Source organism: Sphingomonas guangdongensis, assembly GCF_900199185.1.
Lineage (GTDB): Bacteria > Pseudomonadota > Alphaproteobacteria > Sphingomonadales > Sphingomonadaceae > Sphingomonas > Sphingomonas guangdongensis.
Window position 1 is genome coordinate 1 of sequence record NZ_OBMI01000004.1, and the last position, 92,799, is coordinate 92,799.

Consider the following 92,799-nt stretch of genomic DNA (forward strand, 5'->3'; position numbering starts at 1 on the left):
AGATCGTCTATCCACCAAGCCCAGGTCAGCCCTGACAGCAGGTAGCCGCTCGCGAAGATGAGGTAGCGGCGTGGCTCCATGCTCGGAAGAAGGAACAGAGCGCTGGCCAGCAACGCGAAGAGCGCACCGCCGACCAGAAGAAAGAGCGAGCCACAGGCGCGGCGTGACCAGGACCAAACGGCACAGAGCCCGGCAAGCTCCATAGCCAGGAGAGCGGCGCAAGCAGAGTAAGTGAAAAGCACCGCTGACAGCCCTTTGCTGGCGACGTGGACGGCGCGCGGAGAGTGGCGCTGGCAGACAGCAGTGCCGGCCTCCTCGACGACGAGGGCCAAACACTTGACAACCAGGGCATAGGGTTTCGAGAGCGAAACCGCTGATCTGCGTAGTGGCGGCATAGCGGAGCCTGGCTCTTCTTCCGCGACGATCAAACGTCCGCGTTCAGGCTAGCATGCCCGTCCGTTCACTATGTCACCACTATGCAAACAGGTGGAATCGGTCTCGAATTGCTACGCCGCGGTGGATAGCTGCGCTGCCACACGAGGATGGTGGCATGGCAGCGTGGTTGAGTCAGCGGCGGGCGGATGTAGCGCTCCGCGCATCCGGCATTCTGCTAGCGTGGCTGGGTTATCTCGCCTTCGCCGAGCTGCTCGATCTTCATGCATCGACGCATCGGGTCATTCTCATTGACCACGCGCTCGCCGCCGTCAGCTTCGTTTCGGTGGGTAGCGGCGGTGCGCTGCTGCTGCTCGGCCGCCATCTGTTCGACGAGGTCGCCGTGAGCGCCCGATGGCGGCCCTGCGCTGACCCGCAGCTGTTCTCCCTTGACGAAGGCACATCCGAGATAATCGATATGAAAGAAGGTCCATTGAGCGTCAGCCGTTCGCCGGACGGCGGTTGGATCGTCCGCGACTCAGGACGGGTTCCGCGCGGCCGATTTCAGTCCGTCCGAGCCGTGCACGAGTTCGTGCAGGAACGCTGCGACGCTGACTCCACACCGACAGACGGCAGAGCGGAGCGTCTGCATGGGCGCCTGACGCTCTCCACCAAGCAGTCGGATCGATCTGGTGGCAGCCGTGGCTAAAGTGCCCGCGCGTCTCTTTGGCATGTTTATGCTCGCAGCTTCGTGCGGGTCGACCATGATCCACAAGTGGAGTTACGACATCACGCGATCTGAACCGGCTCAGATCGCCGAATTCGCGCTGGCGTTTCTCACGTTCGTCCTGGCAGCCACCGGCGTGCTGCTGCTGATCCACGGAGTTGCTCTGTTCGACCGCGTACGGGAGAGCAAGCGTGATGAGACCGAGCACGACACGTTCTCGCCATGGTCAGTCACGAGATCGGGATCGTCCTTCGACACTCGTCATGCGGCGGCACTGGCGCAGGCGCGGCTCGTGATCGCCCGGTCGGCTAGGCAACGACGCGGTCCTGCTACACGCCTCCCGCTGGTAACTCGTCGCTGAGCTGCCTCGCAGATGCCGGTCGTAGCGGCCTTCCTCTACCGTCACGGGCAACGGGTACGTCCGATTGCGATCAGCGAGCAGGCCTTCTGCCCGAGCGACCGCTCCGAGTTCGTATGGATCGGCTTAACCGAGCCGTGCGCCGATGAGCTGGAGGCGCTGCGCCAGATCTACGGCCTTCATCCGCTCGCCGTCGAGGACTCGCTCAAGGATGATCAGCGCCCGAAGGTCGACGTGTTCGGCGACCAGCTGTTCGTCATTGGGCGGACTGCGCATCTGTGCGACGGAACGATCGTCTACGGCCAGACGGCCGCGTTCCTGGGCCACAGCCACATCATCACCGTCCGGCAGGGCTCGACCCGGTCGCACCTGCCGCTGCGCGAGCATCTGGAGGGTGCGCCCGACCTGCTCGGCAAAGGCGGTGACTATGTGCTGCACGCGGTGCTCGACTTCATCGTCGACGGCTATCTGCCGCTGATGAGCGCGCTGGAGGAGGAGGTCGCGGCGATGGAGCAGCGAATGCTCGACACGTTCCTCGACCGGGCGGAGATCGCCCGGATCTTCGCTCTGCGCCGTGATCTGCTCCGCTTTGATCGGATACTCGGACCGATGGAGGAAGTCGCCCGCAAGCTGGCGAAGAACGACCTGCCGTGCATCGACGCGGAGGCGCGTCACTATTTTCGCGACGTGCTGGACCATGTCCGCCGCGTCGAGGCAATGGCGAGCGGCCTGCGCGACCTGCTCACCTCCGTGTTCGAGTTCAGCAACCTCATCGAGCAGCAGCGCACCGGCGCCATCACGCGTCAGCTTGCCGCTTGGGCGGCGATCCTGGCGGTTCCGACGGCGATTGCCGGCATCTACGGCATGAACTTTGAGCACATGCCAGAGCTCGGCAGCGCCTATGGCTATCCCGTCACGCTTGTCGTCATCCTGGCGACTTGCGCGGCGCTCTACTGGCGGTTCCGACGCGCGCGCTGGCTGTAGGCGCTGAAATGCGACGAAATGCGCCGCACGCTACGGCGTCACTATGCGCTTTTCGGAAATTGATCTCGAAAGGCTATGTCGTCGCCCGTACCTCAGCCAATGCGAGCGCAGGACGCTTGTCCATGGAAGGCTTGAGAAGGCGACATGTCGTTTGAACCCAGTTCGGAGCCCGACGAACGCGGGACGGTGATTTACGTCGGACAGGACCTGGCCGGCCACTGGCTGGTTCAGGATAGCGGCGGCAAGCTGGAGGGACGGTTCGTCTCGCGCAGCGCCGCCCTGAGCTTCGCGGAAGCGGAGCGCCAAATTTATCATGCGAGCGTCGAGATGGCGCCGATGCCGCTGGTGCCGCTCGTGTCCTTCGATCCCGTCCCTGCGGCCGAGCGCGCCGTAGCACGCGCCGCCTGAGGAGTTTCCCCGATGATCGTACGACTGAAATCGGCCGCGGCGCTGGCGCGCCGCTCGGCTCGCTCGTCGCAACGACCCGTCTCGCTGAGCGACCGATCCGTTCGCTCGGACCCGCGCTGGCCGGAGATCACGGCAACATTGGCGACCCTGCGTGACCGACGCCGCCATGCCATCCGCATCGTCGATGCCGACTGCGGACGCGGTGCACTGCTGATCGCAGTGGCGCGCTACGCCCGCACGCTCGGCTTCACGGCCATCGAGGGCAGAGGGATCGATGGATCGCCCGCACTGATCGGCGCTGCGCGCACTGCCGCTGCGCGCCTGCACGATCCGGCGATCGGCCTATCGTTCGAGTGCGCGGACCTGCTCACCGCCCTATCCGCGGAGGCGGAGCTGCCGGCCGACATCGTGCTGTGGAACGGCAGCGTGCACGCGGGCCATCGCAGCGATATAGCGGCAGCCTTGGCCGGCTCCGGCGACCGTGTGATCGGCGACCCATCGACATCGTCTAGCGACAGGCACGCCGCATGACCGCGCGGGATCTCCGGTGGCGGATCGGCGGCTTCGCGCTGACGGGCGGCTCCTGTGTCGCGGCGCTGGCGCTCGATGCCAGGCCGGTCACCTTGCCCCTCTTCCTGCTGGCGCTGCTCGGGCTGCCTTTGATGATCCACGGCAAGCGGGTGGCGCAACTGTTTCGTGCCGAGCGCCGTGGTCACTGCCACACTGCCGAGGCCGTTCATGCCGCGCGCGTGCGGCGGCAGGGCAGGCGATGACCGGCATGGCGCAGGACAGCATGGCAACTGGGCCGCGCTTCTTCGACTATCGGAACGGAACGCTCTTCGCGGAGGACGTCTCGCTTACCCGGATCGCCGAGGCGGTCGGAACGCCGGTCCACGTCTATTCGGCAGGCGCACTCCGGCACGCCGCAGACGAGTTCAGGGCGGCGGTTCGTCACCTGCCGGGCGCGCGTACCGCCTTCGCGGTCAAGGCGAACCCGAACACGGCGGTCCTCCGCCTCCTTGCCGAACGCGGCTACGGCGCCGACATCGTATCGGGAGGCGAGCTGCGCCGGGCGCTCGATGCGGGCATGGAACCCGCCGGGATCGTCTTCTCGGGCGTTGGGAAGACCGATCGGGAACTTTCCGACGCGCTGGAGGCGCGGATCGGCCAGTTCAATCTGGAGCTGGAAGAGGAGGGCGAAGTGCTCGCCCGCCTGGCGCACGGACGCGGCGTGCGAGCCCCGTCGCTGCTGCGCGTCAATCCCGACGTCGACGCCGGAACTCATGGCAAAATCTCGACGGGAAAGCGGGAGAACAAGTTCGGCGTGGCCATCGCTGAGGCCCCGGCGATGTACGACCGGCTCGCCCAGCTGGACGGGCTCGACCTTCGCGGCGTCGCGCTCCACATCGGCAGCCAGCTGAGCGACCTTGCGCCGCTCGAAGCCGCCTACCGCCGGATCGGCGAGTTGGTTTTCGAACTTCGCCGGCGCGGTCACACGATCACGCGCGTCGACCTCGGCGGTGGGCTTGGCATTCCCTACCATCTGCAGGATCGGGTGCCATCACCCGCCGCCTATGGAGCAATGGTAGCTCGCGTGACGAGGGAGTGGAACGTCGGTCTGACGTTTGAACCAGGCCGCGTCGTTGCTGGTGCCGCCGGGATCCTGCTCACCCGCGTGATCTGGGTGAAGCTGGGTGCCACTCACCCCTTTATCATCGTCGATGCGGCCATGAACGACTTGGCGCGTCCGGCGCTCTATGGCGCTCACCACCGCTTCTCCGCGGTGAGCGCCGGTCGCGAATCCATGGAGGCAACAATCGCAGGCCCGGTGTGCGAGACCGGTGACACCTTCGGCGTCGGGCAGGCCATCGACCGGGTCCGGCGCGGCGACTTGGCGGTGTTCCACACCACGGGCGCATACGGCGCCGCGATGGCATCAAGCTACAATTGTCGGCCGCTCTCTCCCCAGGTGCTGGTTGACGGCGCTGACTTCACGGTTGTTGGCGACCGGATGCTACCGGCTGAGTTGGTGGCGTAGGCGCTACAAGCGACCTTGATGAACGAGCGGCAGATATTAGGTGCCGTGGCATGCCGCTACAATGACCGCATTTGGGTCAAAACACGCGGCAGGACGGGTGTGCGGGGCTGCTGCTGCACGATTGCCTTAGTGCCAGCATAACCTAAGAGAGTAAGGCGCAGTGACGGAGTCAAGGAGCACAGCTTCGTCGAATTTCGATACCGCAAGGCGGTCGTGCTGGACGAGCGCCACTACTGCAGAGCGATAGTTGGAGGAGTTGGTCATCTCGGGGAAGGCCGGCGGACCGGAGGTGCAGCTCGGCGTGAGTGACGCACCTTGCTGAGCGAAGGCCCTCTCGCGATCGCCGTTCCGGTGCGCAATGAGGTTGAGCTACTGCCGCGCTTTTTGCGTGCTTTAGCAAAGCAGCGCGACGCTGGTCCGGTAACGCTCGCCGTCTTCTTCGACGATTGTGACGACGGCAGCGAGGCGCTGGTTGCCTCGTTTAAGCTGCCGTTCGCCGTCGTTACCGACTGCGCACGCATGGGCGGACGACCTAACGCCGGGCGCGCCCGCCGACGCGCGATGGCGTTGGCGATGGAAGCGGTGCCCGGCGGCGCGCTGCTGACCACCGATGCCGACAGCGCTCCCGCACCGGACTGGATCGCCGCATTTCGACGTGGCCTGGCGCAGGCGGATGTGGTTGCGGGACGGATCTTGACTGACGCCGGGCAGGACTCACCGACGCAGGGGCGACTTGGACGTTATTACGATCGGCTCCACACACTGCGGCGCGCGCTCGATCCGGTCGCATGGGAGGCGCCGCACACCCATCACTGGGGTAGCGCGGCGAGCCTCGCCATCCGGGCCGACGTCTATCAAGCGGTCGGCGGCTTCGCGGATATGGCGAGCGGCGAGGACGCGGCGCTGCTCGACGCCGCCGCGCGGGGCGGCTGGCGCCTCCGGCGCGACGCGGACGTGCGCGTCACCACTTCATCGCGCCGCACCGGGCGGGTGCCCGGCGGCTTCGCGGCGGCCCTGTCTGCGTGGGACGATGATCGCGTGGTGCCGACCGTGACGCACCCGGCGGACGAGGCATGGCGCTACACGCAGCACGCGCAGGCCCGGGCGCTTCACGGCGGGAAGAGGTTCGAGGCGCTCGCCGACACGCTGCGCCTGTCACTGGCCGAGGTGGAACAAGTCGCCGCAGAGTGCCGCAACGGCGAAGCGTTCGCCGCGCGGATCGTGGGCGCACCGCCAGGCGGCATGCGGCAGGTTTCGCTCGCCCAGGCCGAGCAACTGCTTGGCGCGCTCGAGGGCGAGCCACTGGAGGTGGTCGCGTGAGCGCGCCACTGACCCGCGGCGACGTCGCGGCGCTCACCGCGCGCCTTTCCCGATTGGACGATCCGTCCGACAATGCGGCGCTGCTCGCCCTCCTGCGCGTCCTCTACGATGTGGGTCGCCGCGATCTGCCGCTCGGCCGCTTGTTCGAGGGGCACGTCGATGCGCTCCAGATCATCGCGCGATACGGTACCGAGCAGCAGCGCGCGGGCGTGGAGGCTGCCGCATTCGACGGAGCGGCGTTCGGGGTGTGGAACGCTGACCGTCCGGGCGAGCCAACGCAGCTGCGGAACGGACGGCTGCACGGCAGCAAGGCATTCGCCTCGGGCGCAGGGGTACTCAGCCACGCGCTGATTTCGGTCGATGCGGACGGCGGACGCCAGCTGCTTCTGATCGACCTTGCGGCAACGCCGCCGACGATCGATCGCACTTGGTGGCGCGTCACCGGCATGCAGCGGTCGGAGACGCACCTCGTCTCATGGAACGATCAGGCGCTGCCCGCCGAGGCGGTGATCGGTGCGCCCGGCGACTACGTACGCGAGCCGTGGTTCAGCGGCGGTGCGATCCGCTTCGCCGCGGTGCAGGCGGGCGGCATCGCGGCAGTGGTGAACGGCGTGCGCGATCACCTGACCGCACAGGACCGCGCCGGCGACCCGCACCAGCGCGCACGCCTTGCCGAGCTGTACCTCGCGGCGCAGTCTGCTGCCGACGCAGTGGCGCGGGCGGCGGCGGGCTGGTCCACCCGGGACGTGCCGCGCACGCTGGCGCTGGTCGCGGCGGCACGGGCCGCGGTCTATGCAGCGGGCGAGCGAGTGCTGGCGCTCGCGCCCGCGGCAGTCGGCGTGCAGGCGATGTTCATCGACCATCCCTTGAGCGGGCAACTGACCGATCTGTCCACCTACCTGCGTCAGCCTGCGCCCGACCTCCAACGCGATCGGCTGGGGGAGGCGGTGGCCTCGGCGCTGGTCGCGCCCGAGCTGTGACGCTGCGTTTCCGCCGGTTACTGGTAATCGCGCCTCATCCCGATGACGAGGCGATCGCGGCCTGGTCCTTGATGCGGCGCGCGCGGCGGTGCGGTGCGCGGGTCGAGGTGGTGGTGGTGAGCGACGGCGGTGCCTCGCACCCGAACAGCCGAAGCTGGCCGCGCGGGCGACTGGTGGTCGAGCGGCGGCTGGAAGTGCGCCGCGTGCTGCGGACGATTGGCGTCGGATGTGCGAGTGTGGCGTTCCTGAACCTGCCTGATGGAGCACTGACCAGTCACCTCGCGGTGCTACGACGGTCACTCGCGCGAGCACTCGCCCGGTCAGGCGCGGATGTGGTGATCTCGCCGGTACCGCACGACGCCCACGCCGACCATCGCGCGGTCGCCGCGGCGCTCGCCGGCGTGCGGGGTCGCGGCGAGCGTCGGATGGGCTACAGCGTCTGGCCGGAAGGAGCGGCTCGCTCGCTCGGCCACCTGGTGTTGCCGCTGACCTCCGGTGAGGTGCAGCAGAAGCGCGCCGCGATCCGCCGCTACCGCACGCAGGCGGGGCGCATCACCGATGCCGAAGCGGGCTTTGCAATGACTCACCGCCACCTCAACGCGTTCGCGCGTCCGACCGAACGGTTCGCACGCCTGTGACGCGCGCGATCGATCTCGACGGCTTCGAAGCCAAGTTCACCGGGAGCGACGATCCCTGGTCGACCTGGACCGCTCATGACGAGGCAGTGAAGCGGCGCGCGATCATCCACGCGCTCGGGCCTGGCCCGCTGGGACGGGTACTGGAGCTGGGCGCGGGCAATGGCTCGAACAGCCGGTCAATCGCCTTCCGCACCCTGCGCCTCGACGCGACGGAGGCGACGGAGAAGGGCACCGCGCTGGTCGAGCGCGCGGTTGCCGCGCAGCCGCGCGCCCGAGCGCTGCAGCTCGCCGTCCCCGAGGAGCCGCCGCGCACTGTTTACGACGCGATCGTGGTGGCGGAGCTGCTCTACTACCTCGATCCACGCGACATGCGGGCGCTGGCCCGACAGGTTGCGCGATGTCTGCGCCCCGGCGGCACGCTCGTGCTCGCGCACCATCGCATCACCTTCTACGATTTCGTGCAGCATGCCGCGGGCATTCAAGACCGCTTCCTTGCTGAAACAGGCATGAGTTGGACCCGCAGCGTCGCTCGACGGACCGGCCGATGGGAAGTCTGGCGCTGCACGCCGCTCGGACGAAGCCGATAGCGCCGTGAGACCCCGGTGGATCGCTTGCTGACCTCCGTCCGTCATGCGGCGCGGATTTGCAGTCCCACCAGTTATTTCGGTTTTCATCGATGATCAGCACTGTACTATCGGTGCATGACACCTGAGCCCGATCCTCAGTTACTCGCAGTCGAACCCGGCTATCGGAATGTCCTCCGTGTGCGGCTCGCCGCCGCGTGGTTGGGAGTGACGATCGGCGCCATCGCGATCGATCAGCTTCTGCTGCGGGCTACGCCCGTGCACGGCGCTCTCACGGTGCTGATCCCGCTGGGCGCAATCATCAGCATCATCGTCGTTCCCCAGCGCATCTATCGTCGTCTCGGCTACCGACTGACGGGCGAGATGCTGCGGAGTGTCCACGGCTGGACCTTCCACACGGACACGCTTGTGCCGTTTGTCCGCGTCCAGCATCTGGACGTCACGCGCGGGCTGCTCGACAAGCTGTTCGGCACGGCCAGCCTCGTTGTTCATACCGCGGGTACCCACAACAGCACGGTCACGATCAGCGGCCTCTCACCGGCGCGTGCCGCCGAGATCCGGGACGTGATCCGCGAGCATGTGCGCTCGGACGTCGCGTGACACGCACGGACGTCACGGTCGGCGCGGCCGAGCGGCTGCACCCATTATACTTCCTTGCCGAGCTGGGCGGCATGCTGCGGCAGATGGCCGGCGGCTATGCCGCGATCGGCTATCTCGCGGCAACCGGCAGGTGGCGGATGGCGGCGCTGTTGCTGGTCGTCGTTTCCGCGGCGACATTCGTCGCAACGTTCCTGCACTGGCGACGCTTCGAATACCGCGTCGGCGCTCACGAGATCCGCATCGACAGCGGCATCGTGCATCGCACGCATCGCTCGATACCGTTCGACCGCATCCAGGATGTCGACGTCAGCCAGGGTCCGGTCGGTCGACTGCTCGGCATCGCGCGCGTCAGGTTCGAAACGGGCGGCTCCGCCGGGGACAAGGATGACGACGGCGCGCTGGCCGGTATCACGCTCGCCCGTGCAGAAGCGCTGCGCGACCTGGTACGCGCTCGGCGTGTCATGGGAGGCGAGGTCGCGGCATCAAGCGCCAGCGACGCTCCCGACACACCGGCGCTGTTCGCTATGGATCTCAGGCGTGTTCTCTTGGGCGGCGTCTTCAACTTTTCGCTTGCGGTCATCGCCGGCCTGTTCGGCGTGGCCCAGACGATTGGTGACGCAGCCGGTTTCAACTTTTTCAAACGCCGCTTCTGGCGTCAGGCGCTGGAGGCCGGGTCGCCGGTCATCGACCTGATCATGGCCCATCAGGTCGTCGCGGTTCTCGCCGGCCTAGTCTCACTGGCCACGATCGGCCTTGCCGCCGGCGTCGGACGTACTGTTCTGCGCGACTTCCGCTTCCGGCTCGATCGCACCGCCAATGGTCTGCGTCGCCGTCGTGGCCTGCTCACCGTCACCGATGTGACGCTGCCGATCCGTCGCGTCCAGGCGGCGATCATCGGTTCGGGTCCTGTGCGCGCCAGGTTCGGCTGGAGCGAACTGAAGCTGCAGAGCTTGGCCAAGGACGAGGGCACCAGGGGCGACCATGTGGTCGCACCGCTCGCTCGTGACGCGGAAGTCGCGTCGATACTGAGCGAGTTCGGCTGGCGATTCCCTGAACGACTGCTCCGTGGATGCGATCGTCCTCCACTTACGCCTGGAGCGTTACCGTTGTCGGAGTGGTCCTTGCCATCGCGCTGCTCGTCGCGTCGCCGTTCGAGCCCTGGATCGCTTTGGGCGGCCTGATCGTCGTCGCCGTACTGGTCGTCAGCCGCTGGCTGTGCTGGCATCGCTTCGGCTACGCGCTCGAGGAGGACCGCCTGTTGATCCGATCCGGCTGGTGGCAGCGCCGGTTGATCGTTCTTCCACTCGCCAGTGTGCAAAGCGCGGATGTGACCGGGAACCTTGTCAGCCGTCGCTTCGGAACAGCTGCCGTCACCTTCGGTGTCGCCAGTGGGCGCGGCTACGCTGCCCATCGCATCCCCGCTGTGCCCCGCAATGCTGCATACATGCTCCGGGAGCAGGTGCTCGGAAGCTACGACTTCGAGAGGCGGCCATAGAGGACATCAGGCGCCCCTCTGCACCTCAAGTGACCTGAGATGACGATCCGAGACTTCGACTGAGCGGTCCACCTTATCCTGTGTGTGATCGAGCGACCGAAGCTGGGGATGATCAGAACGACGCCCAAATTCAGCTTCTCGGTCAAACGCTAGGCTTCAGCAATCTCTGATCTCAATCAGTCTACACCAGCTTCGAGCAGCGAGCGCAGTCGCTCGGCGTCGAGGAGCGTCGCCGGGTTGTAGATGATCATCCCGAGTTCGGGACGCCCTTCGATTGCGAAGGTGGAGAACTCCATCGCAAGAAGGCCGGCGTCCGGATGATGGATGCGCTTCACACCCTCGCCATGCGCGACGACGTCGTTGTCCTGCCACAACGCCTCGAACTCGGGACTGATGCGGCATAGCTCCGCGACCAGCTTCGTGACCTCCGCGCTCATGATTGCGCCCGCGCGCGCAACATCGGCGCGGAAGGCGCCAACGACGAAGCGCGCGATCTCCTCCCAATCTTCGTTCCGAGCGCGGACATGGTCGCTGCCGAACATGAGGCGGAGGATGTTCCGGCCCTCACAAGGCAGCTTGGCATAGTCCGTCAGCAGCACCGCTGCTGCCCTGTTCCAGCCGACCACGTCCCACATCGCGGTCTTGATGACTGCCGGGCTCAGCATCATGCCGTCGAGCACGCGCTGCAGCCGTGGGGTAATGCCGTCTACCGGCTGGTAGCGCGCCTCAGGGGGTCGGCCGAGACCCAGCATATAAAGGTGTTCACGCTCCGGCTCAGTCAGCATCAGACCCTTGGCAATGCGGTCCAGGACGTCGGCCGATGGCGCTCCGCCGCGGCCCTGCTCAAGCCAGGTGTACCAGGTCGGGCTGATGTTGGCCCGGCTCGCCACCTCCTCTCGACGCAGCCCAGGCGTGCGCCTGCGGCCGCCAAACCCGAACGCCGTTGGATCGAGCCTTGTGCGGCGGTCGCGCAGATAGGTGCCGAGCGGGTTTGGCGCATCGATAGACACGTTGATCCTGTTGTAAGCTATACCATGATACCATCACTACTTTAACACGTGTGGCGAAGCCGGGATATGCCGCTCCGACAAGACGGAGATTTCACATGCGCGTATTTCTCACCGGCGCGACCGGCTTCATCGGCTCGCACGTCCTTCCTGAGCTGCTTGGTCGCGGCCATCAGGTGCTCGGCCTCACCCGCTCTGAGGCGGGCGCTAGGCAGCTTGAAGCAGTCGGCGCCGAGGTTCATCGGGGCGACCTGGATAAGCCCCAGACGCTCGCCAGCGGTGTGGCGCTCGCCGACGCGGTGATTCACTGCGCGTTCGACCACAACTTCGAGAATTTTTTTGAGAACACAAAAAAGGACGAGCGCAACATCGCCGCCATGGGCAAGGCGCTGACGGGGGCGCACAAGCCGATCCTGATTACGTCGGGTGTGGGCATCGGCACGCCGCTGAACGGTGGTCCGGCGACCGAGGACGTGCTGAACCCGCTCCATCCAAACCCGCGGATCGCGACCGAACTCGCGGGTGCGGCGCTGACTGCGCGACGTATCGACGTTCGCACCATCCGGCTGCCTCAGGTGCACGACACGACCAAGGCTGGGTTGATCACGCCGCTGGTGGCCGAAGCGCGTCGATCCGGAGCGGCAGCATATCTCGGCGACGGCAAGACGCGCTGGTCCGCGGCGCACGTCAGCGACGTTGCCAAGCTCTACGTCCTGGCGCTCGAGAAGGGCGAGCCGGGCGCGCGCTATCATGCGTCGGTGGAGGAGGGCGTCACGGCACGCGCCATTGCCGAGGCAATCGGAGAGGGCACGGGCCTGCCGGTTCGCTCGATCAACGCCGACGAGGTCGAGCGCTACTTCGGCTGGATGGCGCCATTCGCCGGTCTTAACATGACCACATCGAATGCCTGGACGGTAGCGCGGCTCGGGTGGGAACCGACGGGCCCAGATCTGCTCACCGACCTGGCGGCGATGGACTACTCGGAGTTTATGCAGGCCTGACCGTTCGATGCTCGTACCGTTCGTTGGTTTTTGAACAAGCGGCGGGTCTTGGGGAGAGTTCAGGGCGCAGAAGCTCTCAGCCCAACACGATCGGCTCGCAGCGCCGCGGCAAAGCCGCGTCGTCGGCCGGTCGCGGAGGCAACCGCCGGCTGGTGTCCGCCGTCTCCTAAATAGCTTCGCTACCTAGGCGCGGGCAGCAAGTAAGCCACACGGCTTACTTGCTTCGTTCCACTTGCTCGAAATCCAGTTCCACCGGGGTAGCGCGCCCGAAGATCGACACGGCGACCTTCACCTTGGCCTTGTCGAAGTCCAGTTCCTCGACCAGGCCGTTGAAGGTCGCGAACGGGCCGTCCAGCACCTTGACGGAGTCGCCGATCTCGAAATCGACCTTGATCTTCTGCTTGGGCGCGGCGGCGGCTTCCTCCTTGGTGTTGAGGATGCGCGCGGCCTCCGCCTCGCTGATCGGCTGCGGCTTGCCCGAGGAGCCGAGAAAGCCGGTCACCTTGGGCGTGTTCTTGACCAGGTGGTACACGTCGTCGTTCATGCCGAGCTTCGCCAGCACATAGCCGGGGAAGAACTTGCGCTCCGACTGCACCTTCTTGCCGCGGCGCACCTCCGTCACCTGCTCGGTCGGAACCTCCACCGCCTCGACCAGCGGGGTCAGGCCCAGCCGCTCGGCATCGGCCAGGATCTGGTCGCGGACCTTGTTCTCGAACCCGGAATAGGCGTGGATGATGTACCAGCGCGACATTGGACGTCCTTGTATGCGTGTAACGGGAGAGGGGGGCTCAGGCGGCGAGCGACAGTAGCGCCTTCACCACCGTGTCGAAGAAGGTGTCGACACCCAGGAAGAACAGCGCGAGCAGCGTGGTCATGATCGCGACCATGACGCCGGTCATCACCGTCTCCCGCCTGGTCGGCCACACGACCTTCTGCGTCTCGGCACGCACCTGCTGGATGAACTCGATGGGGCTGGTCTTGGCCACTGGGGACGTCCTTCTGCTTGTCTCAACTCCGGACATAGGTCCGCCGTCGCTGCCGGGAAGGGGCCGCGACGGATGAGACTTCCGATTTCGGATTGGGCCGCGTCTTACCCGCGTGCGGTGGGCGGTGCAAGTGGCCCGACGTGGCAGGGGCGCTCGGATTCGAACCGAGGGCCTTCGGTTTTGGAGACCGACGCTCTAACCAACTGAGCTACGCCCCTACGCTTTTCGCTGTAATATTAGGATAGCGGAAGGGCAATCCCTCACCGCGATAGGATCGCGCGCGCAACCGCTTTACGCTGCGCGCGACTCCGCAGCGCGATCGGTTGCGAGTGCGCGCGCCTCCTCGACGGGGAGAGGACGACCGAAATAGAAGCCCTGCACCTTATTGCAGCCGAGCAGCTGGACGAGCCGGTGCTCGTCCTCCGTCTCAACGCCCTCCGCCGTCGTCGCCATACCGAGTGACTGGGCGAGGGCCACCACCGCGCGGATAATTGCCAGCGCCTCCTTCACCCCCTTCGACGCTCCCTGCACGAAACTGCGATCGATCTTGATGGAGGAGAAGCGCGTGCGGCTGAGATAGCCGAGCGAGGAGTAACCGGTGCCGAAATCGTCGAGGCTGAGCCGGATGCCGAGGTCGAGCAGCTTCTCCAGCGTCTGGGTCGCACCCGTGCCCTCCCGCATGAAGACGCTTTCCGTCACCTCAAGCTCGAGTCGGTCTGCGCGCAGCCCGGAGGAGGCCAGCGCGTTGGCGACGATCGCGACATAGCCCGGGTTGTGCAGCTGCTCAGCCGACACGTTGACTGCAATGCGCACCTGATTGTTCCAGCTTGCCGCTTCCTCGCACGCCGTGCGCAGCACCCACTCGCCGATCGGCGCGATGAGGCGGGCTTCCTCAGCAAGAGGGATGAACTTGCCCGGGCTGATCGAGCCGAGCTCAGGATGCGTCCAGCGTAGTAGCGCCTCAAAACCGGTCAGCGTGCCAGTCCCGGCATTCACCACCGGCTGATAGGCGAGGTGGAGTTGGTTCTTCTCCAGCGCGCCGCGCAGCGCCATCTCCAGCACGCGGCGTTCTTCGGCACGCAGGTGGAGTTGCGGCTCGTAAGCGTGGAATACACCGCCGCCTGCGTCCTTGGACCGGTAGAGCGCGAGATCGGCCGAGCGGATCAGCATTTCGGGCGTGCGGCCATCGCGCGGGCCGACGGCCAGGCCGACGGAGGCGCCAATGAATAGCGTGTGCTGATCGACGTCGTAGGGTGCTGAGAGCGTGCCGATGATCCGATGCGCGAGCCGCTCCAACGCTGCGCTGTCGGTCGCGTCGCGGACGACGACCGCGAACTCGTCACCGCCCAATCGGCCGATCATCTCGTTGTCGCTCATCAGGGTCTTTAGCCGTTCGGACACGCGACCGAGCAGGCGGTCGCCGACCGGGTGACCGAGCGTGTCGTTGACCGCCTTGAAGCGGTCGAGGTCAATCATCATGAACGCGCAGCGCGAACCCCACTTGTCCGCCTCCTGCATCGCGCGGCCGAGCGTCTCATAGATCTGGAGGCGGTTAGGCAGTCCGGTCAGCGTGTCGTAGCGCGCCATGCGGTTGATCTTGTCGGCCGACGCGCGCTGCTCGGTCACATCCGAGCCTACGCCTCGAAACCCGACAAACCCGCGATCCTCAAGAAAGCGGGGCGACGCCGACATCTCCCACCACCGCTCGACGCCGTCGACGTAGACGGGCAGCAGCAGGTCGCGGAACGCCTCACGCGCCTTCAGCTTGTCGGCGAGGTCGCGCAGACCGGCCGCGAAGTTGCCGCCCTCCCAGGTCGGACCGGCCAGGATTTCCAGAAAGCCCTTGCCGTTGATGGTGCCGGGGTCGACTCCGATGGAGCGGGCAAAACGGGGCGAGGCGCGCACGACGCGCCGCTGGGCATCGATCTCCCAAAGCCAGTCGGCAGTGTTCTCCTCCTCCGTCTCGCGCAGCAGCAGGCTGACGGTTTCGTCTCGCTCGGCCAGCGCGATCTCTCCGGCGCGGATCACCACCACCGCGCGGCAGCGCAGGAAACAGGCCGCCATCAGCAGTACCGTGAAAAGCACGGTCGTCACCGCGACCGTATCGAAGCCGCGCAGCACAAAGGTTGCCGCGGACGCGCCGCCGACGAGCGCGAGGAACAAGAGTGTGGCGAGCGGGAGGGCAGCCATCGCGATCGCCGCCGCCGCCATCAGCACGGCCAGGACTGACGAGAGCGCGAGCAGAGCCGCGGGTTCTGCCCGCAGCCCGAACAACAGCGGTGCGGCGCCCCAGACCAGACCGAGTGCGATCCCGTCGACAAAGGTGCGCTGGACGTCGCGCAGCGAAACGTCGCGTTCCGTGCGGCCGCGGGCCCCAAGCCGACGAATCGTGACGACCGTTGCGGTCGCAATGACCGCCGCACCCCAGCCGCCAAGCTGCCACGACGGCACGGATCCGGCGAACAGCGTCGCCACGAGCACCGTGCCGAGCAGATTAGCCGCCAGCAGCAACAGCACCAGTCGCCCGGCTGCGTTCACCTGCGCGGCCCGGATCGGAGCCCAATCGGTCGCGTCGGCCGGATCGTAGAGGCCAAGGAGCGCCCGCGCATCGATGCGCGGCGCGGCGAACTGCGAAGTTGTCTGCCCGGTCACGCCGTCGTCCATAGAGAGACGAGGTTGACGGATGGTTAGGGCAGCACCGACTGCCTTACCTTAATTGTGGATATCGTCGCGATCGAACTCAGGCGGCGACCGCATATGGCTTGATCTCACCATTGAGGTACAGGTTGCGCGCCTTGGCGCGGCTGAGCTTGCCCGAACTGGTCCGCGGCAGCGTGCGCGGTGGCACCAGCTCGATCACGCAGTTCATGCCGGTCACCGCGCGCACCCGCTCCCGGATCGCGTCGCGTAGCCGCACGCGCTCGGCGCCGTCGCTCGTGCGGCACTGAACCAGCACCGCCGGCGTCTCCTCGCCACCCGGAGTAGTGATGGCGAAGGCGGCGATGTCACCCTGCTTGAAGCCGGGGAGCTGCTCCACCGCCCACTCGATGTCCTGCGGCCAATGATTGCGGCCGTTGACGATGATCATGTCCTTGGCACGGCCGACGATGTAGAGGTAGCCGTCCGAGAGGTAGCCCATGTCGCCGGTGTCGAGCCAGCCGTCGGCCATGCAGGCGGCGGTCGCCTCCGGGTCGCGGAAATAACCGGTCATCAGCGACGGGCCCTTGCACCACACCTTACCGACGGCGCGTTCGGGCAGGGGCGTTCCGTCTTCCTCGCGGATCTCGACCGCCATGTCGCGCACCGGCCTGCCGCAGTTCACGATCGCGCGAAACCGCTGCGGGCGGTCCTCGCCGGCCGCCACGCCGGAGAGCTGCGTCTCCTCGACCAGCTCAACGACGATGCCTTCGCCCGGCGGCATGATCGAGACGGCGAGCGTCGCCTCCGCAAGCCCATAGGACGGCAGGAAGGCGCTGGCGGAGAAGCCCGCATCCCCGAACGCGTCAACGAAGCTCTGCATGACGTCGGGGCGGATCATGTCGGCGCCGTTACCCGCGACACGCCAGCGCGACAGGTCGAACCGGTCGGACGCGCGCGTCTGGCTCGACATGCGGCGCGCGCAGATGTCGTACCCAAAGGTCGGCGAGTAGGAGAGGGTGGTGCCCTGATTGCGGCTGATCAGGTCGAGCCAGGCGAGCGGGCGGCGGGCGAAATCTTCCGTTTTCAGGTAATCGGTCGATACCTGGTTGGCGACAACGGACAGCATGCAGCCGACCAGCCCCATGTCATGGTACCAGGGCAGCCAGCTGACGCAGCGATCCTCCGCCTCGAGCTGCATGCCATGGGCATGCGCCGCCAGGTTGTTGAGCAGTGCCCGGTGCGTGATCGCAACCCCGTGTGGAAACCGGGTCGAGCCGCTGGAATACTGCAGGTAGGCGGTGTCGTCGGGTTGCAGTGCGGGAAGCGGAACCTCCGGCGCGTCGTTGCCTGCAAGCGCGTCCCACGAGTGCCCCGCAATGCCGGCCAACCGCGCCGCCTCACCTGCCATCTGCTCGAGCGACGCGGGAAAGATGAGCATCACCGGGTCACAGCTGTCGAGCTGGACCCGAAGCTGATCGATGTACGACTGCGCACCGCCGAAGCTCGTCGGAAGCGGCAAGGGCACCGGCCAGGCACCGGCGTAGATCGCGCCAAAGAACAGCGACGCGAACTCGGCGCCGGTCTCGGCGATCAGCGCGACCCGCTGGCCGGGCTCCACCCCCATTGCAAGCAGGCGAAAGGCTTGCGCGCGTGCGTCCTCACGCAGGGTGCGATAAGGATAGGATTTGATCAGAGTGCCGCGCGCGTCATGGAAATTGAAGCCTCGGCTGCCGGTCGCGGCATAGTCGAGTGCCTCGCCAAGCGTTCCAAAATCGGAAAACCGGCGCGGCAGGCTGTCGCCGGTCGGAGTTGGCTGCAGCGTCGCTGCGTTCGGGTCCGTCATCTCAATCGCCATTCGATCCTCTGCCCCTGATCGCACGGAGACGCTTGGACCCGCGTCTTCGCTCCATCGGAGAAAAGCTGGGCCGTGCAACCTGCACACGTTCAAAATTGGTTACCACTGTGGCACAATCATGGCAGATGCCCCAGTCTCGACGCCCTGCTCCTCCGCTCGACGCGGCCGCGCTCGAGCGATTGGCCCTCCGCTATGTTGAGCGCTACGCCACCACGCGGGGCAAGTTGTACGCTTACCTGACCCGCAAGCTCCGGGAGCGCGGCTGGGACGCTGCGGAGCCGCCGGCGCTCGACGAGCTGGTCGGACGCTTCGCGGAACGCGGCTACGTCGATGATCGCGGCTTCGCCGAAAGTCGTGCAGCGGCGATGACGAGACGCGGGTACGGCGCGCGCCGGGTTGCGGGAGCGCTGCGTGCCGCCGGGATCGCGGGCGCCGACCTGGGTCCGGCGGAAAGCATCGTAGCGGACGGTGCCGTCACCAGCGCGGTCGCTTTCGCCCGCCGCAAACGGCTCGGGCCGTTTGCGCGCACGCCGCTTGACCCGGCTAGTCGTCAGAAGGCATTGGCTGCCTTTCTGCGCGCGGGGCATGACATGGCGCTTGCGCGCCGACTGCTGGCACTTGAGCCAGGAGCCCTCGACGGCGACGATGCGGATCAAGCGGGACTCTCCCTATCTTGAGTCTTTGCATGACCGGTTGCTGCTGTAATAGTGCGCCGCACGGGGGTTTCGAGCAGTATGCGTAGCGAGTTGCGCGATGGAGATGGCGACGCCGATCGCCCGGTCGCGCCTGTCGGGGTGCCCGGGGTGGACGGTGTCGTACCCGCCGTCGCCTACGCCGGTACAGTGAAGTGGTTCGACATGACGCGCGGCTTCGGCTTCGTCGTGGCCGACGATCCGGAAGTCGGCGACATCCTGCTTCATTTCTCCGTCCTCAACGACCATGGCCGCCGTAGCCTGCCGGAAGGTGCGCGGGTGGTGTGCGAGGCGGTCCGACGCGACCGCGGCGTTCAGGCGACGCGTATCCTCTCGATCGATCTGAGCGACGCAGTGGAGCCGCCGCGCGCCCGTCCGCCTGGTGGCGGTGATCGTGCCGACCGGCTGCGCATGGTGGATCAGGCAGGGCCGTTCGAGCCGGTCACGGTCAAGTGGTTCAATCGCCTGAAGGGCTATGGGTTTCTGGTGCGGCCGGACGACAGCGGCGACATCTTCGTGCACATGGAAACGCTGCGGCGCGCGGGCATCGAGGAGGTTGACCCGGAGGAACCGCTGAGAGCCAGGATCGTCGACGGCGGCAAGGGGCCGCTGGCGGTCGCGATCGAGAAGGATGTTTGACATGCGGATGCTAAACGCCCTCGGCCACGCCGCCGCCGCGGCGGTCCTGCTGCTGTCAGCGGCAGGCTGCTCGGGCGGGAGCACGGCGACTGCCGCGGCGACGGTCGGCAAGGTGCCGGTGACGATCACCTCCTCGGGCGGCACTCACCGGTTCCTCGTCGAGGTGGCCAAGACTCCTGCGGAGCAGCAGCGCGGGCTCATGTTCCGGACCGACATCGCCCGCGACGGCGGCATGATCTTCGCGCCCTATCCGCCGGAGGGCGGCCCGCCGCGTGAGGCAAGCTTCTGGATGAAGAACACGCCAAGCGCGCTGGACATCATCTTCATTCGCGCGGACGGGACCATCGCGACGATCGCGGAGAACACCGTGCCGTTCAGCGAGACACCGGTCCCGAGCCGCGAGCCCGTGGCGGCGGTGCTCGAAATCCTGGGAGGACGCGCGGCCGAGCTCGGGATTGCCGAGGGCGACCGGGTGAGCTGGCCGAAGTGAGCATGGATCGGGCACTACGCCGCCTTGGCAGCGCCCTGCGGCTCGGCTAATCGCGTCGCCCATGGGCATCAACCTCAATCCCTTCACCTGGTGGAACGGCGCCACCATCGGCACCTGGTTCGGCCTGCGCGGCAAAGGTCGGGTGGGGGAGGACGCGCTCGGCAACGTCTACTTCCAGGGCGGCTCCGACACCGCGGGGCGGCCGCGGCGTTGGGTGATCTACGCCGGGGCGAACGACACCAGCCGGGTCCCGCCCGAGTGGTTCAGCTGGCTTACCCACCAGATCGACGACGTGCCGGATCGGGCATTGCCGCCCGAGCGGCGCTGGCAGAAGCCGGCGGTGCCGAACCTTACCGGAACGCCGCTTGCCTATCGGCCCTCCGGCGCGCTGGAGAAGGGCGGACAGCGCGCCTCCGCGACCGGCGACTATGAGGCGTGGACCCCGGGCGAATGAGGTCGCTCCCGCGCTGGCTCGCGGGGTGCGTCCTGCTGCTCGTGGCACTCGGCGGAGGCTGGTTCGCGATCGAGCGCCTGCGCCCGGATTGGATCGGCCGCACTCCGCCGCCGACCGCCGCTTCCGCGACCACCATGCCCGTGCCTCGCGCCGCGCACACCGTCGCGAGTGCTCCGCGCGCTGCCGCAGTGGCGGGTGAGACGCCGATGGGCGAGCGTGTCGCCGTCATCGGCCACCTCAACAAGCGCAACGGCCAGGCACGCGAGATCGTGATGAAACCGGGTCAGGCATTCCGTGTTGGCGACACGATCGTGCGGCTGCGTGCCTGTGAGCGAACCGCGCCCTGGGAAGAAGAACAGCTGACGGGCGCGTTTCTGCAGCTTGACGTGCGCCAGAGCGACGGGCGCTGGCGGCGGGCCTTCTCCGGCTGGACCTTCCGCGAGCGGCCGGCACTCAACGTCGTCCAGCACCCGGTCTACGATGTCTGGCCCAAGAGCTGCGCGATGACCTTTCCGTCCACGGGTGCGGACACGGAGGTGGTGCCCGCCACGCCGCCGACGCGCAGGTCGTCCAGAGCCTCGAAGGCTCCGTCGACCACGGCCGAGCCGGACAGCAGTCCGGCGACCCCGTCGCCGAGCGCCGCCGCCAACAGCACGCTGTAGGCCGCCCGGTCGATCTCCACCGCGCCCAGCGAGGCAAGGTGGTCGGTCTGGAACTGGCAATCGAGAAGAGCGAAGCCGCCGACGCGCAGCCGCGCGACCAGCCAGGCGAGCGCGACCTTCGACGCGTCGGTGGCGCGACTGAACATGCTCTCACCGAAGAAGGCACGACCAAGTGCCAGGCCGTAGAGACCGCCGACCAGGCGGTCGTCGGCCCAGACCTCGATCGAGTGGGCGAAACCGCGTCGATGAAGCGTCCGGAAGACCTGCTCGATGCTGGTGTTGATCCAGGTGTCCGGTCGGTCGGCGGTCGCCTCGGCACAGAGCGCGATGACCTGATCAAACGCCTGGTCGGCGGTCACCCGGAAGCAATCGGAGGCGATCCGCCGGCGCAATCGGCGCGACAAGCGGAACCCGTCGAGCGGCAGCACCGCGCGCTGCCGCGGTTCGACCCAGAACACGCCGTCCGCCGTGCGCGCGTCCGCCATGGGAAACAGCCCCATCGCATAGGCGCGCAGCAGCAGGTCGGGATCGAGCGTCTCGGTAAAGGGCGCGGTTGGCCGACTCATACGGCACAGACGACAGGGGCCGGCGGATCGCGCCGCCGGCCCCGAGAAGCTAGGAGTGGGACTCGTCTCAGGCCTTGCAGCTGAGCGCGCTCTTGCCCGGCGCGGTGTACTCGACCGACGTGGGCGTGCCCTTCACCGTGTAACCGCCGCCCGTATAGGCCTCGCCGGCCGCCGACGCGGTCAGCTGGGTCAGCGTGCCGCCCTTCTCCGTACGCAGGTTTGCCTGCTTCTCGCCGTCGAAGAAGTCGACGTAGATCAGGCTGTTGCCAGGCTGGCAGCGGAAGGTCACGCTGGCCTTCACCGCCGGCGGCAGCTCGACCGGGGCGGCATTCTTCAGCTTTTCGGCAAGCGGATCGGGCGCGCGGGTGTCGACCTCCTCCGGCTGGGACGAGCCGCAGGCGGTGAGCGAGAGCAGCGCAAGTGCCGCGGCGGCGGGGAGGATGCGGGTGATCATAGCGGTTCCGCACTTCGCGTATGCAGCATTGCCGGTCAAGCGGGTTGGTTACACGGCATTGCCTTTGTACGCCGAGCTCAGCCTCGATCATCGTACCCGCGACGCCTCGCGCACGGCACGGAACTCCGATTCCGCCTTCCACTCCGGCCAGTCGCTGCCGGCTGCCAGGCGGCCGGCGACCGCGTGAACCAAGCCCACGTCCTGCGCTGCACCGCGGAAATCCAGCGCAGGTGTCCAGGCGTCGCAGGTCTGGTGATAGCAGGTCATGTAGTCGCGCAGCCATGCCTCGCCCGCCGCGCGCCCGCCGCTCACCAGATCGGGCGCGCCGCTGATCGCCATCAGCAGCAGCGTTGGCACGCCCCGCCGCGCCAGTGAGAAGTGATCGGCGCGGTAGAACAGCCCGCGTTCGGGCAGCGCCTCCGGCATCACGCGGCGACCCTGCGCCGCGGCGGCCGTTCCCAGCAGGTCCTCAAGGCCGTTCTGGCCGTTTCCGACCAACAGCACGTCGCGCGATGGACCGCCGGTGTTGAGAATGTCGAGCGTCAGGTTCGCAACCGTGCTCGCCGCCGGATAGACCGGGTTGGCGGCATAATGCTCCGATCCGATCAACCCGCGCTCCTCCCCCGTCCAGAACGCGAAAACAAGGCTGCGCGCCGGCGCGGGTGCGGCGCCGAACAGCCGGGCGAGCTCAAGCAGGCCCGCAACGCCGAGCGCATCGTCGTTGGCGCCGGGGCGGATCGTGCGACCCTGCGCATCCGGTGTACCGCTGCCATAGGCGTCCCAGTGGGCGCCGAACATGACCACTTCGTCCGGGCGGCTCCGCCCGGGGAGGCGTGCGAGCACGTTCCGGCTGACCGAGCGCGAGCACGTCGCCGCCAGATCGGTGGTGAGCGTCTGGCCGCTGAGCGCACGCGGACGGAAGCCGGCGGATCGCGCCTCGACGCGCAGCCGGGCCAGGTCGAGGCCGGCGGCCGCAAACAGTCGCGTGGCCGCCGCTCCCTCCAGCCAGCCCTGCAGCAGCACGCGGTCGTTCGGCTCGGGTCGCGCGATGTCGTAGTTCTCGCCGCCGGGGGCGGTGACGGTGTTCCAGCCATAGCCCGCGCCCGGCGTGTCGTGGACGATCAGCGCCGCGATGGCGCCCCGTCTGGCCGCCTCCTCGAACTTGTAGGTCCAGCGTCCGTAGTACGTCATGCGGGTACCGCCGAACTTGCCGCTGGCGTCGTCACCGACAACGGCCTCGAAATCGGGATCGTTGACCAGGAACACCGCGACCTTGCCGGTGAGGTCGACGCCCTTGAAATCGTCCCAGCCCCGCTCGGGTGCGGACACGCCGTAGCCGACGAACACCAGCGGGGCAGCGTCGATCCGGACGCGGTCGACGGGCCGGACGGTGCTGACGTACACGTCGCGTCCACGCTCCAGCGCGGCGCCGCCGATGTCGATCGTGCCGCCGGTCAGCCGGGTGCGGACCAAAGGGACATCCTGGGTCCATTGGCCGTTCGGCCCGCCCGGCTGGAGCTTCAGCGCCTTCAGCCGGGCGACCAGCCACTCGACCGTCTTCGTCTCGCCCGGCGTTCCGGGTGCGCGGCCGCCGAACTCGTCGGAGGCGAGCGTCCGGACGTCGGCCGACAAACGGGCGGGATCGACCGATTGCGCGACGGCAGGGCTGGCAAGCAGCGCGGCGAGGGGAAGCAGGCAGCGGATCATGGGGCCAGCTTAGCGTCCCCGCGCCCGCCGTCGAGATGGGCGCGCAAGCTGAGCCACGCCGGCAGCTTGGCGGAGAACGGGATCGTGTGCAGCGGGCTGGAGGAAGGCAGGGCGACCACAGCGTACCGTGTGTCCTTGCCGAGCTGCGCGCGGCCGAGGCGCAGCGCCGTGCCACCGTTGAAGCCAACGGCGCGGAGCGAGGGCAGCGTCACCGCAAACGCCGGCAGGTCGTTCGGTGCGGCAGCACGGATCGCCGCGTCGCTGCTGCCGATCCGAGTCGCGGAGGCAACCACGTCCCAAAGCCCGATGCCGTGGGCGAGCAAGGCCGCGAGGCGCTCCGCATAGTCGAGCGAGGCGAGATCAAGGTCGATCACCGCCCCTGTCAGCCGCCAGAACTGGTTCTGCGGATGCGCGTAGTAGCGTGCGGCCCGAAGCGACGCCTCGCCCGGCAGACTGCCGCACACCAGCACACGGGTGCGCGCGTCGGTTACGGGCGGGAAGGAGTGCTTGACCGTCACGAAGGCCGGCGTAGCATCACCGTCCATGGCGCGCACGATCACCCGCTACGCCGACTTCTGGCCGCACTATCTGCGCGAGCATTCCAAGGGCTCGACCCGCGCGATTCATTATGTGGGAACGGCGCTCACCTTTGTCTTTCTCGCGGTCGCGATCGGGTCGGGCGGCTGGTGGTGGGCGGCAATCCCGCTCGCCGGCTACGGCTTCGCCTGGGCGGCGCACTTCGGGGTCGAGCGCAATCGTCCGGCGACCTTCACCTACCCGTTGTGGAGCCTCGGCAGCGATTACCGGATGTTCTTCCTGTGGCTGACCGGCCGACTCGGCCCGCATCTCGCTCGCGCGGGCTTGCCGGCGGCGTAGTTTCGCTTTGCTTGCGGGGGCGAGCACGCAGCGCCATGTAGCCGCCATGCATCCAGCCACCGATACGCTCGCCCTGATCGGCAACACGCCGCTCGTCCGCCTGAAGGGTCCGAGCGAGGCGACAGGGTGCGAAATCTTCGGCAAGTGCGAGTTCGCCAATCCCGGCGCGAGCGTCAAGGACAGGGCGGCGCTCTCGATCGTCGAGGATGCGGAGGCGCGCGGGCTGATCCAGCCCGGCGGCACCTTTGTCGAGGGTACGGCCGGCAATACCGGTATCGGTTTGGCGCTGGTCGCCAATGCCAAGGGCTACAGGACGATCATCGTCATGCCTGAGACCCAGAGCCGCGAGAAGATGGACACGCTGCGCGCGCTCGGTGCCGAGCTGGTGCTGGTGCCGGCGGCCCCGTACAGCAATCCCGGCCATTTCGTGCACACCAGCCGCCGGATCGCGGAGGAGACATCCAACGCGGTGTGGGCGAACCAGTTCGACAACATCGCCAACCGCCGCGCCCATATCACCGGCACCGCCGAGGAGATCTGGGCGCAGATGGAAGGGCGGATCGACGGCTTCACCTGTGCGGTCGGCACCGGGGGCACGCTGGCCGGCGTCGGCCTCGGACTGAAGGCGAAGGACCCGGACGTGTGCATCGCGCTGAGCGACCCGCACGGCGCGGCACTCTACGGCTACTACGCCGACGGCGAACTCCATGCCGAGGGATCGTCGGTCGCCGAGGGTATCGGCCAGGGACGGATCACCGCCAACCTGGAGGGCGCGCCCGTCGACACCCAGTTTCGGATCGGCGACGAGGAAGGGCTGGAGTGGGTTCGCCGCCTGCTGGCGCAGGAGGGACTGTGCCTGGGACTGTCGTCCGGGATCAACGTCGCGGGCGCCGTGCGGCTGGCGCAGGCGCTGGGTCCCGGCAAGCGGATCGCGACGATCCTGTGCGATACCGGGTTCCGCTACCTGTCGACGCTCTACAACGCCGACTGGCTGCGTGCGAAGGGGCTGTCCGTCCACCCATGGCTCGCCCACGCTTGATCGCTGGTGGAGGGCGGCGGGTCGACAGCGGCGGTCACAATCGTTACATTCCGGCCACAGTGATAATGCCGCGTCCTTCGGAACCTTCACAATCGATCCAGCGCGTGCGCGTGGCGCTTACCGGGCTGCTGGCGGTTCTGGTGCTGATCGGCATCGCGTCTGCCGTGTTCAACCTGACCAGCAAGGAGCCGGCGGTCACCGCGGTCGGCGCTCCCAAGCCGGAGGTGGTGGCGAACATGACGGACACGCCGCTCGCCAACACCACCAACGAGCCGCTGGCGGAGATGGGGATCGCACCGGGTGCCGACGGCAACGCGCAGGGCGGGTACTGAGCGCCCCGCCGCTTACCCCTGACGGTCGCTACATCGTCGTAGACGGCGTACTGTGGCGCGCGGCGCGGCCGGACCTCTCGCCCGAAGAGCGTGACACACTGGTCAAGGCGCTGATGGCTGCCCGGCGCGAGATCGGGCGGAGCAGCGATGCGGAGGCGACCCGGGCGGCGCGCGGACGCGTGCAGGCGGCGACGGAAGCGCTCGGCGAGCGCGGGCCGGCGTGGTGGAGCGACGGGGCGCCCGACTTCAACCGGCGCAAGATCGTCAACACGCCTTACGCGGACTGGTGGACGGCGCTTGGCTCGTCCGAAACCAGCTGACGCTCGGCGAGCAGCATTCCGCCGATCAGGCAGCCGGCGAACAGCCCGCCCTCCAGCGCTCCGGTCAGCGAGGCGGTCAGCGGCCCGAAGCCGCGCTCCCCGACCAGCGCCCCCCAGTGATCGACGAGCAGTCGCGAAGGGAAGGATTGCGCAAGCAGGTCGAGGCTCCCGGCCATGAGTCGGCCGCCGAACTGGGGGATGATCGCGCCAGCCGCGCTGCCAACAAGGGCCGCGACCGCGACGCGCACCCGCAGGTTTGACGAGGCGCGGCTTGCCAGCCAGCCGCCCGTGCCGACCGCAGCGCCCAGCAGCAGTCCCTCTCCGGCGCCGGTCATGTCGCCCGGCGAGCGCCCGAGAATGAGATTGAAGGCATCGAGACCCAGCAGCTTAGTCAGGCCGCCGACGATCAGCCCGCCTGCCGCACCGCCGAGCGGCGCCCAGCGCCACGACGGCGCGGATGCCCGCCGCGCAACTGCGATGCCCAAAGCCACCCCGGCACCGCCGACCAGCGCCACCAGCTCGGTCAGGCAGACCAGCACCAGCAGCACCGACGCCGCGCCGAGCCCGGGCGCGAGCGGCTGCGCGGTCGCGGCGATACCATAGATCAGCCCACCGATGAGGCCGGCCATGCCGGCGCCGATTGTTCCCGCGCCGCCGAGCAGCAGCGTTCGCCGCCAGCGACCATGCGCCGTCCCCGCCGACGGCTCCCGGTCCGGTGCGTCGACCGCCGCCACGAACCGGTAGCCGTGCTTGGGCACCGTCGCGATGAACCGCGGCGCGGCGACGTCGTCGCCGAGCGCGCGGCGGAGACTGCGGATCGCCTGGGTCAGCGCCTCGTCCGTGACGGGCACGCCGCGCCACACCTCCGCCATGAAGCGGTCCTTGGTGACGAGCGCGCCGCCTTCGCGCACCAGCAACGCGAGCGCGTCGAGGTAGCGGCCGCTCACCTCGACCACCCGCCCGCTCTCGCGCAGCGATCGCTCGGCCATGTCGAGGGTGAAGGGGCCGAAACGATAGCGCTCGTGCACCCTCAATCCTCGACGATGCGGCTGTGGGTGCGGGTGTCGCGCATGCGCAGGTAGGTGACGAGCGACACCGCGATCAGCGCCGTCACGTACCAGTAGAAGCCGCGTTCCCACCCCGCCTGCTTGAACCACAGCGCCACATATTCGGCGGTGCCGCCGAACACGGCGTTGGCGATTGCATAGGGCAGGGCAACGCCGAGCGCACGGATGTGGGCGGGGAACAGCTCGGCCTTCACGACCGCGTTGATCGCCGTGTAGCCGGTGACGATCACCAGCGCGGCGAGCATCAGCGCGAAGGCGGCGGCGGGGCTCCTTACGCTCTCCAGCGTGCTGAAGATCGGGTAGGTCAGCAGCACGCCCGCGACGCCGAACCCGACCATCAGCGGCTTGCGCCCGACCCGATCGCTCAGTGCCCCGGCGACCGGCTGAAGCAGCATAAAGACAAACAACGCGGCCGCGCTGATCGCGGTCGCGGCGGATACGGAGAAGCCGCTGGTGTTGACCAGGAATTTCTGCAGGTAGATCGAGTAGGCGTAGAAGGCGAGGGTGCCGCCCGCCGTCATCAGCACAACCGTCACCGCCTCGCGCGGGTGGCGCGTGATGAGCGCGGCGAAGCTAGATCGGTGTCCCGTGTCGCGGCGCTCGAAGCTGTCGGTCTCCGCGATGCGGCGACGAATCCAGAAAACGACCACGGCGAGCATCGCGCCGACCGCGAAGGGTATCCGCCAGCCCCAGGCGGCAAGCGCTTCGCGCGAGAGCACGGCGGTGAGCAGCAGCAGGACGAGCTGCGCGATGAGCTGCCCGGAGATCAGCGTGACGTATTGGAAGCTGGAGAAGAAGCCGCGGTGGTGCTTGCCCGCCATCTCGGACAGGTAGGTCGCACTCGCGCCATATTCGCCGCCGACGGACAGCCCCTGCGTCAGCCGCGCGATCACCAGCAGCACCGGGGCGAGCACACCGACCTCAGCATAGCCGGGTGCCACCGCGATGAGCAGCGAACCCGAGCACATCAGCGTGACCGACAGGGTCAGCCCGGCCTTGCGCCCGTGCCGGTCGGCATAGACGCCCATCACCCAGCCGCCGATCGGCCGCATGAGGAAGCCGACGGCGAACACCGCGGCCGTGTTCAGCAGCTGCGCAGTGGTATCGCCGGCGGGAAAGAAGTGCGGCGCGAAGATCAGCGCGAAGGCCGAATAGGCATACCAATCGTACCATTCGACCAGGTTGCCAGTCGACCCGCCCAGGATCGATCGCAGCCGGTGATGGTTGGACGGGGATTGCATCGCCGCGACGCTAGCCGGCAGCCGGCGAAAGGCAATGGCTCCCTGGACGTCAGCACGGGCCCGATCCGGTGGCTCCGTAGGTAGATTATGCCGCCGCGCGGCGCACCGTGCGCTCGGTCAGCACCTTGTCGTCCGCAACACAGGCGACGACGTCGAGCGCACCCTGTCCGTCCTTGCGGGCGAGCAGCACCACGAACTCGCTGTCGCCCTCATGCGCGACCGGCACATGGGCCAGCGGGGCACGCGCGCGCAGCTCGGCGGCGATGGCGTCCCAGTCGGTGGTCGGCTTGGCCGGGCGGCGTAGGGCGCGCTCGGCGCCGACCACACCCTTGATGCCGCCGGGAAAGGCGTCGAGATAGGCGACGAGGTTCGCCGCGCCGACCTCGTGCCGGGCGGCATGCGTCAGCACCGCGGCGAACTCGGTCAGGCGGGTCTTGTCATAGTCGGCGCCGAACACGAGCTTGGCGATCGGCGTCATCGGCGCGCGCTTCTGTGCGGTAAGGCCGGCACCCGCCAGCAGGATCTCATACCCTTCCGCATCATCCGCCACGGCACAGGCCAGACCATGCGCCTGCGCGAGCGCCCCGTAGAGCGCGCTTCGACTGCGGCCCTCACTCGCGGCGAACGCCTGCGCACTCTCGCGGGCGGCGTGGAGCCGCTGGTGCAGCGTCGCGCCCTCGTCCAGCGCAGGTACGGGATCTGGCGTCTCATCCACGAAGCTCGACCCCGGGCCGTCCGCCCAGACGGGCGCAGTGGCGGCCGGCGATAGCGCCCGGCGGGCAGCGGCGAGATCGGCGTGTAGCTTCTGCTCGGTCGCGGCGTCCACCAGTTCCTTCCAGTTGATGACACCGTAGATGAAGTCGATCGTGTCCTCGTTGGACGAGAAGGGCATCAAGATGCCGCGGTACAGCGTGTTGTGCCCGCGGGTGCCGATGAACTCGGCCTCGAACCCGATCGGCGCGCGGTTGGCGATGATCTGCAGGTAATGGTCGGTCAGGCGCGACAGCAGCGAGCGGCTGGGAACCTCCGCTATGCGGGTGATCCCCGCATCGATCCCGCATTCGTCACGCAGCTGACGGCCGAGGAATTGGATGCGCGGATCCTCGATCCCGTCGCTGAAGTCGAGCAGCACGCTGTGCGGTCCGAAGTCGGAGATGCTCGCCGGATCGAGGTCTTCGATCGAGGGATAGGCGCGACCCTGCAGCAGCGACACCCAATGATTGTACGCGCGGACATGCATCCGCCGCTCGTCGCCGCCGACATCGATCGCAACGTCGCTGACCGCCCCGTCCAGATAGTCGGGGCCGGCCGAACCGGTGCGGTCATCGATGCCCTGGGCGGTATCCATCTGGTCGGGTCCTCAACATAACCATCGGAGCTGCGCACGCCCCGTCCATGGCTCCTTGTGCACGCGCGTGGTAAACACGGCGTAAAGGGGCCAGGTGGTGCAGCGCCGCTTGCGCCCGCCCCGACACGCTGCTAAGCGCCGCCGCCTCACCGCGGTGCAACCGCGGCCGGGCCGCCTTAGCTCAGCTGGTAGAGCATCGCATTCGTAATGCGGGGGTCACAGGTTCGAGTCCTGTAGGCGGCACCACCGAAAATCGTTGCGGCACAATCGCTTAGCGACAAACGATGGACGCATTGGCGCCAATGTCGTGTTGCGTCGTGTTGCTCCTGATTTCCTCGCTTTTCCGCCGTTTCCGTTCGGCTCTCGGCGACTCCGTGCAACATGGATGCGACATGGGAAGCCCCGCGATCGCACCGCGGGGCAGGGGTGGTCAGGCGTGCTCAAGTCGCCGGTAGTCGTGCTCGGCATCGTCCTCGTCGCCGATGTGCAGCCCGGCGCGCCACTGTCGCTGCCAGTCGGAGGCGCCGTCGAGCCAGCGCCCGCGCTCGACCACAGGGCCGGCCGCAACCATATCGTCGCCAGCGGCGCAGCAATCATCCTCGGGGTCGAATCCCGCGGGATCGTCCTCGATCGCGCAGTCAGGATCGCTCACCGGGCAGCCGGGGCCACTGGCGAGGTGCTCCACAAAGCTGTCCTCGGCGCCCGTTTCCTCGAGGTCCGTGTCGCCGTCCTCGGCGTCCAGGCGCGCGATCAGCAGCTCGACGGCGCCCTCGGCGGTCTGTCGGTCGAGCGCCGCAACAATGCGCGCGAACTGCGCCAGCCGGCCGTCCGGAGGCGGAAAGGTGGTGTCATGAAACATGGTTGGTACTCGCTGGTTCGGCTTCTCACAGCCTTGACCGCGTCGGGCGGTCGCCGGGGGGTGAGAACCTGCCAGCGAGACAGGTCGACGGCTTTTAAGCACGAGTGCTCTGGACATGACGCGCCGCCCCCGGCTACGAAGCCGAAGTCGGTCGCCCCGCCAAGGGCTCCGCACGGCGAGCCGCCAAGCTCGCTCTCACGATCGGTCCCGGCGCCAACCGGGTCGATCGCTATCGCTGGTCCGGGTTCTCACACCCAGCGAGCACATTGCCGATCTTGACTCGTCAGCGCAAGCATCCTCCGCCAAGGGGGACGCTTTCGCGAGCCGCTTTTCTGGTGCAGCATGGCGGCATGGTTTGGCTGATCCAGCAGTCGCGTCGTCGTGCGTATCGTGTGCAGACACTACGCCGATTGAACGAAAGCCCAGAGCACTTCGAGCCGACCGGTGATGCGTGGATCTTGCGGCGGTTGTCAGATTCTGCCTTTGATCGACAACTTGGCGATCGTGGTGCGACCGGAGTCGAACCCTGGCGGCCGATAGCCTTAGACCGTGAGCTCGCTAGGCGGGGCGCGCGAGAGGCTGCTCGAACAAGCAATCTGATCGCAGTTGTCGCACTCGGCCTCTCGGCTCTTGCGCTTACTCCCTCGCTGCCGCCCCTTCTACGTGACGGGGCAAATGATCGCCGCTGCCTCGCAATTCAGCGCGACATGCTGAGCGCCCGCCCGCGCCGTCCCGACGGCCCCGATCTCTTCCAGGCTCTAGGCTGTCGCCCACAGGGAGAGGGCAACGTGTACGCGCCGAACTCGCCACCGCCAAAGCTTTATCGCTGAAGGCTTCCGCCCGTCGGCGATCCGGTGCAGCATGACGGGATGACGAACGAGAAAGAGCGCGCGGAGGCTCGCCGTGAAATCCTCGAGACTGACGCCAAAGTTTCGCCTGCCTCCGAAGGCATAAACCTACTTGTGACCGCCGGAGACACCGGCTTAGCCGCCGTAATCGAAGGTGCTGCTAGCAGTGTCCCGGTCCTCGGACTGCTGCACGGGGCGTTTAAGGCCGCCCGAGAGGCGTCAGAGTACCTTTACCAGCGTAAGGTATCAGTCATGATAGCCGCTGTTGATGCGCAAACGAATACTGACGAACGGCAGAAGTTCGCCTCGGAACAGCTATCAACTGCCGAAAGTCGAGATCGCTTTGGCGCTTCCATCATGCTGATGCTCGAGAAAGTTGATGAGTTCGAGAAAGTACCACTCCTCGGCCGGCTAGCCGCGGCACATGTTCGAGGTGATCTGACTACATCCGAGTGGCGCCGTGTCTCTTCTATGGTGCTACGCGCCTACTATACTGACTTGGAGCTCTTGAAGTCGTTTCAGCGCGGCACCGGCGCACCTAACCAAACTCTCTACAACACCCTATATTCTATCGGCTTTCTGGACAAGGACGGCGAGGATGAAGGGCGCTGGGACGCGGCCGGCGCCGCTGATGGAGGCGACGTTTATGCTCTCAACCGGTACGGTGCCACGCTGGTCCGGTACGGCTTCGGCGTGTCGCCAGGCACTTGAGGCAAAAGCGACGTAGGACTCAGTGCCGCACCGCCGCGTCCGCCCGCAGCTGCGCCAGCCCTTGCTCCAACCCGTCGAGCACCACCGCCCGCGCCAGCCATCTGCTCCAGCGTCGTCACCAGCGCGATAAGGCGCTGCGCGACTATGCGCCGGCCACAGCGGCCGCTACCCTGCAACCATGACCTACCTGCCCGCCGAGCTGACTCGCTCCGTCGATCTCGCTGATCTCCCGAACTTCGAACAACCAGCGCTGTTCGTGTCGGAAGATGACGGCACCAAGATCCTGGTTGCTGATGACCAGGCCATCTTCCTTGATGGCGACTTCGCATTTGAGGTCATGCGCCAGGTCCGCCCGGGTGACTGGCGCGGTGCCCTCTATGAGGGGGTGTCGATCGAGGTCGATCCGAACTCTGTTGCGTTCGGAAAAGCGAGTCTTGGCTCAATTGTCCACCACACCGTCGGCGTCAGTCTCATGGGGCAGAAGAAAGACGCTAGTTCGTTCATGATGCGCAATCCTGTTCCGATCGCGTCATCGGCAGAGCCTCCGCCCGGGGCTCAGACCACCTTCAGGCGCTGGCGCATCGTGAAGGTGGTGCGGGAGCAAGCCATCGAGCTGGCCGTCTTTAGCGCAGCTGCCGTCACTCAACCTTAAGCCGCGATCCGCTCGCCGACGCGATCCTCCGGCCACTCCGCCACCTGCCATGTGGCAATGCCGATCTCGCCCACACGCGACACGTAGGCGGCACCGCCGACGGCGTGACAGCCAATCTCGGCAAACGGCTCGGCTCGCTGCGCGGCGATGATCTCGGCGGCGATCGCGTCACCGTCATCAGGGTTCTCGACCTTACCGGCCGTCATCAGCGCCGGGTGGTCGGCATTGCCGGTCAGCCAATAGTCGATCAAGCAGACGCGACCCGCCGGGTAGCCGTTCGGGAAAAGCACGCCCTCCCCGACGTTCGCCAGGCATCGCACCGCCGGCCCTTCGTCCGGCGTCCAACTTGCGATCACCAGTCCTAGCGGCGGTCGGCCCTCGTCGGGCAACCCGTCCTCAATCGCCTGGAGGATCGGCGGCAGCGCTGCGATCAGCTCGGCGAAACTATGCAGCTGCAGCTTGGACAGCTCCAACTGCAAGTCGCCGGGGAACAGCCGGCCTGTGACCCCGATCGCTGCGTGCCAGTCGCGCGCCGACACGGTGGTGGTCTTGGGCGTGAAGGCAGTGATCTTGCCCGTCGTCGTGTCGACGATCGCGGTGTCCGTCATCAGGTAGGCGGCTTTGTCCGAGCGCCAGGCGTTCATCGCGGTCATTCTCGATCTCCAGGAAGCGGAATCGTCCGGTGGGGCGCTTGGCGGGAATAGCCGCGCCAGTGTTTGCGATCGTCGCACCCACGCTTAACAGGGCGGCGATCTTCGCGCCGCCGGCAATCAGGCCTGGGTTCAAGGTTGCGATGCCGCCGACCACCAGAGCGGCAGCGCCGAGCACGGCGCCAACGGTTCCTAGTGCTTTGGCCACTCGGCCCTCCATACTTGCATGTTGTTCGGATCAGCGACGCGCACCATCGCTAGGCACTCCGCGTGCTCGTGGAAGGTCAGGATCGCTCCGTTTCCCGCATAGACCGCAAGCGCTTCCCACCCGTCCGCGCCGGGGTTGATGACTAGATCTCCAGGCAGGCTGTAGGCCGGCGCAATCCGCGGCAGGCCAACGCTGTCGAGCGCAGCGGCGAGAGACGCGTGACCAGCCCGCTTTAGCGCCCGCTTGGCCCCTAGCGCTGTCTTGTACGGCCCAGCCTTCGCGAGCCCGAACGGCGGCACCTTGCCGAGCTGGCGTAGGTGGAACACTGCCACCTTGGCGCAATCCGTGGTTCCCCAGGAAAACGGGCGCCCCTCAAAATGCTCTCTAGTCGCGTTCACTGCGTCGATGCGGCGCTGTATGTCGGCCATGGGGTCGAACTTTCATTTGCAGGCGTGCGAACTTTCGGGGAGGTCGGTCCGGGAACATTGGCGTTCCAGAGTTTCCGACCGCCCCCAGGTGCCGGGGGGAGAGGGCACCTATTCCTGAGGCTTGCGGGTCGCCTTCGTGATCGTAACGACGCCCTGAGCGGCGAGCGCCTTGGCTTCGGCCTCCGGCCGCTCGTACTCGTCGCCCGGCTGCCTCAGCCCGTCGGCGGTGTCGTGCGGCCGGACAGCGCGCACCGTGACGTTACGCGACATTGCCGAAGTCCCCGTAGGTGAGCGCCAGCGCGTTCTTGACGGCGAGAGCGATGCGCTCCTCCGCCAGGATCGCGACCAGGTTGCGGGTGAAGAAGTCGGCGTGCTCGGTCGACACCTCCACGCGCGGGGTCCAGCGGTCGTAGAGCGTCGCCGCGGCGCGGAAGTCGCCGACCAGGAACTTGTCGACCGTCATGGAAGTGGTCGCCACCACCGGTAGGCCGAACAGCACCGCGGGCACGTTCGCGCCCGGGTCGCCGAGCAGGTACTTGCCGTCGCCGTCCTTCAGCAGGCGGATGCGCATCCAGTCGCTCGGGTGCATCACAATCCCGGTGGGCGTGTAATCCGCCAGGGTCGTCTGCAGGATCGCCAGCGCGATCTGATCGAGCATGTTGGGGCTCGTGACCGTCACCGGCGCCGAGTAGGCGGTCGCGTTTGTGATGAGGCCGCTCAGGTTCTCGCCCGTGCCGTCACCCATGAGGATCTGCGCATCCTCCTTGAGCGCCAGGCCGTGCAGCAGCTCGCTGTCGATGATGCCCTTGAGCTGCGGCACATCCTCGAGGATCTGGCGCGAGGCCGGCACCCAGTGGGCGATCACCTTGGGCGTGAGCGAGGTGAGCGTGAACGCATAGGCGCTCTCCGGCTTCAGGTTGCCCTCCGCCACCGTGTTCGCCGCGTTCGTGCGGGTGGTCTGCTTCGGGTACTCGATCGAGCCGGTGCTGATCTGCACGACGGGGAGCAGGTTGCGGACCATCAGGCGGCGCTGCGGCAGCGTCACCAGCCCATCGCGGTAGGGCTCGCTCAGCGCGCCCGCCGAGTTGCTGGCGGTGGTGAGCGTCTGCTTCACTTCCATGCGGAAGCGGCCGGGGCGCGAGTGATCGTCGGCGAACGACTTCAGCTCGGGCGCGCTCGAGAACTGCTCGCCCCACGTTTCGACGTGGCTGCCGTCCGACCCGCGGTAGGCATCGGCCTTCTGCGCCAGCTCAAGTGCGATCGCCTCAGCCGTCTTGGCCGCGACCAGCGCCTCCTGCACGTCCTTGCCCAGGACGCTAAACTGCTTCTCCACCGCGTCGGTGAAGTCCTTCGTCAGCATGTTCATCGGTTCAAGTCCCTCGTCTCGGCGAGGCGACGCGCCTCGCTCTGTGGATTCCAGAAAGGTTCGCTCTGCTTGGTCGCCATGTTGCGGATGCGCGCAGCGGAGGCGTCGAGCACCGCCTTGGCCGCCGCGTCCGCCTCGTTGCTGTTGTTGATCGTGCGCCAGGCCGCGGACGCCGCCGCCTTCGCCTGCCGGCTGGAAAGGCCGCCCTCGCGCAGCATGTCTTCGATGTCGCGAGCGCCAGCGATCGACTTGACCGCGGCGACGTGCGTCTTCGGGTTGCTCGGAATTGTGACGAGGCTGCCCTCCATCAGGTCGACCTCGATCAGCTCCGCGCCGCCGGTCTGCTGCAGGGGGTTCGCCCGCTTGGTGGTGAAGCCGATCGAGAGGCCGGTGAGCGCGCCCGCCTTCGCCAGCGCGTATGCTTCCCGCGCGTCGGTCGCGGCAAGCGTCATCTCGCCGGCGACGTACAGGCCCTCCGCCGTCTCCTTCCACGACTTCCAGGCGCCGATCGGCCGGCGCATGTCGTGGTGGAGCAGCATGGGGAGCGGCCGCTCGCCCCGCCCGGCAAGCGACTTGGTGAAGGCGCCAGGGCGCACCGTGTCGCCGTGACTGTCGATGTTGTTGAACCCGCTCAGCAGCCCTTCGATGTGGCCGCTATCGTTCAGCGATTTGATGTTCAGCGGGGAAGCCGCGAAGTCCATAAGGCGCACCTTAGCTGTCGTGGGAGACTGGTCCCGGATCAGCCAATCGGCGCCCATCGCAGGCGGGATGATTGGTGTTTCGCGCCCATCGCAGGCGGTCAACGGGACGTAGCATAGCGGAACAGAGCGGGAATCTCAATCCCCCAGTTTGAACCCCATCTCGCCGCCGGCCGCGATAGCCGCCTGCTTCGCGAGCCCGTAGAAGTAAGCGGACACCGTTGCGGTGTTGCTGGCCTGGCCGATCAGGTCGGCGATCAGCGCCGCCGCGCCGGCGACGATCTCGGCCGATCCGAAGCCTTCGCGGGAGAGGCGCTGCGCTGTTTCCATGAACTCGGCATGTGCGAGGGCGCTGCGCGTGATCTGCTGGTCGGTCGGCTTGGTCATGTGGATCTCCTGTGGTCTCGCGCGGGCGCGCGCGGGGGCGAGAAACTGTGTTTGCGATTGAAGAGAGGAGGGGCGTCGGTCCTGCCGGGGCGAGGCTGCAAACTTTGATCCCCCCCCTTCACTGCACCCGGTCCACGGTGTGCCAGCCGGTGCGGGCGCTCAGCCGCTCGGCATAGGTCAGGGCCTCGCGGTGGCTCAGGAAGTCCTGCGGCATCGTCGACATGTCCGCTGGATCGCGAGGGAACACAGCGACGCGGAACGATCCGTCGAGCCGAGCTGTCACTGCTATGCTGGTCAGGCGAGGCGAGGGGGTGCGCCGGGTCATGCGGCTCTCCGATGTAGCGAAACTAATTGAGCGCGAATGTGGGCGTCGGTGTCCGAGGTTACGGCTGCGGACTTTCATCCTCCCCCCACGTCCGTCGGCGCGTCGTTGACGTACAGCCGAAGGGATGGCGGGGGGCCGTCAGCGGCCCCGCCTTCCCCTACGTAGTAGGGAGGGGGTGAGTGCGTGCAGGTTGGTGCAGGCTCGTCTCTCAGGGCGGCGACAGTTTCGGTGCGCTCGCGTGCAAGGGTTTGTGCGGGGGTTGGTGCAAGGGTTGGTGCAAGCGCCAGACCCGTCACCCACGCCCGATTGTCGCGCTGATAAACGCGCTCGCCGTTGCGGATTGTGCCCAGGTGCAGCAGTCTTTCGAGTGCTGCCGCAAAGCCTGCTTCAGAGACGCCCTTGCCGATCGTCATGGCCGCGAACACGCGCGGAGCGTAGTTGGACGCGGTGCGGTTAGGCGACGTCGCACGCCGTTCCTCCGTGGCCTTCTCCAGGCAGGCGAGGAACCGCTCGTTCTCGTGCCCGGCCTGGATGTTGGCGGCGATCTCCGCGCGCTGATCGTCGGGCAGATCGGCGTCCCGCACGAACGCCCACTGGTGCCAGCGGAAGGCGATCTCATCGCCGCTCGACGCATAGTTGCTCTTGCTCTTGCGCAGCACGCGAGCGTCGCGGTCGAGCGCATCCTTGGGCCGCTCCATGAACCAGCGTTGCCGGACGTGCGCGCTCCAGCCGGTCGAGCCTGAGAACTCCGATCCTTCTGTTTTCGCCGGGTGAGCGAGTGCGATCACGGTCGCGTCGCAGTCGATCGCCATGCGGTCGAGCGCCGAGCAGAACGCCGCGACGTCGCGCCGCGCGTTCTCGTTGCCCGCGAACAGGTGCGCCACGTTGTCGAGTGCGATCAGACCGGCGCCGTGCTGCTTCGCGGCGGCGGTGATCCCGTCGAACACGGGAGACAGCTGAAAGCGCCCCTCACCGTCGAGGGCGCCGAGCGCCGTGTCGGTGTGGCCGGCCAGCGACGACAGGGCGGCAGGCGCCGCCAGCCTGTTGATCCCGACGGCCTCGTTGATGGGCTGCTGCCGGCGGTGCAGCTCGTCGTCGCTGTCCTCGCACGTCACGTAGAGCGTCGGGACCTGCACAGTCTCGAGCCCCAGGAACCGCTTTCCGGCCGCCACAGCCGTCACCAGCTGCTGTGCGAGCAGCGACTTGCCGACGCCCGCCTCGCCTACGAACAGGCACCCGGTGCCGCGCGCCAGCCATCCTGGCACGATCCAGCGCCGCTCTGGCGGCTCGGCGCTCCAGCGCGTCGTGTCGATGATCGGCAGCGTCCACCGTTCGGCTTTCGCCGCGGTCGATCGACCCAAATAATCAGCGCCGGCGATCGCGCGGCGGACCGCTTCGCCTCCGTGCTCGCGCTCGACGTCCTCGAAGTCCACGCGTCAGCATTCCACGCAAAGAACAGTGCCGCCGATCTCGGAGCTGACATTGCTCAGGAAGGCTTGGCGCGCGCGGCGGTAGCGGCGCAGCATCTGGCCTCGCAGCGCATCAGGCATCTGCGGCTTCCAGTCTGCTTCGATCTCGCCGCCAGCGTACCGGAACGCCACGGTGAAGCCCGCGCCGATCGGTTGCGGCGCCTGGTCGACGAAGGGGTAGCTCGGGAGCACTAGGCCGCCGACGTGAAGGCGCGCTCAAGCTCGCTCTTGCGAAAGAAGAGCATCCGACCTTTGCGAACAACGGGCAGGTGGCCCTCTTCAACCAATCGATAGACCTGGCGAGGCCGAAGTCCCAGGAACTCCGCGGCCGCATCAGCCCCGGTCAGCAGATCTTCAGTGAGCGTCATCGCGCGCCTCCGACAAGGATTAATCCTTATCCTGCTCGTATTCCGATTGATTACCGTCAAGAGCAAAGATAAGCGTTTAGCCTTATGGAGCAGGCACCCCCGTCCTTTACGCTGCAGTATAGTGCGGTTGAGGCCCTTTTGGCGGAGCTGCACGCCATCTCGCCAACTGGCCGAACGGCGCTTCGGGCGAGGCTGAAGCACCTTAAGCGGCTCGGGTTCCCCGACGGTGTGAATACGGGAAGCGGGCGGCCTGCCGGGTACGGGATCGGACCGCTGCTATCGTTGCTGATCGCCTTTGACCTGCTGCAGCTGGGGCTCACGCCTGAACGCGCAATTGGCCTGCTGCGATCTGACGGGTACGTCGTAGTGCAGGCCGCCGGCTTCTGCAGCCGGCATTTGACCCGAGAGCGGACGGTCGACGACAAGGACGACTTCTACCTTGCCTTTGATCCGACGGTGCTCGCCGACCTGTCTAATCCGGGAAGCTCGGGCGAGCTGGATGATCCGGTGCTGCGCAAAGTGCTCTGCGGCGCATCGGCTTACGTGCTGAGCGAAGTTGGAAAGGGCGGCCGGCGCTGGGTGATCCTCAACCTCACGCACCTGATCTGGGAAGCTGCGGTGCGCCTGGAGCTAACCGGCGTGACCACCATCGCAGCTTTCGCAGACGCGCTGCTGGCGTGGGCCGCATCATTCGATTGGAGGGTGGCAGATGGCATCGATCCGGAAGCGTAGCTGGACCGGCGCTGATGGCGCAGCGAACACGGCCTGGCTGGTCGACTACCGTGACAGCGCGGGCAAGCGACGCGCGAAGCAGTTTGCCCGAAAGCGCGACGCGGAGGCATGGGCAACCCAGGCGAGCTGGCACGTCTCGCAGGGCACGCACACGCCGGACTCGCAGTCGATCACGGTCGCGAAGGCCTGCGAGCTTTGGATCGAGCGAGCGGTCGCCGACGGGCTCGAGGAAAGCACGCTGCAGGGCTACCGTGCCCGCGCGCGCCTCCACATCTGCCCGCTGATCGGCGAGGAGAAGCTTAGCCGCCTGACGCGCCCCCATGTCGAGGCGTTCGCCGACACGATCGTCGAGACGCGCGGCAAGGCGATGGCCGTCATGATCTTGCGCGCGCTCAGCTCCGCGATCGGCGAGGCGCAGCGCCGCGGACTGGTAGCTCAGAACGTGGCCGCTGGCGTGCGGGTGAAGCGGGCGAAGCGCGATCGTGAGCGCGTCGAGATACCCACGAAGGATGAGTTGCGGGCGATCCTGAAGGCCGCATCCGATCGCGAGCGGCCGCTGGTCATGACGGCGGTGTTCACGGGCCTACGCGCGTCCGAGCTGCGCGGCCTGCGCTGGAGCGACGTCGACCTGAAGGCCGGCCGCCTCACGGTGTCGCAGCGCGCGGACGCCTTCAACGTCATCGGTTCGCCGAAGTCCGCCGCCGGCCGCCGCGCCATCCCGTTGCCGGCGCCGCTGGTTGCCGAGCTGAAGCGGTGGAAGCTCGCTTGCCCGGTGTCCGAGCTCGGCCTCGCTTTCCCGAATGGCGTTGGCAGGATCGAGACGCATTCTAACTTGCTCCAGCGCATGTTCGGGCCGCTGCAGGTGCGCGCTGGTGTGATTGAACTGGACGGGGAGGGCGCGCCGACCTGGCGCTATGGCTTCCACGCGCTCCGCCATGCCGCTGCGTCGATGTGGATCGAGCGCGGCACCGATCCTAAGCGAATCCAGACGTGGCTCGGGCACGCGTCCATCCAGCTTACGTTCGACACATACGGCCACCTATTCGAGGCGGCAGCGACTGACGCGGCGGTCGTGTCGGCTATCGCCGCGGAGCTGATCGGCTAGTCAGACGCAACACTGGTGCAACATGACCGCCGAAAGTGGCGGAAAGCCGTGCCTTTAGGCGCATTCGTAATGCGGGGGTCACAGGTTCGAGTCCTGTAGGCGGCACCACTTCCGATCAAGAGAGGGCACCATGGGTGCTTGGTGATCGGGTTCGCCATTGGCGGCGTTTCCTGACGACCCGATTGGGCCGCTGATCGTGATCTGATCCGGGTACCACCACTTTGGCGTGAGTCGCTTCAGCAGCTCGAGCCCGGACATGCCCGGCAGCTGTAGGTCCAGCAGCACGACGCCGGGCTCCAGCTCGTCGGCACCCCCGACGAATGCCTCTGCCGTCGCGAATGCCTGCGCGATCCGGGACCCTGACGAGCTCACCAGCTCACGCAAGTCGACCCGCACATCGGCGTCGTCGTCGATGGTGGAGACGAACTCGATCATGCCGGCGCACCGACCTTCGCCGGCACCCCGTCGGCGAGCGCCTGCACCTCGCCGCTCGCCATGGCCTTGCCGAACAGAAAACCCTGACCATGGCTACAGCCATGCTCCCGCAGAAACGCGGCCTGCCCCGGACGCTCGATCCCTTCAGCGATCACATCCATCGACAGTGCGCGTCCCAGTTCCAGGATCGCGCGCACGATCGCCTGTCCTTCCTCGCCGCCCGCGAGCTGGTCGATGAAAGACCGGTCGATCTTCAGCGTGTCGACGGGAAGGCGGCTCAGGTAGTTCAGCGACGAGAAACCGGTCCCGAAGTCGTCCAGGCTGACCCGCACCTGTGCCGCGCAAAGGTCGCCGAGCACCGCTCTGGTCCGCGCCATGTCCTGCATGGCGACGCTCTCCGTGATCTCCAATCGCAGAAGTTTGGGCGGCAGACCGGTCGTGCGCAGCACCTCCAGTACCCGCGCGCCGAACGCGGGCTCCAGGAACTGCTGCGGCGACACGTTGACGCTGACGCTAAGCGGCTTGAGACGTCGCTTGTTTGCCGCCGCGATCGTTCGGCAGGCCTCCCGCAGGATCCACTCGCCGAGTGGAACAATGAGGCCGGTTTCCTCGGCGATGGGGATGAACTCGGCCGGACTGACGGCATCGCCCGTGCGGGTCCAGCGAGCGAGCGCCTCGACACCGGAGACCTGGTCGTCGCACAGCCGCACGATCGGCTGGTAGCCGACGGACAGCTCGCCGGCTGCGATCGCTGCCCGCAGATCGCGTTCCAGCAGCACACGGCGGCGGGTCTGCTCCCGCAAATGTCCGTCGAACAAAACGACCTGCCCGCGCCCTCGCGCCTTCGCAGTACGCAGGGCCGTTGATGCATCGCGGAGCATTTCCTCGCCGCTCGGAAGCATTCTACCCGCCAGCGCGATGCCGGCGCAGACCGATGCTTCGAACGTCCATCCCGAAGGCGATAAAGCCTTCACCCCGTTCTTCAGCGCGCTGCCGATGTGCGCCGGATCGATCGTCAGCCGCTCTCCCTCAACCAGCACTGCGAACTCGTCGGCCCCGATCCGCGCAAGATGGTAGTTCCGATCGTCGATCCGGAGCTCGGCGCAGACGCGGCGGATAGTTGCAGGCATACCGGCAAGCAGCCGATCCGCCGTGGCATGGCCGACCATGTCGTTGATGAGGCGAAACTCGTCGATGTCGAGCAGAACCAGCGCAATCTGGCCGGTGCCACCGTCGCCGACGCGCGCGAGTACCTGATCGAGCGTGAGCGCGAAGGTGCGCCGGTTCAGGAGCCCGGTGAGTGCATCATGGTGCGCTTCGTGCGCCAGCCGCTTCGCCATGCGCTCCCGCTCCAGCACACGGCCGAGCTGGGTGCCGACCTGCTGCATCAGATCAATCAGGCTCCAGTCCGGCTCGACGCATTCGCGCGAGAAGAACTCCAGCACCGCCTCGCAACGATCTGAGATCATCACCGGAAAGGCAAAGGCGGCACGAAGTCCGCAGCGCAGCGCAACCGCTTGCCGGAGGAAGTTGCTGACCTCGCCCACGTCGCGGATCCATTCGGGCGCACGGCTCGCGAGTGCCCGGCCAGGAAGACCGACCCCGACATCGAAGGCCGCGCTGGTCGACGCTGCGATGAACGGCTCGAGGTCAGCCCGGTCGTCCGTCCAGGTCAACCCGGCGCTGACCAGCGTGCCGGGTTGCTCGCCGCGGACAAAGGCGTGACCACAGGCCCAACCCGTGAACCCGCACACTTCGGCGAGCGCGCGGCCGATCGCCTGGGTTGCGGTATCACTCTCGTTAGCGATCGCGGCGACCTTCTCCAGCAGGCTCAGGCGCTGCTTGCTGACGTAAAGGTCGCGCAGGCCCTGCTCGGCGACACCCTCGGCTTCGAGCCGCGCCTGCCGCTCTCGCGTAAGGCGCCGCTCCAGGCTGGAGAGACGAGTGGTGAGGTCGACCGCCCTTTCGAGCGTGGCGGCTATTGGCGTAATCGCGCTCACTGCTGCGACCAGTCCAGGGCGAGCACACACGACTTGTCGCCGCGATGCATGCACTGGCGGTGCTCGATGCGAACCGGCTCGGCGAAGTGATCGGACGCGCCCTCGATGAAGCCGTGCCCCAGCCAGCAAAGCTGCCGCGCCGATCCATAGCCCACCAGCAGTTCGCCCGCTGCTCCGCTAGAAAAGTGGAAGTGCGGACAGCCTGCGCCTGCGTAGAGCTTGCGGACTTCGGGATGGATGATGCTGTTGACGCTCAGGACAAAGTCGCGGGCGCTGTTCGCAGCGGTGAAGAAGGCGGGATAGCGACGGGCGAGTACGGGCATTGCGCTGCGGCCGAACCAGCGCAGCGTGTCACTCAGATCGGTGCCTCGCTGCGCGCTGAATACCGAGAGGAGTGCAACGAGTTCCGCATCGGGATAGCTACCGAGCGACGTGTAGGCGCCGGTTACCGCCGCGGTGTCGAGCAGGTTGTCCCACGCGCACGCATCCGCTGTGTCGGTGACGACCTCTTCCAGCAGATTGAAGATGATGCCCTTCACGACTTCGCCCCTCGTTGCTCCCCGGCAGGCGACGCCCGTGTGTCTGGCCAAAGAGGTCGATCAGCGATCGACAGGACGGTCTATGATGAGGTTCGCGGTGACTCGCGATACGGCGATTCTACGGTAATCACGTAGCGATCTGCTCGACCGTCGCGAAGCCGGCGGCCAGCGCCAGGCGCATGGCATCGGGCAGCGACCGCACGCCTAGCTTCTCCATCAGGTTGCCACGGTACATCTCCACCGTGCGGGTGCTGAGCCCGAGTGTGAAGGCGATCACCTTGTTGGGGGCGCCGTTGATCAGTTCGCGCAGCACGTCGCGCTCTCGCGGAGACAGACGCGCAAGCGCCGCCTGGGCCTGCAAGCGGGCCGATTGCGCATGCTGTTCCTCGGCCAGGCGGCCGAAAGCGGCCTCCAGAGAAGCCAGCAAGGATCGCACGGCAAAGGGTTTGAGCAGGAAATCGCTGGCCCCTGCCTGCATCGCCTGAACCGCGGTCGGCACGTCGCCCTCGCCGGTCAGCATGATGACCTGATGATCGGCGCCTGCCTCACGCAACCGTTGCTGCACGGCGATCCCGCTCTCGCCCGGGAGATTGAGGTCCAGGATCACGCAGCCGGACGCGAGCGTCGGCGACGCCTTCAGTAGCGCTTCCCCACTGTCGAACGCCTGGACCGTGACGTCGCGTGCAGCCAGCAGCTCCGACAGCTCCTCGCGAATACCCGCGTCATCGTCGACGATGTAGACCGCTCGAATCATGCGACCAGCCTCGCGTTGCTGGCCAGCGCGTCGTGCGGCAGCGTCAGTGTCAGGACTGCTCCCACGGTTGGTCCGGGCGTCAGCGTGATGTCTCCGCCAATCTCGCGCATGATCTGCCGGCTGACGTACAGCCCGAGCCCAGTTCCCGCCCCGACGCCCTTGGTAGTCTTGAAGGGCTCAAAGGCTTCGGACGCGATCTCATCGGCGATCCCGGCACCATTGTCGGCGATCATCACTTGCAGCGTGCTTCCGCAGTCGACCACGCTGACGCTGATGGCGCCGGGTTCCGACAGATCGGATCGCGCCGCAATGGAGTCGACAGCGTTCTGGACCGCGTTGACGATGATCTGCTCGACCCCGACCTTTGGCAGGCGCACCAAACCTGCGTTCGCATCGGCGTGCAGTCGCAGCTCGACATTATGTTGGATCAGCAGCGGCCGGAGAAAGCTCGCCGCGGCTCGGACCAGTTCCGGCAGGTCGAGCCATTCTGGCGCATCATGCTCAACACGGGCATAATTGGTGATGCGCGCGATGATCGCGCTCGCACGCGCGACTTGGGTGGTTATCCGCTCGATCTTTGCCCGCACGGCGTCGGTCGCGCCGTTGTCGAGCAGGATTTCCGCGTTCTCCGCCGCGAGTGAAATAGTGAACAGCGGCTGTCGCAATTCATGGCTGATCGCCGATGCCATACCGCCCAGTTCCATCAAGCGGGCCTGGTGCGCGAGGCCGGCCGCCATCAGCTTCGGTTGCTTCAGCCGCAGGCGCGCGCCCCACCGCCAGCGGTCCGGTGCCAGTCGATCACGCGCGATCAGCAGGTGCCATTCATCCGAACCTGCGCGCCGGAACTCTGCCACCAGGTCGGTCGCGTCCTCGCTGAGGCTGAGCGACAGGGCATCGTTCGGGTGCACCGCCAGCGTCCGCCAGTGCGGCTCGTTCCACAGGTCTACGGCGAAATAGCCGAGGGCACGCTGCTCGGGATTCCAGGTCACGTCGGAGAGGAGCGACAGGTCCACCGTTTCCTTGAGTTCGGCAAACGCAAGCGCCAGACGTTCCCGCTCAGCGGCGACCTGCGCAAACCGGTTATTCTCCCGAACGAACTGGATCACCGGGCGCTGCAACTCGGAAAAGAGCGGCAGAGCGGGCATCGGCAGGTCGGGGGTTCCAAAGGCCTGCACCGTTTCGCGCCACTGCCGTAGCGATCGTTGAACGTTGCGGTTGATCCACGCGTGCAGCACGAGCGCCAGCACGAGCAGGCCAATTAGCGGCATCATCGCATCGAACAGTTCGCCATAGGCGTGAAGCGCGATCGAACGCGTGCCCACCGCGAAGGCAATCGGCTGGCCAGCGCCTTTGGCACCGCCGATCTCACACGCGCGCAGCCAATAAGCGAAGGTGTTGCGATCGTTGGCTCCACCGGGGTGACGTCCGTCGTTGATCCGGTCGCACCCGAGCGCGATCCTGGTCGCGTCGTCGGTCAGCGTACCCGGTGCTCCGACCAGGATAGATTGAACGCCGAGTCTTTTCAGGTCGACCGCGACCTGGCGAACGCGATCGTCGCCTTGCTGCCGTGCGACCTGCGCGGACGCCTGCACAAGCTCGGCTCGGTAGCCATCGAAACGGCGGCTGAAGTCGTTCGCATCCGAGCAGAAGACGAGGATGATCGCGGGCAGGAGCAGCACCAGCGTCGCGCACTCGATCGCACGGCCGAGGCTCAGGCCCGGACGCCTGCGGAACGCTAGTGCGCGTCGGTCGAAGCGGTATCGCAGGAACAGAACGTCGATCAGGACCGCCGCCGACAGATCGATCAGCAGCTTGCGGATGACCGTCAGACCCATGATCGTCGGCGGCGCGCCATAATGGGCGGCCATGAAGAGTGGATTGGCCAGCAAGCCGACCGTCGCATGGAACAGAACGGTGGCAGCCGAAAGGCTCCACCCACGACGGCTCATCACATCCAACACCAGGACGTGAGCAATCGCCATGGTGATCGAGAAGACGTGCCCCCACCAGACATAGGTCGGCAGCATGAAGACCACGGCCGCCGCGACCCCTGCTCGGACCCCCAGCATTCGATAGACCAGCAGATAGAAGATCGGGCCGGCGAACAGCTCCACACCCGGTGCCAGGACCAGTCGTTCGGTGCAGAGAAGGAGGGCCAAACCGCCGGCGAGCCCGAAAAGCGCAATCCTGAGTAGCCGTCCCAAGCGCGCTGAACCGTTGAACGTAGTCGCGATCACCGGTCGTCCAGCCGTGCTTCGTGGTTCTTGATGGCAGCGATCAACGAGGCGATCTTCATGGGCTTCGACAGCATCGGGATTGCTCCCGATGCGTCGAACAAGTTCAAGAGATCGACCCGGCCGGACATGGCGATCACGCGGGGGCGGGAAGCCCCGAGCGAGACGATATGGCGGATCAGGTCGATGCCGCTCTCTGCGCCAAGATCGAGGTCGCACAACACGATGTCCTGATCGGCAACACGATCCCGCGCGCTGGACGCGGTGGCATAGCCAGCCACGTGAAAATGCATCGCACGCAACAACTCGACGAGTTCGACGCGAAGATCATCGTCGTCGTCGACCACCAGGATGCGTAGCGCGCGGGCCATCGATTGAAGCTAGCAGAAAAGCGATCAAGGCACCGTTAACGCACCGTCGCGGCAACCCGTAATTTTGCGGGATAGTGGAGGGGCGCGTCGACGGCGATAGCGGCCGCACACAATCTCAAGAGCTTGCGTCATGCGGACCCGCGAAGATCGAACCAACGTCCTCCTTGACGCCCGCATGCGGGCGGGCTCATCGTGGCTGAGCGCCTCCATACGAAATGTCTCGAGCCGCGGTGCGATGTTGGCGCTGCCTCATCCTCCACCGGTCGGCACCTATGTCGAGCTGCGACGCGGCGACATGATCATCATCGCTCGCGTAGTCTGGTCGGACGAGCAGCGTTGCGGTCTGCGGAGTCAACGCCCCATCAGCTTGCCGCACCTTCAAGCCGCCAACCCACACCGAGAGCTGTATCGACCAGATTCCCCGCGCGAGCGGCGGGCGCAGCCGCGAGATGGCGTAGAGATTGGCCTAACTCGCTCGATCAACTTCGGTCGCAAGCTCGAGTTTCTGGCTGTGGCACTCTTTGCGGGGCTGCTCGCGATCTCCGCTGGGAAGATGGCCTTCGATGTGCTGGCACAGCCCTTCTCGACTGCGACCCGGGCGATGGACCGTTGCTTCGAACAGCCCGGTTGTTCGTCGTGATATGTTGTCCTGACCGTGTTTCGATCAACGCGGCACACTGATTACGATGACGCCGCTCAGTCGCCACCATAACTGTCGCCCAACATCGACCAGCATGGAGGACCGGGATGCGATCAACTGTATTAACCGCCTCCGCCGCGCCGCTCCCGCTTGGAGCTTCCACTTCGGGAGTGTGCACGGGGCACCACTCCCGAAAGCATCTGCCAAGAGGCCGGGCCGTGGCGCAATCATGCCTGCTCAGGGCGTCGAATAGCCGGTGAGATAAGGGTCTACCGGTACCTCCGCCGGAACAGATATCTGCGGCACCGCCCTGGATGCCGCCTGTGCGAGCCACGCATCGCCGCCTTCGCGGCGGCGGGTCGAACCATCGCCGCGGGTCGCCACGCGGCCATAGATCGGCTGCTCGCGTTCGGATGGCGTGCCGGCGAAGGTCGCGGCGATGTTGCCCCAGGTCGATGGATCGCGACCGTCCAGGCTCAGCCTGTCGTTCAGATAACAGGCGGTGGCCCATGCCGCCTCGGGACTGGGCGTCATGGCGATGATTCGCTTGCCCCAGTACATCCGCAGGTTGTTGTGCATCCAACCGTCGGCGAGAAATTGGCGCTGGCAGGCGTTCCACGTTTCGTCGCGCGTCTCGCCGCGCAGCATGGCGTTCAGCGACTCCGCCTCGGGCCGCGGATCGGCGGCGTGGTCGGCCAGGGTCGCGCGTGCCCACGGTGCCACGCGGTCCCATCGCTCGGGCGATTGAAGCCGCCAGGCCTGGTAGTGGAACCACTCGCGCCAGCCGAGCAACTCGTCGGCGAACTTGGCAAGGTGCTGCTTCCCTGGTGCGGCGGCTGACGCCGCCTGCATGACCTCGCGGGGACCGAGCACGCCGAAATGGAAATAGGGGGACAAGCCGCTGGCACTGTCCCGCCGGGTGGCGTCGTTCCGCGCCGAGGCGTAAGACGGCAGTACGATCGTGGCCGCTCGCGCCAAATGCGCCTCCGCTGCCGCCCGCCCGGCGGCGTGGGTTTCGCTTGGCGGCAGCGAATGATCGATGGCGAGCGAGGCGACTAGCGCGCCGGGATCGCCCTCCTCCGGGCGATCCGGCGCGAACGGGAGCGGCCCGCTGTAGGGCGGGGTGTCCGGCGCCTCCTCGCCCCACTCGCTCCAGGCGGCGCGCTCGGGCTCATGGCGACGAAGAAAACCACCGCGGCCGGATATCGCATTGCTCAGCACGGCGGGCGGCACCAGGCAAGCGGCGTTGACCGCGTACACCGGCACGCCGGTGCGCGCGGCGACGCGCTCCGCCTGCCAGCGCGCAACAAAGCCCGGCTGGTCTTCAAGCACCACGCCCGCAGCATCAGCGGCGAGGCGGTGGACCAGCCCCTTCTCGCGGGCGGCGGCCCGATCCACGTGCCGCACGCAAGCGAGCCCACGCGCCGCGCAGCCGGCGGCAAGGTCGATGCTAGCGCCCAGGATGAAGCGGTGGAGTCGGTCGGAGGCGTAGGGATAGTCCTCGCGCAGCCCATGGTAGACCAGCACCGGCAGGCCTAGCGCGTTGCCCAGCCGGATTGCGGCGTCGATCACCGGATTGTCGTGCGCCCTTAGTGCCTGCTGGAGCCAGCACAGCACGTAGCGACCACCGCGCACCAGCGCGCGGTTGTTCAGCGGGCGGACGCGTGGTGCCTCGCGCCAGGCGGCCAGCGCTTGCGGCAGGGACGCCGTCACCATCCCGCGCTGCCGGGCACACCCTTGAACGGACCGGCGAGATCGCGCGTGATCCAGCCGCCGTAAAAGCCGCCCGGCTGTGGGCTGACGCGCTCGCCGTCGACCGAGCACAGGTCGAGCGGCGCGGCGTAGAAGGCAAGGTGATCGCGCAGGGAGCGGAAGGCGTCGGTCGGGTCCGGGTAGCTCCAGGCCACGTCGTGCAGCAGCGCATCGCCGACCTGAAGGTGCCAGTAGCTGGCGACGCCCTTCCACTCGCAGAAGGACCGCCGCTCGGAGGGGAGCAGGAGGTCGGTGTTCACGTCGGCGGGGGGCACGTACCAGTTGGGTGGATGGCTGGTCTCCAGCACGCGCACGGGTGCGTGAGTGTCGGCAATTATGGCGCCGCCATGCTCAATCCGGACATGCGCGCTGCTCGCCACTGCGATCGCCGTGCGGGGGTAGTTCCAGACACTCTCCTGCCCCGGAAGGACGGGGTCGGGACGCGGCCTCACGCGCCCGCCAGCCGCTGAAGGCGCGGACGCACGCGCAGGAAGCGGCGGTAAAGCCACTCGAGCAATGTCAGCATGCACCGATTGCGCGCCAGCAGCCCGAACGGCCGGAGCAGCGGCACCGCGCGCCACATGGCCGCAAACGCCGCCGCGCCCGACACGATCGCTCCGCCGTACTCCTGCGCGTGGAAGCGGGCGAGCATCTCGCCCCGGTCGAGCGGACAGACGGTGGTCGCGTCGGAAACATCGACAAAACGTACATTGCTCGCCGGGTCGAGCCGGCGGATCAGCGCCATCTCGCGTGCGCAGAGCGGGCAGGCGCCATCGTGCCACACCGTCACGCGGGTCACGACCGATTTCGCTTCCGGATGCGTTCGGACAGCACCGTCGCAAAGGCGAGCCAGGTGGCAAACGGCGCCGCCAGCACCGCCGTCGGTCGGTCCACCTTGTTCGCGGTAACCACCAGCGCGCCTGCTCCGGCCGTCATGGCGCCGGCGGCGGCCGTGCTGGCGGCGAGGGCGTGGCGGCGGAAGAACAGCTCGGTCCAGCCGCCCACCATGGCGGTGTTCGCCAGCCACAGTCCGACCGCCGCATTGCGCGCCGGTGACGACGGTCGGCGCAGCAACCGGTAGCCGCCGACCGCCAGTCCCGTCTCGAGCACCGGCCACACCGCGCCGAATACAGCGTCCGGCGGGGTGAAATCTGGTTTATCCAGCATCCGGTACCAGCGCCTAGTCCGCGGGTGGGCGTCGCCGGGCGCGTTGCGGCGCCCCAGCGCGGCAGAGGCACCCAGCACGGCCACTACCGCAAGCGCCGCCGCGGCGCGCGACCAGCCGGCGGGCTGCGGAAGGGCTCGAGCGGCGTCGCTGTCCATTGTGTCGGTCATGCGGGCATAGCGCGCGACATGCTGCGGCGTTCCGGAAGCGCCTCTTGGCGAATGGCGACACCGCAAAGCCGCTAGCCTCGCGCTCTGCCTAACCGTCGAACCTGATCTCGATCATCTCACCCGCGATATCGCCCTAAAGCATGATAGGCGCCGTTGTTAAAGCCTTGCGCGCCGCGTTCCGCCAGCGTCATGCTGCCACCGAGATGTGCGATCCCGGCGCTCCTTCCCATGGTCTGCCGAGCGCTGGGCATCTCGCCGTCATCACCTCTCCTGTGCCGGGCCACCTGAACCCGCTGCAGGTGCTGGGGCGCGAGCTGTCCGCGCGGGGCTGGCGAGTCTCGGTCGTGCACATGGCGTCCGCCCGCCGGTTCGTGACGGATCCGGCCTTGGAGTTCGTCAGCCTTCCCGGCGCCGCAGCCGATGACCGGTTCGACGGCTACCTCAGCCTGCTGGCGCGGCCGGGCGGCCTTCTTGGGCTCAATCGCATGATCCGCGCAACAGCGACGATGACGGAACGCCTGCTCGACGAGGCGCCGGGCGTGCTGGAGCGGATCGGCGCCACGGCCGTGCTGGCGGACGCAGTCGAGCCGGCCGGTCCGCTGATCGCGCAGCGGCTTGGCCTGCCCTTTGCCGTCGCGACGACCGGGCTGCCGCTCCTGACCGAAGCGGACGTGCCGCCTCCCTTTCTCGGCTGGCCCTACCGCGGGGACCAATTGGGGCGGTTCCGCAACAGCGGTGGGTACGTGGTCACGAACATCCTCATGAGACCGATCACGCGCACGATTGCGGCGCGGCGGCGGGCATGGGGCCTCGCCGACGACGGCGCGCCGTGCGTGCAGGTCGCGCAGTGCCCGCAGGCGCTGGACTTCCCGCGCCGCGCCCTGCCGGCGACGTTTCGCTACGGCGCTCCGTGGCGATCGGACGAGGTGGAGGCGCCCGAGCTGCCGGACGACGGCGTGCCGCTGATCTACTGCTCGCTCGGCACGCTGCAGGGCGCGCGTCCCGCCCTATTCGCGACCATGGCGACGGCCTGCGCCATGATCGGGGCAAGAGCGGTGATCGGCCACGGTGGCGGCCTGTCGCCGGCGGAGGAGGCAGCCCTGCCCGGTAATCCGCTGGTCCGCGCCTTTTGGCCGCAGGCGGCGGTGCTTCGGCGCTGCTCGGCCGCCGTGCTGCATGGCGGCTTCAACTCGGTCCTGGATGCGCTGGCGGCCGGCGTCCCGATCGTGGCGCTTCCGATCGCCTTCGAACAGCCCGCCACTGCCGCCCGGGTGGCGCGTGTCGGCGCAGGACGCATGCTGTCGCCGCACCGGCTGAGCGCGGCCGCACTCGCTGACACCTTGCGAGCAGTGATCGAGCGTCCGGGCTACGCGCAGGCCGCGCGCGGGCTCGCCGCCGAGATCGCGCACGGCGGTGGCGCAGCCGATGCGGCAGCCGCCATCACTGCCGCGCTAGCGACTCCCGCCTGACCGCCGGCAGCCGCCACCAGGGCGTGCCGGGGCTCAGGTGATGTTCGTGATGATAGGCGCCAAAGTGAAAGCAGGTCACCAGCGACAGCAGCGGGGGCAGCGTGCTGCTGCGGGCATTGTGCGCGTCGGCGAAGGGTTGATCATCGTGCCGGTGAGGCAGGTAGGTGCCGAAGAAGAACAACTGGGAGAGCGCGAGGAGCGCCGGAACGGCCCAGAACACGACGATGTTGAGCAGCGTCGCCCCGAGCAGCAGATAGACAATCGCCGCGACCGTTATGCGGGCGATCTGCCCGTGCGTGTAATAGTTGCGGACGAACGACGCGAACCACGGGAGGGCGCGGCGGGGTGCAGCGGCGTGGAAATCGGGATCATCTCCGGTGCCCGGCGCGGCATGATGCGCGTGATGCTTGGGCAGTAGCGCGCCGTAGGACAGGCCGGCGTAGATGCCGAGGCACAGCGTCCCCACGATCCGGTTCAGCCGTGGCCGACCCGGCGCCAGTGACCCGTGCATACAGTCGTGCGCAATGATGAACAGCCCGGTGCTGAGCCATGCCTGCACGGCGACGACGATCGGAACCAGGAGCAGCGTGGAGGGGCTCCACCGCCAGAAGAAGATGGCGCCGACGTGGATGGCGATCCACGCGCCGATGATAGCCACCGCCAGCATCAGCCCCGACCGTACCGTCGCCGTGCGCGGACCCCGGCTCATGCGTCGGCGCGTTCGGCCAGGCGTCGCTTCAGTCGGACGGGATCGGGCGCGAACAGAAAGCCGAAGCTGACACCGCCATCCTTGGTCTTCACGGCATGGTGAAGCCGGTGCGCCTGGTGCAGCCGCTTGAAATAGCCGCGCCGCGGCACCCAGCGCATGCCAAAGCGCTGATGCACCAGCATGTCGTGCACGAAGGCATAGATCGCGCCGTAGACGGTGATGCCGAGCGCCGCCCACCAGACCGGCTCCCAGATGGTGCCAACGGCGAACAGCGCGACCACGATGACGGCGAAGGTCACCGCGTAGAGATCGTTGCGCTCGAAAGCGCCCTCGTGCGGCTCGTGGTGGGAGCGGTGCCAGCCCCAGCCCCAGCCGTGCATGACGTATTTGTGCGTTGCCCAGGCAAACACCTCCATGAACAGCACCATGGCGACGACGATCAGCAACTTCTCGAACCAGCTCAATGGATTACCTCGGCACTCGCGTGCGGCCATCGGTGTGGGCCGTGCACCCGCCTGATATAGCACCGAAGCGGGCTCGGCGCATCCCGTCGTGCGCATCTGTCACAGTTGGATCAGGGTAGCCGCGCCCGCGATGAAGACCAGGATGACAAGCACCGAATCGATGCCCATCCGCAGCACGGTGCGGTCCCGATGCTCGAGCAGGCCGACCATGAAGATGCCGATCAGCGTCGCGCCGAGCAGGGCGGAGAGCTGTTCGAAGCGGCCGAGCGTCGCGATGATCGGCGCGCCGCGGTAGACGGCATCGCCGAGCGGCAGCAGCGCGAAGCTGACGAAATTGGTGCCGAGCACCTGACCAAACGCCATCTCGGGGCGGTTGATGCGCAAGGCGGCGATGATGGTGCCGAGTTCAGGCAGTGCCGTCGCGGGGCCCATCAGCGCGAAGCCGACGGCCGCGCTGGTCAGGCCGAGCTGGCGGGCGAGCCCGTCGCCGAGGCGCGACAGCACGAACCCGGTCGCGAAGATGAGGACGCCGCAGCCCGCCACCTCCAGCCACAGTCGGGGCAGGCTCCGCTCGGTCACGGGCGCGGTCGGCTGAGTATCGGGGCGCTTGTCGCCGTCCTCGTCGACAGTCCACGGCGAGCGGCGGTCGTGGGTCGCCGACATCCAGAAGCACAAGGTGCAGATCAGGCTGATCAGGGCGCAGGCGACCCCGATCCCGATCCCGGGGATGGCAACGTCGCCGATCGTCACGGTGGCGGCGATCAGCACCAGCACGATCATGGCGGTCGCCGCCATCATCATGGTGGAGGGCTGCGCAACAATCCCGGTCACCGCCGATCGCCCGACGAAACCGTCGACGATCGCGAGAAGAAGCACGTTGATCGCGGCCGCACCGAGCAGGTTGTTGACCGCGAGCGCGGGCCGGCCGAGCGACGATGCGCTGATCAGCGTCGCGACTTCCGGCAGGGCGGTGATCCCGCCGAGCAGCAGCATGCCGAGGAACGCGCGGTCGAGCCCGGTCCGCGCCGCAACCGAGTCTAGGCGAACGGTCAACCGCGATCCGGTGAGCCAGATCACCCCGCCGGCCGCCGCGAACAAGGTCACGCTCAGCCACAGCGGCAGCGTCGCAGGATCGGGGAGCGGCACAGCGGCGCCAACGAGGGCGGTCGCCGGCGGTTCCGGCGCCGCGTCGCCCCCTCAGAGCTCCCGAAGCGCGGCGGCGGGGCGGACGCGCAGGATCGGCAGGCTGCCCGCGAGGCCGACCAGGATGGTAAGCCCGGCCCCGACGAGCAGCGTGACGGCGACGCTGCGCCAGTCGGGCAGCCAGTCGAACCCGAACAATTGCGTGACGACGTACCAGCCGCCCCCGCTGCCGAGCGCAAGCGCAACCGTCGCCATCACTGCGGCGAGCAGCGCGTATTCGATCGCCTGGAGCGACAGGACCTGCGCGCGGGTCGCGCCGAGCACTTTCAGCACGGTCGCGTCGTAGGTGCGGGCGCTCCGGGCGGCGGCGATGGCGCCGATCAGCACCGCGATCCCGGCGAGCACCGCCACGCTCGCAGCGGCGGCGATGGCGGTTGCCATCTGCTGCACCACCGTCTGGACTTGCTGAAGCACGCCGCCGACCTCCACCACCGAGGTCGAGGGGAAGGCCGGCAGCAGCGCGCGGGTGACCGCCCCCGCGCGCGCCGTGGGGATGTCGATCGTCGCGGCGAGATTGTGTGGCACGTCGGCGAGCGCGCCGGGCGAGAACACCAGCACGAAGTTGAAGCCGAGCGAGTCCCAGGCGATCCGCCGGAACGACGCCACCGTCGCGGTTCGCTCCAGACCGAGGATCGAGACGGTGATCGGGTCGCCGATCCTGAGGTCGAGCGCGCGGGCGAGGCGCTCGTCGACCGAAACCAGCGACCGCGATGCGTCGGCCGCGCTCCACCAGCGGCCCGCGGTGATGTCGCTGCCGGCGGGCAAAGCCGCGGCGAACGTCAGCCCGCGCTCGCCACGCAGCGCCCACGCGCCCTCCGGGATCGTCGCGAGATCGGCGACGCGAGTCGTGCGATAACCGGTGATGGTGCCGCGCATCAGCGGAACCGTGGCGATCCTGGCGCCGGGCGACACCCGTTCCACGGTCCGGCGGAAGACCGCCTCACGCGCGGGCGGCACGTCGAGCGCGAACAATGCCGGCGCGCGATCGGGGACGCTGCGGCGGATGTTGCCGTCCAGGCTGGTGCGGATCGTCGCCAGCAGCACGAACAGGGTCAGGCCGAGCCCGAGCGCCACCACCAGCGCGACCGTGCGGGCGCCGGGGCGGTGGAGCGCGGCGAGCGCGAGGCGGGCGAGCGGCCGGCGCGGGCGCGGCAGGCGCGCGGCGAGCGTCTTGATCCCGCTGCCGATCGCCAGCAGGAGCAGCAGGGTCGCCGCCGCCGCCGCGAGGAACCCCGCGGCGAACAGCGGCTGCTCGCTGGAAACCAGCGCCAGCGCCACCACCAGCGCCCCTGCGACTGCCATCAGCCCCCAGGCGATCCGCGGCGTGCGGACGCGCGGGTCGAGTGCGCCGCGCAGCAGCGCGGCAGCCGGCACCCGGCCAGCCGCGACCAGCGCCGGCGCGCAGAAGGCGAGCGCGATCAGCAGGCCGTAAGCGGCGGCGAGCAGCAGCGGCAGCGGTTGGAGCGTCAGGCCAGGCGAAACCGGCAGCACCGCACCCGCGGCCACCCCGATGAGCGGCACCGCCACGATCCCCGCAACCAGCCCGAGCGCGATCCCGACCGCGGCAACCGCCAGCACCTGGAGCAGGTAGATGCGGGTGACGAGGCCGGCGGTAGCGCCCAGCACCTTGAACATCGCGATGTTGGTGCGGCGGGCCTCCAGGTACGAGGTCACGCCGTTGCCGACCCCAATGCCGGCGATCACCAGCGCGGCGAGCCCGACCAGCGACAGGAACTCGCCCATCCGCTCGATGAAGCGGCTGGCGCCCGGCGACGCCCGGTCGCGGGTCCGCGTCTCCCAGCCCGCGCTCTCGTAGCGGCGGCTCCAGCCGCGAATTACCTGCTCCGGGTCGGCGGCGGTTGCGACGCGGTACTTGGTCTCGTACAGGCTGCCAGGCTGAATCAGCCCGGTCCGCGCAAGGCCGCCGGTCGTGACCAGAACGACCGGCCCGAGGCTGAAGCCTTCGCTCAGCCGGTCGGGCTCGTCGCCGATCATGCCGGCGACCAGGAAGCGCGCGGTGCCAAAGCGGACCGTGTCGCCGACCCGCAGGCCGAGCCGCTCGACCAGCCCGGGGCCGACCAGCGCCTGGTCATCGCGGATCAGTCGCACCGCGTGCCCATCGGCGCGCGTCAGCCGGCCGTAGAGGGGGTAGGCGGCATCGACTCCCTTCAGCTCGACGGAGGCGGTGCGGCCGGCGGGAGTGACCGCCATCGACTGCATCCGGACCGTTTCGGACACGCGGCCGAGCGCGCGCAACGCCGCGCGCTCGCCCGCGTCCGCCGCCCGCTGCGACACCGACAGCTCGACATCGCCGCCGAGCAGCACCCGCCCGCGGGCGGCCAACTCACCGTCGATTGCCGCCGCCAGGCTGCCGATCGCGGCCAGCGCACCGACGCCCAGGAACAGGCAGACGAGCAGTAGCCGCAGCCCGCGAAAGCGCGCCGAAAGCTCCCGCCGCGCGAGCCGCCAGGCCAGGCTCCAGCCGCTCACAGCAGCCGACCGTCGGCGAGCTCCAGCGTTCGGTCGCAGCGCCCGGCGAGCCCCGGATCATGGGTGATGATGACTAGGCTCGCGCCGCTCGCGCGCTGACGGTCGAACAGCAGGTCGATGATGCGGGCACCGGTCGCGCCGTCCAGGTTGCCAGTCGGTTCGTCGGCAAAGACGATGGCGGGGCGGGGGGCAAGCGCGCGGGCGATCGCCACGCGCTGCTGCTCGCCGCCCGAGAGCTGCGTCGGGTAATGGTCGAGGCGATGGGCGAGGCCGACCGCCTCCAGCTCCGCGATTGCCCGCGCGGCCGCGTCGGCCATGCCCGCGAGTTCCATCGGTACGGCGACATTCTCCCGCGCGGTCATGGTCGGAAGGAGGTGAAAGGCCTGCAGCACGATGCCGATCCGCCCCCGTCGCGCGACCGCCAGCGCATCCTCGTCGAGCGCGCCGAAGTCGAGCCCAGCGACGGTCACCTGTCCCCCGGTCGCGCGCTCCAGCCCGGAGAGCACCGCCATCAGCGAGGACTTGCCGGAACCCGACGCGCCGAGCAGCGCCACGCTTTCTCCGGCGGAAACGTCCAGGTCGATGCCGCGCAGGATCTCGACCGGCTCGACCCCGCCGAGCGTCAGCCTTACATCGCGCGCGACAATGACGGCGGAGGACGAGTTCATGACGGGCGAGCGGGCGGGCGGGCGGGCGACATGGCGCTCCTATGCGGCACGGGCCCTGCCGATCCAAGCGGCATTGCTGCTCGCGGCGTGCGGCGGTACGGCAGAGGCGCCGGTCGCGAACGAGAGCACCGCCGCTCCCGGCGCGCGACAAAGCGCAGCGGCGTCGAACGTGCCCGTGACGGGGCCGAAACGCACGGTGCTGGCGCTCGGCGACAGCCTCTACGCCGGCTACGGCCTGCGCATCGGGGAGAGCCTGCCGGAGGCGATCGAGCGGCGGCTGCGCGCGGGCGGGATTGACGCAACGCTGGTAAACGCCGGCGTGTCGGGCGATACATCGGCGGGTGGCCGCGCACGGCTCGCCTACACGCTCGACCGGATGGGCAGGTCGCCCGACCTGGTGCTGCTCGGGCTCGGCGGCAACGACGTGCTGCGCCAGATCGATCCGGCACAGACCCGTGCCAACCTCGACGCGATGCTGGACGAGCTGGAGCGGCGACGGATTCCCGTGGTGCTGACGGGGATGCTCGCACCACCCAATTTGGGGCCGGACTTTGCCGCGCGGTTCAACGCCATCTTCCCCGAACTCGCGCGCGAGCACGACGCGGTGCTCGATCCGTTCATCCTTCAGGGCGTGCTCGGGAATCGCCGGCTGATGCTGCCGGACGGCATTCACCCGAACGCGACGGGGGTGGAACGGATCGCCGACCGGGTCGCGCCGCTGCTCGCGACCCGGCTGCGGGTTCTGTGACCGGCACGCCGCCCGTGTCGATCAGTCGGCGACCGCGGTGATCGCCAGCATCAGCGCGAAACCGCCCAGCACCTGAAGCGTGGTGCGCAGCCGGCCGTCCCGCGCCAGGCTGCGCGGCACCAGCTCGACCGCTCCGATGTAGAGAAAGATGCCGGCGAACGTCGCCATGACCGGTGCGAGCGCGGCGGCGGGCAGCGCGACGACCAGCCCGGTGACGACGCCCAGCAGCGGCGCCGCGCCGTTGATCGCCAGCCAGCGCAGCGCGGTTTCTCGCCGGCTCGTCTCAAGCGCCAGGCTGACGGTGTTCAGCCCGTCGGCGAGGTCGTGGGTCAGCACCGCCAGCGCGACAAGCCAGCCGACATCGGGCGCGATCTGGAAGGCAATGCCCATGATCAGCCCGTCGAGAAAGCTGTGCAGCGTCAGACTGGCGGGGCCGAGATGCCCGCGCCAGGCGCTCGGGCCCTCAAGGCTCGCGAGGGTTCGGCTGAGCAGCAGGTAGCCGGCGAGACCGCCGGCCGCGAAGACCATGATCGCGCGCGGCGGATAGGCCAGGGCGCCGATCGCGATCGCCTCCGGCAGCAGATCGAAGAAGGCAACGCCGAGCACCACACCCGCCGAGATCGCGAGCAGCGCGGCGTCGCGCGCCGCCTGACGCAGCGCCAGCACGCCGCCGAGCAGCGTCGCGCCGCTCGCGGCGAGGCCGAACAGGACGGGGACGAGCCAGTCGTTCACCGCAGGCCAGCCCTCCTTCTTTCCTGGTTCGATGTTCCGAGGCGCCGGCGGGTGGGCCGCGCGCCGGCGCTAGTGACACCTCCCGCGCGCCGGGGCAACCGCCGCGATACAGTGTCACGTCACGTCGGCGCGTGCTTGCGCGGCCCCGCGGAGCCGCTACGCTCGCCGTCACGACCGGCCCGGCAGGGATCGGGTTCCACCCTGTTCGATGAGGTTGTGCAGTGAAGCGTCGTACTGTTCTTGCCGGTGGTGGCGCGCTCGTCGCCACCTCGATCATCCCCGGCGGCGGCGCTTGGGCGCAGCAGCCCGCCGGAGCGGGTGACGCCGCCTTCCGTGCGCTGCTCGACAAGATCTTCTATGACCGGCTTGCCGACGCGCCTGAGAGCGTGACCCAGCTCGGGCTGGACACGGGGGCGCGGGTGGCGGCGCGCGGCGCGCTCGCCGACGTGTCCGCCGCCGGGATCGCGCGTCGCCAGGCGCGGACCCGGGCCGAGCGCGCGCTGCTGGCGGGGGTCAACCGGGCAGCGCTCAGCCCGCGCGCGCAGATCGACTACGACGTCGTCGTCTATCAGCTCGACGGCGCGGTCCGCGGGGCCGAGCGGTTCCGCTACGGGTCGGGCGGCGGCCGCTACGCACCTTATGTGCTCAGCCAGCTGAGCGGCGCGTACCGTGACGTGCCGGACTTCCTTGATACCCAGCACCGCGTGCGCGACGCGGTCGATGCCGACGCCTATCTGTCGCGGCTCCGCGGCTTCGCCAAGCAGGTCAACGACGAGACGGACCGCCAGCGGGCAGATGCGGCCAAGGGCGTGTTCGCGCCCGACTACATCCTCGACACGACGCTGAAGCAGCTCGCCGCGGTGCGTGACGTGCCGGCTGCCGCGAGCGGGCCGGTGGCGTCGCTCGCGGCCAAGCTGAAGGCCGCGAACCTGCCCGACGCGCGGGTCGCGGAGGCGAGCGCGATCATGGCTGGTGAGGTCTATCCCGCGCTTGACCGACAGCGCGCGCTGGTGACCGAGCTGCGGGCGAAGGCGACCCACGACGCCGGCTGCTGGCGGTTGCCCGACGGCGACGCCTACTACGCCGCCGCCGCGGAGGCGGCGACCACCGTCCGGCTGAGCGGCGACGAGATCCACCGGCTGGGCGTGGTGCAGGTCGCGGAGATCAGCAGTCGGATCGACGGTATCCTGCGCGCGCAGGGCATGACGCAGGGGACAGTCGGCGCCCGGCTGGTGGCGCTCAACCAGCGCCCCGACCAGCTCTTCGCGAACACCGACGCCGGCCGCGCCGAGTTGCTCGCCGCGCTCAACGGCCAGGTGAAGGCGATGTACGCGCGCTTGCCCGAACAGTTCGGGACGCTGCCGAAGGCGCCGGTCGAGGTACGCCGGGTGCCGCCGGCGATCCAGGCGGGGTCGCCTGGCGGTTACTATCAGGCGGCGTCGGTCGACGGTTCGCGGCCGGGCATCTACTTCATCAACCTGCGAGACACGTTCGACCGGCCGAAGTTCGGGCTCGCCACGCTCAGCTATCACGAGGCGGTGCCGGGCCACCATCTGCAGGTGATGACCGCGCTGGAGAGCGGCGACATCCCGCTGATCCGCCGCCGCGGCGGGTTCAGCGGCTATTCGGAGGGTTGGGCGCTCTACACCGAGCAGTTGGCGGACGAGATGGGGGTGTACGAGGGCGATCCGCTCGGGCAGGTCGGCTACCTCCAGTCGCTGCTGTTCCGCGCCACCCGACTGGTGGTAGACTCAGGCATGCACGCGAAACGCTGGAGCCGGGAGAAGGCGACCGACTACCTCATCGCCACCACCGGCATCGCGCGCGGGCGCAGCCAGGGGGAGATCGACCGCTACACCGTGTGGCCGGGGCAGGCGTGCAGCTACAAGATCGGCCACACCAAGTGGGTCGAACTGCGTGACGCCGCAAAGGCGAAGGCGGGCAGCCGCTGGGAGCCAAAGGCGTTCCACGACGTGCTGCGGCTGGGGGCCATGCCGCTCGCGGTGCTGGAGCGGGTGGTGAAGGAGCGGATGGCGTAGTAGCGATCCGGCCGGGTCAGCCCGGCTTGCGAAACTTGTAGACGAACTGGTCGGCCTTGCCGCGGATGCTGGGATCGAAGACGATCTTCGTCTTCGGATCGGCCGGGTTGGCCCACATTCGGGTCTCGCCCGCAAAGGTGAAGCCCGCCGACTCGATCTCCGCGCGCACCGCCGCGCCCTCGGCGCGGTGCAGGCTGTCCGCGGCGGTGAAGCCGGCGCCCGCGGCGCTCGCATTGTCGGCGACGATCAGCACGCCGCCGGGCTTGAGCGCCGCGAACAGCTTGCCCGCGACATATTCGCCGGTGTTGGCCGGTGCCATCTTCAGGTGGAGGTCGTGCCAGTTCTGCACGGTGACGATCGCGTCGAGCGGCTCGGGAAAGGTGAGCTCGGCGATGCCGGCGCGCAGCGCGACGACGTTGCCGCGGCCCTTCACCGCCGCCTCCTGCTCGGTGCCGTAGGCGGCGCGGAAGGCGATGAACTCGGCGGGCTGGTAGGCGTAGACCTTCCCGGCCGGGCCGACGACGCCCGACAGGAGCCGCGTCCAGTAGCCGCCGCCCATGATATAGTCGGCGACCTTCATTCCCGGCGTGATCCCGGCGAAGGCGAGGAAGTCGGCCGGTTTGCGCGCCGCGTCACGCGCGGTGTCGGCGGGCGGGCGGGTCGCGTCGGCCAGGGCCGCCGCCACCTGCGGTGACGCCGCCTGCGCAGCGAGCGCGGCCGGTGCGGTCAGCAAAGCGATGGCGATCAATGGCTTCACGGCGACTCTCCCCGGACGACGCGGCGATGCTACGCGAGATTGCCCTGGACTCAATCGGTTCCTAGATCGCTTCGGTGATCGACCGGACTTCGCCCAACAGGTTCAACGAGGAAGCGGCCACCTATACGGTGCGCGGCTCCGACACGCCCGACCTGGCGGCGGGCGAGGCGGCGATCCGCAACGTCGTACGAACGCTGCCGCTGAAGCCGGGCGTGTACCGGATGCAGGACGCCAAAGGCGACGTGCTCTACGTCGGGAAGGCGCGCGCGCTGAAGAGTCGGGTCAGCAACTACACCCAGGTCGCACGGCTCTCGAAACGGCTCCAGCGGATGGTCGCGCAGACGCGCTCGATGACGATCGTCACGACCAACAACGAGGCGGAGGCGCTGCTGCTGGAGGCGCAGCTGATCAAGCGCTACCGCCCGCCGTACAACGTGCTGCTGCGCGATGATAAGAGCTTCCCGTTCATCCTGCTGCGCGCCGACCACGACTTCCCGCGCATCCAGAAGCACCGCGGCGCCAGGCGGGCGAAGGGCGACTATTACGGCCCGTTCGCGAGCGCGGGGTCGGTCAACAACACGCTCAACGCGCTTCAGAAGCTGTTCCTGCTTCGCTCCTGCACCGACGGCTTCTTCAAGACGCGCGATCGCCCGTGCCTGCTTTACCAGATCAAGCGCTGCTCGGCGCCGTGCGTCGGGCGGATCGACAAGGACGGCTACAGCGACCTGCTGGCCGACGCGCGCAAGTTCCTGGCGGGTAAGGCGACCGACGTTCAGGCCAAGCTGGGCGCTCAGATGCAGGCGGCGGCCGAGAACATGGACTTCGAGCTGGCCGCGGTGCTGCGCGACCGGCTGAAGGCGCTCACCTTCATCCAGGGCAGCCAGTTCATCAACGCCGAGGGCGTGGGCGACGCCGACATCTTCGCGCTGGCGAGCCACGAAGGCGTGATGGGCATCCAGGCGTTCTTCATTCGCGGCGGGCAGAATTGGGGGCACCGCAGCTTCTTCCCCGCGCACACCGGCGAGGTGCCGGAGGAAGAGGTGCTGCTGCAATTCCTGGCGCAGTTCTACGAGGAAGTTCCGCCGCCGCGCTCGATCCTGGTCGACCGCGAGCTGCCGGAGGCGGAGCTGCTGGGCGAGGCGCTGGGCGAGCGGGCCGGGCACAAGGTGGCGCTGTCGGTGCCGCAGCGGGGCACGCGCAAGCGGCTGATGGAGCAGGCCTGCCGCAACGCCAAGGAGGCCCTGGAGCGGCGGCTGGCGGAGTCGACCACCCAGGCGCGGCTCAACCGCGAGCTGGCCGAGCTGTTCGAGCTGGCCGAGCCGCCGCAGCGGATCGAGGTCTACGACAACAGCCACATCCAGGGCACCAACGCCCTGGGCGCGATGGTGGTCGCGGGGCCGGAGGGGTTCCGCAAGGGCCAGTACCGCAAGTGGAACATCAAGCAGGCGGCGACCGACGACGACTATGCGATGATGCGCGAGGTGCTCGGCCGCCGCTTTGCCCGCGCGCTGGACGAGAACCCCGACCGCGACGGCGACAGCTGGCCCGACCTGGTGCTGCTCGACGGCGGGCGCGGGCAGCTCAACGCCGCGAAGGCGGTGCTGGAGGATCTCGGCATCGAGGACGTGTGCTTGGTGGGCGTGGCGAAGGGCCCGCATCACGGGCGCGAGGGGCGGGAGGTGTTCCACCTGCTGGACGGGCGCGAGCTGACGCTGCCGGTCAACTCGCCACTGCTGTTCTACCTCCAGCGCCTGCGCGACGAGGTCCACCGCTTCGCGATCGGCGCGCACCGCGACAAGCGCGCTAAGGCGATCGGCGCGAGCCCGCTGGACGAGGTGCCCGGCATCGGTCCGGCGCGCAAGAAGGCGCTGCTGATGCACTTCGGCACCGCGCGGGCGGTGCGGAATGCGAGCCTGGCCGACCTGCAGAAGGCGCCGGGGGTGAGTGCGGGCGTGGCGCAGCAGGTGTATGATTTCTACCATGCGCGCTGAGGGGCGGGGCGAAAGGTTAGGCTAAGGTTAGTCCAAGGAAGAGTGCGCCTGGAGGCGAAGTTGCGGGAACTTCGGTGCTCGCGCGATTTCGCCCGGGCCCTGGCGAAAGTCGCACGTCGTTCGCATGCGCGCGCGGGAGCGCGTCGCGGGGTGCTGGGTGCCGACGATGGGAAAGAGCCGAGTTGGGTGGAGCCTGACAGATCGGGTGCGTGTAGGAAAGGTTCGGTGACGGCCGCAGCCCCTCGGGCCGCCAACGGGGCGGCGCCCCGAACGACGACGCGGCTTTGCCGCGGCGCGAGGCCTGCCGCTGATCGCACCTCACGCAAGCGCGGCCCGCTGGCATAACACCGACCGAAGACGCGGCGCTTCCTCGTCCGTCGCTCCTCCTCAGCGTAACGCCTAGAGTGCTGCCGGAGGGAATCAGCAATACGCCTTTACGAAACAGGCTGGAGCAGTCACGTGTCGCTGAGCATCGCAACGCTGTCGCGATCGTCGTCCCTGGGCGGATCGTCCGCGAACAACGATCTCATCCCGTATGACCTCTCGATACCGCAGGGCGCCGCGCTCAGCCCGATTGCGCAGGGCAACACCCTTCGCGGTTTTGAGCAGTTCGGGGCTGACGCGCTTGGCGGGCGCGTGCAGCTGGCCCAGGCCGGCGCCGCGACACTGCCCCTTGGCGGTGGCGGTGTAGCCATCCCGCGAGGCTCGGTGCGGCTGCCGGGCGGACCGATCGCCACTGCCGCGCAGGTGATGGAGATGCTGCGCGGCCTGGCGGAGTTCCGCCAGATCGAAGGAGTGATCGACCGCTTCAAGCTCGACCGCAACAACGCAGCCGACCTGCTTGGTGCACGCGCCTTCGTCTGGGCGACATACAAGATGCCGCTGCTCAGCGACATGCCGTTCTCCGGCGCGGCCAATGGGCGGGGGGCGCAGGCGGTCATGGCCTATGAGCGTGCCCATCCGGGCGCGACGCTGCGGGCCGATCGCGGGGATGTCGCCGCCCAGCGCGCGCTGATCGCGGTGGCGAACGACGCGGTCGCCAACCCCAACGTCGTGGAACGGCGATCGGCGGTCAGCCCGGCGCTCAGCACCCACTCGACCAACGCCCGCGCGCTGGTCGCGGCGGGTACCCGCATGCAGAACTGGCAGGCACATCACCTGATCCCGTTCGCCGAGATCGCGAACCTGCCGCCCGCCGTGCAGATCGCCATCGCCCGCTCGGGCTGGAAGCTTGATTCGGCGGAGAACCTCATGGCGTTGCCGGCCGATCGTGCCACCTATGTGTCGCCGCCGAACAGCGGCCTGCGCCCCATTCACAACAGCGCGCACCCTGCCTACAGTGCCGACGTCGCCGCCCGGCTGGGCCACCTGCGCGCGAATGGAGCGACCATGACCGATGCCCAGATCAGGCTGTCGTTGAGCGGGATCGAACGGGCGATGACGGCGTCGCTGCTCAACCCCGCGGGCGGCTACCATCCGACGGTACGCTGAGTGACCTTCACGGGCTGGGTCTGGGGAACCGACGCCGCGACGCTGGACGCGCTGCTGTCGGCCTTCGCGGCCGAGCCGCCGCAGATCGGCTTCGCCAACGACGAGGTCCTGACCCCGTTCCAGTGGCGGCGGTCCGACGCGTTCGCGGCGGTGGAGGACGGCACAGTCGAGCTGGAGCCGACGCCTCCGATCGAGCTCTTGCTTAGCCGCCCCGGCCTTGCCCCCGACTATTTCCTGTGGAGCGGATACAGCTTCGCGTCCGCGGCGCTGCGCGAGGTCCTGGCGTTGCCGCCGGAGGTGGTCCGGTACCTGCCGGTCGACGCCCGCCATTCTACCCCCGACGTCATCGCGCAGGATTACCGCAACATGACGCCGGTCCAGGTACGTCCGCTGATCGACCTGCGGCAAACGGCGCATGAGCGGGTGCCCATGCAGCGGCGCGACGGGTCGATCGGGGAGGGCGTGCTGCTGACGCCGGAGCGTCGCCAATACTGGCGGGACGACTTCGCGGCCGACGTCCCGCTGTTCCGCGCCGCGCATAGCCAGGCGATTATCGCCGGAGACGCGCTGGCCGAGCGCGTCCTGGCCGCCGGGATGACGGGCGTCGCGTTCCAGGATGTCACCAGCGACCGCGCGCAGCGGGAACTTGTGCTGAAGAAGGCTGCTGCGACCGGCTGACGCCGTTTCCGCAATCTTCACCCCTCGCGCGCTACCCGGGCGCGCATGACGCCCGTCTTCCTCACCATCGATACCGAGCTGATGTGGCGGCACCATGCCGCGGGGTACGCGCCGGCGGAGATCGCGCGCCGGTCGCTGGAGCCGGCGGGGGTGGGGGTGACGTGGCAGCTGCGCCAGCTCGCCGCGCACGGGCTGAAGGCGACGTTCTTCGTCGATCCGATGCCGGCCGCCGTCTACGGCGCGGGCGTGATCGCGCCCGTTGTCGAGGCGATCCTGGCGGCGGGGCAGGAGGTGCAGCTCCACCTCCATCCGAACTGGCAGGGCGCGGACGCCGCGGACCGGACGCGGCACGGCCGCTTCGAGCTGATCGACTTCGGGCGTGACGAGCAGGGGGACCTGCTGACGGAGGCGCGCGACCTGCTGATGGCGGCGGGAGCGCCGGCGCCGGTCGCGTTCCGCGCGGGCAGCTACGCCGCGAACGACGACACGCTGGACGCACTGGCGACGCTCGGCTTCGCCTGTGACAGCAGCCACAACGGCGCGGAGCACCCGTGGCCGAGCGCGATCGGGCTGCCGGTGCGGCAGATCGCGCCGGTCACTTACCGCGGGGTGGTCGAGGTGCCGGTCACCACGATCGAGGATCGCGCGGGGCGGCTGCGCCACTTCCAGCTCTGTGCGCTGTCGGCGGGGGAGATGCGCGCGGCGCTCGACCATGCGGCGGCGGAGGCACACGCGGCGGTGACGATCGTCAGCCACGGCTTCGAACTGGCGACCCGCGCCGGCACCGCGCCGAATGCGGTGCATGTCCGGCGTTTCGCCGCACTGTGCCGGATGCTCGCCGAGCGCGCGGCGGTGCTGCCGACCACGCACTTCGCCGATCGCCCGGCGCTGAGACTCGGGCAGGACGACCGGCCGCTCGGCCCGAGCGTGGTCCGCACCGGGCTGCGCCAGGCCGAGCAGCTGTGGTCCAACCTGGTCGCGGAGCGTGCGGCGTGAGCACCGCCCTGACGCTGCCGCTGCGCTTCCGGGTCGGGGCGCGGACGCTGTGGTCGGTCCGGCGGCGGCTGCACCCGGTGATCGGCTCGCTCGCCGACGCGCTCGCCGGGCGGATGCCGGCGCTGCCGCCGCTCGGGCAGGCGGACGGCTGGTCGGTCACCTCGCTCCCCGTCGATCTCGCGCCCGCGCTCGCCGCCGCGCAGCCGGGCCTGCTGGTGCATGAGCGGCAGCGCTACACCCGCTATTACGTCGACCTGGCGGTCGGGGCCGACGCGTGGTGGGCGGGGCTGGGCGGCAGCACGCGATCTGGGCTGAAGCGCAAGGCGAAGAAGGCCGGCGCGGTGCGCGTCGCCCGCTACCGCACCGCGGACGAGCTCGCCGCCTTCCATGCCGTCGCGCGGGAGATCGCCGCCACCACCTATCAGGAGCGGCTGCTGGACGCCGGGCTGCCCGACACGCCGGCGTTCGTCGCCGAGATGCTGGCGCTGGCCGCGGCGGACCGGGTGCGCGCGTGGACGCTCCATGTCGACGGGGTGGCGGCCGCCTATCTCTACTGCCCGGTCGTGGGCGGCGACGTGATCTACGACTACGTAGGGCACGACCCCGCGTTCGCCGAGCTGTCGGTCGGCACGCTGCTCCAGGTCGAGGCGCTCCGCGACCTGTTCGCGGAAGCGCGCCACGCCCGGTACGACTTCACCGAAGGCGAGGGGCAGCACAAGCGCACGCTGGCGACCGGCGGCGTCGCGTGCGTCGACCTCCTGCTGCTGCGACCGACTGTGGCGAACCGGGCGGCACTGGCGGCACTCGCCGGCTTCGACCGCGCGGTCGCGGGGGCCAAGCGGGTGGTGGCGCGGGCCGGGCTCGAGGCCTGGGCGAAGCGGCTGCGGCGGGGCTGATCCCCGTCACTTTCGCGAAGGGAGCAGCAGGCCTACCTTTCTCCACATGCACGTCCGCACCTCCGCCATCGTCCTGTCCGTGCGTGCGCACGGCGAGCATGGTGCGATCGTGCGCGCGCTGACCCCGGACGATGGCGTGCAGCCGGGCTACGTGCCCGGCGGGCACGGGCGGCGGTTGCGGCCGGTGCTCCAGCCGGCCAACATCGTGCTCGGCGAGTGGCGGTCGCGGACCGCGGAGGCGTTGCCGGCGCTCACGGTGGAGCTGATCCACAGCCGCGCGCCGCTCTACGGCGAGCCGCTGGCGGCAGCGGCGCTCGACTGGACGACGGCGCTGACCGCCGCGGCGCTCCCGGACGCGCAGCCCTATCCGCAGCTATTTCAGGGCCTGTCCGGCGTGCTCGACGCGATCGAGGCGGCGCCGGGCGCGCGCGGCTGGGCAGGGGCGGTGGTGCGTTACGAGCTGCTGCTGCTCGCCGAGCTCGGCTTCGGGCTCGACATGGCGCGGTGCGTGGTGACGGGAACGAGCGACGACCTCACCCACGTCAGCCCGAGGAGCGGCGCGGCGGTCAGTCGTGCGGCTGCAACGGGTTACGAGGCGAAGCTGCTGCCGCTCCCGAGCTTCCTTACCGCCGGTGGCACGCCCGATCCGGCCGCGATCATCGATGGCTTGCGCCTCACCGGCCACTTCCTCGCGCGCGACCTGCTGCACGGGCGCGCTGCCGATGCGCTCGCGGCCCGCGCGCGGCTGGTCGAGCGGCTCGCGCGGGCGCTGGGGTAGACGCGGGGCCGCGCGATCCTCTACCCGACCCGTGATCGTTGAACGGGGAACCACCATGCCGCTAATCGCCCTGCTGCCCGGCGACGGGATCGGACCGGAGGTCGTGGAGGAGGCGCGGCGCGTGCTGGCGGCGCTGGACCTCGGTCTGACCTTTGAGGAGGGCCTGGTCGGCGGCGCGGCCTATGCGGCGGAGGGACACCCGCTGCCGCCCGCGACGCTGGCGCTGGCGGAGCGGGCCGACGCGGTGCTGTTCGGCGCGGTCGGCGATCCGGCCTTCGACAATCTGGACCGCGCGCTCAGGCCCGAGCAGGCGGTGCTGGGCCTGCGCAAGCAGCTCGGGCTGTTCGCGAACCTGCGGCCCGCGCGACTGTTTCCGGGGCTGGAGGACGCATCCGCACTGCGCCCGGAGGTCGCGGGGACGATCGACCTAGTGATCGTCCGCGAGCTGACCGGCGACGTCTACTTCGGCGAGAAGGGAACGCGGACGACCAGCGCCGGGCTGCGGCAAGGGTTCGACGTCATGGCCTATGACGAGGAGGAGGTGCGCCGCATCGCCCGCGTCGGCTTTGAAACGGCGCGGGGGCGCAGCGGCCGGCTGTGCTCGGTCGACAAGGCGAACGTGCTGGAGACTTCGCAGCTGTGGCGCGACGTGGTGGTGGCCGTCGCGGCAGACTATCCGGACGTCGCGCTCACCCACATGTACGTCGACAATGCCGCGATGCAGCTGGTGCGGGCGCCCGGGCAATTCGACGTGATCGTGACCGGCAACCTGTTCGGCGACATCCTGTCCGACCAGGCGAGCATGTGCGCCGGATCGATCGGGATGCTTCCTTCCGCCGCGCTGAACGGCACGGGGAAGGGGATGTTTGAGCCGATCCACGGCTCCGCCCCCGACATCGCGGGGCAGGGTAAGGCGAATCCGTGCGCGGCGATCCTGTCGGCGGCGATGCTGCTGCGCCACTCGCTGGGACAGGACGCGGCGGCCGATCGGGTCGAGGCGGCGGTGGCGGCGGCACTGACCGGCGGCGCGCGGACCGCGGACCTGGGCGGCGCGACCACCACGCGGGAAATGGGGGAGGCGGTGCTGGCGGCGCTCTGACGCTACCGCCAGCTATCCAGCCACATCCACTGGGTGAACGCCTGATCGTTCGGCAGCGCCGCGGCCGAGAGGATCGGCAGGAAGCGGATGAACAGCGCGCCGGCGAACACCGCGAACCAGAACAGCGCGCGCGACGGCTTCGCGCCGGCGTGGAGGTGGAAGGCGGCGGGGATCGCGACGCACAGGAAGACGCCGCTCAGGTGGTAGTAATAGTAGAAGCCGAGGCTCTTCGGGATCGCCGCCCAGATCGCCAGGCTCGCCGCCCAGAGCAGCGCGAGGGCGCCCGCGACCGGCACGCGGGTGCGCCACCAGTGCCAGCCGAGCCACGCGACCGCGACGAGGCCGCCCCACATGACCAGCGGATTGCCGAGGTAGAGGATGCCGCGCACCGCGCCATCGACGGGTTCGTACAGGTACCAGATCGGGCGGATCGCGAAGGGCCAGCTGAGCCAGCCCGACTGGTACGGATGCGCCTGGAGGACCTGTGTCTGCAGCTTGTACATGTCCCACTGCAGCGGCAGCAGCTTGGCCAGCGTGAGCGGATCTTCGCGCAGGAAGAAATAGGGCAGGAAAGTCGCGAAGTAGCCGGCGAGGCTGACGACGCCGAGTAGCGCGAGCGCCTTCCCGATCGTGAGTCCTGCCCACAGGTCGGAGCGGCGCACTCGCAGCGCGACGAAGCCGATCGCGGCGAAGGCAACATAGGGCGCGGCGGTCCACTTGACCGCGGTGGCAAGGCCCAGCAGCAGGCTGCCGAGCACCCAGCGCGGCGTGACCCGCTTGGGCGGGCTGCGCATCGCCCATAGTAGCGCCGCGATCCCGCCGACCACGAACGCGCCGAGGAATGGCTCCAGCATTGCGATCCGCGCGTGGACGTAGACGGTGAAGTTGAGTGTGGCGAGAAGCGCGCCGTAGCTCGCCGTCCTGACCGACCCGAGCAGCAGCAGCAGGATCGCGAAGACGCCGAGCACGGTTGCCGTTCCTGCGAGCGTCGCGGCCGCGCGCCAGCCGAGCGGCGTATCGCCGAACACGGCGATGCTGCCGGCGATCAATTCCTTGCCGAGCGGCGGGTGCTCCGGGTTGGCGGGCCGCTCCAGCGCCAGCAGCGTGCGCGCGGCGGGAACGTAATGGACCTCATCAAAGACCGGCTTGGTCGGCCGTGCGAGGTTCACGCTGAACAGCAACTGCGCGAGCACGCCGATCAGCAGGGCGGCATAGGCGGAGCGATCGAGCAGGGCGCGCATGGGCGCGGAGAGTTGCGTCAGGCGGAGCGGTCCGGCAAGGCATATCGCCATGAAGCGGCGCACCGGGCAGGACAGAAGCATCACGGCGAGCTGGCGGCCCGCGACCTTGGCGGTCCGCGGCGGCACCGCGCGCAGCGAGTGGGGCGAGACCAGCGAGGCGATGTTCGTCACCTCGGGCTATGCCTACGACTGCGCCGCCGACGCCGCGGCGCGGTTCGCGGGCGAGCAGGCGGGGATGACCTACTCGCGGCTCCAGAACCCCACGGTCGAGATGCTGGAGGAGCGGATCGCCCTGCTGGAGGGGGCAGAGGCGTGCCGTTCGATGGCGACCGGCATGGCGGCGATGACCGCGGCGCTGCTCTGCCAGCTCCAGACCGGCGACCATGTCGTCGCGGGCCGCGCGGCGTTCGGATCGTGCCGGTGGCTGACCGACACGCTGCTGCCCAAGTTCGGGATCGAGACGACGATCATCGACGCGCGCGACCCGCAGGCGTTCGCCGACGCGACAAAGGCGAACACCAAGCTCTACTTCTTCGAGACCCCGGCCAATCCGACGATGGACGTCGTGGACCTGCGTGCGGTGTGCGGGATCGCGCGGGAGCGCGGCGTGCTGACCGTGGTCGATAACGCGTTCGCGACCCCCGCGCTGCAGCGGCCGATGGAGTTCGGGGCCGACATCGTGGCTTACTCCGCGACCAAGATGATGGACGGGCAGGGGCGCGTGCTCGCCGGTGCGGTGTGCGGAACGGCCGCGTTCATCAACGACGTGCTGCTGCCGTTCACCCGCAACACCGGGCCGACGCTCAGCCCCTTCAACGCCTGGGTGGTGCTGAAGGGGCTGGAGACGCTCGACCTGCGCATCCGCCGGCAGAGCGAGAATGCGCTGGCGGTCGGGCGCTTCCTGGAGGGACGGGTCGCGCGGATCAATCATCCCGGACTGCCGAGCCATCCGCAGCACGATCTGGCGATGAGCCAGATGGCGATGACCGGCCCGATCTTCTCGCTGGAGGTGGACGGCGGTCGCGCGCAGGCCCACGCGCTGCTCGACGCGCTGCGGCTGATCGACATCAGCAACAATATCGGGGACTCGCGCTCGCTGATGACTCACCCGGCCTCCACCACCCACTCGGGCGTTGCGGAGGAGAAGCGGATCGAGATGGGGGTGAGCGAAGGTCTGCTGCGCCTCAATGTCGGGCTGGAGGATCCTGCCGACCTGATCGACGACCTGGATCAGGCGCTGAGTTCGATCGGACTATGATGGACGCGCTGTTTCCGCATCGGGCCGAGACCGACGGCATCGTCGTGCGGGTCGCGGTCAGCTACCTGCCCGAGCAGTCGGAGCCGGGGCGCGGGCGGTGGTTCTGGTCCTACCACATTCGCCTGGAGAACACGGGTGACCAGGCGGTGCAGCTGCTCACCCGCCACTGGATCATCACGGACGGTCGCGGTGCGCGCCACACGGTGGAGGGCGAGGGTGTGGTCGGCGAGCAGCCGATCCTCGAGCCGGGCGGCAGCTACGACTACGTCTCCGGCTGTCCGCTCACGACGCCGACAGGCTCGATGCAGGGCAGCTACCGGATGATCGGCGCGGACGGTGTGCGCTTCGACGCCGCGATCCCGAAGTTCGCGCTGCTGGCACCGGCGGTGGGCGCGTGAAGCGAACCCACCTTCCCCTGAACGGCCTGCGCGTGCTCGACGCCGCGGCGCGCCATCTGTCGTTCACGCGGGCGGCCGATGAGTTGGCGGTGACACCCGCCGCGGTCGGCCAGCAGATCCGCGCGCTGGAGGAAACGCTCGGCACCGTGCTGTTCCGGCGCACCACGCGCGGGCTGGAGCTGACGCCTGAGGGCGAGGCGGGGCTCGTCGCGCTGCGTGGCGGGTTTCTACAGTTCGAGGAGGCGGTCCGCGCGATGCAGGCGGGGCAGTCGTCCAAGGCGCTGACGATCGCCGCACCGCGCGACCTGACCGCCAAGTGGCTGATGCCGAAGCTGTCCGCGATCGCCGCGGCCGACCCGGAGCTGCGCTTCGCGATCGTGGGCGACGAGGAGGTCGACTTCACCGAAGCAAACCTCGACCTCGCGATCCGCTGGGGCACGGGGCCGGGCGAGCACGAGGGCGAGGCGCTGGAGGCCGACGGCATGGTGACCGTCGCCGCACCCGGCGGGAGCGCCGACACGCCGATCGCGTGGGTCGGGTGCCTGAGCGAGGATGCCGGCGCGCTGGTCCGGGTCGCCGACGCGGGGCTGGCGGTCGAGGCGGCGGCGGCGGGGCTGGGGCGCGCGTGCGTGCCCGAGCTGATCGCCCGCGCCGACTTGGCGGCGGGTCGCGTCGCGATGCTGGGGGAGCCGCGCGCCTCCGATCGTGGCTACTGGCTGGTCGCGCCGCTGCCGCAGTGGCGGCAGAAGAAGGTCAAGGCGCTGGTCGACGCGCTGGTCGCATGACCGCGGCGGCGCTGCCCGATACGTTCGAGAGCGCGCGGCTGCGGATGCGGTTGCAGGAGGTGAGCGACGCCGAGGCCTTGCATGAGGCGTACGGCGACGCCGCGCTGATGACCTGGTGGTCGAGCGCGCCGCATCCGTCCGTGGAGCGCACCCGCGACTATCTGACCCGCTCGCCCGACGAGGCGCCGTTCCGCGGCTGGGTGATGATCGAGGCGGCGTCCGGCGCGGTGATCGGGACGCTCGCCGCCTACGACAAGCGCCCGGGCGTGACGGAGATCGGCTATCTGCTGATCCGCCGCTTCTGGGGTCATGGCTACGCGCGGGAGGGTGTCGAGCGGCTCGTCGCGCTGATCTTCGCGGCCGGCGCGCGCAAGGTGATCGCCGACACCGATCCCGACAACGCCGCCTCCAATGCGCTGCTCGAGCGGCTGGGCTTCACCTGCGAGGCGCGGCTGCGCGCCGAGTGGGAGACGCATATCGGCGTGCGCGACAGCCTGATGTGGGGCCTGCTGCGCGACGAGTGGCGCGGGTGAGCGAGCGGCCGTCGGTCGACGATCTGCCGCCGGACGTCGGCGCCGCCATGCAGCACGCGTTCGGGCCGGTGCGCCTCGCGCTGCCGCTCGCGCTCGCGGGCGTGCTCGCCGCGATCGCGCGGGCGACCTTCCTGCCCGCCCTGCCGCGCGAAGTGGCGCTGATATTGATCGCGCTCGCGCTCGGCGTCATGCTGATCGGGACGGTGCGCCGGATCCGACTGGGCTGGCAGCACGTACGACGGATGAGGAAGTAAGCGATGCAAGGACAGAGTCCCTGGGCGACCGAGCGCCACCATCACCGTCAGAGCGGCCTGTCCGACGACATCGACTACGAGATCAAGGGTCAGGAGCTGCAGTTCGTCGAGATCGAGCTCGATCCGGGCGAGAGTGCGGTCGCGGAGGCCGGGTCGCTGGTGTGGAAGGACGCCAGCATCGAGATGACGACCGTGTTCGGCGACGGATCGGGCGACCAGGGCGGCGGGTTCATGGGCAAGCTGCTCGGCGCGGGCAAACGGCTGGTAACGGGCGAGTCGCTGTTCACCACCGTGTTCACGCATCACGGCCGCGGCAAGGCGCGGGTCGCCTTCGCTTCCCCTACGCCAGGCGCGATCATCCCGCTCAAGCTCGACAGCGTGGGCGGCACGCTGATCTGCCAGAAGGACAGCTTCCTGTGCGCGGCCAAGGGCGTGCAGATCGGCGTGCACTTCCAGCAGAAGATCATGACCGGGCTGTTCGGGGGCGAGGGCTTCATCATGCAGCGGCTGTCGGGCGACGGCTGGGTGTTCGTGCAGATGGGCGGGGCGATCGTCGAGCGGGAGCTGGCGGCGGGGCAGGAGCTCCACGTCGATACCGGCTGCCTTGCGGCCTACACGCCGTCGGTCGACTTCGACCTGGTCCGCGCCGGTGGCGTGAAGAGCATGATCTTCGGCGGCGAGGGCGCCTTCTTCGCGCGGCTGACCGGGCCGGGGAAGGTCTGGGTTCAGTCGCTGCCGTTCTCGCGTCTGGCCGGGCGGATGCTGGCCGCGGCGGGCAGCCGCGGCGGCGCGAACCGGGGCGAGGGCAGCGCGCTCGGCAGCTTCGGCGACCTGATCAGCGGGAATTGAAGGACGGCGGTGGCCCGACTGCGGATGTTCGGCTCTGCGAATTGGCCAACGTCCGCTTTCGCCCACTTGCGGACATTCGTCTGCGGGTTAGTTACTGTTATGCCGGTCGCCTCTCCGCCACTTACGCCAAGAACACCCGCACCCCTTCGTGAAGGCGAGCGAGACTTCATCAAGGAGGCGGTTCGGCGCTTCTATGGACAAGACGCCGTCGTTCGCAACTTTGGTCCTGACCCGAACCGGCTGGAGCTTCACGTCGAGACTGACGCTGATGACGATATGAGAAAGTATGACTGCCTCGGGGTGCTGCTAACCCGCATTGATCGACAGCAGGTTAGCTTAGAAGTCACGAAGCGTAGCGCTAAGGCGCGAGGGAGTGCGAAGCTGGCCTATCGCCAAGGCGTGGTTCTTTAACGTCCGCTTTCCACCATTAGCGGACATCGGCCAAGCTTCAGTCGGCACCGTAGCCGCGTCATCAGTTCCTGGTCGACCCGCCATCACGCGTCGATCGCGTCTTCCTCCAAGCGCGCCGCGTTCTCTTGGATGAAGGCGAAGCGGTGGGCGGGGTTGGTGCCCATCAGCCGATCGACCAGGTCCTTCACGCCCGCGCGCTCCTCATACTCCTGGGGCAGGGTGATGCGGATCATGCTGCGGGTCGCCGGGTCCATGGTGGTCTCGCGGAGCTGCTGCGGGTTCATCTCGCCCAGGCCCTTGAAGCGGCTGACCTCAACCTTCTTGCCCTTGAAGGCGGTGCGCTCGATCTCCGCGCGGTGCGCATCGTCGCGGGCGTAGAGCGACTTGGCGCCGACCGTCAGGCGGTAGAGCGGCGGCTGTGCCAGGTAGAGGTGCCCGCGCCGGACAAGATCGGGCATTTCCTGAAAGAAGAAGGTCATCAGCAGCGTCGCGATGTGGGCACCGTCGACGTCGGCGTCGGTCATGATGACGATGCGTTCGTAGCGCAGGTTGGTGACGTCGTTGTCCTTGCGCGTGCCGCAGCCGAGCGCCTGGATCAGGTCGGCGATCTCCTGGTTCGCCAGGATCTTGGCGCTGGTGGCGGAAGCGACGTTCAGGATCTTGCCGCGGATCGGCAGGATCGCCTGGGTCTTGCGGTCACGTGCCTGCTTGGCCGAGCCGCCCGCCGAGTCACCCTCGACGATGAACAGCTCGGTCCCCTCCGGCGCGTCGGCGGCGCAGTCGGTCAGCTTGCCGGGCAGGCGCAGCTTGCGGCCCGACGTCGCGGTCTTGCGCTTGACCTCGCGCTCCTGCTTGCGGCGGAGGCGATCGTCCATCCGCTCGAGCACGTAGCCGAGCAGCGCCTTGCCGCGCTCCATGTTGTCGGAGAGGAAGTGGTCGAAGTGATCGCGCATCGCGCGCTCGACCAAGCCCGTCGCTTCCGGCGAGGTCAGGCGATCCTTGGTTTGGCTCTGGAACTGCGGGTCGCGGATGAAGACGGACAGCATCAGCTCGCTGCCGACCATCACGTCGTCTGCGGTGATGTCCTTCGCCTTCTTCTGCCCGACCAGGTCGCCGAACGCGCGGATGCCGCGGACCAGCGCCTGGCGCAGTCCCTGCTCGTGCGTGCCGCCGTCCGGCGTCGGAATGGTGTTGCAGTACCAGCTGTAGCTGCCGTCCGACCACAAGGGCCAGGCGACCGCCCATTCGACGCGGCCGGCACCGTCGGGGAAGTCCTGCGTGCCCGAGAAGAACTCCGCGGTCGCCGCCTCGCGTCCGCCGATCTGCTCGCGCAGGTGATCGGCGAGGCCGCCGGGGAACTGGAAGACGGCCTCGGCCGGCGTCTCATCGGTGATGATCTCGGGCGAACACTTCCACCGGATTTCGACGCCGGCGAACAGATAGGCCTTGGAGCGCGCGAGCTTGTAGAGGCGGGCGGGCTTGAAGTGCATCTCGGGCCCGAAGATCTCGTCGTCGGGCACGAAGGTGACGGACGTGCCGCGCCGGTTGGGTGCGCCGCCCAGCGCCTCCAGCGGCCCCAGCGTCTGCCCGCGTGAGAAGCGCTGGCGGTAGAGCGTCTTGTTGCGCGCGACCTCCACCACCGTGTCCTTGCTGAGCGCATTGACGACGCTGACGCCGACGCCGTGGAGGCCGCCGGAGGTGGCGTAGGCCTTGCCGGAGAACTTGCCGCCCGAGTGGAGGGTGGAGAGGATCACCTCCAGCGCCGACTTGTCGGGAAATTTCGGGTGCGGGTCGACCGGCATGCCGCGGCCGTTGTCGGTGATCGTGATGCGGTTGCCCGGCTCCAGCACGATCTCGATCCGGGTGGCGTGGCCGGCCACCGCCTCGTCCATCGAGTTGTCGAGCACTTCGGCCGCCAAGTGATGAAGCGCGCGCTCGTCGGTGCCGCCGATGTACATGCCCGGCCGCCGCCGGACCGGCTCCAGCCCCTCCAGCACCTCGATGGACGAGGCGTTGTAGTCGTTGCCGGCGGCGGCGGACGGCGAAGCGAAGAGATCGGAGGCCATGAGCGGAACGTATAGGGGGCGGCCGCTTGAGTGCAAATGTCGCCACGCCGTCAGACGAAGGCGCTGATGCGCCTCTGCCCGCTCAGATCACCGCCATGTCGACCTTGTAGTGGTGCCAAGTCATGATCGCGGCCGCGCCGCGGTAGGGGCGCCAGGGTTCGGCGATTTCGCGGGTGAGTTTCTCCGATGGGCGCTCGGCGTGGCCGAGGATGCGGCCGACCTCGATCTGGACGGCCAGGTCGCCGGCCGGCCAGATGTCCGGCCGTCCCTCGGCGAACAGCAGGTAGATTTCCGCCGACCAGCGACCGATCCCCTTCACCCGTGTCAGCGCAGCGATCGCCTCCTCGTCGTCGGCCGGCAGGTTGGCGAGGTCGAGGCGACCGCTCACCACCTCCTCGGCCAGGCTGCGGGCGTAGCCGGTCTTCTGCCGCGAGAACCCCGCTGCGCGGAACGCCTCGTCGGGGTGACCGGCGATCGTGCGCGGATCGGTCAGGTCGCCGAGCGCCGCCGACAGCTTGGTCCACACCGACTGCGCCGCGGCGACCGACACCTGCTGGCCAATGATGGTGCGCAGCAGAGTCGCGTAGCCCCGCTCGCTGATCCGCGGCGCGGGGTAGCCGGCGCGGGCGAGCGCGGCGGCGAATGCCGGCTCGCGCGCGGCGAGCGCATCGATATCGGTCTTCAACTGTTCGGCGGAGAGGCCCATCGGCGTGTCCTTGCCTTGTCATCGGAGAGGCGGCAAGGCGCGCTGCTCATCGAAGGAGAGTTGCTGCCATGCCGACGCTGATCGTCACCACGCGCGAGGGGGAAGAGCGCGCCGTCACGGGCGAAGCGGGGCTGTCGGTGATGGAAGTCATTCGGGACAACGGTTTCGACGAGCTCCTGGCGCTGTGCGGCGGCTGCTGCAGCTGCGCGACCTGCCACGTCCATGTCGATCCGGAATTTGCCGCCAAACTGCCTCCGATGAGCGAGGACGAGGACGACCTGCTCGACAGCGCGAGCGACCGGGACGCGACGTCCCGGCTGTCGTGCCAGTTGCAGTTCACGAGTGCGCTTGACGGGATGCGGGTGCGGATCGCCGCGGAGGACTGAGCGTTCGGGCGCGGTCGAATTGATCGCGACCGTACCCAAAGGTGCATCGCAGAAGTTGACGTACGTTAGTGGACGTTCGTGGCGCATCCCGGCGTGGGGATCGCGCGTAGTGAGCGCGCCCGGTCGTCCGGGTTAGCCATTCAGAGGATTGTCCATGACCAAGCTTTCGTTCGGTGCCGCGCTGGCTGCGGCGGCCCTGCTCACGGCGGCCCCGGCCGTTGCCCAGTCCAACCCGCGGGTCGGCGGCGCGGCGATGTACGCGAACAAGACCATCGTCGAGAATGCGGTGAACTCGAAGGACCACACGACCCTGGTCGCCGCGGTGAAGGCGGCGGGGCTGGTCGAGACGCTGTCCGGCCCGGGTCCGTTCACGGTCTTCGCCCCCACCAACGCCGCCTTCGCCAAGCTGCCGGCCGGCACGGTGGACACGCTGGTCAAGCCGGAGAACAAGCAGGCGCTGACCGGCATCCTGACCTATCACGTGGTCGCCGGTGCGATGAGCGCGCGCCAGATCACCGACGCGATCAAGGCGGGCGGCGGCACGGCCACGCTGACGACCGTGCAGGGCGAGCCGCTGACCGCGCGACTGAGCGGCAAGAGCGTGATCCTGACCGACGCGAAGGGCGGCACCTCGCGGGTGACGATCGCCGACGTGCGTCAGTCGAACGGCGTGATCCACGTCGTCGATACGGTGCTGATGCCGGCAGCCTGAGTGCGGATGGGGGAGGGGCGCACCAGCGTCCCTCCCTTCCGCGACGGTCCGGCGCTGCGTCTCGCCTCAGTAGCTACCAGCTTCAGCTGCCGCTGATCGGTCGCGTTGATCGTCAGCGGATGTAGCCGCCCCGACGGCACATGCCCGTCAACTGGAGCACCTTCGGATGGTTGCGTCCGTGCTGTGCCGCGAAGCGCGGAACGTCGGCGCAGATCCGTCGCTGTCAGTCGCGGTCAGCGGCGGTCAAGCTAGTACCGCGCTGACGCTCGCGAGCCTGTTGCAGCCGGCGCCGACTGAGACTGTCCTCAAGCTGGCGCTGCGCACCCTGAGCGATCGCGTCGCTGTAGGGTGAGGGAATGTCCTGAGCCGTGGTGGCAGAGGCAAGGACAACGGCCATGGCGAGAAGAGAAGTGATCATTGCTCTACTCCGTCAAGGTTCAGGTCCGTCCAACCGCCACCGCGTACAGCGCGATCGCGGCGGCATTCGACACGTTGAGGCTCTCGACCTTGGGGCTGATCGGCAGCTTGGCCAATTGGTCGCAGTGCGCTTCCGTATTCGCGCGCATGCCTTCACCCTCGGCGCCGAGCACCAGCGCGACCTTGGGACTGCCGAGCGCCTGGGCGAGGGTGACGTCGGCATGACCGGTGAGCCCGATCCGCCAGTAGCCGGCCTCCGCCATCTCCTCCAGCGCGCGGGCGAGATTGACGACGCGCACCCACGGCACCGTCTCCAGCGTGCCGGACGCCGCGCGGGCGAGCGCACCCGATTCGGGCGGTGCATGGCGGTCCTGGGTGACGATCCCGAGCGCATCGAACGCGGCGGCCGAGCGCAGCACCGCGCCGACGTTGTGCGGATCGGTCACCTGGTCGAGCACCACGAGCGGGCGGGTGTCGTCGCGGCCCTGCATCAGCAGGTCGCCGAGCCACTGATCCTCCAGCGGATCGACCTCCGCGACCAGCCCCTGGTGCGGCGCGTCCCCCGGCACCAGCCGGGCGAGATCGGCGACGTCGGCGATCGTGACCGGAATGGTGGAGGGCAGCGGCCCGAGCGCGCCGAGCGCCTCCCGCGTACCCCACACGCGCCGCACGGTGCGCTCCGGATTGGCGAGTGCGGCGGTCACCGGGTGTCGCCCCCAGAAGCGGGGGCGCGACGCGGGCGCCTGGCTCGGACGATGGCCGCGGCGGCTCACCGATCCTCGTCCGGATCGGGGTAGGCGAACGGATCGGTGACCTTGGGCTGCTGCGGCACCGCACGCGGCAGCGGCTGATCGGCGTTCGCCGCCTGGAGCAGCATGCCCGCGAGCACGATCGCGCCCTGGCGCATGTCGTCGGCCTTCAGGTGATCAAAGGTGTCGGCGGACGAGTGATGGACGCGGCTCTCATAGTCGAGCGGGTCCTGGATGAACTGGAACCCGGGGACGCCGACCTGCTGCATGAAGACGTGGTCGGTGCCGCCGGTGCGGCTGATCACCACGTCACGCGCGCCCATGGAGGCGAACGGCGACAGCCACTCGCGCAGCGTCGAGACGACCGCCGGATTGTTCTCCGCATAGACGCCGCGCAGCTTGCCCGAGCCGTTGTCGATGTTGAAATAGGCGGCGAGCTCGCCGTAGCCGGGCTGCGGCGTGATCGGCCAGCGGTTCGACCAGCCCATGAAGCGGGCGAGCCCGGTCTGGCTGTTCGGTCCCGTGCCGCGGGTCGCCAGGTGGCGCTCGACATAGGCGAGGCTGCCGAGCAGGCCCTGTTCCTCGCCGTTCCAGAGCGCGAAGCGGATCGTACGCTTGGGCCTGACGCCGAGTTTCGCCAGGATGCGCGCGGCCTCCATGACCATTACGCTGCCCGCGCCGTTGTCGGCCGCGCCATCGCCCGCCACCCAGCTGTCGAGGTGGGCGCCGGCCATGACGTAGCCGGCCTTCGGGTCGGTGCCGCGGATGTCGGCCAGGATGTTGTAGGCGTTGACGTCGCTGTCGTCGAAGCGGACGTCGCTGGTGATCTCCAGCGTCGGCGCCGGGCCCACCTTGGCGATGCGGGCCAGGCGGCGGTAATCCTCCGCCGCCAGCTGGATGCCCGGCAGCGCGGGCGTGTCGCCGCGCGCGAACAGATAGCCCTCGCCGTGGACCAGCTTGGCGTCGCGGTAGCTCTGCGTCGCATAGGCGACCGCGCCCTCCGCCTTCAGGAAGGCATCGAGCTTCTTGGCGAAATCGAGCCGCTTGACCCGGCGGTCGGCGGCCTCTGGGTCGTAGCGCGGCTGGCGGAAGCTATCGAGCTTGCCGATCTGCTCGGCGGTCAGGCGCTGGAAGGCCGCCTCGTCCGGCTCGGAGCCCGCGGTCGGGAGCGAGATCATCACGATCTTGCCGGCCAGCTTGCCGCGCCAAGCGTCGAAGTGCCGCTCGGCACTGATCGGGGCGACGATGACGGGGGCGGTCAGCGTTCCGTTGGTGGGCGGGGTCCAGGCGATCGGGATCGCGGTCAGCTGAACGGAGCGTGGCGTGACCATGCGGACGCTGGAGCGCTCGATCGTCCAGCCGCGGCCGAACTCGAACCCCTCCTTGCGCACGTTTGTCAGGCCCCAGTCGCGGAAGCGCTGCTGCGTCCACTCCTCGGCGCGGCGCATCCCCGGCGAGTTGGTGAGCCGCGGTCCGATCATGTCCATCATGTACTGCGCGGTGACCATCGCCTCCGACTGGTTGGTGCCCTCCTCGATGATGCGGTTGAGCTCGGTCTTGGCGACTTGGGCCGGTGCGGGCGCGGCGATGGCGAGCGCGGAGGCGGCGGCGAGGAGGTGGGTCAGGCGCATCAGTGTCCCCTTTGGTCAGCGCGGAAGCGTCACCTGCTATTGGCCGCGTCCGCCGGCCGCAACCCCGCGTTGACAGCGCCCGCCCGCTTCGACATAGGGCGCCCTCGCTTCGCAGGAGGCGACCGTTGCCGCATGTCCGGGAACGAGCACCTGGGGACAGGTGGCCGAGTGGTTAAAGGCAGCAGACTGTAAATCTGCCCGGGTTTCCCGTACGCTGGTTCGAATCCAGCCCTGTCCACCATCTGCTGGGTCGTGTAAGGCGGACGAGCGCGGGTGTAGCTCAATGGTAGAGCAGAAGCCTTCCAAGCTTACGACGAGGGTTCGATTCCCTTCACCCGCTCCAGCCGCCGCAGCGGCTTAGCAGAGCTAAGACGCGCTGCAGCGGCGGCCCGGCCGGCGGCGCTCAAGCGCCGACCGACGACGCGGCTCTGCCGCGGCGTGGCCGTTTGAGGCACGTCCTACGACGGGCTCAGGACTACCAGAGTCGCGATCGACGCTGTCCATAAGGCAACACCCAAATGTCCCGTCCCGTACCATGCCCGGCCATACGGCGCCGCTGGACGCCCCCACACCCCTGTCATAAAGGCCCGCGCTTATGGCGCGCATCCAGACCCCTCAGCGCATCCGTGGCACCCAAGATATCTTCGGCGACGAGGAGCGTCGCTTCGCGCGCGTGCTGGACACTTTCGACCGGGTCCGGCGGCTCTACGCGTTCCGCCGCGTCGATGTGCCGGTGTTCGAGGACACGCAGGTCTTCGCGCGCTCGATCGGCGAGACCACCGATGTCGTGTCGAAGGAAATGTACACCTTTCCGGACCGGGGCGGCGATTCGCTGACGCTGCGCCCGGAGTTCACCGCCGGGATCGCCCGCGCGTTTATCAGCAACGGTTGGCAGCAGTACGCACCGCTGAAGCTCGCGACCAGCGGCGCGGTGTTCCGCTACGAGCGGCCGCAGAAGGGGCGGTTCCGCCAGTTCCACCAGATCGACGCGGAGGTGATCGGCGCCGCCGAGCCGCAGGCGGACGTCGAGCTGCTCGCGCTCGCCGATCAGCTGCTGCGCGAGCTGGGGATCGCGGACGGCGTGACGCTGCAGCTCAACACGCTGGGGGACGCGGCAACGCGCGACGCCTGGCGCGCGGCGCTGGTGGCGCACTTCGAGGGCGCACGCGACGCGCTGTCGGAGGACAGCGTGATGCGGCTCGACAAGAACCCGCTGCGTATCCTCGACAGCAAGGATCCGCGCGACCGCCCGATCGCCGACGCGGCGCCGGGAATCGACGCGTTCCTGACCAGTGAGGCGGGCGGCTTCTTCGAGAGCGTGACCCGCGGGCTTGACGCGGCGGGGGTCGCATGGACGCGCAACGACCGGCTGGTGCGCGGGCTCGACTATTATCGCCACACCGCCTTCGAGTTCGTGACCGATCGGCTGGGGGCGCAGGGCACGGTGCTGGGCGGCGGCCGCTACGACGGGCTGATCGAGACGCTGGGCGGCGCGCCGACGCCGGGGGTCGGCTGGGCGGCGGGCGTCGAGCGGCTGGCGATGCTGCTCGACGAGCCGGCGGCGGAGCAGATCGACGTTGTGGTCGCGGTGGAGGACGATGCGGCGATGGCGCTCGCCTACCGCGCGCTCTCACTGCTCCGAGGGCGCGGACTGTCGGCGGATATGGTCGCGAGTGGGTCGCCCAAGAAGCGCTACGATAAGGCGGCTAAGCTTGGCGGCAAGGTGCTGGTCGGGCTGCGGCTGGAGGATGGCGCGATCAAGGCGAGCACGCGCGCGGCCGACGGTGTGGCGGAGCTTGATGCCGTGAGGGACGCGCTGTCGGAGTTGGTCAGCTAGAATGCCGATCTCCGCCGAACGGATCGCGCAGATCGAGGCGCGGCGCGACGAGTTGTCGGCGCTGATGGCGACGGGCGACCTGCCCGGCGATCGCTTCGTCGCGGTATCGAAGGAGTATGCGGAGATCGGGCCGGTCGCCGATGCCGCGGCCGACGTGCGGCGGTTGCGCGCGGAAGCGCACTCGCTGGCCGCCATGACCAAGGACGGTGACGAGGAACTGCGCGCGATGGCAGCGGAGGAGCTGCACGCGAACGCCGATGCGCTGGGCGAGGCGGAGCGCAGGCTGTCGCTCGCGCTGCTCCCGCGCGATGCGGCTGACGTGCGTTCCGCCATGCTGGAAATCCGCGCGGGCACGGGCGGTGACGAGGCGGCGCTGTTCGCGGGCGACCTGCTGCGCATGTACCAGCGCTTCGCCGACCGTCACGGCTGGCGGGTCGAGCTGATCTCCGCCTCCGACAGCGACGCCGGCGGCTACAAGGAAGTGGTCGCCTCGGTGACCGGCACGGGGGTGTTCGCGAAGCTGAAGTTCGAGAGCGGAGTCCACCGCGTCCAGCGCGTGCCGGTGACGGAGAGCGGCGGGCGCATCCACACTTCCGCCGCGACGGTCGCGGTGCTGCCGGAGGCGGAGGAGGTCGACGTCCAGATCGACGACAAGGACCTGCGCGTCGACATCTACCGGTCGAGCGGGGCGGGCGGGCAGCACGTCAACACGACCGACAGCGCGATCCGGATCACCCACATTCCCACCGGGATCGTCGTGATCCAGCAGGACGAGCGCAGCCAGCACAAGAATCGCGCCAAGGCGATGAAGGTGCTCCGCACCCGGCTGTACGAGGCGGAGCGCGAGCGGCTGGCGAGCGAGCGCGCCGGCGCGCGCAAGTCGATGGTGGGATCGGGCGACCGGTCCGAGCGCATCCGCACCTACAATTTCCCGCAGGGTCGCGTAACCGACCACCGCATCAACCTGACCCTCCACCGCCTTCCCGAGATCCTGGAGGGCGACATGGACGAGCTGGTCGGCGCGCTGATCGCGGAGGACGAGGCGGAGCGGCTGGCGACGCTCGACACGTGAGCGTCCGGGCCGCGCTGACGCAGGCGACTGGGGGCCTCGCCGATGTGTCGCCGACGCCGCGGCTCGATGCCGAGCTGCTGATGGCGCATGCGCTGGGCTGCACCCGCGAGGCGATGATCCTGGAACGGCTTGGGGACGCGGCGCCGGACGGGTTCGAAGATTTGGTCGAGCGCCGGCTGCTACACGAGCCCATCGCTTACATCACCGGCGCTCGCGACTTCTGGACGATCACGCTCCAGGTCGCGCCGGGCGTGCTGATCCCGCGTGCCGACAGCGAGACGCTGATCGAGGCGGCCGTCGCGCACTTCCGCGGCACGGCCGGCCCGCGATCGGTGCTCGACCTGGGCGTCGGCTCCGGCGCGCTACTGCTCGCGGCGCTGGCCGAGTGGCCGCAGGCGACGGGCGTCGGGGTCGATCGGTCGCCCGACGCGCTGCGGATCGCGCGGGGCAATGCCGAGCGGCTCGGCATGGCAGGTCGGGCGACGATCCGCGAGGGCGGGTGGGACGGGTGGGGCGGTCCGCACAACCTGATCCTCTGCAATCCGCCCTATATCGGGCTGGGCGAGCCGCTGCCGAGCGAGGTCGCGGCGTGGGAGCCGTCGAGCGCGCTGTTCGCCGGCGCTGACGGACTGGACGACTACCGCGCGCTCGCGCCGCTGCTGCGGCCGCAACTCGCGCGCGGCGGGGTCGCCTGTATCGAGGTCGGTGCAACGCAGGCCGATGCGGTGCAGGCGCTGCTGATCGCGGAGGGGTTCACGACGGCCAGTCGCCCCGATCTTGCCGGGCACGCCCGCTGCATCGTCGCGACTTGAAGCGTCACGGCCGCGCCACAATATATCGCTTGGCGATCGGTGCCGCACCGGCTAAGACCCCCGTGGGGCTGGCACCGTCTTTCAAGCTGATGAAAAGACTGGCGCACGCCCAATCAAGCTAGCGAGCCGCTGACGTCCGGCGGCCATGGCGGGGCGATCCGCAGCGGGGATGCGGCGCGTCCGGGGGCAATGTCGTGCATCCGTGAGCCGCACGCGGCTCGGGTCGGGTGCCCTAGCGTAGGACAGGACCAAGGATTTTGATGAACAATCGTCAGGCCGGCCGCCGTCGCGGCCGTGGCGGACAGCGTCAGGGGGGTAACCCCGGCCGTCCCGAGAACGGCAATCGCATCGACAATCGCGCCCGCGGCAACGCCGCCCAGCTGCTCGAGAAGTACAAGAACCTGGCGCGCGACGCCCAGATGAGTGGCGACCGCGTCAATACCGAATACTACCTCCAGTTCGCCGACCATTATTTCCGCGTGCTGAGCGAGAGCCGCTCGCGCATGGAGGAGAACCAGGCCCGGCGCGGCCGCGACGAGCAGGACGAGGACGACGCCGACGACTTCGGCTTCGAGGGCGAGATCGGTTCGCCCGCCAACTTCGGCAACCCGCCGCCGCTGCGCCGCGATCAGGTCGCGGCGAGCGAGGTAGAGGGCGCGGACGACGACGCCGAGCAGCCGCGCGCCGAGGCCGCCGAGCGTCATGATGGGCGCCGCCGCGACCGCGGCTATGGCGACGACCAGCAGCGCGGCGACGGCAACCGGGGCGACGGTAACCGCGGCGAGGGCAACCGCCGTGACGGCCGCCGCCGCGACGCGGGCCAGCCCCGCGCCGAGGAGTCGGTGCGCGAGGAGCGCGACAGCCGCCCGGTCCCGGCCAACGACGAGGCGCAGGCCGAGCCGCGCCGCCGCGGTCGCCCGCGGCGCGAGGCGCCGGTCGAGGCGGACGGCGGGCTGGACGTTTCAATCCTGCCGCCCTCCATCGGAAGCGAGCCGGCGCCGGCCGCAGAGGCGGGCGAGGAGCGTCCGCGCCGCGGCCGCCCGCGCCGGGTCCGCACGGAAGACGAGGCGATCCCGCCCGCAGCGTGAGCGATCCGCGTTGATGACGGAAAACAGGCCAGCCCGCCTTCAGGCGGCGCTGGCCTTTTTCGTGCGCGCGGTAGCGTGATAGGACCGCGCTGAAGGAGACGCGCGCGGTGACGGTAAGCGGTGCAGTGGATAAGGCGGATGCGCCGGCGCGGGCGCCTGCGCTCCTGATCGGCAAGTGACGTGTTGCTCGGCGCGCTCAAGCTGAAGCTGCAGCTGGTCTGCGGCGATGGCTATGCGCTCGGGCCGGGCAAGGCCGACCTGCTCGACGCGATCGCGCGGGAAGGTTCGATCTCCGGCGCGGGCCGGGCGCTCGGGATGAGCTATCGCCGTGCGTGGGTGCTGGTCGATGAGATGAACCGCTGCTTCACCGAGCGGCTGGTCGACACTGCGCCGGGCGGCGGCAAGGGCGGTGGTGCCCGATTGACCGAGCGTGGGCGCGCGATGCTCGCCGCTTATCGCGACCTGGAAGGGGCTGCCGCGCAGCTCGCCGAGCACCCGTCGTACGCAACGCTGATGACCGCCTTGCGCGAGGAACCGTCTACGACCGCTTGACTGTATCCCGTCCAATATTGTGCTCATTCGAATATAGTGCTTGGTCGCTCCCGAGAAGGGGAGCACCACCATGCAGAAGTTCATGTCTGCCGCTGCCGCTGCGGGCGCCTTGCTACCGCTGCCGAGTAGCGCGCAAACTGATGGTCAGGCGCCCACCGCCGCCCGGGATCGACTGCCGGAGGTGATCGTCACCGCTCGCCGCCGCGCCGAGTACGCGCGGGCGGTGCCCGCCGCACTGTCGGTGGTGAGCGGTGACCTGCTCGACCAGAGCTACACGGTGAACACGCAGGCGCTCACCACGCTGATCCCCAGCCTCAACTACTCGTCCGCCAACCCGCGCAACACCGCACTGACGATCCGCGGGCTCGGCTCCAGCGTGGTCGCGGTCAGCCAGTCGAACGATGGGCTGGAGCCGGGCGTCGGCTTCTACGTCGACCAGGTCTATCACGCCCGCCCCGCGACCGCGGCGTTCGACTTCGCCGACATCGCGCAGGTCGAGGAGCTGCGCGGGCCCCAGGGCACGCTGTTCGGCAAGAACACCACCGCCGGCGCGCTCAACATCACGTCGCGCGCGCCGACCTTCACGAACGAGAGGTTCGCCGAGCTATCGTACGGCGACTTCGACTTCGTCCAGGCGCGCGCCTGGGTCTCTGGTCCGATCACCGACACGATCGCTTTTCGCCTGTCCGGCGTGGCGACGCGGCGCGACGGCGTGCTGGAGAACGTCCGCACCGGGCGCGACGCCAACCTCCTCGGCACCCAGGCGGTACGCGGGCAGCTGCTCTTCAAGCCCGTCGACACGTTCCAGATGCGCCTGATTGGCGACTTCACCAACTTCCAGGCCTTTTGCTGCACGCAAGGGTTCGTGCGGGTCGGCACCAGCCAGCGCGCCGCGGCGCGACAGTTCGGCGGACCGGCCGGGCTGGCGGCGCAGTTCCGCTATGCGCCGCCTTCGATCGACATCTACGATCGCCGGATCGAGATCGACGGCCCGCTCGGCGTCGACACCAACGAGGGCGGGCTGTCCGCGATCACCGACTGGGACGTGGGATTCGGCACGATCACGTCGGTGACCGCGTGGCGCTTCTGGAATTGGGATGCGGAGAACGACCGCGACTATACCGGGCTGCCGATCCAGCTGTCGCAGCACATCCCGTCGCGCCAGGACCAGCACAGCCAGGAGCTGCGCCTGGCGTCCAACGGCGAGGACCGGCTGAGCTACGTTGTCGGCCTATACGGCTTTAGCCAGCGGATCACCGGCCGGCCGATCTCCATCTACGGCCCGGCTGCCGCCCGCTACCTGATCGGGACGGCGACCGGGACTGGCGCGGGCGCGACGGCGGTGCCGGCCAACCTCCTCGACGGTTACGGTCAGGACGGCCGCACCGACTTCCGGACGCTCAGCCTCGCCGCCTTCGGCGAGGTGAACTGGCGTATCGTCGACGCGATTACGCTGACCGGCGGGCTGCGCTACACGCACGAGGACAAGGACGGCTATTACGCGACCTACACGTACGGCGGCCCGGCGCTGACCGGTACCGCGGCGCAGCGGACGGCGTTGCTGAACGCCCAGCTCGGCGTGCTGCGTGGTCAGAGCTACGCGGCTGACGACAAGGACGGCAGCCTGTCCGGGCGCGGCAACGTCGCCTGGCAGGTGACGGACGCCGTGCTCGGCTACGCGAGCTACGCGCGCGGCTTCAAGTCCGGCGGGATCAACATGTCGGGGCTGCCGCTCGATGCGGCGAACCAGCCCGCGCTCAACGCCGCGGTGGTCCGCCCCGAACGCAACACGACCTACGAAGTGGGGCTGAAGACCCGATTGTTCGACGGCCGCGTCAGCGTCAACATCGACGGCTTCTACACGGAGGTGCGCGACTTTCAGGCGACGATCGTCGACACCGGCCCGACCCAGACCGCCGCGCTGCGCGGTTACCTCTCCAACATACCCGAAGTCACGGTGGAGGGGATCGAGGCGGACGTCGCCGCGTTGATCGTGCCCGGGCTGACGGCGCGGGCCAGCGTCGCCTACGCGGATGGCGAGTATAGCGACTATCCCGCGGGCCCTTGCCCGCTCGAGCTGCAGACCGCGGCGACCGCGGCCTGCGATCTTACCGGGCGCAGGCTTGCCTCCCTGCCGCGCATCGCGGTCACCGCCGGGCTCGACTATGAGCGCGCGGTGGGATCGGGAGCGGTCTTCGCTCACGTCGACACCGCCTCGCGCAGCGGCTTCAACGGCGATCCGGCGCTGTCGCGCTTCACCTACATCGACGGGTACAACCTCACGAACGCCAACATCGGCTACCGCTTCGCCAGCGGGATTGAGGTGGCGGGGTTTGCCCGCAACCTGTTCGACGCCGACTACCTCCAGAACGTCACGGTTCAGGCCGGCAACTCGGGGCTGATCCTCGGCACGCCGAGCGACCCGCGGGTGATCGGCGGCACGGTGCGCTTCCGCCGCTGACCGGGCGGGTCAGCGCGGCGGCGAGTCGTTCCGCCAGGCGGCGGCGTCCTCGCCGAGGTCGGCACGCTCCACCGCCTCGTCATGGCCGGTCCCCGACGAGAGAAACATGAGCCCCATCAACGCCGCCGCGAGCAGCACGGTGAAGAAGACGCCGAGTGCGGTCGCGATCAGGATGTGGATCGAGAAGGGGCCAACCCACCACCACAGGACCGTATCGGCCGCGCCCGCCGCGGCGAGTGCGACCAGGGCCATCCAGCCGAGCAGCCGACGGAAGCGGGCCCAGGCGAACGCCCGGTACTCCGGATTGTCGAGCGGATCGGGCGTCGGCACCCTTTGCCTTTGGCCCGCGTTGGTGGAACACTCAAGCCGCAGCAAAAGGGAGAGGGTGCGATGACGATCGCGGTAATCCTGCAGGCGAAGGGCGACTCCGTCGCCACCTTGCCGGCGAGCGCGCGCGTGCGTGACGCGGTAGCGCTGCTTGCCGAGCGGCGCATCGGCGCGGCGCCGGTGATCGACGGCGAACAGGTGGTCGGTGTCTTCTCCGAGCGCGACGTGATCGGCTGCCTGGCGCGAGAGGGCGCGGCGGCGCTCGACGCGCCGGTCACCTCGGCGATGAGCACGCCGGTGGTCACCGTGCGGCGCGACGAGCCGGCGATCGGTGCGCTGTCGCTGATGACCAGGCGTCGCATTCGCCACCTGCCGGTGGTGGAGGAGGGCGCGCTGGTCGGGATCGTCTCGATCGGCGACCTGGTGAAGCACCGGATCGAACGGATCGAGGCCGAGGCCGCGGCGATGCGCGACTATATCCAGCACGGCTGAGCGCCGCCATGCCTCAGCCGCGATGGCGGACCAGCGCGATCGCGCGCGCGGTGGTCTCCCGCGCGAAGCCGAAGAGTATCGCGGCATAGGTGGCGGCACCGACGGCGATCAGCACCGCGAGCGTCGGCAGGGCAGGCAGCTCGGGCAGGAGCGCGCTCACTGCGAGCACCACCGCCGCCATGGCACTCGCCGCACCGGCCGGGACGACGGCTGCGGCGAGGAGTTCGCGCGCGCTGACGCCGATCGCTGGCAGGGTGCGATGCGCGCAGATCAGCAGGAACAGCGGATAGGCGATGACCCAGGCGAGCGCGAGGCCGGTCAGCCCGCCTTGTGCTCCGGCCAGGAAGCCGGCGCCGAGGACGACCGCGCCGGTCGCGGCGTTGCGGGCGCTGATCCCCGGCCGACCACGCGCGTCGCACGCTGGAGCGAACAGCTGCTGAACTGTCATGAACGGCATCGCGAGTGCGAGCAGCGCAACCACCGGGCCGGTCGCCAGCCACTGCTCGCCGAGCACCACGGCGACCAGCGGCCGCGCCGTTACGGCCAGTCCCAGATAGAGCGGCATGGCGACCAGCAGAATCAGCTGCACGGAGGTGAGAAACGCGCGGGCCACCGCCTCCGGCGTGTCCTGCAGGCGGGCATAGGCGGAAAAGGCGACGTCGTTGAGCGCGGGCACGAATTTGGAAACGAAGATCTGCGCCAGGAACAGGCTGGTCGTGTAGATGCCGAGCGTGTGCGCGTCGAAGCTGCGCCCGGCGATGAACACGTCCGCCTGGCTCTGCAGGAACCAGAACAGCTGCGCGCTCGCCATCAGCCCGCCGTAGCGCGCCATGCTGCCCGCGCCGCGGAAGTCGAAGCTCGGCCACATCCAGGCGCGCGCCGCGCTCATCATCCCGATCGCGCGGGTGGTGAAGAGGACCAGCGGCGCGAGCACCAGCGTCCAGACGCCGAGGCCCGCAAGCGCCCCGGCCAGCGCGGCGATCGCGCCGGCGGTGGCGGACAGCAGGTTGACCGCCGCCTGCCGCCGGAAGTCCATCGCTCGGGCGAGCAGTGCATAGGGCAGCGCGATAAACGGCGTCGTCACGTACAGGAGCGATTGGACACGCAGCAGCGCGATCACTTCGTCGTGCCGGAAATAGGCGGCGGCGAGCGGTGCGGCGGCGTACTGCGCGGCGCCTAGCCCGAAGTTGAGGAGGATCAGCATGCCGAACAGCTGGCGCACCGCGCGCTCGTCGGCGTCGGCGCGCTGGATCAGCGCACTCGCTAGGCCGTAGCCGTTCAGCATGTTGAGCAGGACCAGGATGACCTGGGTCATCGCGAACAGGCCGTAGTCCGCCGGCGACAGGATGCGGATCACCGCGAAGGTCGATCCCCAGGCGATCATCTGACCCAGGATCTGCGTGCCCGATCGCCACAGGACGGCGCTGCGCACCTGAGCGCGCAGAGTCGTGGCAGGATTCGGCAAGTCGGCGGCGGAGTCGGTCACACGAGCGGGGTAGGCGACACGCCCTTACGATGCCGTAAACCCACGCATTTCTGCGGCTCAGACGTGCCGATGAAATAAAATTGCAAAAAGTGTTTGACGCCTCTCCAACCCGGGCATAGAAGCCACTCCACCGACGCGGTGAGCCACACGGTTCGCTTCGCCGGTCACCAAAAACCAGGCGCCGGTCGCCCTCCACAAAGAGGGTAGGACATGGCGTCGGTCTTTTGCGCTCTTTGACATTGTTGATTTGATGAAGGGACATGTGGGCGGCGGTTTGCCGGCACTGGGTGTTTTCGAGGCGCCTGGTTGTTGGTTAAATTTA

The 92,799-nt window shown here is 68.7% G+C and carries 102 protein-coding genes, 5 tRNA genes and 1 pseudogene; 58 read left to right on the forward strand and 50 right to left on the reverse strand.

Features of this window, described 5'->3' with window-relative positions:
- A partial coding sequence (locus CRO12_RS18175) for a hypothetical protein (RefSeq protein WP_218838920.1) occupies positions 1-332 on the reverse strand: 332 nt, incomplete at its 3' end.
- 218 nt (positions 333-550) lie between these two features.
- On the opposite strand from CRO12_RS18175, the gene CRO12_RS16735 reads away from it, so the two are divergent.
- The 14 genes from CRO12_RS16735 (at position 551) to CRO12_RS16795 (ending at position 10,504) form a co-directional block, all read left to right on the forward strand.
- Complete coding sequence (locus CRO12_RS16735) at positions 551-1,081, forward strand: hypothetical protein (protein WP_097065157.1); 531 nt, start codon at positions 551-553, stop codon at positions 1,079-1,081.
- Positions 1,074-1,460: a hypothetical protein gene (locus tag CRO12_RS16740; protein WP_179641079.1), complete on the forward strand. Its 387-nt coding sequence runs from the start codon at positions 1,074-1,076 to the stop codon at positions 1,458-1,460. Before CRO12_RS16735 ends, CRO12_RS16740 begins: the two co-directional genes overlap by 8 nt.
- 12 nt (positions 1,461-1,472) lie before the next feature.
- The gene (locus tag CRO12_RS16745) at positions 1,473-2,441 is read left to right on the forward strand and encodes a magnesium and cobalt transport protein CorA (RefSeq protein WP_097065159.1); all 969 of its coding nucleotides are present in this window, start codon (positions 1,473-1,475) and stop codon (positions 2,439-2,441) included.
- 144 nt (positions 2,442-2,585) lie between these two features.
- Positions 2,586-2,849, forward strand: a complete 264-nt coding sequence (locus CRO12_RS16750; RefSeq protein WP_097065160.1) for a hypothetical protein — start codon at positions 2,586-2,588, stop codon at positions 2,847-2,849.
- A 12-nt stretch (positions 2,850-2,861) separates the two neighbouring features.
- The gene (locus CRO12_RS16755; RefSeq protein ID WP_245858586.1) at positions 2,862-3,380 is read left to right on the forward strand and encodes a class I SAM-dependent methyltransferase; all 519 of its coding nucleotides are present in this window, start codon (positions 2,862-2,864) and stop codon (positions 3,378-3,380) included.
- Positions 3,377-3,622 (forward strand): hypothetical protein, encoded by a 246-nt coding sequence (locus tag CRO12_RS16760; RefSeq protein ID WP_097065161.1) that lies wholly within the window; start codon positions 3,377-3,379, stop codon positions 3,620-3,622. Before CRO12_RS16755 ends, CRO12_RS16760 begins: the two co-directional genes overlap by 4 nt.
- A 20-nt stretch (positions 3,623-3,642) precedes the next feature.
- Positions 3,643-4,887: a diaminopimelate decarboxylase gene (lysA, locus tag CRO12_RS16765; protein ID WP_097065245.1), complete on the forward strand. Its 1,245-nt coding sequence runs from the start codon at positions 3,643-3,645 to the stop codon at positions 4,885-4,887.
- 351 nt (positions 4,888-5,238) lie between these two features.
- The gene (locus tag CRO12_RS16770; protein WP_179641080.1) at positions 5,239-6,207 is read left to right on the forward strand and encodes a glycosyltransferase; all 969 of its coding nucleotides are present in this window, start codon (positions 5,239-5,241) and stop codon (positions 6,205-6,207) included.
- Entirely contained in the window at positions 6,204-7,187 is a 984-nt protein-coding gene (locus tag CRO12_RS18405; protein ID WP_245858588.1) for an acyl-CoA dehydrogenase, read from the forward strand. Before CRO12_RS16770 ends, CRO12_RS18405 begins: the two co-directional genes overlap by 4 nt.
- A complete protein-coding gene (locus tag CRO12_RS18410; RefSeq protein WP_245858589.1) occupies positions 7,184-7,825 on the forward strand; it encodes a PIG-L deacetylase family protein in 642 nt (213 codons plus the stop codon). The genes CRO12_RS18405 and CRO12_RS18410 overlap by 4 nt, the downstream gene beginning before the upstream one ends.
- Positions 7,822-8,412 (forward strand): SAM-dependent methyltransferase, encoded by a 591-nt coding sequence (locus tag CRO12_RS16780; protein WP_097065163.1) that lies wholly within the window; start codon positions 7,822-7,824, stop codon positions 8,410-8,412. The genes CRO12_RS18410 and CRO12_RS16780 overlap by 4 nt, the downstream gene beginning before the upstream one ends.
- A 177-nt stretch (positions 8,413-8,589) precedes the next feature.
- The gene (locus CRO12_RS16785) at positions 8,590-9,009 is read left to right on the forward strand and encodes a PH domain-containing protein (RefSeq protein ID WP_179641081.1); all 420 of its coding nucleotides are present in this window, start codon (positions 8,590-8,592) and stop codon (positions 9,007-9,009) included.
- Positions 9,006-10,190 (forward strand): PH domain-containing protein, encoded by a 1,185-nt coding sequence (locus tag CRO12_RS16790; RefSeq protein ID WP_097065165.1) that lies wholly within the window; start codon positions 9,006-9,008, stop codon positions 10,188-10,190. The genes CRO12_RS16785 and CRO12_RS16790 overlap by 4 nt, the downstream gene beginning before the upstream one ends.
- Positions 10,124-10,504 carry a PH domain-containing protein gene (locus tag CRO12_RS16795; RefSeq protein WP_179641082.1) on the forward strand — a complete coding sequence of 127 codons (381 nt, stop codon included), beginning with the start codon at positions 10,124-10,126 and terminating at the stop codon, positions 10,502-10,504. Before CRO12_RS16790 ends, CRO12_RS16795 begins: the two co-directional genes overlap by 67 nt.
- A gap of 176 nt (positions 10,505-10,680) precedes the next feature.
- Here the strand turns inward: CRO12_RS16795 and CRO12_RS16800 are convergent, their stop codons facing one another.
- Positions 10,681-11,514, reverse strand: coding sequence for a helix-turn-helix transcriptional regulator (locus CRO12_RS16800; RefSeq protein WP_097065167.1), 834 nt, complete (start codon positions 11,512-11,514; stop codon positions 10,681-10,683).
- A gap of 95 nt (positions 11,515-11,609) precedes the next feature.
- Here CRO12_RS16800 and CRO12_RS16805 point away from each other — a divergent pair, with 95 nt between their 5' ends.
- Positions 11,610-12,512 carry an SDR family oxidoreductase gene (locus CRO12_RS16805; RefSeq protein WP_097065168.1) on the forward strand — a complete coding sequence of 301 codons (903 nt, stop codon included), beginning with the start codon at positions 11,610-11,612 and terminating at the stop codon, positions 12,510-12,512.
- A 214-nt stretch (positions 12,513-12,726) separates the two neighbouring features.
- Here CRO12_RS16805 and nusG read toward each other — a convergent pair whose 3' ends face one another.
- From nusG to CRO12_RS16830, 5 genes are all read right to left on the reverse strand, one after another.
- Entirely contained in the window at positions 12,727-13,263 is a 537-nt protein-coding gene (nusG, locus tag CRO12_RS16810; RefSeq protein ID WP_097065169.1) for a transcription termination/antitermination protein NusG, read from the reverse strand.
- A gap of 37 nt (positions 13,264-13,300) precedes the next feature.
- Positions 13,301-13,498, reverse strand: coding sequence for a preprotein translocase subunit SecE (gene secE, locus CRO12_RS16815; protein ID WP_097065170.1), 198 nt, complete (start codon positions 13,496-13,498; stop codon positions 13,301-13,303).
- Between the two features lie 141 nt (positions 13,499-13,639).
- Positions 13,640-13,716, reverse strand: a tRNA-Trp gene (locus CRO12_RS16820).
- 73 nt (positions 13,717-13,789) lie between these two features.
- A complete protein-coding gene (locus CRO12_RS16825; RefSeq protein WP_097065171.1) occupies positions 13,790-16,162 on the reverse strand; it encodes a putative bifunctional diguanylate cyclase/phosphodiesterase in 2,373 nt (790 codons plus the stop codon).
- Positions 16,163-16,238: 76 nt separating this feature from the next.
- Positions 16,239-17,981, reverse strand: coding sequence for a fatty acyl-AMP ligase (locus CRO12_RS16830; RefSeq protein WP_245858591.1), 1,743 nt, complete (start codon positions 17,979-17,981; stop codon positions 16,239-16,241).
- A 137-nt stretch (positions 17,982-18,118) separates the two neighbouring features.
- On the opposite strand from CRO12_RS16830, the gene CRO12_RS16835 reads away from it, so the two are divergent.
- From CRO12_RS16835 to CRO12_RS18415, 5 genes and pseudogenes are all read left to right on the forward strand, one after another.
- Positions 18,119-18,670 (forward strand): regulatory protein RecX, encoded by a 552-nt coding sequence (locus CRO12_RS16835; protein WP_097065173.1) that lies wholly within the window; start codon positions 18,119-18,121, stop codon positions 18,668-18,670.
- Positions 18,671-18,850: 180 nt separating this feature from the next.
- Positions 18,851-19,324, forward strand: a complete 474-nt coding sequence (locus CRO12_RS16840) for a cold shock domain-containing protein (RefSeq protein WP_245858598.1) — start codon at positions 18,851-18,853, stop codon at positions 19,322-19,324.
- A 7-nt stretch (positions 19,325-19,331) separates the two neighbouring features.
- Positions 19,332-19,814: a DUF192 domain-containing protein gene (locus tag CRO12_RS16845; protein WP_097065247.1), complete on the forward strand. Its 483-nt coding sequence runs from the start codon at positions 19,332-19,334 to the stop codon at positions 19,812-19,814.
- Positions 19,815-19,875: 61 nt separating this feature from the next.
- Entirely contained in the window at positions 19,876-20,268 is a 393-nt protein-coding gene (locus CRO12_RS16850) for an NADH:ubiquinone oxidoreductase subunit NDUFA12 (protein WP_097065175.1), read from the forward strand.
- Between the two features lie 272 nt (positions 20,269-20,540).
- A pseudogene (locus CRO12_RS18415) lies at positions 20,541-20,708 on the forward strand (DUF2155 domain-containing protein); the annotation flags it as partial.
- A 35-nt stretch (positions 20,709-20,743) separates the two neighbouring features.
- Here CRO12_RS18415 and aat read toward each other — a convergent pair.
- The 4 genes from aat to CRO12_RS16875 form a co-directional block, all read right to left on the reverse strand.
- Positions 20,744-21,496, reverse strand: a complete 753-nt coding sequence (gene aat / locus CRO12_RS16860; RefSeq protein ID WP_097065176.1) for a leucyl/phenylalanyl-tRNA--protein transferase — start codon at positions 21,494-21,496, stop codon at positions 20,744-20,746.
- A 67-nt stretch (positions 21,497-21,563) separates the two neighbouring features.
- Entirely contained in the window at positions 21,564-21,950 is a 387-nt protein-coding gene (locus tag CRO12_RS16865) for a hypothetical protein (protein ID WP_097065177.1), read from the reverse strand.
- An 87-nt stretch (positions 21,951-22,037) separates the two neighbouring features.
- Positions 22,038-23,657 carry a M28 family peptidase gene (locus CRO12_RS16870; protein WP_097065178.1) on the reverse strand — a complete coding sequence of 540 codons (1,620 nt, stop codon included), beginning with the start codon at positions 23,655-23,657 and terminating at the stop codon, positions 22,038-22,040.
- Entirely contained in the window at positions 23,654-24,202 is a 549-nt protein-coding gene (locus CRO12_RS16875; protein WP_097065179.1) for a DNA-deoxyinosine glycosylase, read from the reverse strand. The genes CRO12_RS16870 and CRO12_RS16875 overlap by 4 nt, the downstream gene beginning before the upstream one ends.
- Between CRO12_RS16875 and CRO12_RS16880 the strand changes: the two genes are divergently transcribed.
- The 4 genes from CRO12_RS16880 (at position 24,201) to CRO12_RS18500 (ending at position 26,224) form a co-directional block, all read left to right on the forward strand.
- The gene (locus CRO12_RS16880; RefSeq protein ID WP_097065180.1) at positions 24,201-24,533 is read left to right on the forward strand and encodes an Mpo1-like protein; all 333 of its coding nucleotides are present in this window, start codon (positions 24,201-24,203) and stop codon (positions 24,531-24,533) included. The genes CRO12_RS16875 and CRO12_RS16880 overlap by 2 nt on opposite strands.
- Before the next feature lie 46 nt (positions 24,534-24,579).
- Positions 24,580-25,572, forward strand: coding sequence for a cysteine synthase A (locus CRO12_RS16885; protein ID WP_097065181.1), 993 nt, complete (start codon positions 24,580-24,582; stop codon positions 25,570-25,572).
- Positions 25,573-25,676: 104 nt separating this feature from the next.
- Positions 25,677-25,904 (forward strand): hypothetical protein, encoded by a 228-nt coding sequence (locus CRO12_RS16890; protein ID WP_245858592.1) that lies wholly within the window; start codon positions 25,677-25,679, stop codon positions 25,902-25,904.
- A gap of 113 nt (positions 25,905-26,017) precedes the next feature.
- Positions 26,018-26,224 carry a hypothetical protein gene (locus tag CRO12_RS18500; RefSeq protein ID WP_342747252.1) on the forward strand — a complete coding sequence of 69 codons (207 nt, stop codon included), beginning with the start codon at positions 26,018-26,020 and terminating at the stop codon, positions 26,222-26,224.
- On the opposite strand, the gene CRO12_RS16900 is transcribed toward CRO12_RS18500, so the two are convergent.
- The 3 genes from CRO12_RS16900 to CRO12_RS16910 all read right to left on the reverse strand — a co-directional run bounded on the left by CRO12_RS16900 (position 26,179) and on the right by CRO12_RS16910 (position 29,880).
- Positions 26,179-27,252 (reverse strand): winged helix-turn-helix domain-containing protein, encoded by a 1,074-nt coding sequence (locus tag CRO12_RS16900; protein WP_097065183.1) that lies wholly within the window; start codon positions 27,250-27,252, stop codon positions 26,179-26,181. The genes CRO12_RS18500 and CRO12_RS16900 overlap by 46 nt on opposite strands.
- Positions 27,253-27,254: 2 nt before the next feature.
- The gene (locus tag CRO12_RS16905) at positions 27,255-28,532 is read right to left on the reverse strand and encodes an MFS transporter (protein ID WP_097065184.1); all 1,278 of its coding nucleotides are present in this window, start codon (positions 28,530-28,532) and stop codon (positions 27,255-27,257) included.
- Between the two features lie 85 nt (positions 28,533-28,617).
- Complete coding sequence (locus tag CRO12_RS16910) at positions 28,618-29,880, reverse strand: PAS domain-containing protein (protein ID WP_097065185.1); 1,263 nt, start codon at positions 29,878-29,880, stop codon at positions 28,618-28,620.
- A gap of 170 nt (positions 29,881-30,050) precedes the next feature.
- Here CRO12_RS16910 and CRO12_RS16915 point away from each other — a divergent pair.
- Positions 30,051-30,126, forward strand: a tRNA-Thr gene (locus CRO12_RS16915).
- A gap of 184 nt (positions 30,127-30,310) precedes the next feature.
- Here CRO12_RS16915 and CRO12_RS16920 read toward each other — a convergent pair.
- Complete coding sequence (locus CRO12_RS16920) at positions 30,311-30,739, reverse strand: hypothetical protein (RefSeq protein ID WP_097065186.1); 429 nt, start codon at positions 30,737-30,739, stop codon at positions 30,311-30,313.
- Positions 30,740-31,608: 869 nt separating this feature from the next.
- On the opposite strand from CRO12_RS16920, the gene CRO12_RS16925 reads away from it, so the two are divergent.
- Together CRO12_RS16925 and CRO12_RS16930 are read left to right on the forward strand one after the other, a co-directional pair.
- Entirely contained in the window at positions 31,609-32,298 is a 690-nt protein-coding gene (locus CRO12_RS16925) for a hypothetical protein (protein ID WP_144033627.1), read from the forward strand.
- Positions 32,299-32,476: 178 nt separating this feature from the next.
- The gene (locus tag CRO12_RS16930) at positions 32,477-32,950 is read left to right on the forward strand and encodes a hypothetical protein (RefSeq protein WP_097065188.1); all 474 of its coding nucleotides are present in this window, start codon (positions 32,477-32,479) and stop codon (positions 32,948-32,950) included.
- On the opposite strand, the gene CRO12_RS16935 is transcribed toward CRO12_RS16930, so the two are convergent.
- From CRO12_RS16935 to CRO12_RS16970, 10 genes are all read right to left on the reverse strand, one after another.
- A complete protein-coding gene (locus tag CRO12_RS16935) occupies positions 32,947-33,603 on the reverse strand; it encodes a hypothetical protein (protein WP_097065189.1) in 657 nt (218 codons plus the stop codon). The two genes, CRO12_RS16930 and CRO12_RS16935, sit on opposite strands and share 4 nt — an antisense overlap.
- A 189-nt stretch (positions 33,604-33,792) precedes the next feature.
- Positions 33,793-34,236, reverse strand: coding sequence for a DUF6950 family protein (locus CRO12_RS16940; protein WP_179641083.1), 444 nt, complete (start codon positions 34,234-34,236; stop codon positions 33,793-33,795).
- 108 nt (positions 34,237-34,344) lie between these two features.
- Complete coding sequence (locus CRO12_RS18080; protein WP_179641084.1) at positions 34,345-34,506, reverse strand: hypothetical protein; 162 nt, start codon at positions 34,504-34,506, stop codon at positions 34,345-34,347.
- The gene (locus CRO12_RS16945) at positions 34,496-35,602 is read right to left on the reverse strand and encodes a phage major capsid protein (protein WP_097065190.1); all 1,107 of its coding nucleotides are present in this window, start codon (positions 35,600-35,602) and stop codon (positions 34,496-34,498) included. Before CRO12_RS16945 ends, CRO12_RS18080 begins: the two co-directional genes overlap by 11 nt.
- A complete protein-coding gene (locus CRO12_RS16950; protein ID WP_179641085.1) occupies positions 35,599-36,303 on the reverse strand; it encodes an HK97 family phage prohead protease in 705 nt (234 codons plus the stop codon). Before CRO12_RS16950 ends, CRO12_RS16945 begins: the two co-directional genes overlap by 4 nt.
- A gap of 135 nt (positions 36,304-36,438) precedes the next feature.
- Positions 36,439-36,687 carry a hypothetical protein gene (locus CRO12_RS16955; RefSeq protein ID WP_097065192.1) on the reverse strand — a complete coding sequence of 83 codons (249 nt, stop codon included), beginning with the start codon at positions 36,685-36,687 and terminating at the stop codon, positions 36,439-36,441.
- Positions 36,688-36,805: 118 nt separating this feature from the next.
- Positions 36,806-37,012: a hypothetical protein gene (locus tag CRO12_RS17800; protein WP_144033628.1), complete on the reverse strand. Its 207-nt coding sequence runs from the start codon at positions 37,010-37,012 to the stop codon at positions 36,806-36,808.
- A 74-nt stretch (positions 37,013-37,086) separates the two neighbouring features.
- Positions 37,087-38,445 (reverse strand): AAA family ATPase, encoded by a 1,359-nt coding sequence (locus CRO12_RS16960; protein WP_097065193.1) that lies wholly within the window; start codon positions 38,443-38,445, stop codon positions 37,087-37,089.
- Positions 38,446-38,448: 3 nt separating this feature from the next.
- A complete protein-coding gene (locus tag CRO12_RS16965; protein ID WP_097065194.1) occupies positions 38,449-38,673 on the reverse strand; it encodes a hypothetical protein in 225 nt (74 codons plus the stop codon).
- A complete protein-coding gene (locus tag CRO12_RS16970; RefSeq protein WP_097065195.1) occupies positions 38,673-38,849 on the reverse strand; it encodes a helix-turn-helix domain-containing protein in 177 nt (58 codons plus the stop codon). Before CRO12_RS16970 ends, CRO12_RS16965 begins: the two co-directional genes overlap by 1 nt.
- A 282-nt stretch (positions 38,850-39,131) precedes the next feature.
- Between CRO12_RS16970 and CRO12_RS16975 the strand changes: the two genes are divergently transcribed.
- From CRO12_RS16975 to CRO12_RS18085, 3 genes are all read left to right on the forward strand, one after another.
- Positions 39,132-39,581: a hypothetical protein gene (locus CRO12_RS16975; RefSeq protein WP_097065196.1), complete on the forward strand. Its 450-nt coding sequence runs from the start codon at positions 39,132-39,134 to the stop codon at positions 39,579-39,581.
- Positions 39,559-40,686 carry a tyrosine-type recombinase/integrase gene (locus CRO12_RS16980; protein WP_097065197.1) on the forward strand — a complete coding sequence of 376 codons (1,128 nt, stop codon included), beginning with the start codon at positions 39,559-39,561 and terminating at the stop codon, positions 40,684-40,686. The genes CRO12_RS16975 and CRO12_RS16980 overlap by 23 nt, the downstream gene beginning before the upstream one ends.
- A gap of 28 nt (positions 40,687-40,714) precedes the next feature.
- A tRNA-Ser gene (locus CRO12_RS18085) sits at positions 40,715-40,794 on the forward strand.
- Here the strand turns inward: CRO12_RS18085 and CRO12_RS16985 are convergent.
- The 6 genes from CRO12_RS16985 to CRO12_RS18425 all read right to left on the reverse strand — a co-directional run bounded on the left by CRO12_RS16985 (position 40,765) and on the right by CRO12_RS18425 (position 47,019).
- Positions 40,765-41,121 carry a response regulator gene (locus CRO12_RS16985; RefSeq protein ID WP_097065198.1) on the reverse strand — a complete coding sequence of 119 codons (357 nt, stop codon included), beginning with the start codon at positions 41,119-41,121 and terminating at the stop codon, positions 40,765-40,767. The two genes, CRO12_RS18085 and CRO12_RS16985, sit on opposite strands and share 30 nt — an antisense overlap.
- Positions 41,118-43,121, reverse strand: coding sequence for a putative bifunctional diguanylate cyclase/phosphodiesterase (locus CRO12_RS16990; protein ID WP_179641086.1), 2,004 nt, complete (start codon positions 43,119-43,121; stop codon positions 41,118-41,120). The genes CRO12_RS16985 and CRO12_RS16990 overlap by 4 nt, the downstream gene beginning before the upstream one ends.
- A complete protein-coding gene (locus tag CRO12_RS16995; protein WP_097065200.1) occupies positions 43,118-43,660 on the reverse strand; it encodes a heme NO-binding domain-containing protein in 543 nt (180 codons plus the stop codon). The genes CRO12_RS16990 and CRO12_RS16995 overlap by 4 nt, the downstream gene beginning before the upstream one ends.
- 127 nt (positions 43,661-43,787) lie before the next feature.
- Positions 43,788-44,414 (reverse strand): response regulator transcription factor, encoded by a 627-nt coding sequence (locus CRO12_RS17000; protein ID WP_097065201.1) that lies wholly within the window; start codon positions 44,412-44,414, stop codon positions 43,788-43,790.
- Positions 44,411-46,483: a sensor histidine kinase gene (locus tag CRO12_RS18505; RefSeq protein WP_342747255.1), complete on the reverse strand. Its 2,073-nt coding sequence runs from the start codon at positions 46,481-46,483 to the stop codon at positions 44,411-44,413. Before CRO12_RS18505 ends, CRO12_RS17000 begins: the two co-directional genes overlap by 4 nt.
- Before the next feature lie 164 nt (positions 46,484-46,647).
- Positions 46,648-47,019, reverse strand: a complete 372-nt coding sequence (locus CRO12_RS18425) for a response regulator (protein WP_097065203.1) — start codon at positions 47,017-47,019, stop codon at positions 46,648-46,650.
- Positions 47,020-47,149: 130 nt separating this feature from the next.
- Here CRO12_RS18425 and CRO12_RS17015 point away from each other — a divergent pair, with 130 nt between their 5' ends.
- A complete protein-coding gene (locus CRO12_RS17015) occupies positions 47,150-47,659 on the forward strand; it encodes a PilZ domain-containing protein (protein ID WP_097065204.1) in 510 nt (169 codons plus the stop codon).
- 237 nt (positions 47,660-47,896) lie between these two features.
- Here the strand turns inward: CRO12_RS17015 and CRO12_RS17020 are convergent, their stop codons facing one another.
- The 4 genes from CRO12_RS17020 to CRO12_RS17035 are packed head-to-tail and all read right to left on the reverse strand — an operon-like array spanning position 47,897 to position 50,746.
- The gene (locus tag CRO12_RS17020) at positions 47,897-49,375 is read right to left on the reverse strand and encodes a deoxyribodipyrimidine photo-lyase (protein WP_097065205.1); all 1,479 of its coding nucleotides are present in this window, start codon (positions 49,373-49,375) and stop codon (positions 47,897-47,899) included.
- Positions 49,369-49,863, reverse strand: a complete 495-nt coding sequence (locus CRO12_RS17025; protein WP_097065206.1) for a DUF427 domain-containing protein — start codon at positions 49,861-49,863, stop codon at positions 49,369-49,371. Before CRO12_RS17025 ends, CRO12_RS17020 begins: the two co-directional genes overlap by 7 nt.
- Entirely contained in the window at positions 49,860-50,210 is a 351-nt protein-coding gene (locus CRO12_RS17030; RefSeq protein ID WP_097065207.1) for a thiol-disulfide oxidoreductase DCC family protein, read from the reverse strand. The genes CRO12_RS17025 and CRO12_RS17030 overlap by 4 nt, the downstream gene beginning before the upstream one ends.
- Positions 50,207-50,746, reverse strand: coding sequence for a TspO/MBR family protein (locus CRO12_RS17035; protein WP_245858593.1), 540 nt, complete (start codon positions 50,744-50,746; stop codon positions 50,207-50,209). Before CRO12_RS17035 ends, CRO12_RS17030 begins: the two co-directional genes overlap by 4 nt.
- 140 nt (positions 50,747-50,886) lie before the next feature.
- Between CRO12_RS17035 and CRO12_RS17040 the strand changes: the two genes are divergently transcribed.
- Positions 50,887-52,215, forward strand: a complete 1,329-nt coding sequence (locus CRO12_RS17040; protein ID WP_245858594.1) for a glycosyltransferase — start codon at positions 50,887-50,889, stop codon at positions 52,213-52,215.
- Here the strand turns inward: CRO12_RS17040 and CRO12_RS17045 are convergent.
- The 5 genes from CRO12_RS17045 to CRO12_RS17065 all read right to left on the reverse strand — a co-directional run bounded on the left by CRO12_RS17045 (position 52,187) and on the right by CRO12_RS17065 (position 57,749).
- Entirely contained in the window at positions 52,187-52,924 is a 738-nt protein-coding gene (locus CRO12_RS17045) for a fatty acid desaturase (RefSeq protein ID WP_097065208.1), read from the reverse strand. The genes CRO12_RS17040 and CRO12_RS17045 overlap by 29 nt on opposite strands.
- Entirely contained in the window at positions 52,921-53,370 is a 450-nt protein-coding gene (locus tag CRO12_RS17050) for a sterol desaturase family protein (protein ID WP_342747254.1), read from the reverse strand. Before CRO12_RS17050 ends, CRO12_RS17045 begins: the two co-directional genes overlap by 4 nt.
- Positions 53,371-53,487: 117 nt before the next feature.
- Positions 53,488-54,534 (reverse strand): sodium:calcium antiporter, encoded by a 1,047-nt coding sequence (locus CRO12_RS17055; RefSeq protein ID WP_097065210.1) that lies wholly within the window; start codon positions 54,532-54,534, stop codon positions 53,488-53,490.
- Positions 54,535-54,585: 51 nt separating this feature from the next.
- Complete coding sequence (locus tag CRO12_RS17060) at positions 54,586-57,081, reverse strand: ABC transporter permease (RefSeq protein ID WP_218838922.1); 2,496 nt, start codon at positions 57,079-57,081, stop codon at positions 54,586-54,588.
- Positions 57,078-57,749, reverse strand: a complete 672-nt coding sequence (locus tag CRO12_RS17065) for an ABC transporter ATP-binding protein (protein WP_097065211.1) — start codon at positions 57,747-57,749, stop codon at positions 57,078-57,080. The genes CRO12_RS17060 and CRO12_RS17065 overlap by 4 nt, the downstream gene beginning before the upstream one ends.
- On the opposite strand from CRO12_RS17065, the gene CRO12_RS17070 reads away from it, so the two are divergent.
- Positions 57,727-58,497, forward strand: coding sequence for an arylesterase (locus tag CRO12_RS17070; protein ID WP_245858595.1), 771 nt, complete (start codon positions 57,727-57,729; stop codon positions 58,495-58,497). The two genes, CRO12_RS17065 and CRO12_RS17070, sit on opposite strands and share 23 nt — an antisense overlap.
- 21 nt (positions 58,498-58,518) lie before the next feature.
- Here CRO12_RS17070 and CRO12_RS17075 read toward each other — a convergent pair whose 3' ends face one another.
- Complete coding sequence (locus tag CRO12_RS17075; protein WP_097065212.1) at positions 58,519-59,229, reverse strand: ZIP family metal transporter; 711 nt, start codon at positions 59,227-59,229, stop codon at positions 58,519-58,521.
- Positions 59,230-59,450: 221 nt separating this feature from the next.
- Here CRO12_RS17075 and CRO12_RS17080 point away from each other — a divergent pair, with 221 nt between their 5' ends.
- Positions 59,451-61,268, forward strand: coding sequence for a DUF885 domain-containing protein (locus tag CRO12_RS17080; protein WP_097065213.1), 1,818 nt, complete (start codon positions 59,451-59,453; stop codon positions 61,266-61,268).
- Between the two features lie 16 nt (positions 61,269-61,284).
- Here the strand turns inward: CRO12_RS17080 and CRO12_RS17085 are convergent, their stop codons facing one another.
- Positions 61,285-62,025, reverse strand: coding sequence for a class I SAM-dependent methyltransferase (locus tag CRO12_RS17085; RefSeq protein WP_097065214.1), 741 nt, complete (start codon positions 62,023-62,025; stop codon positions 61,285-61,287).
- Positions 62,026-62,099: 74 nt separating this feature from the next.
- Between CRO12_RS17085 and uvrC the strand changes: the two genes are divergently transcribed.
- From uvrC to leuB, 7 genes are all read left to right on the forward strand, one after another.
- Entirely contained in the window at positions 62,100-64,016 is a 1,917-nt protein-coding gene (gene uvrC / locus CRO12_RS17090) for an excinuclease ABC subunit UvrC (RefSeq protein WP_097065215.1), read from the forward strand.
- A 459-nt stretch (positions 64,017-64,475) separates the two neighbouring features.
- A complete protein-coding gene (locus tag CRO12_RS17095; RefSeq protein WP_097065216.1) occupies positions 64,476-65,507 on the forward strand; it encodes an AHH domain-containing protein in 1,032 nt (343 codons plus the stop codon).
- Positions 65,508-66,185 (forward strand): imm11 family protein, encoded by a 678-nt coding sequence (locus CRO12_RS17100; RefSeq protein WP_097065217.1) that lies wholly within the window; start codon positions 65,508-65,510, stop codon positions 66,183-66,185.
- Positions 66,186-66,230: 45 nt separating this feature from the next.
- Positions 66,231-67,181, forward strand: coding sequence for a polysaccharide deacetylase family protein (locus tag CRO12_RS17105; protein ID WP_097065218.1), 951 nt, complete (start codon positions 66,231-66,233; stop codon positions 67,179-67,181).
- The gene (locus tag CRO12_RS17110) at positions 67,178-68,077 is read left to right on the forward strand and encodes a GNAT family N-acetyltransferase (RefSeq protein WP_097065219.1); all 900 of its coding nucleotides are present in this window, start codon (positions 67,178-67,180) and stop codon (positions 68,075-68,077) included. Before CRO12_RS17105 ends, CRO12_RS17110 begins: the two co-directional genes overlap by 4 nt.
- A gap of 46 nt (positions 68,078-68,123) precedes the next feature.
- Entirely contained in the window at positions 68,124-68,855 is a 732-nt protein-coding gene (recO, locus tag CRO12_RS17115) for a DNA repair protein RecO (protein WP_097065220.1), read from the forward strand.
- Positions 68,856-68,910: 55 nt separating this feature from the next.
- Complete coding sequence (leuB, locus tag CRO12_RS17120; protein WP_097065221.1) at positions 68,911-69,954, forward strand: 3-isopropylmalate dehydrogenase; 1,044 nt, start codon at positions 68,911-68,913, stop codon at positions 69,952-69,954.
- A gap of 2 nt (positions 69,955-69,956) precedes the next feature.
- On the opposite strand, the gene CRO12_RS17125 is transcribed toward leuB, so the two are convergent.
- Positions 69,957-71,276: a phospholipid carrier-dependent glycosyltransferase gene (locus CRO12_RS17125; RefSeq protein WP_245858596.1), complete on the reverse strand. Its 1,320-nt coding sequence runs from the start codon at positions 71,274-71,276 to the stop codon at positions 69,957-69,959.
- On the opposite strand from CRO12_RS17125, the gene CRO12_RS17130 reads away from it, so the two are divergent.
- From CRO12_RS17130 to CRO12_RS17155, 6 genes are read left to right on the forward strand one after another with little or no spacing between them, the layout of a single operon-like run.
- Positions 71,245-72,453 carry a trans-sulfuration enzyme family protein gene (locus tag CRO12_RS17130; protein WP_097065223.1) on the forward strand — a complete coding sequence of 403 codons (1,209 nt, stop codon included), beginning with the start codon at positions 71,245-71,247 and terminating at the stop codon, positions 72,451-72,453. The genes CRO12_RS17125 and CRO12_RS17130 overlap by 32 nt on opposite strands.
- Entirely contained in the window at positions 72,453-72,851 is a 399-nt protein-coding gene (apaG, locus tag CRO12_RS17135) for a Co2+/Mg2+ efflux protein ApaG (protein ID WP_097065224.1), read from the forward strand. The genes CRO12_RS17130 and apaG overlap by 1 nt, the downstream gene beginning before the upstream one ends.
- Positions 72,848-73,636, forward strand: coding sequence for a LysR family transcriptional regulator (locus CRO12_RS17140; protein WP_097065225.1), 789 nt, complete (start codon positions 72,848-72,850; stop codon positions 73,634-73,636). Before apaG ends, CRO12_RS17140 begins: the two co-directional genes overlap by 4 nt.
- Positions 73,633-74,169: a GNAT family N-acetyltransferase gene (locus CRO12_RS17145; RefSeq protein WP_097065226.1), complete on the forward strand. Its 537-nt coding sequence runs from the start codon at positions 73,633-73,635 to the stop codon at positions 74,167-74,169. The genes CRO12_RS17140 and CRO12_RS17145 overlap by 4 nt, the downstream gene beginning before the upstream one ends.
- On the forward strand, positions 74,166-74,423 hold the full coding sequence (locus tag CRO12_RS17150) for a hypothetical protein (RefSeq protein ID WP_144033630.1): 258 nt from the start codon (positions 74,166-74,168) through the stop codon (positions 74,421-74,423). Before CRO12_RS17145 ends, CRO12_RS17150 begins: the two co-directional genes overlap by 4 nt.
- Positions 74,424-74,426: 3 nt before the next feature.
- Positions 74,427-75,272 carry a TIGR00266 family protein gene (locus tag CRO12_RS17155; protein ID WP_097065228.1) on the forward strand — a complete coding sequence of 282 codons (846 nt, stop codon included), beginning with the start codon at positions 74,427-74,429 and terminating at the stop codon, positions 75,270-75,272.
- Between the two features lie 494 nt (positions 75,273-75,766).
- Here CRO12_RS17155 and parE read toward each other — a convergent pair whose 3' ends face one another.
- Both parE and CRO12_RS17165 read right to left on the reverse strand, forming a co-directional pair.
- Positions 75,767-77,749: a DNA topoisomerase IV subunit B gene (parE, locus tag CRO12_RS17160; protein ID WP_097065229.1), complete on the reverse strand. Its 1,983-nt coding sequence runs from the start codon at positions 77,747-77,749 to the stop codon at positions 75,767-75,769.
- Between the two features lie 82 nt (positions 77,750-77,831).
- Positions 77,832-78,455, reverse strand: coding sequence for a DNA-3-methyladenine glycosylase family protein (locus tag CRO12_RS17165; protein ID WP_097065230.1), 624 nt, complete (start codon positions 78,453-78,455; stop codon positions 77,832-77,834).
- A 68-nt stretch (positions 78,456-78,523) separates the two neighbouring features.
- Here CRO12_RS17165 and CRO12_RS17170 point away from each other — a divergent pair, with 68 nt between their 5' ends.
- Both CRO12_RS17170 and CRO12_RS17175 read left to right on the forward strand, forming a co-directional pair.
- The gene (locus CRO12_RS17170) at positions 78,524-78,841 is read left to right on the forward strand and encodes a 2Fe-2S iron-sulfur cluster-binding protein (RefSeq protein WP_097065231.1); all 318 of its coding nucleotides are present in this window, start codon (positions 78,524-78,526) and stop codon (positions 78,839-78,841) included.
- A gap of 154 nt (positions 78,842-78,995) precedes the next feature.
- Positions 78,996-79,553 carry a fasciclin domain-containing protein gene (locus CRO12_RS17175; RefSeq protein WP_097065232.1) on the forward strand — a complete coding sequence of 186 codons (558 nt, stop codon included), beginning with the start codon at positions 78,996-78,998 and terminating at the stop codon, positions 79,551-79,553.
- Positions 79,554-79,776: 223 nt separating this feature from the next.
- Here the strand turns inward: CRO12_RS17175 and CRO12_RS17805 are convergent, their stop codons facing one another.
- The 3 genes from CRO12_RS17805 to CRO12_RS17190 are packed head-to-tail and all read right to left on the reverse strand — an operon-like array spanning position 79,777 to position 82,350.
- Positions 79,777-79,971, reverse strand: a complete 195-nt coding sequence (locus CRO12_RS17805) for a hypothetical protein (RefSeq protein WP_144033631.1) — start codon at positions 79,969-79,971, stop codon at positions 79,777-79,779.
- A gap of 19 nt (positions 79,972-79,990) precedes the next feature.
- Positions 79,991-80,743, reverse strand: coding sequence for a 23S rRNA (guanosine(2251)-2'-O)-methyltransferase RlmB (gene rlmB / locus CRO12_RS17185; RefSeq protein ID WP_097065234.1), 753 nt, complete (start codon positions 80,741-80,743; stop codon positions 79,991-79,993).
- Positions 80,740-82,350, reverse strand: a complete 1,611-nt coding sequence (locus CRO12_RS17190) for a M20/M25/M40 family metallo-hydrolase (RefSeq protein WP_097065235.1) — start codon at positions 82,348-82,350, stop codon at positions 80,740-80,742. The genes rlmB and CRO12_RS17190 overlap by 4 nt, the downstream gene beginning before the upstream one ends.
- A gap of 154 nt (positions 82,351-82,504) precedes the next feature.
- Between CRO12_RS17190 and CRO12_RS17195 the strand changes: the two genes are divergently transcribed.
- The 8 genes from CRO12_RS17195 to CRO12_RS17230 all read left to right on the forward strand — a co-directional run bounded on the left by CRO12_RS17195 (position 82,505) and on the right by CRO12_RS17230 (position 90,172).
- A tRNA-Tyr gene (locus CRO12_RS17195) sits at positions 82,505-82,591 on the forward strand.
- Between the two features lie 28 nt (positions 82,592-82,619).
- A tRNA-Gly gene (locus tag CRO12_RS17200) sits at positions 82,620-82,693 on the forward strand.
- A gap of 252 nt (positions 82,694-82,945) precedes the next feature.
- Positions 82,946-84,187 (forward strand): histidine--tRNA ligase, encoded by a 1,242-nt coding sequence (gene hisS / locus CRO12_RS17205; protein ID WP_097065236.1) that lies wholly within the window; start codon positions 82,946-82,948, stop codon positions 84,185-84,187.
- A 1-nt stretch (position 84,188) separates the two neighbouring features.
- On the forward strand, positions 84,189-85,259 hold the full coding sequence (prfA, locus tag CRO12_RS17210) for a peptide chain release factor 1 (RefSeq protein ID WP_097065237.1): 1,071 nt from the start codon (positions 84,189-84,191) through the stop codon (positions 85,257-85,259).
- Positions 85,256-86,071: a peptide chain release factor N(5)-glutamine methyltransferase gene (gene prmC, locus CRO12_RS17215; protein WP_097065238.1), complete on the forward strand. Its 816-nt coding sequence runs from the start codon at positions 85,256-85,258 to the stop codon at positions 86,069-86,071. Before prfA ends, prmC begins: the two co-directional genes overlap by 4 nt.
- Positions 86,072-86,331: 260 nt before the next feature.
- Positions 86,332-87,159, forward strand: coding sequence for a DUF4167 domain-containing protein (locus CRO12_RS17220; protein ID WP_425443040.1), 828 nt, complete (start codon positions 86,332-86,334; stop codon positions 87,157-87,159).
- 180 nt (positions 87,160-87,339) lie between these two features.
- Positions 87,340-87,711 carry a winged helix-turn-helix domain-containing protein gene (locus CRO12_RS17225; protein WP_097065240.1) on the forward strand — a complete coding sequence of 124 codons (372 nt, stop codon included), beginning with the start codon at positions 87,340-87,342 and terminating at the stop codon, positions 87,709-87,711.
- Positions 87,712-87,781: 70 nt separating this feature from the next.
- On the forward strand, positions 87,782-90,172 hold the full coding sequence (locus tag CRO12_RS17230; RefSeq protein WP_097065241.1) for a TonB-dependent receptor: 2,391 nt from the start codon (positions 87,782-87,784) through the stop codon (positions 90,170-90,172).
- 9 nt (positions 90,173-90,181) lie between these two features.
- Here the strand turns inward: CRO12_RS17230 and CRO12_RS17235 are convergent, their stop codons facing one another.
- Positions 90,182-90,502 (reverse strand): hypothetical protein, encoded by a 321-nt coding sequence (locus CRO12_RS17235; RefSeq protein WP_097065242.1) that lies wholly within the window; start codon positions 90,500-90,502, stop codon positions 90,182-90,184.
- A gap of 60 nt (positions 90,503-90,562) precedes the next feature.
- Between CRO12_RS17235 and CRO12_RS17240 the strand changes: the two genes are divergently transcribed.
- Positions 90,563-90,991, forward strand: coding sequence for a CBS domain-containing protein (locus tag CRO12_RS17240; RefSeq protein WP_097065243.1), 429 nt, complete (start codon positions 90,563-90,565; stop codon positions 90,989-90,991).
- Between the two features lie 13 nt (positions 90,992-91,004).
- Here CRO12_RS17240 and CRO12_RS17245 read toward each other — a convergent pair whose 3' ends face one another.
- Positions 91,005-92,477, reverse strand: a complete 1,473-nt coding sequence (locus CRO12_RS17245; protein ID WP_245858597.1) for a lipopolysaccharide biosynthesis protein — start codon at positions 92,475-92,477, stop codon at positions 91,005-91,007.
- Between the last annotated feature and the right edge of the window lie 322 nt (positions 92,478-92,799).

Coding starts and splice junctions, on each gene's coding strand:
- CRO12_RS17220 (WP_425443040.1), top strand. CDS start 86,332: ATGAACAATCGTCAGGCCGGCCGCCGTCGCGGCCGTGGCGGACAGCGT.
- CRO12_RS17240 (WP_097065243.1), top strand. CDS start 90,563: ATGACGATCGCGGTAATCCTGCAGGCGAAGGGCGACTCCGTCGCCACC.
- CRO12_RS16950 (WP_179641085.1), bottom strand. CDS start 36,303: ATGGACTTCGCGGCTTCCCCGCTGAACATCAAATCGCTGAACGATAGC.
- prfA (WP_097065237.1), top strand. CDS start 84,189: ATGCCGATCTCCGCCGAACGGATCGCGCAGATCGAGGCGCGGCGCGAC.
- lysA (WP_097065245.1), top strand. CDS start 3,643: ATGGCAACTGGGCCGCGCTTCTTCGACTATCGGAACGGAACGCTCTTC.
- CRO12_RS16955 (WP_097065192.1), bottom strand. CDS start 36,687: ATGACCAAGCCGACCGACCAGCAGATCACGCGCAGCGCCCTCGCACAT.
- CRO12_RS16830 (WP_245858591.1), bottom strand. CDS start 17,981: ATGACGGACCCGAACGCAGCGACGCTGCAGCCAACTCCGACCGGCGAC.
- CRO12_RS17125 (WP_245858596.1), bottom strand. CDS start 71,276: ATGCTTCTGTCCTGCCCGGTGCGCCGCTTCATGGCGATATGCCTTGCC.
- CRO12_RS16985 (WP_097065198.1), bottom strand. CDS start 41,121: ATGATCGAGTTCGTCTCCACCATCGACGACGACGCCGATGTGCGGGTC.
- CRO12_RS16835 (WP_097065173.1), top strand. CDS start 18,119: ATGCCCCAGTCTCGACGCCCTGCTCCTCCGCTCGACGCGGCCGCGCTC.
- CRO12_RS16865 (WP_097065177.1), bottom strand. CDS start 21,950: ATGATCACCCGCATCCTCCCCGCCGCCGCGGCACTTGCGCTGCTCTCG.
- CRO12_RS17800 (WP_144033628.1), bottom strand. CDS start 37,012: ATGACCCGGCGCACCCCCTCGCCTCGCCTGACCAGCATAGCAGTGACA.
- CRO12_RS18425 (WP_097065203.1), bottom strand. CDS start 47,019: ATGGCCCGCGCGCTACGCATCCTGGTGGTCGACGACGACGATGATCTT.
- CRO12_RS16935 (WP_097065189.1), bottom strand. CDS start 33,603: ATGACCGCGATGAACGCCTGGCGCTCGGACAAAGCCGCCTACCTGATG.
- CRO12_RS17105 (WP_097065218.1), top strand. CDS start 66,231: ATGACGCCCGTCTTCCTCACCATCGATACCGAGCTGATGTGGCGGCAC.
- CRO12_RS16980 (WP_097065197.1), top strand. CDS start 39,559: ATGGCATCGATCCGGAAGCGTAGCTGGACCGGCGCTGATGGCGCAGCG.
- hisS (WP_097065236.1), top strand. CDS start 82,946: ATGGCGCGCATCCAGACCCCTCAGCGCATCCGTGGCACCCAAGATATC.
- CRO12_RS16905 (WP_097065184.1), bottom strand. CDS start 28,532: ATGCAATCCCCGTCCAACCATCACCGGCTGCGATCGATCCTGGGCGGG.
- CRO12_RS16880 (WP_097065180.1), top strand. CDS start 24,201: ATGGCGCGCACGATCACCCGCTACGCCGACTTCTGGCCGCACTATCTG.
- leuB (WP_097065221.1), top strand. CDS start 68,911: ATGCCGCTAATCGCCCTGCTGCCCGGCGACGGGATCGGACCGGAGGTC.
- CRO12_RS16945 (WP_097065190.1), bottom strand. CDS start 35,602: ATGAACATGCTGACGAAGGACTTCACCGACGCGGTGGAGAAGCAGTTT.
- CRO12_RS17130 (WP_097065223.1), top strand. CDS start 71,245: ATGAAGCGGCGCACCGGGCAGGACAGAAGCATCACGGCGAGCTGGCGG.
- CRO12_RS16755 (WP_245858586.1), top strand. CDS start 2,862: ATGATCGTACGACTGAAATCGGCCGCGGCGCTGGCGCGCCGCTCGGCT.
- CRO12_RS17170 (WP_097065231.1), top strand. CDS start 78,524: ATGCCGACGCTGATCGTCACCACGCGCGAGGGGGAAGAGCGCGCCGTC.
- CRO12_RS16760 (WP_097065161.1), top strand. CDS start 3,377: ATGACCGCGCGGGATCTCCGGTGGCGGATCGGCGGCTTCGCGCTGACG.
- CRO12_RS16845 (WP_097065247.1), top strand. CDS start 19,332: ATGCTAAACGCCCTCGGCCACGCCGCCGCCGCGGCGGTCCTGCTGCTG.
- nusG (WP_097065169.1), bottom strand. CDS start 13,263: ATGTCGCGCTGGTACATCATCCACGCCTATTCCGGGTTCGAGAACAAG.
- CRO12_RS17035 (WP_245858593.1), bottom strand. CDS start 50,746: ATGACCGACACAATGGACAGCGACGCCGCTCGAGCCCTTCCGCAGCCC.
- CRO12_RS17805 (WP_144033631.1), bottom strand. CDS start 79,971: ATGATCACTTCTCTTCTCGCCATGGCCGTTGTCCTTGCCTCTGCCACC.
- CRO12_RS16970 (WP_097065195.1), bottom strand. CDS start 38,849: ATGACGCTCACTGAAGATCTGCTGACCGGGGCTGATGCGGCCGCGGAG.
- CRO12_RS17015 (WP_097065204.1), top strand. CDS start 47,150: ATGCGGACCCGCGAAGATCGAACCAACGTCCTCCTTGACGCCCGCATG.
- CRO12_RS16920 (WP_097065186.1), bottom strand. CDS start 30,739: ATGTTTCATGACACCACCTTTCCGCCTCCGGACGGCCGGCTGGCGCAG.
- CRO12_RS16805 (WP_097065168.1), top strand. CDS start 11,610: ATGCGCGTATTTCTCACCGGCGCGACCGGCTTCATCGGCTCGCACGTC.
- CRO12_RS16750 (WP_097065160.1), top strand. CDS start 2,586: ATGTCGTTTGAACCCAGTTCGGAGCCCGACGAACGCGGGACGGTGATT.
- CRO12_RS17145 (WP_097065226.1), top strand. CDS start 73,633: ATGACCGCGGCGGCGCTGCCCGATACGTTCGAGAGCGCGCGGCTGCGG.
- CRO12_RS17070 (WP_245858595.1), top strand. CDS start 57,727: ATGACGGCGGAGGACGAGTTCATGACGGGCGAGCGGGCGGGCGGGCGG.
- CRO12_RS17190 (WP_097065235.1), bottom strand. CDS start 82,350: ATGCGCCTGACCCACCTCCTCGCCGCCGCCTCCGCGCTCGCCATCGCC.
- CRO12_RS17175 (WP_097065232.1), top strand. CDS start 78,996: ATGACCAAGCTTTCGTTCGGTGCCGCGCTGGCTGCGGCGGCCCTGCTC.
- CRO12_RS17065 (WP_097065211.1), bottom strand. CDS start 57,749: ATGAACTCGTCCTCCGCCGTCATTGTCGCGCGCGATGTAAGGCTGACG.
- CRO12_RS16850 (WP_097065175.1), top strand. CDS start 19,876: ATGGGCATCAACCTCAATCCCTTCACCTGGTGGAACGGCGCCACCATC.
- CRO12_RS16825 (WP_097065171.1), bottom strand. CDS start 16,162: ATGGACGACGGCGTGACCGGGCAGACAACTTCGCAGTTCGCCGCGCCG.
- CRO12_RS16885 (WP_097065181.1), top strand. CDS start 24,580: ATGCATCCAGCCACCGATACGCTCGCCCTGATCGGCAACACGCCGCTC.
- CRO12_RS18505 (WP_342747255.1), bottom strand. CDS start 46,483: ATGCTGGGGGTCCGAGCAGGGGTCGCGGCGGCCGTGGTCTTCATGCTG.
- CRO12_RS17230 (WP_097065241.1), top strand. CDS start 87,782: ATGCAGAAGTTCATGTCTGCCGCTGCCGCTGCGGGCGCCTTGCTACCG.
- apaG (WP_097065224.1), top strand. CDS start 72,453: ATGGACGCGCTGTTTCCGCATCGGGCCGAGACCGACGGCATCGTCGTG.
- CRO12_RS16940 (WP_179641083.1), bottom strand. CDS start 34,236: ATGGCCGACATACAGCGCCGCATCGACGCAGTGAACGCGACTAGAGAG.
- CRO12_RS17040 (WP_245858594.1), top strand. CDS start 50,887: ATGATAGGCGCCGTTGTTAAAGCCTTGCGCGCCGCGTTCCGCCAGCGT.
- aat (WP_097065176.1), bottom strand. CDS start 21,496: ATGAGTCGGCCAACCGCGCCCTTTACCGAGACGCTCGATCCCGACCTG.
- CRO12_RS16870 (WP_097065178.1), bottom strand. CDS start 23,657: ATGATCCGCTGCCTGCTTCCCCTCGCCGCGCTGCTTGCCAGCCCTGCC.
- CRO12_RS16840 (WP_245858598.1), top strand. CDS start 18,851: ATGACGCGCGGCTTCGGCTTCGTCGTGGCCGACGATCCGGAAGTCGGC.
- CRO12_RS17155 (WP_097065228.1), top strand. CDS start 74,427: ATGCAAGGACAGAGTCCCTGGGCGACCGAGCGCCACCATCACCGTCAG.
- CRO12_RS18500 (WP_342747252.1), top strand. CDS start 26,018: ATGGCTGCCCGGCGCGAGATCGGGCGGAGCAGCGATGCGGAGGCGACC.
- CRO12_RS17000 (WP_097065201.1), bottom strand. CDS start 44,414: ATGATTCGAGCGGTCTACATCGTCGACGATGACGCGGGTATTCGCGAG.
- parE (WP_097065229.1), bottom strand. CDS start 77,749: ATGGCCTCCGATCTCTTCGCTTCGCCGTCCGCCGCCGCCGGCAACGAC.
- CRO12_RS17020 (WP_097065205.1), bottom strand. CDS start 49,375: ATGGTGACGGCGTCCCTGCCGCAAGCGCTGGCCGCCTGGCGCGAGGCA.
- CRO12_RS16745 (WP_097065159.1), top strand. CDS start 1,473: ATGCCGGTCGTAGCGGCCTTCCTCTACCGTCACGGGCAACGGGTACGT.
- CRO12_RS17045 (WP_097065208.1), bottom strand. CDS start 52,924: ATGAGCCGGGGTCCGCGCACGGCGACGGTACGGTCGGGGCTGATGCTG.
- CRO12_RS16925 (WP_144033627.1), top strand. CDS start 31,609: ATGACGAACGAGAAAGAGCGCGCGGAGGCTCGCCGTGAAATCCTCGAG.
- CRO12_RS18080 (WP_179641084.1), bottom strand. CDS start 34,506: ATGTCGCGTAACGTCACGGTGCGCGCTGTCCGGCCGCACGACACCGCC.
- CRO12_RS17165 (WP_097065230.1), bottom strand. CDS start 78,455: ATGGGCCTCTCCGCCGAACAGTTGAAGACCGATATCGATGCGCTCGCC.
- CRO12_RS16930 (WP_097065188.1), top strand. CDS start 32,477: ATGACCTACCTGCCCGCCGAGCTGACTCGCTCCGTCGATCTCGCTGAT.
- CRO12_RS16910 (WP_097065185.1), bottom strand. CDS start 29,880: ATGGATACCGCCCAGGGCATCGATGACCGCACCGGTTCGGCCGGCCCC.
- CRO12_RS16735 (WP_097065157.1), top strand. CDS start 551: ATGGCAGCGTGGTTGAGTCAGCGGCGGGCGGATGTAGCGCTCCGCGCA.
- recO (WP_097065220.1), top strand. CDS start 68,124: ATGCACGTCCGCACCTCCGCCATCGTCCTGTCCGTGCGTGCGCACGGC.
- CRO12_RS16875 (WP_097065179.1), bottom strand. CDS start 24,202: ATGGACGGTGATGCTACGCCGGCCTTCGTGACGGTCAAGCACTCCTTC.